This is a genomic window from Streptomyces sp. NPDC051183 (assembly GCF_040682455.1).
Taxonomy (GTDB): Bacteria; Actinomycetota; Actinomycetes; order Streptomycetales; family Streptomycetaceae; genus Streptomyces.
Genome location: NZ_JBFBBA010000007.1, coordinates 142,779 through 232,519, shown reverse-complemented (window position 1 = coordinate 232,519; position 89,741 = coordinate 142,779). Strand labels below are relative to the sequence as shown.

General features: G+C 71.3%; 81 protein-coding genes and 3 pseudogenes. 28 read left to right on the top strand and 56 right to left on the bottom strand.

Translation table 11 applies throughout. The features are described 5' to 3' along the window. The first annotated feature begins 194 nt into the window (after window positions 1-194). From AB0M99_RS08885 to AB0M99_RS08875, 3 genes are all read left to right on the top strand, one after another. Window positions 195-980, top strand: a complete 786-nt coding sequence (locus tag AB0M99_RS08885) for a Shedu immune nuclease family protein (RefSeq protein ID WP_365918084.1) — start codon at window positions 195-197, stop codon at window positions 978-980. Window positions 981-1,370: 390 nt separating this feature from the next. Beyond that, the gene (locus tag AB0M99_RS08880) at window positions 1,371-2,378 is read left to right on the top strand and encodes a hypothetical protein (protein ID WP_365918082.1); all 1,008 of its coding nucleotides are present in this window, start codon (window positions 1,371-1,373) and stop codon (window positions 2,376-2,378) included. Between the two features lie 502 nt (window positions 2,379-2,880). Then, window positions 2,881-3,591 (top strand): DUF6215 domain-containing protein, encoded by a 711-nt coding sequence (locus tag AB0M99_RS08875; RefSeq protein WP_365918080.1) that lies wholly within the window; start codon window positions 2,881-2,883, stop codon window positions 3,589-3,591. 57 nt (window positions 3,592-3,648) lie between these two features. Here AB0M99_RS08875 and AB0M99_RS08870 read toward each other — a convergent pair whose 3' ends face one another. Both AB0M99_RS08870 and AB0M99_RS08865 read right to left on the bottom strand, forming a co-directional pair. Next, window positions 3,649-4,224 carry a histidine phosphatase family protein gene (locus tag AB0M99_RS08870; protein WP_365918078.1) on the bottom strand — a complete coding sequence of 192 codons (576 nt, stop codon included), beginning with the start codon at window positions 4,222-4,224 and terminating at the stop codon, window positions 3,649-3,651. Between the two features lie 31 nt (window positions 4,225-4,255). Continuing rightward, window positions 4,256-5,773 carry a PLP-dependent aminotransferase family protein gene (locus AB0M99_RS08865; RefSeq protein WP_365918076.1) on the bottom strand — a complete coding sequence of 506 codons (1,518 nt, stop codon included), beginning with the start codon at window positions 5,771-5,773 and terminating at the stop codon, window positions 4,256-4,258. Here AB0M99_RS08865 and AB0M99_RS08860 point away from each other — a divergent pair. Further along, complete coding sequence (locus tag AB0M99_RS08860) at window positions 5,772-6,677, top strand: DMT family transporter (protein WP_365918075.1); 906 nt, start codon at window positions 5,772-5,774, stop codon at window positions 6,675-6,677. The two genes, AB0M99_RS08865 and AB0M99_RS08860, sit on opposite strands and share 2 nt — an antisense overlap. A gap of 57 nt (window positions 6,678-6,734) precedes the next feature. Continuing rightward, window positions 6,735-6,932, top strand: a complete 198-nt coding sequence (locus AB0M99_RS08855; protein WP_365918073.1) for a DUF1918 domain-containing protein — start codon at window positions 6,735-6,737, stop codon at window positions 6,930-6,932. A gap of 48 nt (window positions 6,933-6,980) precedes the next feature. Here the strand turns inward: AB0M99_RS08855 and AB0M99_RS08850 are convergent, their stop codons facing one another. Next, window positions 6,981-8,252 (bottom strand): family 10 glycosylhydrolase, encoded by a 1,272-nt coding sequence (locus AB0M99_RS08850; protein ID WP_365918071.1) that lies wholly within the window; start codon window positions 8,250-8,252, stop codon window positions 6,981-6,983. A 154-nt stretch (window positions 8,253-8,406) separates the two neighbouring features. Here AB0M99_RS08850 and AB0M99_RS08845 point away from each other — a divergent pair, with 154 nt between their 5' ends. Then, window positions 8,407-9,300, top strand: a complete 894-nt coding sequence (locus AB0M99_RS08845) for a 3-hydroxybutyryl-CoA dehydrogenase (protein WP_365918069.1) — start codon at window positions 8,407-8,409, stop codon at window positions 9,298-9,300. A 3-nt stretch (window positions 9,301-9,303) separates the two neighbouring features. Here AB0M99_RS08845 and AB0M99_RS08840 read toward each other — a convergent pair whose 3' ends face one another. The 10 genes from AB0M99_RS08840 to infC all read right to left on the bottom strand — a co-directional run bounded on the left by AB0M99_RS08840 (window position 9,304) and on the right by infC (window position 20,390). Further along, window positions 9,304-9,840: an NUDIX hydrolase gene (locus AB0M99_RS08840; RefSeq protein WP_365918067.1), complete on the bottom strand. Its 537-nt coding sequence runs from the start codon at window positions 9,838-9,840 to the stop codon at window positions 9,304-9,306. 53 nt (window positions 9,841-9,893) lie between these two features. Continuing rightward, window positions 9,894-11,234, bottom strand: a complete 1,341-nt coding sequence (locus AB0M99_RS08835) for a transcriptional regulator (protein WP_365918065.1) — start codon at window positions 11,232-11,234, stop codon at window positions 9,894-9,896. A gap of 337 nt (window positions 11,235-11,571) precedes the next feature. Further along, window positions 11,572-12,534 carry a PP2C family protein-serine/threonine phosphatase gene (locus AB0M99_RS08830; RefSeq protein WP_365918063.1) on the bottom strand — a complete coding sequence of 321 codons (963 nt, stop codon included), beginning with the start codon at window positions 12,532-12,534 and terminating at the stop codon, window positions 11,572-11,574. A gap of 200 nt (window positions 12,535-12,734) precedes the next feature. Then, a complete protein-coding gene (gene pheT, locus AB0M99_RS08825) occupies window positions 12,735-15,263 on the bottom strand; it encodes a phenylalanine--tRNA ligase subunit beta (RefSeq protein WP_365918061.1) in 2,529 nt (842 codons plus the stop codon). Further along, window positions 15,263-16,390 carry a phenylalanine--tRNA ligase subunit alpha gene (gene pheS / locus AB0M99_RS08820; protein ID WP_365918059.1) on the bottom strand — a complete coding sequence of 376 codons (1,128 nt, stop codon included), beginning with the start codon at window positions 16,388-16,390 and terminating at the stop codon, window positions 15,263-15,265. The genes pheT and pheS overlap by 1 nt, the downstream gene beginning before the upstream one ends. 156 nt (window positions 16,391-16,546) lie before the next feature. Next, window positions 16,547-17,827, bottom strand: coding sequence for an ATP-binding protein (locus AB0M99_RS08815; RefSeq protein ID WP_365918057.1), 1,281 nt, complete (start codon window positions 17,825-17,827; stop codon window positions 16,547-16,549). A gap of 55 nt (window positions 17,828-17,882) precedes the next feature. Further along, complete coding sequence (locus AB0M99_RS08810) at window positions 17,883-18,743, bottom strand: RNA methyltransferase (RefSeq protein WP_365918055.1); 861 nt, start codon at window positions 18,741-18,743, stop codon at window positions 17,883-17,885. 124 nt (window positions 18,744-18,867) lie between these two features. Then, on the bottom strand, window positions 18,868-19,254 hold the full coding sequence (gene rplT, locus AB0M99_RS08805; protein ID WP_030157251.1) for a 50S ribosomal protein L20: 387 nt from the start codon (window positions 19,252-19,254) through the stop codon (window positions 18,868-18,870). A gap of 100 nt (window positions 19,255-19,354) precedes the next feature. Beyond that, window positions 19,355-19,549 (bottom strand): 50S ribosomal protein L35, encoded by a 195-nt coding sequence (gene rpmI / locus AB0M99_RS08800; RefSeq protein WP_266598480.1) that lies wholly within the window; start codon window positions 19,547-19,549, stop codon window positions 19,355-19,357. 100 nt (window positions 19,550-19,649) lie between these two features. Further along, window positions 19,650-20,390, bottom strand: coding sequence for a translation initiation factor IF-3 (gene infC, locus AB0M99_RS08795; RefSeq protein WP_365918052.1), 741 nt, complete (start codon window positions 20,388-20,390; stop codon window positions 19,650-19,652). Between the two features lie 325 nt (window positions 20,391-20,715). Here infC and AB0M99_RS08790 point away from each other — a divergent pair, with 325 nt between their 5' ends. Further along, window positions 20,716-21,090, top strand: a complete 375-nt coding sequence (locus AB0M99_RS08790; RefSeq protein WP_365918050.1) for a DUF1844 domain-containing protein — start codon at window positions 20,716-20,718, stop codon at window positions 21,088-21,090. A gap of 64 nt (window positions 21,091-21,154) precedes the next feature. Here the strand turns inward: AB0M99_RS08790 and AB0M99_RS08785 are convergent, their stop codons facing one another. From AB0M99_RS08785 to AB0M99_RS08775, 3 genes are read right to left on the bottom strand one after another with little or no spacing between them, the layout of a single operon-like run. Further along, the gene (locus AB0M99_RS08785; protein ID WP_365918049.1) at window positions 21,155-21,895 is read right to left on the bottom strand and encodes an SseB family protein; all 741 of its coding nucleotides are present in this window, start codon (window positions 21,893-21,895) and stop codon (window positions 21,155-21,157) included. Window positions 21,896-21,897: 2 nt separating this feature from the next. Further along, a complete protein-coding gene (gene mycP, locus AB0M99_RS08780; protein ID WP_365918047.1) occupies window positions 21,898-23,136 on the bottom strand; it encodes a type VII secretion-associated serine protease mycosin in 1,239 nt (412 codons plus the stop codon). Further along, entirely contained in the window at window positions 23,133-23,900 is a 768-nt protein-coding gene (locus AB0M99_RS08775; protein WP_365918045.1) for a hypothetical protein, read from the bottom strand. Before AB0M99_RS08775 ends, mycP begins: the two co-directional genes overlap by 4 nt. A 230-nt stretch (window positions 23,901-24,130) precedes the next feature. On the opposite strand from AB0M99_RS08775, the gene AB0M99_RS08770 reads away from it, so the two are divergent. Beyond that, window positions 24,131-25,324: an amino acid deaminase/aldolase gene (locus AB0M99_RS08770; protein WP_365918043.1), complete on the top strand. Its 1,194-nt coding sequence runs from the start codon at window positions 24,131-24,133 to the stop codon at window positions 25,322-25,324. 3 nt (window positions 25,325-25,327) lie between these two features. Here the strand turns inward: AB0M99_RS08770 and AB0M99_RS08765 are convergent, their stop codons facing one another. From AB0M99_RS08765 to AB0M99_RS08750, 4 genes are all read right to left on the bottom strand, one after another. Then, a complete protein-coding gene (locus tag AB0M99_RS08765; RefSeq protein WP_365918041.1) occupies window positions 25,328-26,668 on the bottom strand; it encodes an HAD family hydrolase in 1,341 nt (446 codons plus the stop codon). A gap of 108 nt (window positions 26,669-26,776) precedes the next feature. Then, window positions 26,777-27,562, bottom strand: coding sequence for a 3-oxoacyl-ACP reductase (locus tag AB0M99_RS08760; protein ID WP_052877158.1), 786 nt, complete (start codon window positions 27,560-27,562; stop codon window positions 26,777-26,779). 5 nt (window positions 27,563-27,567) lie between these two features. Continuing rightward, window positions 27,568-28,947, bottom strand: coding sequence for an aldehyde dehydrogenase family protein (locus AB0M99_RS08755; protein ID WP_365918039.1), 1,380 nt, complete (start codon window positions 28,945-28,947; stop codon window positions 27,568-27,570). 33 nt (window positions 28,948-28,980) lie between these two features. Beyond that, a complete protein-coding gene (locus AB0M99_RS08750) occupies window positions 28,981-30,345 on the bottom strand; it encodes a glutamine synthetase family protein (RefSeq protein WP_365918037.1) in 1,365 nt (454 codons plus the stop codon). Window positions 30,346-30,422: 77 nt separating this feature from the next. On the opposite strand from AB0M99_RS08750, the gene AB0M99_RS08745 reads away from it, so the two are divergent. The 3 genes from AB0M99_RS08745 to AB0M99_RS08735 all read left to right on the top strand — a co-directional run bounded on the left by AB0M99_RS08745 (window position 30,423) and on the right by AB0M99_RS08735 (window position 33,520). Beyond that, a complete protein-coding gene (locus AB0M99_RS08745) occupies window positions 30,423-31,169 on the top strand; it encodes an FCD domain-containing protein (protein WP_365918035.1) in 747 nt (248 codons plus the stop codon). A gap of 121 nt (window positions 31,170-31,290) precedes the next feature. Beyond that, complete coding sequence (gene eat, locus AB0M99_RS08740) at window positions 31,291-32,757, top strand: ethanolamine permease (protein ID WP_365918033.1); 1,467 nt, start codon at window positions 31,291-31,293, stop codon at window positions 32,755-32,757. Between the two features lie 37 nt (window positions 32,758-32,794). After that, complete coding sequence (locus tag AB0M99_RS08735; RefSeq protein WP_365918031.1) at window positions 32,795-33,520, top strand: gamma-glutamyl-gamma-aminobutyrate hydrolase family protein; 726 nt, start codon at window positions 32,795-32,797, stop codon at window positions 33,518-33,520. 492 nt (window positions 33,521-34,012) lie between these two features. Here AB0M99_RS08735 and AB0M99_RS08730 read toward each other — a convergent pair whose 3' ends face one another. Then, window positions 34,013-34,942, bottom strand: a complete 930-nt coding sequence (locus AB0M99_RS08730; RefSeq protein WP_365918029.1) for a LysR family transcriptional regulator — start codon at window positions 34,940-34,942, stop codon at window positions 34,013-34,015. A gap of 70 nt (window positions 34,943-35,012) precedes the next feature. Here AB0M99_RS08730 and AB0M99_RS08725 point away from each other — a divergent pair, with 70 nt between their 5' ends. After that, window positions 35,013-36,149, top strand: a complete 1,137-nt coding sequence (locus tag AB0M99_RS08725) for a TDT family transporter (protein ID WP_365918027.1) — start codon at window positions 35,013-35,015, stop codon at window positions 36,147-36,149. On the opposite strand, the gene AB0M99_RS08720 is transcribed toward AB0M99_RS08725, so the two are convergent. Together AB0M99_RS08720 and AB0M99_RS08715 are read right to left on the bottom strand one after the other, a co-directional pair. Further along, entirely contained in the window at window positions 36,146-36,871 is a 726-nt protein-coding gene (locus tag AB0M99_RS08720) for a helical backbone metal receptor (RefSeq protein ID WP_365918025.1), read from the bottom strand. The two genes, AB0M99_RS08725 and AB0M99_RS08720, sit on opposite strands and share 4 nt — an antisense overlap. Before the next feature lie 5 nt (window positions 36,872-36,876). Next, window positions 36,877-37,425 (bottom strand): XRE family transcriptional regulator, encoded by a 549-nt coding sequence (locus tag AB0M99_RS08715; RefSeq protein ID WP_365918120.1) that lies wholly within the window; start codon window positions 37,423-37,425, stop codon window positions 36,877-36,879. 324 nt (window positions 37,426-37,749) lie between these two features. On the opposite strand from AB0M99_RS08715, the gene AB0M99_RS08710 reads away from it, so the two are divergent. From AB0M99_RS08710 to AB0M99_RS08690, 5 genes and pseudogenes are all read left to right on the top strand, one after another. Further along, on the top strand, window positions 37,750-38,655 hold the full coding sequence (locus AB0M99_RS08710; RefSeq protein ID WP_365918118.1) for a 5'-3' exonuclease: 906 nt from the start codon (window positions 37,750-37,752) through the stop codon (window positions 38,653-38,655). A 91-nt stretch (window positions 38,656-38,746) separates the two neighbouring features. Then, window positions 38,747-39,448: pseudogene (locus AB0M99_RS08705) on the top strand (siderophore-interacting protein); the annotation flags it as partial. Next, a pseudogene (locus AB0M99_RS08700) lies at window positions 39,409-39,768 on the top strand (hypothetical protein); the annotation flags it as partial. The pseudogenes AB0M99_RS08705 and AB0M99_RS08700, both read left to right, overlap by 40 nt. A 9-nt stretch (window positions 39,769-39,777) precedes the next feature. Beyond that, window positions 39,778-40,257, top strand: coding sequence for a DUF3471 domain-containing protein (locus tag AB0M99_RS08695; RefSeq protein WP_365918116.1), 480 nt, complete (start codon window positions 39,778-39,780; stop codon window positions 40,255-40,257). A gap of 18 nt (window positions 40,258-40,275) precedes the next feature. Further along, window positions 40,276-41,241: a pseudouridine synthase gene (locus tag AB0M99_RS08690; protein ID WP_365918023.1), complete on the top strand. Its 966-nt coding sequence runs from the start codon at window positions 40,276-40,278 to the stop codon at window positions 41,239-41,241. Window positions 41,242-41,287: 46 nt separating this feature from the next. On the opposite strand, the gene AB0M99_RS08685 is transcribed toward AB0M99_RS08690, so the two are convergent. The 13 genes and pseudogenes from AB0M99_RS08685 to AB0M99_RS08625 form a co-directional block, all read right to left on the bottom strand. Further along, window positions 41,288-41,971 carry a helix-turn-helix domain-containing protein gene (locus tag AB0M99_RS08685; RefSeq protein WP_365918021.1) on the bottom strand — a complete coding sequence of 228 codons (684 nt, stop codon included), beginning with the start codon at window positions 41,969-41,971 and terminating at the stop codon, window positions 41,288-41,290. Window positions 41,972-42,062: 91 nt separating this feature from the next. After that, window positions 42,063-44,915, bottom strand: a complete 2,853-nt coding sequence (locus tag AB0M99_RS08680; protein ID WP_365918019.1) for a DEAD/DEAH box helicase — start codon at window positions 44,913-44,915, stop codon at window positions 42,063-42,065. Window positions 44,916-44,961: 46 nt separating this feature from the next. Beyond that, window positions 44,962-45,849 (bottom strand): diacylglycerol kinase, encoded by an 888-nt coding sequence (locus AB0M99_RS08675; protein WP_365918017.1) that lies wholly within the window; start codon window positions 45,847-45,849, stop codon window positions 44,962-44,964. Between the two features lie 17 nt (window positions 45,850-45,866). Then, window positions 45,867-46,832 carry a twin-arginine translocase subunit TatC gene (gene tatC / locus AB0M99_RS08670; RefSeq protein ID WP_365918015.1) on the bottom strand — a complete coding sequence of 322 codons (966 nt, stop codon included), beginning with the start codon at window positions 46,830-46,832 and terminating at the stop codon, window positions 45,867-45,869. Between the two features lie 52 nt (window positions 46,833-46,884). Next, window positions 46,885-47,178, bottom strand: a complete 294-nt coding sequence (tatA, locus tag AB0M99_RS08665) for a Sec-independent protein translocase subunit TatA (RefSeq protein WP_365918013.1) — start codon at window positions 47,176-47,178, stop codon at window positions 46,885-46,887. Window positions 47,179-47,351: 173 nt separating this feature from the next. Continuing rightward, window positions 47,352-47,552: a hypothetical protein gene (locus tag AB0M99_RS08660; protein ID WP_365918011.1), complete on the bottom strand. Its 201-nt coding sequence runs from the start codon at window positions 47,550-47,552 to the stop codon at window positions 47,352-47,354. A gap of 26 nt (window positions 47,553-47,578) precedes the next feature. Beyond that, entirely contained in the window at window positions 47,579-47,827 is a 249-nt protein-coding gene (locus AB0M99_RS08655; RefSeq protein ID WP_365918009.1) for a hypothetical protein, read from the bottom strand. A gap of 15 nt (window positions 47,828-47,842) precedes the next feature. Beyond that, window positions 47,843-48,811, bottom strand: a complete 969-nt coding sequence (locus AB0M99_RS08650; RefSeq protein ID WP_365918007.1) for a WYL domain-containing protein — start codon at window positions 48,809-48,811, stop codon at window positions 47,843-47,845. A gap of 48 nt (window positions 48,812-48,859) precedes the next feature. Then, window positions 48,860-49,816, bottom strand: coding sequence for a WYL domain-containing protein (locus tag AB0M99_RS08645; RefSeq protein WP_365918005.1), 957 nt, complete (start codon window positions 49,814-49,816; stop codon window positions 48,860-48,862). A gap of 130 nt (window positions 49,817-49,946) precedes the next feature. Further along, window positions 49,947-50,342 (bottom strand): FKBP-type peptidyl-prolyl cis-trans isomerase, encoded by a 396-nt coding sequence (locus AB0M99_RS08640; protein WP_365918003.1) that lies wholly within the window; start codon window positions 50,340-50,342, stop codon window positions 49,947-49,949. Window positions 50,343-50,370: 28 nt separating this feature from the next. Next, on the bottom strand, window positions 50,371-51,309 hold the full coding sequence (locus tag AB0M99_RS08635; RefSeq protein WP_365918001.1) for an FKBP-type peptidyl-prolyl cis-trans isomerase: 939 nt from the start codon (window positions 51,307-51,309) through the stop codon (window positions 50,371-50,373). Window positions 51,310-51,448: 139 nt separating this feature from the next. Beyond that, a complete protein-coding gene (gene pafA, locus AB0M99_RS08630) occupies window positions 51,449-52,810 on the bottom strand; it encodes a Pup--protein ligase (protein WP_030016332.1) in 1,362 nt (453 codons plus the stop codon). 9 nt (window positions 52,811-52,819) lie between these two features. Further along, window positions 52,820-54,119, bottom strand: a pseudogene (locus AB0M99_RS08625) (MFS transporter). Between the two features lie 134 nt (window positions 54,120-54,253). On the opposite strand from AB0M99_RS08625, the gene AB0M99_RS08620 reads away from it, so the two are divergent. Further along, window positions 54,254-55,246 (top strand): LacI family DNA-binding transcriptional regulator, encoded by a 993-nt coding sequence (locus AB0M99_RS08620; RefSeq protein ID WP_365917999.1) that lies wholly within the window; start codon window positions 54,254-54,256, stop codon window positions 55,244-55,246. Window positions 55,247-55,303: 57 nt separating this feature from the next. Here the strand turns inward: AB0M99_RS08620 and prcA are convergent, their stop codons facing one another. The 6 genes from prcA to arc form a co-directional block, all read right to left on the bottom strand. Then, window positions 55,304-56,068 (bottom strand): proteasome subunit alpha, encoded by a 765-nt coding sequence (gene prcA / locus AB0M99_RS08615; RefSeq protein ID WP_365917997.1) that lies wholly within the window; start codon window positions 56,066-56,068, stop codon window positions 55,304-55,306. A 46-nt stretch (window positions 56,069-56,114) separates the two neighbouring features. Further along, window positions 56,115-56,954, bottom strand: coding sequence for a proteasome subunit beta (gene prcB, locus AB0M99_RS08610; protein ID WP_365917995.1), 840 nt, complete (start codon window positions 56,952-56,954; stop codon window positions 56,115-56,117). Then, window positions 56,906-57,505, bottom strand: coding sequence for an endonuclease VII domain-containing protein (locus tag AB0M99_RS08605; protein ID WP_365917993.1), 600 nt, complete (start codon window positions 57,503-57,505; stop codon window positions 56,906-56,908). Before AB0M99_RS08605 ends, prcB begins: the two co-directional genes overlap by 49 nt. Before the next feature lie 45 nt (window positions 57,506-57,550). Further along, window positions 57,551-57,763: a ubiquitin-like protein Pup gene (locus AB0M99_RS08600; RefSeq protein ID WP_133898495.1), complete on the bottom strand. Its 213-nt coding sequence runs from the start codon at window positions 57,761-57,763 to the stop codon at window positions 57,551-57,553. 176 nt (window positions 57,764-57,939) lie between these two features. Continuing rightward, window positions 57,940-59,451, bottom strand: coding sequence for a depupylase/deamidase Dop (gene dop / locus AB0M99_RS08595; RefSeq protein ID WP_365917991.1), 1,512 nt, complete (start codon window positions 59,449-59,451; stop codon window positions 57,940-57,942). 252 nt (window positions 59,452-59,703) lie between these two features. After that, window positions 59,704-61,470, bottom strand: coding sequence for a proteasome ATPase (gene arc / locus AB0M99_RS08590; protein ID WP_365917989.1), 1,767 nt, complete (start codon window positions 61,468-61,470; stop codon window positions 59,704-59,706). Window positions 61,471-61,734: 264 nt separating this feature from the next. Here arc and AB0M99_RS08585 point away from each other — a divergent pair, with 264 nt between their 5' ends. Continuing rightward, entirely contained in the window at window positions 61,735-62,055 is a 321-nt protein-coding gene (locus AB0M99_RS08585) for a ferredoxin (RefSeq protein ID WP_365917987.1), read from the top strand. A gap of 4 nt (window positions 62,056-62,059) precedes the next feature. Here AB0M99_RS08585 and AB0M99_RS08580 read toward each other — a convergent pair whose 3' ends face one another. The 3 genes from AB0M99_RS08580 to AB0M99_RS08570 form a co-directional block, all read right to left on the bottom strand. After that, window positions 62,060-62,557, bottom strand: a complete 498-nt coding sequence (locus AB0M99_RS08580) for a hypothetical protein (RefSeq protein WP_365918113.1) — start codon at window positions 62,555-62,557, stop codon at window positions 62,060-62,062. Window positions 62,558-62,858: 301 nt separating this feature from the next. After that, window positions 62,859-63,755: a tRNA (adenine-N1)-methyltransferase gene (locus AB0M99_RS08575; RefSeq protein WP_007263187.1), complete on the bottom strand. Its 897-nt coding sequence runs from the start codon at window positions 63,753-63,755 to the stop codon at window positions 62,859-62,861. Window positions 63,756-63,773: 18 nt separating this feature from the next. Then, window positions 63,774-64,973, bottom strand: a complete 1,200-nt coding sequence (locus AB0M99_RS08570) for a site-2 protease family protein (RefSeq protein ID WP_365917985.1) — start codon at window positions 64,971-64,973, stop codon at window positions 63,774-63,776. 310 nt (window positions 64,974-65,283) lie between these two features. Here AB0M99_RS08570 and AB0M99_RS08565 point away from each other — a divergent pair, with 310 nt between their 5' ends. Together AB0M99_RS08565 and AB0M99_RS08560 are read left to right on the top strand one after the other, a co-directional pair. After that, the gene (locus AB0M99_RS08565) at window positions 65,284-66,090 is read left to right on the top strand and encodes a PD-(D/E)XK nuclease family protein (protein ID WP_365918111.1); all 807 of its coding nucleotides are present in this window, start codon (window positions 65,284-65,286) and stop codon (window positions 66,088-66,090) included. A 64-nt stretch (window positions 66,091-66,154) separates the two neighbouring features. Next, window positions 66,155-66,826, top strand: coding sequence for a response regulator transcription factor (locus tag AB0M99_RS08560; RefSeq protein ID WP_365917983.1), 672 nt, complete (start codon window positions 66,155-66,157; stop codon window positions 66,824-66,826). Window positions 66,827-66,912: 86 nt separating this feature from the next. On the opposite strand, the gene AB0M99_RS08555 is transcribed toward AB0M99_RS08560, so the two are convergent. The 4 genes from AB0M99_RS08555 to metH all read right to left on the bottom strand — a co-directional run bounded on the left by AB0M99_RS08555 (window position 66,913) and on the right by metH (window position 74,974). Continuing rightward, window positions 66,913-68,490 carry an ABC transporter substrate-binding protein gene (locus AB0M99_RS08555; protein ID WP_365917982.1) on the bottom strand — a complete coding sequence of 526 codons (1,578 nt, stop codon included), beginning with the start codon at window positions 68,488-68,490 and terminating at the stop codon, window positions 66,913-66,915. Between the two features lie 74 nt (window positions 68,491-68,564). Then, window positions 68,565-70,169 (bottom strand): ABC transporter substrate-binding protein, encoded by a 1,605-nt coding sequence (locus AB0M99_RS08550; RefSeq protein ID WP_365917980.1) that lies wholly within the window; start codon window positions 70,167-70,169, stop codon window positions 68,565-68,567. A 480-nt stretch (window positions 70,170-70,649) separates the two neighbouring features. Then, window positions 70,650-71,351, bottom strand: coding sequence for an HAD family phosphatase (locus AB0M99_RS08545; protein ID WP_365917978.1), 702 nt, complete (start codon window positions 71,349-71,351; stop codon window positions 70,650-70,652). A gap of 110 nt (window positions 71,352-71,461) precedes the next feature. Continuing rightward, window positions 71,462-74,974, bottom strand: a complete 3,513-nt coding sequence (gene metH / locus AB0M99_RS08540) for a methionine synthase (protein ID WP_365917976.1) — start codon at window positions 74,972-74,974, stop codon at window positions 71,462-71,464. A gap of 263 nt (window positions 74,975-75,237) precedes the next feature. Between metH and AB0M99_RS08535 the strand changes: the two genes are divergently transcribed. The 5 genes from AB0M99_RS08535 to AB0M99_RS08515 all read left to right on the top strand — a co-directional run bounded on the left by AB0M99_RS08535 (window position 75,238) and on the right by AB0M99_RS08515 (window position 81,573). Further along, window positions 75,238-76,005, top strand: a complete 768-nt coding sequence (locus tag AB0M99_RS08535) for an IclR family transcriptional regulator (protein ID WP_365917974.1) — start codon at window positions 75,238-75,240, stop codon at window positions 76,003-76,005. Window positions 76,006-76,317: 312 nt separating this feature from the next. Further along, window positions 76,318-77,100: an MIP/aquaporin family protein gene (locus tag AB0M99_RS08530; protein WP_365917972.1), complete on the top strand. Its 783-nt coding sequence runs from the start codon at window positions 76,318-76,320 to the stop codon at window positions 77,098-77,100. Window positions 77,101-77,175: 75 nt separating this feature from the next. Further along, entirely contained in the window at window positions 77,176-78,702 is a 1,527-nt protein-coding gene (glpK, locus tag AB0M99_RS08525) for a glycerol kinase GlpK (protein WP_365917970.1), read from the top strand. 44 nt (window positions 78,703-78,746) lie between these two features. Further along, complete coding sequence (locus AB0M99_RS08520; RefSeq protein ID WP_365917968.1) at window positions 78,747-80,354, top strand: glycerol-3-phosphate dehydrogenase/oxidase; 1,608 nt, start codon at window positions 78,747-78,749, stop codon at window positions 80,352-80,354. A gap of 127 nt (window positions 80,355-80,481) precedes the next feature. Next, window positions 80,482-81,573, top strand: a complete 1,092-nt coding sequence (locus AB0M99_RS08515) for a PAC2 family protein (RefSeq protein WP_365917966.1) — start codon at window positions 80,482-80,484, stop codon at window positions 81,571-81,573. Window positions 81,574-81,653: 80 nt separating this feature from the next. Here the strand turns inward: AB0M99_RS08515 and mshC are convergent, their stop codons facing one another. From mshC to AB0M99_RS08495, 4 genes are all read right to left on the bottom strand, one after another. Continuing rightward, window positions 81,654-82,883: a cysteine--1-D-myo-inosityl 2-amino-2-deoxy-alpha-D-glucopyranoside ligase gene (gene mshC / locus AB0M99_RS08510; RefSeq protein ID WP_365917964.1), complete on the bottom strand. Its 1,230-nt coding sequence runs from the start codon at window positions 82,881-82,883 to the stop codon at window positions 81,654-81,656. A 110-nt stretch (window positions 82,884-82,993) separates the two neighbouring features. Then, a complete protein-coding gene (locus tag AB0M99_RS08505; protein WP_365918109.1) occupies window positions 82,994-83,917 on the bottom strand; it encodes an SCO1664 family protein in 924 nt (307 codons plus the stop codon). After that, complete coding sequence (locus tag AB0M99_RS08500) at window positions 83,881-84,471, bottom strand: DUF3090 domain-containing protein (RefSeq protein WP_365917962.1); 591 nt, start codon at window positions 84,469-84,471, stop codon at window positions 83,881-83,883. The genes AB0M99_RS08505 and AB0M99_RS08500 overlap by 37 nt, the downstream gene beginning before the upstream one ends. 77 nt (window positions 84,472-84,548) lie before the next feature. After that, window positions 84,549-85,283 (bottom strand): histidine phosphatase family protein, encoded by a 735-nt coding sequence (locus tag AB0M99_RS08495; RefSeq protein WP_365917960.1) that lies wholly within the window; start codon window positions 85,281-85,283, stop codon window positions 84,549-84,551. A gap of 54 nt (window positions 85,284-85,337) precedes the next feature. On the opposite strand from AB0M99_RS08495, the gene corA reads away from it, so the two are divergent. Then, window positions 85,338-86,330, top strand: coding sequence for a magnesium/cobalt transporter CorA (gene corA / locus AB0M99_RS08490; protein WP_365917958.1), 993 nt, complete (start codon window positions 85,338-85,340; stop codon window positions 86,328-86,330). An 18-nt stretch (window positions 86,331-86,348) separates the two neighbouring features. Here corA and AB0M99_RS08485 read toward each other — a convergent pair whose 3' ends face one another. Together AB0M99_RS08485 and AB0M99_RS08480 are read right to left on the bottom strand one after the other, a co-directional pair. After that, window positions 86,349-87,137: a ferritin-like domain-containing protein gene (locus tag AB0M99_RS08485; RefSeq protein ID WP_365917956.1), complete on the bottom strand. Its 789-nt coding sequence runs from the start codon at window positions 87,135-87,137 to the stop codon at window positions 86,349-86,351. A 195-nt stretch (window positions 87,138-87,332) separates the two neighbouring features. Then, the gene (locus AB0M99_RS08480; RefSeq protein WP_365917954.1) at window positions 87,333-88,382 is read right to left on the bottom strand and encodes an LLM class F420-dependent oxidoreductase; all 1,050 of its coding nucleotides are present in this window, start codon (window positions 88,380-88,382) and stop codon (window positions 87,333-87,335) included. A gap of 106 nt (window positions 88,383-88,488) precedes the next feature. Here AB0M99_RS08480 and AB0M99_RS08475 point away from each other — a divergent pair, with 106 nt between their 5' ends. Next, complete coding sequence (locus AB0M99_RS08475; RefSeq protein WP_365917952.1) at window positions 88,489-89,481, top strand: aldo/keto reductase; 993 nt, start codon at window positions 88,489-88,491, stop codon at window positions 89,479-89,481. On the opposite strand, the gene AB0M99_RS08470 is transcribed toward AB0M99_RS08475, so the two are convergent. Continuing rightward, on the bottom strand, window positions 89,451-89,741 hold a 291-nt coding region (locus AB0M99_RS08470), incomplete at its 5' end, for a hypothetical protein (RefSeq protein WP_365917950.1). The two genes, AB0M99_RS08475 and AB0M99_RS08470, sit on opposite strands and share 31 nt — an antisense overlap.

Genomic DNA, 89,741 nt, shown 5'->3' with positions numbered 1-89,741 from the left:
CGCCCGTCGAATACGAAGCCAACTACTACACCGAACTCACGAAACCCCAGGTCACAACCACAGTCTGAGATCTCTATGGAACCCGGGGCGGTTCACTCGTCGACACCGGGGACGTCCACGATAACTTCTGGAAAGTCATCAACTTTCTCCAGAACTGTACCGGCCTGAGCACGCCCGGCGGCTCCCTCCAGCTCGTGGCCGGCGATGAGGCCCAACTGGCCCAGCTGCTGACCGGCCAGGACCGGACGATGGTTCTCGGTGCGGTCCGGACAGCTATCGGTGGTGGGCTCACAGAGGAGGACATCCGGCTCATCAGCAACCGCAAGGAACAGCTCAAGAGGTTCGAGCGCCTGCTGACCGAGCCGGAGTACTTCCGACAGGAGGAGAACTTGGCAACGACACGCGGGGCGGAGGCGGTCTGGCAGGCATTCTTCGAGGCGAATCAGTGGATTTTCGGCTACGGCCTCAACCTCATCGCCTGCGAGTCCATCAACGACGGCAAACTAGAACGCATCACCACCGGCGCCAACATCTTCGGCGGAGCAGGCAAACGCATTGACGCTATTATGCGGTCCAAGGGCTTGATCAGCAGCATGCTCTTCTGCGAGATCAAGACCCACGACACTGAACTGCTCTCCAACACCCCGTACCGTGTGGGTGTCTACCAGCCATCCAAAGAACTCGGCGGCGGCGTGGCGCAGGTGCAAAAGACGGCCAGCAAGGCCCAGCAGCTCATCTCTAGCCAGCTTCTCACCCGGATCTACGAGGACGACGGCACTCCGACAGATGTCGAACTGTCCACCACTCGCCCGCGACAGGTCGTGGTGATTGGGAGCCTGCGCGAGTTCACTCATAACGGAGCCGTGAACCCGGAGAAGATGAGCTCCTTCGAGTTGTACCGGACATCCATCCAGGACGTCGAGGTAATCACGTTCGACGAACTCTACGAGCGGGCCTGCTTCATTGTCGAGGATCACTGAGCCTTCTCCAATCTCATGTTGAGGCATGGCGAAGGACGAGAACGGCCTCGACGATGTCAGTGATCCAGTTGGGCTCGGATGTGTCGACCGGCGTCTTGGTATGCCTTGCCTGCCTAGCATTTGAGTCCCACGGTGGCGAGACCAACCAGACGCAACGACCGACCCTTGAACCTGACGATCGTGGACAGTGACGAGTCACCCCAGGCGCGTGGCATGCAGATGCGGCCGTTGCAGCACAAGCAGCTGCGCGACCTGGCGTACATCGAGAAGCGCAAGTTCTAGATGATGCTCGACGGCGCCCTAGAGCTGCAGGTCGCCAAGACCCATGGAAAGCAGCACAAGAGGGAGTAATCCGTCGACCAGCGGCCGGGACAGTGGCAACATGACGCCATGAACGACGAGCACGAGCCGGGCGAGGGCTCCGACGATGAGAACCTGGACAAGGCGCTTGAGCGCTTCCGGGATTCTATGGACCCACTCTTCAAGTGGCGGCAGAACTGGGCAATGAATGCATTCTCGCCAATCAGCAAGATGCTTCAGGAGTCAGCCGCATTCAGGCTGAACCTGACGAAGAACTTCCCAACGATCGTGCCTCCGTTGGCTGCCCAGGTAACGCAGCTGCAGAAGCAACTGCAGGGGATGTACACCTTCAATAGCTCTCTACGCACGCTGATTGAGTCGGTCAACCGCTCGTACGCGCCGCAGTGGGAGCGCATCTTTGAGTCAATCAGAGATTTCCAGTCACGCATCTTCCCGGAAAACTGGGACGGCGTAAGTCGTCCGGGCATTGATGAGTTCGAGTCCCTCTTGATCGATGAGGGCATCGCATTGATGTGGGTTCCTGGCCCAAAGGTCGTTCAGGCTCTCTTGGACGCCTCCACGGCCTCAGAGCGTCGGCGCATCATCAGTCGCCGTTGGAAGGGCATAGTCACTGACTGCGAGACGGTGCTGAACAACGTGACTCACCCCAGCTTGCAGGACTCCAAGGAGTTCGGACTCGATTGCGTGCGGGCCCTCCAGGAGGGGCACACGGCACCGGCGCAGGCCCTCGCCGGAAACCTTCTCGACAGTGTCTTGCGCAGCAAATTCGATAACGCGGCTCGGCTTGAAGTAACGCGTAACAACTTCAAGAAGAACGGTGTTCGTTTCAACTTGGAAGATTACAAGATTCGGGCGGCTTTCACGTTCGCACCAGTGTGGTGTGCGCACGCGAAGTACAAGACGGAAGACGGCGACCCGATCCCTCGCACCTTTGGAAGGCATCCGACCACGCATGCCGTCTCGCGCGCTCAGTACAGCCGGATCAACGCGGTGATGGGGCTCATGCTGGTCACCTCGGTCATTAAGTTCTTCGATACGGAGATGGAGTGGCCGATCAAGCGGGTGAAGCGATCATGATTATGGGTCGCATAGTGAGCCTTCGCAACCAACTGCATTACCAAGATCGTGAAGGCTGCCCTTGTCCTTCAATTCGCCTCAACCTGGTTGAAAATGCTCACCGAGGCAGGACCACTGCCGGTGCACTCGCCGCACTGCCGCTACCCGTGACTAAGTGTTATCGGCGCAGGCGGGTACATTCTGGCCTCACGGCCATCTCGCCAAGGCCCGCTTCGACATGTACGCCGATACCTAACGACCAGGGCAGCAACAGCCTTGTTGCTGCTGCGACGTAGGAACACCTCGCCACGACGCTTACGCATAGTGAAAGTCTGTCGTCATGATCCGCAAACTATCTCTCTCAAGATCCGCAAACAAGCGTTCTCGACATGCTTCCGACCTGCACGGTTCAGATCATGATCCGCAAACTAAGATCCTCGGTCACACCCAATGGCTTGTCCGCCCGATGATCACGGGTTACGGTCCCCGGGCACGTATCGGGGGATCACGGCAGGTGGGGGACATGAGCTACGACTACGACACGGATTCACAGGGCCCGGGCGCCTGGGCGCAGGCGATCACGGCCGTGGTGCTCGTGGGGGCGCTCGCCGCCGGCTTCTGGACGATCGCGCAGCACTCCGCCTCCTCGGGCGGAGGCACCCCGCCGCCCCTCAGGTGCTCGAACGCGAAGCCCGGTAAACCGGGGAAGGAGCCCGCGAAGGAGCCCGGGCGCGCCTCCGGGCTGCGGCTGTGCGAGACGCTGAACCGTCCCGACCTCCCCGCACTGCTCGGCACGCCGGGGGAGGTCGCGAAGGCGATCAGCAACCACGACTCCGACCCGCCCGCCCACGGCACGGAGGGCGCCACCCCCTCGGCCAAGGTCACGTTCGACACCTACACCGTGACGCTGTCGGCCGACTACAACGGCTCCACGGTGGCCAGGACCGCCGCACTCCTGGAGCCGGCCGCCCAGCAGACGACGCTCCTGGACCGCCCGGCGGTCCTCTACTCGGAGCGCACCCTCGCCATCAGCTTCCGGCTCGACGGAAGCGACTCGACGAGCGGTCCCGGCGCCCCGGCCCGCGTCCTGACCGTGGCCCAGGACCCGAAGGACGGCGGCGGCACCTTCTCGGTCGTCCTGTGGCGCGAGGACGGCAGGCTGCCGGAGGACGCGCTGCTGCTCCACCTCGCCGGGCAGCTCCTGCCGACCCTCCTCGACTCGCCCGCCGTGTAGATGGGGTGCCGCTGTTCGCGGGCGATTGCACGACTCCACTCGGCCGCCCGGGACCGCTCACACCGGGGCCTGGAGGGAGAGGTGCCAGCGCCCCGACCAGCCCGTCAGCGTGACGGTGGAGAGCGGGCGTACGTCTACGTTCCAGTAGGTCAGCGGGGGCGCCTTCAGGGCGTACACCAGGGCGGCGCGGACCACCGAGGGTTCCGCCACCGCCACGATGGCTCCCCCGTCGTCCGCCGGCCGGGTGTCCAGCCAGCTCCCGATCCGGGAGATGAACGTGAGCAGGCACTCCCCGCCGTGCGGGGCGGCCAGCGGGTCGGTGAGCCAGAGGTCCACCGCCGCGGGCTCGTGGGCCGTCACCTCCGCCAGGGTCAGCCCGCGCCAGCGGCCCATGTCGCACTCCCGCAGCGCGGGCTGGGCGAGCGGCGCGTACCCGAGGGCCTCGCCGGTGGCCCGGCTGCGCGGGGTCGGCGAGCAGTAGCGCAGCTCGGCGGCCCCGAGCGGTACGAGCCCGCGCGCGGCGGACTCCACGGCTCGCCGGCCCACCCCGTCGAGGGGGCGGTCGTCGTCGAAGCGCTCGGTGAGCAGCGAGGAACTACGGGCTGCGGCAACGAGCGAAACCCGAACATGCATGCGGCGATGGTGAGCCGCGTGTCGCATGGGGTCAAGCGTCTGGGCCGAGCACGTTGCGCACGCCCTCCCCGGGGGCGCTCCCGGGGACGCCCGCCGGAACGCTTCCCAGGCCGGCCCGAAGCCGCCGTACCGCCTCGGTCAGCTCCCCCGCGCCCGAGACCCCGGCGAAGCTGAGCCGGACGTACGGACCCGGCGGCTCCGCGCAGAAGTAGGGCCGGCCCGGAGCCACGGCCACCCCGGCGCGCAGGGCCCCCGCGGCGAAGGAGGCGTCGTCGCCCTCGCCCGGCCTGACCCACAACTGGTAGCCCCCGGAAGGCAGATGGGGCAGCTCGACCCCGGGCAGCTCCCGCCGCAGGGCCCCCGCGAGCACGTCCCGCCGGTGGCGCAGCTCCGCGGCGACCGTCCGCAGGTGGCGCGGCCAGGCAGGGGCGCCGACCAGTTCCAGGGCCGCCTCCTGGAGCGGCCGTGGCACGAAGAAGCTGTCCACGACCTGGATGGCGCGCAGCCGGTCCAGTACCGGACCCCGGGCGGCCAGCGCCCCCACGCGCAGGCTGGGCGAGGTGATCTTGGTCAGCGACCGCACGTGCACGACCACCCCGTCCGCGTCCTCGGCGGCGAGGGTCGCGGGGAGCGGGCCGGCGTCCTCGTGGGCGAGCGCCCGCGCGTAGTCGTCCTCCACCACGAAGGCCCCGGCGGCCCGCGCGATCCGCAGCACCTCGCCCCGCCGCTCGGGGGCCAGCACGGCCCCCGTCGGGTTCTGGAACAGCGGCTGGCATACGAAGACCCGCGCCCCGGTCGCCTCGAAGGCGGCGGCCAGCAGCTCCGGCCGGACCCCGTCGGCGTCCACCGGGACCGGTACGGGCCGGCAGCCGGAGGCCCGCGCGATGGCCAGCAGCCCGGGGTAGGTCGGGGACTCCACGAGGATCGGCGCCCCGGGCGGGGCCAGCGCCCGCAGGGCCGTGGTCAGCGCGCTCTGCCCGCCCGCGGTGACCAGTACGTCGGCGGCTCCGACCGCACCGGCGGGGCCCGCGGCCCCCACCGCGCCGCCGATCTCCCGCGCGAACCAGTCCCGCAGCTCCGGCAGCCCCTCCACCGGCGGGCGCCCCCACGCCCCGGGCCGCCGGCCGGCCCGGGCCAGCGCGGCCGCCATGGCCCGCTCGGGCTGGAGCGCGGAGTGCAGGTAGCCGCCGTTGAGCTCGATCACCCCGGTCGGGGGCGCCGTGAGCGAGGCCAGCACCCCCGCGGCGTCGACGGAGCGCGGGACCACGTCCCCGGCCCCTTCCGCGCTGAGGGCGACCTCCTGCCAGGAGGTGTCCCCGGGCGCGTGGGCCGACGTACGGGGCGGCGAGCGGAACACCCCGGCGCCGGGCCGGGTGGTGACGAGCCCCTCGGAGGCGAGCTGCGCGAGGGCCCGGGAGACGGTGACGGGGCTGACCCGGTAGCGCTCGACCAGGGCCCGGCTCGACGGCAGCTTTCCACCCACCGGGTAGCGGTTGAGTTCGGATCGCAGTGATTCCGCCAGCTGAGTCACGCTGCTACGCTCGTACATGACAGCACAGAATAGCGCTACTCGTCCGACCTCGATAGCGGTTCGGGGACCGGTGAGCAGCGGTACGGTCCTCGCCTCGCTCGGCGTCATCGCCTTCTCGCTGACCTTCCCCGGCACCGCGTGGGGCCTGGAGAGCTTCGGCCCCTGGTCCCTGGTCGCCCTGCGCAGCGTGCTCGCGGCGCTGACGGCCGGCGGCTTCCTGCTGGCCCTGCGGGTACCGGTGCCCGCCCGCGAGCACTGGGCGGGGCTCGCGGTCGTCGCCGCCGGGGTGGTCGTCGGCTTCCCGCTGCTCACCACCCTGGCGCTCCAGACCTCCACCACCTCGCACGCCGCCGTGGTGGTGGGGCTCCTCCCGCTGACCACCGCCGTGGTGTCCTCGCTGCGCACGGGGGCCCGGCCGTCGCGGCCCTTCTGGGGCGCGGCCGTCGCCGGGGCCGCGGTGGTGCTCGGCTTCACCCTGGCCCAGAGCGGCGGCGCGCTCTCGGCGGGCGACGGGTTCCTCTTCGCGGCCCTTCTGGTGTGCGCCGCCGGGTACACCGAGGGCGGGCGCCTGGCCCGGGTGCTGCCCGGCTGGCAGGTGGTGGGCTGGGCGCTGGTGCTGTGCCTGCCGCTCAGCGTGGCCGGTTCGGTGATCGGACTGGCGTACGAGCCGGTCCACCTCAGTGCGCACGGGGTGACCGGGCTGGTCTGGGTGGCGGTCGGCTCGACCTTCTTCGGCCTGTACGTCTGGTACCGCGGCATGGCCGAGATCGGCGCGGCGCGGGCCAGCCAGCTCCAGCTCGCCCAGCCGCTGCTGACCCTGGTCTGGTCGGTGGCGCTGCTCGGCGAGCACCTGACGCCGGCGGCGCCGGCGGCCGCCTGCGCGGTGCTGGTCTGCATCACCGTGACCCAACGGGTCAAATAGCGGCATTACGCCCTAAACTGCTAGCACCGGATCGGCCCGCCACCGAGGAGGTCAGCTATGCGCGCGACCGAGGGCGACCAGTTGGTGCAGCACGGCAGGATCGTGGGCCAGCACGACAAGGTCGGTGAGATCACCCAGGTCCTGGGAGAGAACGGAACCCCGCCCTACCGGGTCCGTTTCGCCGACGGCCACGAGGCCGTCATGTCCCCGGGCCCCGACTGCGTCGTGAAGCACCCCTCCGAGCCCACCCACTGACCGGCCGCTGAACGCCCCCACACCGGCCCGGCACACCCGCACACCGATTCAGCGCGGCGCCGCCGCCGTCGGATAGTGGTCGGCCACCACCCTGGCCATCGCCCCATTGGGGTCCGCGACCACCTGCTTCGCCGAGAAGTAGACGTGGCCGCGGACCTCGGCGTACCCCCGGGTGAACCGAACGTGCCGCGACAGCTCGCGCGGATCGCGCCACGCGGCGGTGGGGCTGTCCGCGTCGCAGCGGTACAGCGCCTCCCCCACGTACAGCTGTACGCGGGTGCCGGCGACCGTCCGCGCCCACCACGGGACGACCGCGGCGTAGTCGGCGGTCGGGTGCCCGATGTGCCAGTAGACCTGCGGCACGACGTAGTCGATCCAGCCCTCGGTGACCCACTTGCGGGTGTCCGCGTACAGGTCGTCGTATGTGCCGATGCCCGCCCGGGTGGGCGAGCCGAGCGGGTCCACGTCGTCGTTGCGCCAGACCGCGAAGGGGCTGATGCCGAAGCGGGCGGCGGGCCGCAGCACCCGCAGCCGCTCGGACATCTCCCGGACCAGCGTGTCGGTGTTGTGGCGGCGCCAGTCGGCGCGGGTGTCGAAGGAGCCGCCGTGGAGTTCGTACGCCTCGTCGTCGTCGAACTCCTGCCCCGCGACGGGGTACGGGTAGAAGTAGTCGTCCCAGTGCACCCCGTCCACGGCGTAGCGGGACACGGCGTCGAGCATCGCCTCCTGCACGAAGCGCCGCACCTCCGGCAGCCCGGGGTTGTAGTAGAGCTTGCCGCCGTACGGGACCACCCAGCCGGGGTTGCGGCGGGCCGGGTGGCCGGGGACGAGCAGGCTGCGGTCGGTATGGTTGGCCACGCGGTACGGGTTGAACCAGGCGTGCAACTCCAGCCCGCGGGCGTGCGCTTCGGCGACGGCCGTGCCGAGCGGGTCCCAGCCCGGGTCGACGCCCTGCTCCCCGGTGAGCCACTGCGACCACGGCTCGCGGGCGGCGGGCCACATCGCGTCGGCGGCGGGCCGCACCTGGAGGATGACCGCGTTGAGCCGGCGCCGGACGGCGGTGTCGAGGAGGGCCAGCAGCTCGGCCTTCTGCTCCCCGGCGGAGAGCCCGCTCTCGGAGGGCCAGTCCACGTTCAGTACGGAGGCGATCCACATGCCGCGGAACTCCACCACGGGCGCCTTCGACGGAGCCGGTCGCTCCGCCCGCCTCCGCCCGTCCGGTTTCGGCCCCTGCGCCGCTTCCGCCGGGCTGCCCGCGGCGGCCGCTGCCAGCACCCCCGCGGCCGTGGCCAGCACTCCCCGCCGTCCCATGTACGCCATGTGAGGACTCCGTTCCGCTCCGTGACATTGCTCTGCGTCCGCCCAGCATGCCCGCCCCGGCCCGCCACGCGGGGCAAGGTCGGGGGTAACGTCGGGGGACGTGGCGGGCGCCGGGACGCAGTTACCACTGCCGAGTACGGGGGACCCGCGATGGATGAGCAGCGAAAGGCACGATGTGACGGACCTCCCAGACGACATCGCACGCGTCGGCGTAGTGGGCTGTGGCCAGATGGGCGCGGGCATCGCGGAGGTGTGCGCCCGGAGCGGTCTTGAGGTGAAGGTCGCCGAGACCACCGGCGAGGCCCTGGAGCTCGGGCGCACCCGGCTGTACAGCTCGCTGACGAAGGCCGCCGAACGCGGCAAGATCAGCGTGGAGGAGCGGGACGCCACCCTGGCCCGCCTGTCCTTCACCACCGACCTCGGCGAGTTCGCCGACCGCGACCTGGTCATCGAGGCGGTCGTCGAGAACGAGCAGGTCAAGACGGAGATCTTCCAGGTCCTCGACCAGGTGATCACCCGGCCGGACGCGATCCTCGCCTCCAACACCTCCTCGATCCCGCTGGTGAAGCTGGCCGTCGCGACCTCGCGGCCCGACCAGGTCATCGGCATCCACTTCTTCAACCCGGCCCCGGTCCAGCAGCTCGTCGAGCTGATCCCGGCGCTGACCACGGCCGACGAGACCATCAAGCGCGCCGAGGCCCTGGTCGCACGCGTGCTGGGCAAGCACGCGATCCGCGCCCAGGACCGTTCCGGCTTCGTGGTCAACGCGCTCCTCATCCCGTACCTGCTGTCCGCGATCCGGATGTTCGAGTCCGGCATCGCGAGCCGCGAGGACATCGACAACGGCATGGAGCTGGGCTGCGCCCACCCGATGGGCCCGCTGAAGCTGGCGGACCTGATCGGCCTGGACACCGTGGCCTCGGTGGCCGACTCGATGTACTCGGAGTTCAAGGAGCCCCTGTACGCCGCTCCCCCGCTGCTCCAGCGGATGGTCGACGCCGGCCGCCTCGGCCGCAAGACCGGCTCGGGCTTCTACCCGTACGGCTGACCCCTACGGCTGGCCGAGCCGCAGGTGGTGCAACAACAGGAGCCCGGCCGCCATGTTGGCGGCCGGGATCTCGCCGCGCGCGATCATGTCCGGCACCAGCTTGAGCGGGACCCACTCGCGGCGTGAGGACTCGAAGTCGTCCTCGGGGTGGCCGATGTAGGTCGCCCCGTCCGCCCAGTAGAGGTGGTGGCGGGCGTCGGTCAGCCCGTTGGACGGCTCGACGGTCATCAGGTGGTGGAGCGGGCCCGGGCGCCAGCCCGACTCCTCCTCCATCTCCCGGGCGGCGGCGGTGGCGATGTCCTCGCCGTCCTCGACCACCCCGGCGGGCAGTTCCCAGCCCCAGCTGCCGGTGATGAAGCGGTGGCGCCACAGCAGCAGCACCTCGTTGGCCTCGTTGACGGCCGTGGCGACGGCGACCGGGCGCAGCCGGATCACGAAGTGGTCCAGGTGCCGGCCGTCGGGGAGTTCCACATCGGCGAGATTCACGTCGAACCAGCGGTTCTTGTACACGGTCTGCTCACTCAGGTTCATCCACTGCACGGTTCTGCCACCTTCCGATCGAGTAGGTGGCAACATGGCAGCAGTTCAAGCCGTCACAGGGGAACGCGCAGCGCCCCGTCGATGAGCTCCGCGGTCTCCTCCGCGCCCGAACACCCGCTGGTCAGCAGCTGTTCCCGGACCGCCCTGAGCCGGTCCCGCAGCCGCAGCGACTCCATCCCCCTGGCCCGCTCGGCCATTTCGGCCGCGGCCGCTACCGCTTGATCGGCCTCCCCCTGGCGCAGCTGGATCTCGCACAGCATCGCGAGCCGGTGGACGCGCCCGCGGTCATGCGCGGGGGTGCCGACGGCGGCGGTCGCCTGCTCATGGGCCGCGTGCAGGTCCCCCAGACTGAGCAGCGCCTCGGCCACCTGTACGTTGACGAGCCCGGGCTGCACGTAGCCGGTCTCGTCGGGTTCCGTGCCGGGCCGGATCCGCTCGGCGGCCGCCTCCGCCTTGCGGATGCAGGCCAATGCGGCTTGGGTGTCGCCGAGTTGGGCGTACGCCTTGGCCTGCATGGCGTACAGGTCGGCGGCCAGCGCCGGAGTCGTGTGCCGTCCGGCGGAGCGCAGCGCGGCCTCGGCGAAGGCCACGGCCTGGCGGTACTCCCGAAGGTGCAGGGACTGGTTGACGATCAGCGCGATGACGTACGCCCCGAGCCCCCGGTCCCCGCTCGCCTTCGCGAGGCGCAGCGCCTGGTGGAAGTAGCGCTGGGCGAGCCCGTGCGCGTCCGAGTCGTACGCGCAGATCCCCGCCACCGCCACCAGCGACCCGGTCGCGCGGTGCAGTTGGCGGCCGAGGCCGTCGGAGTAGCTGCCCCGCAGTATCGGCGCCGTCTCAGTGCCGAGGAAACGCACGATCCGGGCCCGGGTGGCCACGCCGCCGGCCCGCCGGTACATCAGCTCGTAGTGGGCGCGGGCGGCCCGCAGGATCTCGATGTGCTCGGGCCCCACCCGCGTGGGCCCCTCCCGGGACACGTCCGCGTCCTCGGGCGGGTTCTCCCACTCCCACACCGGGATCACGGCGGGCGTGCCCGTGACGGCCTCGGCGGCGAGGAACTGGAGGCGGCCCTGCTCGTCGGAGCGCCACAGGGCGGCCGCGCGGTCCACGAAGCCGCTGAGAGGGGAGGCGTGCGGGCCGGTGGGCTGTCCCGGCACACCGAGCCCCACGTCGTCGAGGGAGAGCGACCTGCGCAACCGGCCGCCGAGCACCTCGCAGATCAGGTCGGGGACCTGGCCCCGGGGCCGCTGGCCCTTCAACCACCGGGTGACGGCGGTGTGTTCGTAACGCAGGGCGAGTCCGCGGGTGCGGCCGGCCTGGTTCACGTGCGCGGCAAGTCCGGCGTGCGACATGCCCGCCTCGGCGAGGAGGGCATCGAGCAGGGCATTGGGCTGCATGGGCCGCTCCAAGGGCTCGTCGTTCTCAGGCTAGTGGGTGAGCGCTTCACACGGGGTGTGAACCAAGTACGCGCATAAATGCGCCGCGCACTCTGCCGCGAGGGCCTCCGCGAGCGGTTCACTTAAGGGCCTCGCCAAGAGGTAGCTCGGGTCGTCGGCTCCCCCTCGTACAGTGCGACGGCCCGTCACCCGCGCCGCCCGTCCTGCTGTCTGCCCGACACTCCACGGCAGGCGGGCGGCGCGCTTCGGTTCCGCCGGCACCCGGTTGGTCGCCGGGTCCCGGCAGGGGCCGGACCGAACGCGCGCCGGGCCCACCCACCGGGCCCGGTGCGCGTGGTCAGGACCGGTCGTTGCGGAGCACCAGCAGGGCGACATCGTCGGCGAGGCGCCCGCTGGTGTGCCGCAGCAGTGCGGCGTGCACGCCCGCCACCAGCCGCGCGGGCGTGCCGGCGGACGCCTCGGCGAGCACGCCCGGAAGCGGGAAGAACCGGCCCTCGCGGTCCCTCGCGTCCTCGGCCCCGTCGGTGTGCAGGAACAGCAGCTCGCCCGCCCCGAGGAACCCGCAGTCCTGCGCCTCCACCTTCTCGGGCAGCGGTGCGACGCCGAGCGGCGGCAGCGTCTCGCCCCCGGCGAGCGACACCACCTCGGCCCCTGCCCGCGGCGCACCGCCCGCGGGGCGGATCAGGTACGGCCACGGGTGCCCGCAGTTGACTGCCGTCAGACCGCCGTCCGCCGCGATCTCGACCAGCAGCACCGTCACGAACTCCTCCGTCCACGGCGCCGCGGGCTCGCCCAGACCGGAGGACGGGTGTTCCGCGCGGGCACGGCCGCGCAGGTGGCGGTCCAGCGAGAGCTCCATGCGACGGGCCACTCCGCCGAGGGCCGGTTCGTCGTGCGCCGCTTCGCGGAAGGAACCCAGCACCACCGCCGCCGCCCCCACGGCCGGCAGCCCGTGCCCCCGTACGTCCCCGATGACCGCGCGGACCCCGTACGCCGTCGGCAGCGCCTCGTACAGGTCGCCGCCGAGCGACAGCTGGGACGCGGCCGGGGTCAGGCCGTCGATCCGTCCGGGCAGCGGCCGCAGGAGCGCCTGCTGGGCCACACCCGCGGTCTCCCGCACCCGCCGCAGCTCGGCCGCGAGTCTGTGCCGGACGTGCAGCGCGAGCAGGAGGAAGGCCGCGCAGGAGGCGAGGCTCGGCACCAGCCGCCCCGGGGAGGACAGCTCCCAGGACACCGCGGCGCCGCCCCAGGCAAGGACGCACACCCGGCGCACCTGGGGCATCTCCCCGCGCGTGATCATCGTTCCGGCCTCCCCTCGGCCCGAACGATTGTGCCGACCTGCGGATGCACGGAACACGGGTCACCGGCGTTCTCACCCGAATGAGTGAGGTGGGGGTTCCGCCGCGCCCGCCCATGCGAAAGGGGCGCATCCGGTGACCCGGATGCGCCCCCTCAGCAGCGCGAATGCGTCACGTGCGAGACCTCACGCGGACGCGGCGGTCACGCGCCCCGCAGCACCGCTCCCGTACGCTCGCCGGCCAGCGCCACCGCCGCGTCGCGGGCGGCCGTGGACTCCTCGGCCGTCAGCGTGCGGTCGGCCGCGCGGAAGCGCAGCGCGTACGCGAGGGACTTCTTGCCCTCGCCGACCTGCTCACCGGTGAACACGTCGAACAGCCGCAGGGACTCCAGCAGTTCGCCGGCCCCCTTGCGCAGGGCGCTCTCCACCGCGGCCGCCGGAACGGACGCGTCGACGATCAGCGCGACGTCCTGGGTCGCCACCGGGAAGCTGGAGATCCGGGGCGCCTGGAGGGCCTCGCCGCCGGCCGCCGCGAGGCGGTCCAGGTCGAGCTCCATCGCGCTGGTGCGGGCCGGCAGGCCGAGCGCCTTGACGACGCGCGGGTGCAGCTCGCCGGCGTGGCCGATCACCGTCTCCACCCCGTCCAGGGTGACGACGAGCTCGGCGCAGCGGCCCGGGTGCCAGGGGCCGTACTGGCCCTGGCGGACCACCAGTTCGGTGCCGGCCTCGACGGCCAGCGAGCGTGCGGCCTCGACGGCGTCCGCCCAGTCGGCCGGGCGGCCCTTGCCCCACCAGCCGGCCTGCTCGCGCGCACCGGCCAGCACGACCGCGGCGTAGCGCGGCTGCGCGGGCAGGGCCGCGTTCAGGGTGGCGATCTCCTCGTCCGTGGGACGGCGGTCGACGGGCAGCCGTACGGCGACCCCCGGCTCGCCGCCCGCGCGGAAGACCGAACCGGTCTCGAAGAGCGCGAGGTCGTGGCTGCCCCGGCTGTCATTGCGGCGCAGCGCGCCGAGCAGACCCGGCAGCAGCGTGGTGCGCAGCGCCGGCTCCTCGTCGGAGATCGGGTTGACGAGCTTGACGACCTGGCGGGTCGCGTCGTGCGCCGGCAGCTGGAGCTGGTCGAAGACCTGCTCCCCGATGAACGGGTAGCTCAGCGCCTCGACGTACCCGGCGCCGGCCAGCGCGCGGCCGACCCGGCGGTGCAGCTGCTGCCGGGCGGTCAGGCCGCGGCCGGAGGGCACCTGCGGGAGGGTGGACGGGAGGTTCCCGTAGCCCTCCAGCCGGATGACCTCTTCGGCGAGGTCGTTGGGCTCGGCGAGGTCGGGCCGCCACGAGGGGACGGTGACGACGAGCTCGTCCTGGCCGTAGACGTCGCAGCCGATCTCCTGGAGGCGGCGTACGACGGTCTCGCGGCCGTAGTCCATGCCCGCGACCCGGTCGGGGTGGTCCGCGGCCATGGCGATGGTGCGCGGGGCGCCCGGGGCGGTGAGCTCGGTGACGCCGGCCTCGGCGGTGCCGCCCGCGAGCAGCACGAGCAGGTCGACGGTCCGCTGCGCGGCCGCGGCGGCGGCCTGCGGGTCGACGCCCCGCTCGAAGCGCTTGGACGCCTCGGAGGACAGCTTCAGGCGGCGGGCGGTGCGCGAGATCGACACGGAGTCGAAGTGCGCGGCCTCGACGACGACGTCCGTGGTGCCCGTGACCAGGCCGGTCTCGGGGTCGGTCACGGAGTCGGCGATCTCGGTGTTGGCGCCGCCCATGACACCGGCGATGCCGATCGGGCCGTTGTCGTCGGTGATCACCAGGTCTTCGGCGTCGAGCGTGCGCTTGACCCCGTCCAGGGTGGTGAACTTCTCGCCCTGCTCGGCGCGGCGGACGCCGATGGCGCCGTCGAGCCGCGAGCGGTCGTAGGCGTGCAGCGGCTGACCGAGCTCCAGCATCACGTAGTTGGTGATGTCGACGGCCAGCGAGATCGGGCGCATGCCCGCCTTCTGCAGGCGCCGGGTGAGCCAGATCGGGGAGCGCGCCTCGGGGTCGAGGCCGGTCACCGTGCGCGCGGTGAAGCGGTCGCAGCCCTGCGGGTCGGAGATCTGCACCGCGTAGCCGTACGAGTTCGGCGCGGGCACGTCGAGCAGCGCCGGGTCGCGCAGCGGCAGCCCGTAGGCGGTGGCGGCCTCGCGGGCCACACCGCGCATGGACATGCAGTAGCCGCGGTCCGGGGTGATGTCGATGTCGAGGACCTCGTCGACGAGCTGGAGCAGCTCGATCGCGTCGGTGCCGACCTCGTACTCGTGCGGCAGCACGATGATGCCGTGCGTGCCGTCGTCGCCCATGCCCAGCTCGTCGCCGGAGCAGATCATGCCGTGCGAGGTCTTGCCGTACGTCTTGCGCGAGGCGATCGCGAAGTCGCCGGGCAGCACCGCGCCGGGCAGGACCACGACGACCTTGTCGCCGACGGCGAAGTTGCGGGCGCCGCAGACGATCTCCTGCGGCTCGCCGGTTCCGTTGGCCTGGCCGACGTCGACCGTGCAGAAGCGGATCGGCTTGCGGAAGCCGTCGAGCTCCTCGATGGTCAGCACGCGGCCGACGACGAGGGGGCCCTTGAGCCCGCCGCCGAGCTGTTCGACGGTCTCGACCTCAAGGCCGGCGTCGACGAGCTTGGCCGCCACGTCGCGACCGGTTTCACCCGCGGGGAGGTCGACGTACTCCCGCAGCCAGGAAAGCGGGACCCGCATCAGATCTCCATCCCGAACGGCCGGGTGAAGCGAACGTCACCCTCGACCATGTCTCGCATGTCTTCAACGTTGTGGCGGAACATCAGCATCCGCTCGATGCCGAACCCGAAGGCGAACCCGCTGTACTTCTCGGGGTCCACACCGCAGGCCGTGAGCACCTTGGGGTTGACCATGCCGCAGCCGCCGAGCTCGATCCAGCCCTCGCTGGAGCAGGTACGGCACGGGCGGTCGGGGTTGCCCACCGACTCGCCGCGGCACACGTAGCACTGCATGTCCATCTCTGCGGACGGCTCGGTGAACGGGAAGAAGTGCGGGCGCAGGCGCGTGGTGGTGCCCTCGCCGAACAGCTCCTGGACCATGTGGTCCATGGTGCCCTTGAGGTCAGCCATGGTCAGGCCCTCGTCCACGGCGAGCAGCTCGACCTGGTGGAAGACCGGGGTGTGCGTCGCGTCGAGCTCGTCGGTGCGGTACACCCGCCCCGGGCACACGATGTAGACGGGGGGCTTGCGCTCCAGCAGCGAGCGCGCCTGCACCGGGGAGGTGTGGGTGCGCAGCACGACGCCGGACTCGTCGCCCTCGGTGCCCTTGGGGCCCTGGACGAAGAAGGTGTCCTGCATCTGGCGCGCCGGGTGGTCGGGCGTGAAGTTGAGGGCGTCGAAGTTGAACCACTCCGCCTCGACCTCGGGGCCCTCGGCGACCTCGTACCCCATGGCCACGAAGATGTCCGCGATGCGGTCCATCAGCGTGGTCAGGGGGTGCCGGGCGCCCGCGGGCACGCGGTCGTAGGGCAGCGTGACGTCCACGGCCTCCTCGACCAGCACCCGCTCGTCGCGCTCGGCTTCGAGCGCGACCGTGCGGGCCCCGAAGGCCTTGTTCACGGCGCCGCGGGCCTGGCCCACGCGCTTGCCCGCCTCGGCCTTGGCCTGGGGCGGCAGGGCCCCGATCTCGCGGTTGGCGAGCGCCAGGGGCGAGCGGTCGCCCATGTGCGCGGTCTTCGCCTCGCGGAGCTCGTCGAGGTCGCCGGCGGAGGCGAAGGCGGCGAGCGCCTCGTCCCGCATGCGCTCGATCTCTTCCGGTTTCAGTGCCTCGACCTCGACAGGGTCGTACGACTTGTTCGGTGCCGACATCTCTTCCCGTACTTCCGATGGCTGGCTGGTGGATCCCCGCGCGGCGCGCTCGACCGACACGCTCGCCACAAGGACACAAAGGTGCCAAAGGTCGAGTCTAAAGGTCGCCGGGGGTGAAGGGGGCCCGTGGGCCGCCTGGCGAGACGCTCCGCAGGGTTACTGCGTGAGGTAGGCCGGGGCGCTCACGGGCAGGATAAATCGGAACTCGGCGCCGCCGCCGGGGCCGCGGCCGACCGTGATGGTGCCGCCGTGGGCCTCCACGATGCCCTTGACGATGTAAAGGCCCAGGCCGGTGCCGCCGCGCTTGCTCCCCCGCCAGAAGCGGGTGAAGACGCGGCCCATCGACTCCTCGGGGATCCCGGGGCCTTCGTCGGTCACGGTGACGGCGGTTCCCTTCTCATGCGGCGACACGTCGATGGTGACCGTTCCCTCACCGTGTCGCACCGCATTTTCGAGGAGGTTGCCGAGAATCTGGTCGATCTTGTCCGGATCGGCCCACAGGTCGGGCAGCGGGCGGCAGACGCTGACGAGGAAGCGCCCGGGGTCCTGGCCGTTGGCGGTGAGCGCCTGGACGTGCCGGCCGACGGCGGTGGCGATGTCCACCGGCTGGCGGCGCACCTCCAGGCGCCCGGAGTCGATGCGGGAGATGTCGAGGAGCTCGGCGATGAGCCGGGTGACGCGGTTGGCGTCGGCGTCCACGGTCTCCAGCATCAGGCGCTTCTGGTCGTCGGTGAACCGCTCCCACTTGGCGAGCAGGGTCGCGGTGAACCCCTTGACGGAGGTGAGCGGCGAACGGAGCTCGTGCGCGACGGTCGCGATCAGCTCGGCGTGGCTGCGCTCGGTGCGGCGGCGGGCCTCGGTGCCGCGGAGCGTGACGACGAGCCGCCTCAGCGGGCCGGTGGGCCGTTCCCGCACGTACCGGGCGGAGACGAGGACCTCGCGCCCGCCGGGCAGCAGGAGGTTGCGCTCGGGCTGCCCGCGCCGGGTGGCGAGCCCCCCGTACGGGTCGGTCAGCGCCCACCAGCGGCGGCCGTCGAGGTCTTCGAGCGGCAGGGCACGGTCGATCAGGGTGCCGAGCGCCCGCGCGGGGTCGGTGGCGGTCATCCGGCCCGCGGCCCGGTTGAAGCAGATGACGACCCCGGTGTGATCGGCGACGACGAGCCCGTCGGGCAGGTCGTCGGGGTCGATGTCGAACCCCTCCTGCGCGGCCGTGCGCGGGCCGACGGCCCGGGGCGCGGTGACGCCGACGGTGCTCGGGGCGGTCGAGGGCCCGGGGCGGACCTGACCGCGGGCATGCGCCGCGGATGCCGCCTGGGGTGGCGGTACGGCGCCCGGCGTCGTGACGGGCTCGCCGGCCGCACGGGGCCCGGGAGCGGCGTGCAACCGCTCCTCGGCCGCGTCCGCGGCCCCGGGCGAGCTGTTCGTACCGACGGTCATGTCCCCGTACCCCACATCTCCGAGTAGCGCAGTGGGCCCCCGGGCCGCCACATTACTAGCTGGGGGTCACGGAGCGGCACCCTCCGGGCGCCCGCTGTGCACGCGCGGACGCGTACAGGCACACCGCGGCGGCAGTGGCGAGGTTCAGGCTCTCGGCCTTGCCGTGGATCGGGACCCGTACGACGGCGTCCGCGAGCGCCCGGGTCTCCTCGGGCAGGCCCCAGGCCTCGTTGCCGAAGACCCAGGCCGAGGGACCGCCCATGGTGCCCGCGTCCAGCTCGGCGTCCAGGTCCTCCTCGCCGGCCCCGTCGGCGGCCAGGATCCGTACGCCCGCCGCCCGCAGCCCCTCGACGGCCTGCTCCACCGGCACGCCGACGGCGACCGGGAGGTGGAAGAGGGAGCCCACGGAGGCCCGTACGGACTTCGGGTTGTAGAGGTCCACCGAGGCGTCGGTCAGTACGACCGCGTCCGCGCCGGCTGCGTCCGCGCAGCGCAGCACCGTGCCGGCGTTGCCGGGGTCGCGGACGTGCGCGAGGACGGCGACCAGCTTGGGCCGCGCCTTCAGGATCTCCTCGAAGGGCGAGTCGAGGAAGTGGCAGACCCCGACCAGGCCCTGTGGGGTGACGGTCTGCGAGACCTCGGCGAGCACCTCGTCGGAGGCGTAGTGGACCCGGGCGCCGGCGGTGAGCGCCGCGTCGATGATGTCCGCGTAGCGCTCGGCGGCCTCGACGGTCGCGAACAGCTCGATCAGGGTCGACTCGCCGTCCGCCCCGCGGTGCTCGACGGCTTCGCGGACGGCCTGCGGGCCCTCGGCGATGAACCGGCGCTCCTTGGTGCGGAAGTTGCGGCGCGCCAGTCGCCTGGCGGCGGCCACCCGAGTGGATCGGGGGGAGATCAGCTCGTCGGGGGTGCGCATGGTCTCAGGGTTCTCTCTCGGGGTTCCGTGGGCGCCCCTGCCGTGCGGGGGCGAACGCACACGGACCCGCAGGCAATCGCCTGCGGGTCCGTGGGTGCCGACTGCTTACGCCGCCGGCAAAGGCTTAGGCAGCAACCTTCGGCGCGTTGACGTCGGCCGGGAGGGCCTTCTGCGCGACCTCGACGAGGGCGGCGAACGCGTTGGCGTCGTTGACGGCCAGCTCCGCGAGGATCTTGCGGTCCACCTCGATGTTGGCGGCCTTCAGACCCTGGATGAGGCGGTTGTACGTCATGCCGTTCTGGCGGGCAGCAGCGTTGATGCGCTGGATCCACAGCTGACGGAAGTCGCCCTTGCGCTTCTTGCGGTCGTTGAAGTTGTAGACCAGCGAGTGGGTGACCTGCTCCTTGGCCTTGCGGTACAGGCGCGAACGCTGACCGCGGTAGCCGGAGGCCGCCTCGAGGATTGCCCGGCGCTTCTTGTGGGCGTTTACTGCCCGCTTGACGCGTGCCACTTTTTAACTCCTTGTAGCGGGGCCGTGGATGTCTTCACACGGCCCGAATTCGATGGGGTCCCGGTCCTGACGTCCCGCTCCCGGCAGGGAGCGGAGGACATCAGATGCCGAGAAGCTTCTTGATCTTCGCGGCGTCGCCGGGGGCCATCTCCGCGGTGCCGGTCAGGCGGCGGGTGACACGGGACGACTTGTGCTCGAGCAGGTGGCGCTTGCCGGCGCGCTCGCGGAGCACCTTGCCGGAGCCGGTGACCTTGAAGCGCTTCTTGGTACCGCTGTGCGTCTTGTTCTTCGGCATAGCGCCGTATCTCCTCGTCGGTGGCACTCCCCCCGGTCCGGGGACCGGGTTGCGGGAGCGTCATGTTGTTTTCGGTGATCCGAGACGGGCTGCCCCGGGATCAGGCCTCGGCAGATGCCTCGTGAGAGGCGTCCGCCTCTGCGGGCGCGTCCTCGGCTGCCTCGGCAGAGGCGACCTCGTCGGTGATCTCCTCGGCCTCGACGGCGGCGTCCGCGGCGGGAGCCTCGTCGTCGGTGAGGGCGACACCCTGGCGCTCGGCCTTGCGGGCGGCCTGCGCCTCGCGGGCTTCGGCCATCGCCTCGGTCTTCTTCTTGTGCGGACCGAGGACCATGATCATGTTGCGGCCGTCCTGCTTCGGGTTCGACTCGATGAACCCGAGGTCCTCGACGTCCGAAGCGAGACGCTGCAGCAGTCGGTAGCCGAGTTCCGGCCGGGACTGCTCGCGACCACGGAACATGATCGTGATCTTGACCTTGTCGCCCTGCTTGAGGAACCGAACGACGTGACCCTTCTTGGTGTCATAGTCGTGCGGGTCGATCTTCGGCCGGAGCTTCATTTCCTTGATGACCGTGTGCGCCTGGTTCTTGCGCGCCTCACGGGCCTTCATGGCCGACTCGTACTTGAACTTGCCGTAGTCCATGAGCTTGCAGACCGGCGGGCGTGCGGACGCCGCGACCTCGACCAGGTCGAGGTCGTACTCCTGCGCAAGCTCAAGGGCCTTCGCAAGCGGCACGATGCCGACCTGCTCGCCGCTGGGACCGACGAGTCGTACCTCGGGAACGCGAATCCGGTCGTTGATGCGGGGCTCGGTGCTGATGGATCCTCCTCGGTAGCACCACACGGCTGCCTGGCAGGCAGCCGCTGACGTTTTTTGCCGTCAGACCTACCGCGGCGGAGAATGAAAAAAGCCCCGCCGGGCACAGGCAGGGGCTCCAAAACAACCGGAGCACCGCCGCGTGCGAACCGCGGGGCGCAGACTCGGGCAGCTTTCCATCGTCCGTACGGAACGATGGATACCGCCTGACCGGATGACCCGCCTCCCGTGAGGGTGGCCGGGTGGGAGATCGGAGCCTCCACTTGTGGGCCGGGCACACAGGTGTCCGGCCGGTCGAAGTACATACTAGCACCCGCGTTACAAGCCCGCCGCACGGCATATCGTGGGCCGTATGACTGACGCGACGCCCTCCGATTCCACTTCCCCCACCGCCCCCGACTACGACGAGATGACCCGCGACATCGCGGACGTCCCGGCCGTCGAGGTCATCACCACGGTGGCCGTCCACCTGCTGAGCGCCGCGGCGGTCAACCTGGGCCTGGACAAGCCCGACTCCGAGCACAAGGACCTCGACGAGGCCCGCAAGCTGATCAACGCCCTCGCCGGCCTGGTCACCGCGAGCGCCACCGAGATCAGCTCCTTCCACGCGGCCCCGCTGCGCGACGGCCTGAAGTCGCTCCAGCTGGCCTTCCGCGAGGCGTCCATCGTCCCGGACGAGCCGGGCCAGGGTCCGGGCGAGAAGTTCACGGGCCCGGTGTACGCGTAGGCAGGCCGCAGCGGACGCAGGCAGAGCAGGAGGGCCGGGGCCACAGCCCCGGCCCTCCTCCGTTTCAGCGCGCGAAGAGCGGCTCGCCGGCCGGGGCCGGGGCCTCCGCGGGGAGCAGGGCCAGGTCCAGCCCGCGTACGAGGCGTGCGCGCAGGGTCTCGTCGGCCGCCAGGGCCTCGGCGACCCGGCGGGCCGCCGCCGGGGCCTGCTCGCCGGCCGCCAGCACGATGGCGAGGGTCCCGTCGGAATCCGCGCCGCCCGGGCCCAGGTGGGCGCGCAGCACCGCGGGCTCGGCCGCCACGGCGGCGCGTACGGCCTCCCGTACGGCGGGGTCGGCGAACGGGCCCGCGTCGGTGCGTCCCTCGGCCAGCGCGAGCAGCGCGGAGCCGGTGAGCTGGTAGGTGACCGGGCCGGAGAGGTCCAGTACGAGGGTGTCGGCCTTCTCGTGCGCGGCGGCGGCCAGGGCCTGGTGCAGCGGTACGGCCACCGGCCGGGCCGCGGGGTCCCACAGGGCCAGCGAGGCGATCGAGGTGAAGGCGGGCAGTGCCCGCCGGTCGCCCGCCCGCAGGGTGGGGACGGCCATGTCGCTGGTCTTCTCGCGCTTGAGGCCGGTCTCCGGGTCCGTCTCGACCTCGCCGAGGACGGCGACGACGGGGACCAGCAGGCGGGCGTCCTTGAGGGCGGCCAGCACCTGCGGCTCCTTGCCTCTGTCCTCGGCCCAGGCGGCCAGGGCCGCGCTCAGCCTGGGATCGGCGGAGCCGTCGTCGTCGGAGAAACCGGGGTCGGGGATGTTCTTGTTCGCCACAGTTACCCGACCCTACTCCGCCGCACGGCCCTCGGACGCCGGGCCAGTACGGCGGCCAGTGCGAGCAGCGCGAGACCCGCGGCCGCGGCGGCGTGGATCCCCGGGCGCGCCCGGCGCTCGGGGGTCCCTACCGGCTCGGGGCCGCCGCCGAAGTACGGACCGGCCGCAGCGGCGGGCGCGGGTGCCTGCGGCTCGGCGCGCAGCGCGTCCGCGGCCTGGAGGGCGGCGACGGGGTCCACCAGGCCGCGGCCGCGGGCGTCGTCGCGGCCGCCGGCCGGGGAGTCGGCGGCGGTGTCCTCCAGCAGCTTCTTGACCTGGGCCGGGGAAAGGTCGGGGTGGGCGGCCCGGACCAGGGCCACCGCACCGGAGACGAAGGCGGCGGCGGCGCTGGTGCCCCAGCCCTCGTAGTAGGAGCGGTCGGGGTCGGCGATGACGACGTCGACGCCCGGCGCGCAGACGGTGGCGTACCAGTTGCTGGTGGAGAAGCGGGCCTTGCGGCCGCGCCGGTCGACGGCGGTGACGGCGATCACCCCGGGGTAGGCGGCCGGGTAGGAGGCGTGGTCGCCCTGTTCGCCGCCGTTGCCGGCGGAGGCGACGACGACGGCGCCCTTGGCGAGGGCGTACTGGACGGCCTCGTCCTCGGCGGCCTCGTGGTGGGCGGAGCTGCTGTCGTCGCCGAGGGACAGGTTGATCACGTCGGCGTCGTGGTCGGCGGCCCAGCGGATGCCCTCGGCGAGGGCTCCGCCCTTGCTGTCGCGGGCCTTGGCCCGGCCGGGGTCGCCCTCCTCCAGGATCACCCGGACCGGGAGGATCTTGGCCTGGGGTGCGATGCCGAGGACGCCCTGGCGGCGGTTCGGGCCGTGGCCGTGCCCGGCGATGATCCCGGCCATGGCCGTGCCGTGCCGGGCCCAGGCCCGGTCCCCGCGGCCCGCGCCCATGCCGACGAGGTCGGTGCCCGCGAGGACCTGGCCGGCCAGGTCGGGGTGGGCGTCGTCGACCCCGGTGTCGAGGACGGCGACGGTGATCCCCTCGCCCTGGGTGGTGCCCCAGGCCTCTTCGGCGCGCAGGGCCGTGAGCCCCCACTGGCGGTCGCGGATCGCGTCGGCGGCGGCCGGGGGCGCCGCGGTGGTGACGAGGAGGCCGCCGAGCGCGAGGGCGGTCGCGGCACGGGCCACTGCGGCGCGGGCGGTCGCCGCGCGACCGGTCGCCGCGGGGGCGGCCGCCGCGGAGGTCCGGTTCATCGGGCCGGCTCCGGGGCGGGAGGGGCCGCGAGGGCCCGTACGGCGCGTTCGACGCGGTCGGCGACGCCCTTGGCCTCGTGGCCGAGGCCGGCCTGGGCCGCGGGTCCGGTGGCGTCCTTGCGCATGACGTCGTCGGCGGGGCGGGGCGCGTCCAGGGCCCGGCCGTCGCGGAAGGCGGAGACGGCGTAGACCACGACGGGGGCCTCGGGGAGTACGGAGGCGGTCCAGGCGGCGCGCCGGTCGTCGTCGAAGCCGTAGCCGGCCGGGGCCCCGAGTCTGCCGCGGAGCCCTTCCATGGCGGCGGCGTCGGCCGGGGTGAAGACCATGCCGACGGTGACGAGGGAGCTGCGGGTGGCGTCGGTGTAGGTGGCCCGCAGCACGCGGGTGCAGCCGGCCTGTACGAGCAGCGCCTGCCACTCGGGGGCCAGCGCGGCGGAGCAGTCGGCGTCGGGCGCCACCGCGATCCGGGTCCAGGTGCGGTCCGCGCCGCCGGGCCCGGCTCCGCGGCCGTCGAGCACGGGCGGGAAGAGGGTGTCGACGGGGGTGGACCGCCAGAGGGAGGCGGCCTTGCGGTAGGCGGCGTCGGCGGCCAACGGCCGGTGTGCGGCGCGGTGTTCGGCGACGGCCCCGTAGGCCGCGGCGCCCGCCGTCCCGGCTCCGAGGAAGGCGCACAGCGCGGCGGCGAACACCCGTCCGGGCCGCCGCCGGGGCGCGGCCGGTTCGGGCTCGGCCAGGACCGCGGTCTGCGGTGTCGACGTGCTCATCCGGCGGCTCCGCCCCCCGTTCCGTACGGCTGCCTAGCCCGTACTGTACGGGGCCCGGACCCTGCCGCGTCCCGGCCGGGTCCGCGGCGGGCCGCGGCGGCCGCCCCGCGGCTCCCGTGCGCCACACGTCACGTTTTGCACCCCGGCCGGCGAACCGCCCCGCCCCGGCCCGGCCGACCGCTCTCCCGGCACCCCTACCCACGGGTACCCCCACGTGGCAAGCTGCCGCCATGTCTTCCGACCGGGCCCGGTACGACCGGGCGACCGCGCATCTCGACGCGCCCCTGGCCATCGTGGACCTCGGCGCGTTCGACGCCAACGCCGACGACCTCGTGCGCCGGGCCGGCGGCAAGCCGATCCGGGTGGCCAGCAAGTCCGTACGGTGCCGCGTGCTCCTCGAACGGGTCCTGGCGCGGCCGGGCTTCGCCGGGATCATGTCGTACACCCTCGCCGAGTCGATCTGGCTGGCCCGGTCCGGTTTCGAGGACGTGCTGCTGGCCTACCCGTCCGCCGACCGGGGCGGCTTCGCCGAGCTGGCGGGCGATCCCAAGCTGGCCGCCGCGGTCACCGTCATGGTGGACGACCCGGCGCAGCTGGAGCTCATCGACCGCTCGCGGGACGGCGGTACGCAGGAGGTGCGGGTCTGCCTGGAGCTGGACACCGCCCTCCACCTCCTCGGCGGCCGGGTGCGCGTCGGTGCCCGCCGTTCGCCGCTGCGCGAGCCCGGGCAACTCGCGGAGCTGGCGCGCACCGTGAGCGCGCGGCCCGGTTTCCGCGTCGTCGGGCTGATGGGGTACGAGGGCCACGTGGCCGGGGTCGGCGACTCGCTCGCCGGGCGTCCGCTGCGCTCGCGTGCGATCCGGCTGATGCAGGGCGCCGCCCGCAAGGAGCTGGCCGCGCGCCGGGGCGAGACCGTGCGGGCCGTCCGGGCGGTCGTGCCGGACCTGGAGTTCGTCAACGGCGGCGGGACCGGCAGCGTCCAGCAGACCGCGGCCGAGGACGCGGTCACGGAGATCGCCGCCGGGTCGGGGCTGTACGTACCGCGACTGTTCGACAACTACACGTCGTTCCGGGGCCGTCCGGCGGCGCTCTTCGCGCAGCCCGTGGTCCGCAGGCCCGGCGTGGGCGTGGTGACCGTGCTGGGCGGCGGGTATCCCGCCTCGGGGGCGGCGGGCGCCGACCGGCTGCCTGTGCCGTACCTGCCCGAGGGGCTGCGCTACGACCCGCAGGAGGGCGCGGGCGAGGTGCAGACGCCGCTCCTGGGCAGTGCGGCCGACGATCTGCTGATCGGCGACCGGGTCTGGTTCCGGCACGCGAAGGCCGGCGAACTGTGCGAGCGCTTCGAGGAGTTGCACCTGGTCGAGGGCGACCGGGTGACGGCCACCGCCCCGACGTACCGGGGCGAGGGCCGCACGTTCCTCTAACGCCTAGAAGACGGTGTCCGTCTGGTCGGGGATGACGCTCGTGTCGCCCCGGCGGACGGGACCGGCCGTGCCGTCGCGGTCGACGTAGCCCGTCGTGGCGCACGGGTACGGCGTGGCCTTCTGCTTCTTCGGCTCGATGAACATCGGGTTCACGATCCACTTGCCGTCGCTGTTGTCGTAGGCCCGGCACATGAGCTCGTTCTTGTTGCGGTTCACCACGAGCCGCAGGGCGGTCGCGTCGCGCAGGAACGAGATGTCGGTGTCGGAGTCGCCCGCGGCGAACACCTGGCGCCGCGCGGCCGGCTGGACCTTCTCGGCAGCGGCGCCGCGGACCTTGAAGATCTCCTTGTTGATCCAGCAGCGCTTGCCGTCGATGTACGTGATCATCGAGTCGGCGCCGTCCTCGACGGAACCGCAGCCCTGGAGGTGGGAGGTGAACTTCCCGCCGCCGGTGGTGGTGTTGCGGATGCCGATGACGTGGTCCGCCTTGATCCCGACGCCCTTGGCCCACACCTCGACGACCGGCTGCGGCGAGGCCGAGCTGATCCAGACGTCGAAGCCGGCTTTCTGCAGGCCTGCGATCAGGTCCTTCTGCTGGTCGTAGTAGCGCACCCAGCCGGTGGCGGTGGTGGTGCCGACCTGCTGCTTGGCGCCGACGGGCGCGGCCAGGTTCTCGGCCCGCGCGGCGGCCGCGAAGCCGCGTACCTCGCTCGCGGTCCAGCCCTGCATCAGCTGCGGCAGCCAGGCGTAGGCGGGTTCCATCGTACGGCGGTCCCAACCGGCAAAGGCGGCGGCGCCGGCCGTCGTCGCGGCGGTGCCGTAGACGGCGTTCAGCTCGTCGGCGCAGCCGGCGCCCGCGGGGGTGCCGGTGGGCAGCGGGGCGCCCGGGCGGGCGAGCCCGGCGCAGGCGCCGGCGAGGGCCTCGGCGGCGGCCGGGGTGAGGTAGCGGCTGGTGGTGGACCAGTCGCCCCGGGCGGGCTGGCGGATCTTGCCGTTGCGCAGCAGCCAGAACATGGTGGCGTCGCCGACGTCGTTCTTGACGACGGTGTTGTCCCAGTCGAAGACGGCGACGGGCTTGTTGCGGCTGGGCCGGTACGGGTTGCAGTTGCCGTACTCGTCGATGAGCTGCTGGAGACGGGCCTGGTTGTCCCCGTACCAGCCGGCCGCGAGCTGCGGGGCGGTGCAGTGGGCGGAGGGGCGGGCCGCCTGGGCGGAGGAGCGGGCCGCCTGGGCGGAGGGGCGGGCCGCCTGGGCGGCGGGTGCGGCGGCGACGAGGGTGCCGCCGGATATCGCGACGGCGGCGGCGACGGCCTGGAGTCGGCGCGCGGTGGTGGGTCGGGTCACTGAGGTGGACGCTCCTGTTTCTGACGTAGATCGTCGCGGACGGTAGAACACGACAGCCGGGCGTCGTGCGACGCCCGGCTGTCGGGAGGGTGGCTTTCGGGTGAAGGCTTACAGGGGGGTCACGTACGCGCCGGAGATGCCGCCGTCGACGAGGAAGTCGGTGGCGTTGATGAAGGAGGAGTCGTCGCTGGCGAGGAAGGCGACGGCGGCGGCGATCTCGGTGGGTTCGGCGAACCGGCCCAGCGGGATGTGCACGAGCCGGCGGGCGGCGCGCTCCGGGTCCTTGGCGAACAGCTCCTGGAGCAGCGGGGTGTTGACCGGCCCCGGGCACAGGGCGTTGACGCGGATGCCCTCGCGGGCGAATTGGACGCCGAGCTCGCGGGACATGGCCAGGACGCCGCCCTTGGAGGCGGTGTACGAGATCTGCGAGGTCGCGGCGCCCATGATGGCCACGAAGGACGCGGTGTTGATGATCGAGCCGCGGCCCTGGCGCTGCATGTAGGGCAGCGCGGCCTTGCAGCAGAGGTAGACGGACGTGAGGTTGACGTCCTGGACCCGCTTCCAGGCCTCCAGGCCGGTGGTGAGGATCGAGTCGTCGTCCGGGGGCGAGATGCCCGCGTTGTTGAAGGCGATGTCGACGGAGCCGTAGGTGTCGAAGGCGGTCTTGAAGAGGGCCTCGACCTCCTCGGGGCTGGTGACGTCGACCTTCACGAAGGTGCCGCCGACCTCTTCGGCGGCGGCCTTGCCGGCCGTCTCGTCGATGTCGCCGCAGACGATGTTGGCGCCCTCGGAGGCCAGCCGGCGGGCGGTGGCGAGGCCGATGCCGCTGCCGGCTCCGGTGATGACGGCGGTACGGCCGACCAGGCGGCGGCAGATGATCTCTTCGTTGGACATGTGCTTCAGGCCTCCGTGCTGATGAAGACGTTCTTGGTCTCGGTGAATGCGGTGAGGGCGTCGGGTCCGAGCTCGCGGCCGAGTCCGGACTGCTTGTAGCCGCCGAAGGGGGTCCAGTAGCGGACGCTGCTGTGGGAGTTGACGGACAGGTTGCCCGCGGCGACGGCGCGCGAGACGCGCAGCGCGCGGCCGATGTCGCGGGTCCAGAGGGAGCCGGAGAGGCCGTACTCGGTCGCGTTGGCCAGGCGTACGGCGTCCTCCTCGTCCTCGAAGGGCAGGACGACGGCGACCGGGCCGAAGACCTCCTCGGAGGCCACGGGCGCGGTGGGGGCGACGTCCGTGACCAGGGTCGGCGGGTACCAGAAGCCGGGGCCGCCGGGGGCGGCGCCGCGGATCGCCTTGAGGTCGTCGGTGACGTAGGACCGTACGCGGTCCAGTTGCAGCCGCGAGATCAGCGGTCCCATCTGCGTCTTCTCGTCGGCCGGGTCGCCCACGACCACGCCCTCGATCCCGGGGGCCACCAGTTCCAGGAACCGGTCGTAGACCGAGCGCTGTACGAGGATGCGCGTGCGGGCGCAGCAGTCCTGTCCGGTGTTGTCCAGGAAGGACATGGGTGCGGCGAAGGCCGCGGCCTCCAGGTCCGCGTCGGCGAAGACGATGTTGGGGCTCTTGCCGCCGAGTTCGAGGGTGACCCGCTTCACGCGGTCGGCGCACTTGGCCATGATCTGCTTGCCGACCCGGGTGGAGCCGGTGAAGACGATCTTCGCGACGCCCGGGTGCTCGACCAGCGCGTCGCCCGTTTCGGCGCCCGGGCCGGGGAGCACCTGGAAGAGGTGCTCGGGGATCCCGGCTTCGAGGGCGAGTTCGGCGAGGCGCAGCGCGGTGAGCGGGGTGGTCTCGGCGGGCTTGAGGATGACGGCGTTGCCCGCGGCCAGGGCCGGGGCCAGGCCCCATGCGGCGATCGGCATGGGGAAGTTCCAGGGGGCGATCACGCCGATGACGCCGAGGGGTTCGAGGAAGGTGACGTCGATGCCGCCGGCGACGGGGATCTGGCGGCCGGCGAGGCGCTCCACTCCCCCGGCGGCGAAGTCGAGCAGGTCGCGTACGTTGCCGGCTTCCCAGCGGGCGTTGCCGATGGTGTGGCCGGCCTCGCGGACCTCCAGCTGCGCCAGTTCCTCGATGTGGCCGTCGACGACCGCGGCGAAGCGCCGGAGCAGTCTGGCCCGGTCGGCGGGGGCGGCGGCGGCCCAGCCGCGCTGGGCCGCGGCGGCCCTTGCGACGGCGGCGTCGACATCGTCCCGTGTGGCGGCCGGGACGGTGGCGATGACTTCCTCGGTGGCCGGGTTCAGGACCTCTAGTTCGAGGGGGGCCAGCACATCGGACACGTGGTGCCTCACAGATCTTCTCAGGGGAGGATTTTACAGGCGTTCGAAGGAGCGGCGCAGCTCCCAGTCGGTCACGGCGGAGTCGTAGGCGTCCAGCTCCACGCGGGCCATGTTCCGGTAGTGGGCGACCACTTCGGGCCCGAACGCGGCCTTGGCGATCTCGCTGTTCTCCCAGAGCTCGGCGGCCTCGCGCAAGGTCGTCGGGACGTGGGCGTAGTCGGCGGTGTAGGCGTTGCCCGGGCAGGCCTCGGGCAGTTCCAGGCGGTTCTCGACGCCGTAGAGACCGGCCGCGACCAGGCCCGCGACGGCGAGGTACGGGTTGACGTCGCCGCCGGGGAGGCGGTTCTCGAAGCGCATGGAGCGGCCGTGGCCGACGACGCGCAGGGCGCAGGTCCGGTTGTCCACGCCCCAGGCGACGGCGGTCGGCGCGAAGGATCCCGGGCGGAAACGCTTGTACGAGTTGATGTTCGGGGCGTAGAGAAGGGAGAAGTCGCGCAGCGCGGCCAGCTGGCCGGCAAGGAAGTGTCGCATCACCGGTGACATTCCGCCCGGTCCGTCCCCGGCCATCGCGTTGCGCCCGTCGGCGTCACCGAGCGAGAGGTGGATATGGCAGGAGTTGCCCTCGCGCTCGTCGAACTTGGCCATGAAGGTGAGCGAGACACCTTCCTGGGAGGCGATCTCCTTGGCCCCCGTCTTGTAGACGGAGTGCTGGTCACAGGTGGTCAGCGCCTCGTCGTAGCGGAAGGCGATCTCGTGCTGGCCGAGGTTGCACTCCCCCTTCGCCGACTCGACGACCAGGCCCGCTGCCTGCATCTCGTTGCGGATGCGGCGCAGCAGGGGCTCGATGCGGCCGGTCCCGAGGACGGAGTAGTCGATGTTGTACTGGTTGGCGGGGGTCAGACCGCGGTAATTGGCGTTCCAGGCCTGCTCGTAGGTGTCCTGGAAGACCATGAACTCCAGCTCGGTGCCGACCATCGCGGTGTACCCGTGCTCGGCGAGGCGCTCCAGCTGCCGGCGCAGGATCTGGCGGGGCGCGGCGACGACGGGCGAGCCGTCGTTCCAGGCGAGGTCGGCCATGAGGAAGGCGCTGCCGGGGTTCCAGGGGATCCGGCGCAGGGTGGCGAGGTCGGGGTGCATGGCGAAGTCGCCGTATCCCCGGTCCCAGGAGGACATCTCGTATCCGTCGACGGTGTTCATGTCCGTGTCGACGGCGAGGAGGTAGTTGCAGCCCTCGGTGCCGTGCGCGAGGACCTCGTCGAGGAAGAACTGTGCGGCGAACCGCTTGCCCTGGAGCCGCCCCTGCATGTCGGGGAAGGCCAGGACCACTGTGTCGATCTCACCGCTGGCGACGAGGGCACGGAGCTCCTCGGTCGCGAGCGGCGGCTTGCGGTCTACCACGGGAATCTCTCCTTCGGTGAGCCGAGTGCGCCTAAGGTATTGAATAGAACCATTGCTTGGGAAGGGGAGGAGCCGACATGACCGATGCGGCGAGTGAAGGCGGCGCCGTCGCGCGGCTGAATCCCGTACTGCGCCAGGTGCGGGCGGGCAGCGGTTTCGAGGAGGCGCTGGAGCAGATCCTGCAAGTGGTCCGGCTCGGGCTGGTGCCCGGCGGGGAACGGCTCCCGCCCGAGCGGGAGCTGGCCGAGCGGATGGGCATCAGCCGGGTCACGCTCCGCGAGGTGCTGAAGGTCCTCCAGGACCAGGGCCTGGTGGAGGCCCGGCGCGGCCGGTACGGCGGAACGTTCGTGCTGCCCCGCCCCGACACCCCGGCGGGCGGCGCCGAGGAGGAGCTCCGACGGCGGGTGGCGGGCGTGGACATCGAGGACGTCCTGCGGTTCCGCGAGGTGCTGGAGGTGGGCGCGGCCGGACTGTGCGCCTCCCAGGGGCTGACCGAGGACGGCGCGGAGCGGCTGCTCGGGGCGCTGACGGCCACCCATGACGCCCAGCTCGCCGACTACCGGCGCCAGGACACCCTCTTCCACCTCACCCTGTGCGAACTCGCCGGATCCGCCACGCTCACGGCCCAGTACGCGGCGGTCCGGGCCACCGTCAACGACCTGCTGGACTGCATCCCGCTGCTGGTGCGCAACCTGGAGCACTCGCAGCAGCAGCACACCACGCTGGTGGAGGCGGTGCTGGAGCGGGACGCGGACGCGGCGCGCGAGGTGATGCGCGAGCACTGCTGCGGCACGGCCGCGCTGCTGCGGGGCTTCCTGGCCTGAGGCGGGGCCCCGGGCGCCCGGAGAGGTATTCGTAACCCCTGTTTAACGCACGGGTCTTGCGCCCGCCACTCCCGAGGGGCAAAGGTACGCCCCACAACCATTGCCCTAGGCAGGAGCGCACATGGCCGACGACACCGAGGCACGGCTGACAGCCGTGCCCGACCCCACCCAGTCCCCCGAGGGCGACGGCTACCTGGAGCGCCGCACCCTGCGCCGCGGCAGCGCCGGCTGGCTGCTCCTCACCGGCCTCGGAGTCGCGTACGTCGTCTCCGGCGACTTCTCCGGCTGGAACATCGGCCTCGCCCAGGGCGGTTTCGGCGGCCTCGCCATAGCGACCCTCCTGATGGGCGCGATGTACGCCTGCCTGGTCTTCTCCCTCGCGGAGCTGTCGGCGATCCTGCCGACCGCCGGCGGCGGCTACGGCTTCGCCCGCCGGGCGCTGGGCACCTGGGGCGGCTTCCTCACCGGCACCGCCATCCTCATCGAATACATCCTCGCGCCCGCCGCCATCGCCATCTTCATCGGCGACTACGTCGAGTCCCTCAACCTCTTCGGCCTCACCTCCGGCTGGCCCGTCTACCTCGCCTGCTTCGCCGTCTTCATCGGCATCCACCTCTGGGGTGTCGGCGAGGCCCTGCGCTTCTCGCTCGTCGTCACCGCCGTCGCCGTGCTCGCGCTGATCGTCTTCGCGGTCGGCGCCTTCACCGAGTTCGACGCGGGCAAGCTCGACGACATCGCCGTGGACACCACCGCCTTCGGCGCGGGCTCCTGGCTGCCGCTGGGCATCCTCGGCATCTGGGCCGCCTTCCCCTTCGGCATGTGGTTCTTCCTCGGCGTCGAGGGCGTCCCGCTGGCGGCCGAGGAGGCCAAGGACCCGGTCCGCTCCATGCCCCGCGCCCTGTCGATCTCCATGGGCATCCTGATCCTGCTCGCGCTGATCACCTTCCTCGCCTCGACCGGGGCGCGCGGCGCCGACGCCATCAAGGACGCGGGCAACCCGCTGGTCGTCGCCCTGGAGGGCAACCCCGGCCTCTCCTGGCTGAAGACCTTCGTCAACTACGCCGGTCTCGCCGGGCTGGTGGCCTCCTTCTTCTCCCTTATCTACGCCGGCTCGCGCCAGCTGTTCGCCCTGTCCCGGGCGGGCTACCTGCCGCGCTTCCTCTCCCTGACCTCCCGTCGCAAGGCCCCGTACCTGGGTCTGCTGATCCCCGGCGCGATCGGCTTCGCCCTGGCCGCGGCCACCGGCAACGGCCCCCGCATGCTGAACATCGCGGTTTTCGGCGCGACCATCAGCTACGCCCTGATGGCCCTCTCCCACATCGTCCTGCGCCGCCGCGAGCCGGACCTGGAGCGCCCGTACCGCACTCCGGGCGGCGTCGCGACCTCCTCGGTGGCCTTCGTACTCGCCCTCTCGGCCCTGGTCGCCACCTTCCTGGTGGACAAGGACGCGGCATTCATCGCGCTCGCCGTGTACGCCGTCGCCCTCGCCTACTTCGCGATCTACAGTCGGCACCATCTGGTGGCCTCCGCACCCGAGGAAGAATTCGCGGCCCTCGCGGAAGCGGAGGCGGAACTGTCCCGCGACTGAAACCCTGCCCCCGAACATCCCTCTGGAGGTATCAACCGTGCACAGGCCGCTCATCGGCATCTCCACCTACGTGGAAGCGTCCACCCGTTACGGGGTCTGGGACCTTCCCACCGCCCTCGTTCCCACCGGGTACTACGAACTCGTCCAGGCGGCGGGCGGCGCGGCCGTGCTGCTGCCACCGGACGAACCCGGCCGGGCGGCGGAGGTGCTCTGCCGGGTGGACGGCCTGGTCATCGCGGGCGGCCCGGACGTGGACCCGGTCCACTACGGAGCCGCGCGCGATCCCCGTACGGGCGCGCCCGCCACGGTGCGCGACCACTGGGAGCTGGCGCTGATCGGGGCCGCGCTCGCGTCCGGCCTGCCGCTGCTGGGGATCTGCCGGGGCATGCAGGCGCTGAACGTGGCCTTGGGCGGGACGCTGCACCAGCACATCGACGGCCACGTCGACACCCCGGGCGTCACCTCCTGGCACCCGGTACGCCCGGTGCCCGGCACCCGGTACGCGGCGCTGGTCCCGGAGGAGGCGGAGGTCCCGACCTACCATCACCAGGCGGTGGACCGCCTCGGCCGCGGCCTGATCGTGTCGGCCCACGCGGTCGACGGCACGGTCGAGGCGATCGAGGACCCCGACGGCTCCCGCTACGTCCTGGGCGTCCAGTGGCACCCGGAGCGGGACAAGGACACCCGGGTGATGGCCTCCCTCGTCGAGGCGGCCGCCGCCCGCCGGGACCTCCCGAAGCCCGTGGCGGTCCCCGTCCCCTGACGCCCCCGGGGGTGGTGGCTGGGCGTGGCCCTGATCATCGCGGGCGGGCTGCTGACGAAGGCCCTCCGGGCGCGCGACGGGTCCGGGCCACGCCGGGCCGACCGGATCAGCTGAAGACGACCGAGCGGATCTTCAGCCGCTCCGAGCCGCGGCCCGTGAGCGGGCGCAGCGAGAAGAAGTCGCCCTCGCAGTCGGGCTCGGTGAAGACCGTCGCCGTCGAGGTGGTGCGGTTGCGCGGGGACCTCGGAAGGGCAACAAACTTGCAGTGGCCACCGTTCCAGTGCCCTCGCCCCCCCCGGTCACCGTCCGCTGCGCGAGGAATCGACTCCCCATCACCCGTACGGCCCCCGGCGGTCCGGGGCACGCCGCTGCGCGGAGCGGTCCCCTACCCACCCTTCCTCCGTTCCCGCCCCGGTCGCCGGTGCGGCTACAGACACGGCGCTACCGCGCCCGGGGGAAGGGCGGGGCGGGGAGCAGCGCCGCGGACACCCCCTAACGCCCCCGGGTCAGCGACAGCAGGTCACGCGCCGGGCCCGCCGGGCGGGTGCCCGTGGGCCAGACGGCCCGCAGCGCACGCGCCAGGGCCGCACCCGCCACCGGAACGGACACCAGGCGGCGCGCCGCCAGCTCGTCCACCAGCGCCAGCTCCGACATGACGCACGGCCCCGCCCCGCTCACCGCCGCCGCCTTGACGGCGGTCGTGGAGGCCAGCTCCAGCAGCGGCTCGGCAAGCCCCCCGTACGCGGCGAGCGCGGCGTCCAGGACCTGCCGCGTCCCGGACCCCCGTTCCCGCAGGATCAGCGGGCTGCGGGCCAGCTCCGCCGGGTCCACCCCCTTCGAGCGCCGCGCCCACGGGTGCGTCGGGGCCACCGCCACCACCAGGCGGTCCTGGGCGATGACGGCCGAGTCCAGCCCGTCGGGGACGCTGAGCCCCTCCACGAAGCCGAGGTCGGCCTCGTGCGAGAGGACCCGCTGGGCGACGTCCGCCGAGTTGCCGGCGTGCAGGGACACCGCCGTGTCGGGCCGCTCCCCGCGCAGGGCGATCAGCCACCCGGGCAGCAGGTACTCGGCGATGGTCATGCTGGCAGCCACCCGCAGCCGCGAGTCCCGCCGCCCGCGCAGCGCCTGCGCGCCCGCGTCGAAGGCCTCCGCGGCCTCCACCACCCGCCGGGCCCAGTCCGTGACGAGCGCGCCCTCCGCCGTGAGCGTCGAGCCGCGCGGGGAACGGTCCACCAGCGCGACCCCCAGCCGGGTCTCCATCGCCCGGATCCGGCTGCTCGCCGCGGGCTGGGTGATGCCCAGCCGCCGGGCGGCGCCGCTCAGGCTGCCGACCCGCGCGACCGCGAGCAGCAGTTCCAGCGCGCCCAGGTCCGGTACCCGGTGCGCCAACGGAACCTGCGATGCCCACTCCTCATTACCCATAAGTGCAGTTTATGTCCTCATAGGAAGGTGGTCTCTGCCCCCCGCCCCTCCCCGACGGGACCATCGACCCATGGCCACCACCCTGGTTCGACCCGCCTCCGCCCCCGAGACCGCAGCCGCCCCCGCCCACAAGGCCCCGGCGCTTCGTCACCTCGGCCCCAACTGGTACGCCTCCGTCATGGGCACGGCGATCATCGCCAATGCCGGCGCGACCCTCCCGTACCAGCTCCCCGGCCAGCGCATGGCCTGCCTGGGCGTCTGGGCCCTGTCCGCCGTGGCCCTCGCCGTCGTGCTCACGGCCCGCGCCGGGCACTGGCTCCACCACCGCGACCAGGCCCGGGCCCACCTCCTCGACCCCGCCGTCGCCCCCTTCTACGGCTGCCTCTCGATGGCCCTGCTGGCCGTCGGCGGCGGCACCCTGATCGTCGGCAAGGACCTGATCGGCATCCGGGCCGCCGTCGCCGTGGACGCGGTCCTCTTCACCGCCGGCACCGTGATCGGCCTGGTCATGGCCGTCGTCGTGCCCTACCTGATGGTGGTCCGCCACAAGGTCGGGCCCGGGCAGGCCACCCCCGTCTGGCTGCTTCCCCTGGTCGCCCCGATGGTCTCCGCCGCCCTCGGCCCCCTGCTGATACCCCACCTGCCCTCCGGCCAGCCCCGCGAGGCCCTGCTCCTCGCCTGCTACGCCATGTTCGGCATCAGCCTGCTGGCCACCCTGCTGATGCTCCCCCTGGTCTTCGGCCGCCTGATCGTGCACGGGCCCCTGCCCCTGGCCCTCACCCCGACCCTGTTCCTGGTCCTCGGCCCCCTCGGGCAGTCCACCACCGCCGTCAACCAGCTCGCCGACATGGCACCCCAGTCGATCGCGGCCCCCTACGCCGGTGCGTTCGGCGCCTTCGCGGTGGTCTACGGAGTCCCCGTGATGGGCTTCGCCCTGCTCTGGCTGGCCCTGGCCGCCGCGATGCTGGTCCGGGCCGCACGGGGCGGCATGGGGTTCGCCATGACCTGGTGGGCCCTGACCTTCCCCGTCGGCACCTGCGTCACCGGCGCCGCCGGGCTGGCCCGCCACACCGGCCTGACCGCCTTCTCCTGGCTCGCCGCCGCACTGTTCCTGGCCCTGCTCACCGCCTGGCTCCTGGCCTCCGTCCACACCCTGCGCGGCCTCTTCTCCGGCCGCCTGCTGGCCGCGCCCCGCCAGGCCGCCTAGGTCGCCGGACGCAGGGCGGCTGCCAGCACCGCCGGGGCCTGCGCCAGCGAAGGGCCGTACCAGGTCAGGTGGCGGCCGCTGACCAGCGCCGCCGGCAGGGGCGCGAACGCCTCCGGGCCGTCGGTCCGCGTGAAGCGGTACGGCTCGTCGGGGAGCACCACCAGGTCGCACCCGGCGGCGGCCAGCTCCTCCACCGGCACGCGCGGGTAGCGCTCCGCGTGCCCGGCGTACACGTTGCGCACGCCCAGCCGGGCCAGCAGGTCGCCCGCGAAGGTGTCCCGGCCCAGCACCATCCAGGGCCGGCGCCACACCGGCACGAAGGCCGTCAGCGGCCCGCCGGGCGCCACGGGCCGTACGTCCTCCCACGCGGCCTCGGCCCGCGCCAGCCACTCGGGCCGCTCCAGCCCCAAGGCCCCCACCAGTACCCGGTCCAGCTCGCTCAGCGCCTGCGGCAGGTCGCGGACCTCGGTGACCAGCACCTCCAGCCCGGCCGCCCGCAGCGCCTCCAGGTCCGGGGCCCGGTTCTCCTCCTCGTTGGCGATCACCAGGTCCGGGCGCAGCTCCGCGATCCCCCGTACGTCGGGGTTCTTCGTGCCCCCGATCCGCGCCGCGCCCCCGAGGTCCGCGGGGTGCGTGCACCAGTCGGTCACCCCGACCAGCAGTCCGGGCGCGCTCACGGCCACCGCCTCGGTCAGCGACGGCACCAGCGAGACGACCCGCATCCGGCTCAGCGCCCCGGCGCCGGCGGCTCGGAGGTGGCGTGGATGTGGTCCCCGACCGCGACGACGAGGATCCGGGTGTCCTCGGTGACGGCCCGCCACCGGTGCCGCACGCCGCCGGAGAGGAACAGCGCGTCGCCGCTCTCCAGCCGGTACGCCCGCCCCTCGGCCTCCACCTGGCACGCGCCGGAGACCACGTACATCAGCTCGTCGTTGCGGTGCTGGTACTCGCGGCCCGCGTCCTGGTCCCCGGTGAACTCCAGCGCGTGCAGCTGGTGGTGCCCGCGCACCAGGGGCCGCACCCCGGGGACGGGGGTGAGCCCGGAGTCGTCGCCGGCCCGTACGAGGTCCACCGTGCGCGCGGTGTCGGAGGCGGCCAGCAGTTCGACGGCGGTGGTCTCCAGCGCGTCCGCGACCCGTTCCAGGGACCGCATGCTGGGCCGGGCCCGCTCGTTCTCTATCTGGCTCAGGAAGGGCACCGACAGGCCGCTGCGCGCCGACACGGCGGCGAGCGTCAGGTGCAGCGCGCGGCGCCGCTTGCGCACGGCCACGCCCACCCGGAGCGGTTCCTTGGCGTCCTTGTGCTTGTCGTCCTTGTCGTTCCGGTCGCTCTTGCCGTCCGCTGTGTACAGGTCTTGCGTGCCGTCCCTGTCGTTCATGTCGGGGCTGCCCTCCCCTTGTCCGTCGCACATGGGTGTGCTGTAAGCACCTTACGCAGCAACCGCCCCCGGTTTCGCGTGCACGAGCGGACCGGCCCACCGCGCATCGAGCGTTTTCCCGGTGGTCCCGCGCTCCGCGCCCGCCCCCGGTGCGGGCGGTGGCCGCCGGGCCCGGGGACGGGGTGCGGCATCATCGTGATCGTGACGACGACACGACGCCTGATGCTGCTGGACACCGCTTCCCTCTACTACCGCGCGTACTTCGGCGTGCCGGACTCCGTGAAGGCCCCCGACGGCACCCCGGTCAACGCCGTGCGCGGGCTGCTCGACTTCATCGGGCGCCTGGTGCAGGACCACCGGCCGGACGATCTGGTGGCGTGCATGGACGCCGACTGGCGGCCGCACTGGCGGGTCGAGCTGATCCCCTCGTACAAGGCCCACCGGGTCGCCGAGGAGACCGCCACCGGCCCGGACCTGGAGGAGACCCCGGACACGCTGGCCCCGCAGGTGCCGATCATCGAGGCGGCCCTGGACGCGTTCGGGATCGCCCGCGTGGGGGTCGCCGGGTACGAGGCGGACGACGTGATCGGCACCCTGACGGCCCGCGCCACCGGTCCGGTGGACATCGTCACGGGCGACCGGGACCTCTACCAGCTGGTGGACGACGCCAAGGGGCGGCGCGTGCTGTACCCGCTGAAGGGCGTCGGCTCCCTGCAGGTGACGGACGAGGCCTGGCTGCGCGAGAAGTACGGGGTGGACGGCCCCGGGTACGCGGACCTGGCCCTGCTGCGCGGCGACCCGAGCGACGGCCTGCCGGGCGTGCCGGGCATCGGCGAGAAGACGGCGGCCAAGCTCCTCGACGCGTACGGAACGCTGGCCGGGATCATCGCCGCGATCGACGATCCGAAGTCGAAGCTGACCCCCACCCAGCGCAAGCGGCTGGACGAGTCCCGGCCATATCTGGCGGTGGCCCCGAAGGTGGTGCAGGTGGCCTCCGACGTCCCGCTGCCCGAGTTCGATCCCGCCCTGCCGGCGGTCCCCGCGCAGCCGGAACTCGTCGATGCTCTTGCGCACCGGTGGGGTCTGGCCGGAGCCGTGTCGCGGCTGAGCAGCGCACTGCACCCCTGAGGTGCTAACTTAGGTAATCCTAAGTTTCTGGGGAGTCAGGGGAAACGCCGTGGCAGAAGGACGCGTCCGCAAAGTCGGCACCGCAGTCGTCATGCGCACCGAGCGGCTGACGCCGCACATGGTGCGGATCGTGCTGGGCGGTGAGGGGCTGGCCGGTTTCGGCGCGGGCGAGTTCACCGACCACTACGTCAAGCTGCTGTTCGCCGCCGACGGCGTCCGCTACGCCGAGCCCTGGGACCTGGAGCAGATCCGCTCGGCGCACCCGCGCGAGGAGTGGCCGCGCCAGCGGGCGTACACGGTGCGCTGCTGGGACCCGGCCCACCTGGAGCTGACCCTGGACTTCGTGGTCCACGGGGACGAGGGCCTGGCCGGCCCCTGGGCCGCCCGCGCCCAGCCGGGTGAAGTCGTACGCTTCCTCGGCCCGGGCGGGGCGTACGCCCCGGAGCCGAAGGCCGGCTGGCACCTCCTCGTCGGCGACGAGAGCGCGCTGCCGGCGATCGGCGCGACGCTGGAGCGGATGCCGGTCGGGGCCGAGGTGCACGCGTTCGTGGAGGTCGAGGGCCCGCGCGACGAGCAGAAGATCGCCACCCCGTGCGGGATCGTCCCCGTCTGGATCCACCGCGGCTCCCGCCCGATCGGCGAGGCCCTGGTGGAAGCCGTGACCTCCATGGAGTTCCCCTCGGCGGACGTGCACGCCTTCGTCCACGGCGAGGCGGGCTTCGTGAAGGAGCTCCGCCGCCACCTGCGCGTGGAGCGCGGCATCCCCCGCGAGCGCCTGTCCATCTCGGGCTACTGGCGCCTGGGCGAGACGGACGAGGGCTGGCGCGCGATCAAGCGCGACTGGAACGCCGCGGTCGAGGCCGAACAGGAACGTCTCTCCACGCACTGATCCGCGGACCGGCGGACCTCCAGCTCGGCGGCGGCTCCCTCGACGGGCAGCAGATCGTCCCCGCCGACACCCTGGCCCGCACGCACCTGCCGCAGATCGTGTCGCAGCCGACCACCGCCGGCCGCCCCACGGTCTTCTACGGGCTCGGCTGGAACGTCTTCTACGACGAGGCCGGCCGGCTGCGCCTGAGCCACTCCGGCGCCTTCGAGCTCGGCGCCAACACCCACGTCACGATGCTCCCGCTGGAGCGGCTCGGCATCGTCGTGCTGACCAACGGCGCCCCGGTCGGCCTCGCCGACGCCGTGGCGCTGGACTTCTTCGACACGGCCGAACACGGCAAGCCGACCGCGGACTGGCTGGCCCTGGCCGGCGCCCTGTACGCGCAGATGGAGACCGCGGGACGCTCCCCCACCGACTACGCGCACCCGCCGTCGGGTGCGAAGCCGCCCCAGGACGACTCGGCGTACACCGGCACCTACGACAACCCCTACTACGGCAGGCTCACCGTGGCGAAGGGCGCCGACGGCGTCCTCACCCTCTCCCTCGGCCCGAAGCCGATGCGCTTCCCGCTGACCCACTACGACGGCAACACCTTCAGCTTCGAGACCGCGGGCGAGAACGCGGTGGGCCGCACCGGGGTGGTCTTCGCCGACGGCACCGTCCGCGTGGAGTACCTGGACGGCAACCACCTGGGCACCTTCACCCAGAAGTAGCCGCATAGCCTGGACCCGATGAAACGCCACAAGCGCGCCCCCGAGTCGCCCCTCCCCCAGATCGCCGGCATCGACCCGGTCCGCCTGCGCCTGCCCGGCGATCCGGACGGGACGTGGCCCGATCTCGGCGCCTGGCTCACCGCGCGCTACGCCGGCACCCGCGGCGCCGAGTCCATGGCCCACCTGCTGGCCACGGGCCGGGTGCTGGGGGCCGGCGGCCGGGTGCTGCACGCGCGGGACCCGTACGAGCCCGGCGCCTACCTGTGGTTCCACCGGGACATGCCGCAGGAGCCGGCCGTGCCGTTCCCGATCCCCGTCGTCCACCGCGACGCCCATCTGCTGGTGGTCGACAAGCCGCACTTCCTGGCCACGACCCCGCGCGGCAGCCACGTCTTCCAGACGGCCCTGGCGCGGCTGCGCCAGGAGCTGGACCTGCCCGAGCTCAGCCCGGCGCACCGGCTGGACCGGCTGACCGCGGGACTGGTGATGTTCAGCATCCGCCCCGAGGACCGCGGCGCGTACCAGACGCTGTTCCAGGAGCGGCGGATCAGCAAGGAGTACGAGGCGCTCGCGGCCCTGGACCCCGGGCTCGCCGCGCCCCGAACGGTCCGCAGCCACATCGAGAAGGTGCGCGGGGTCATCGCCGCGGTGGAGGTCCCGGGCGCCGAGCCGAACGCGGAGAGCGTGGTCGAACTCACCGGGGCCAAGGGCGCCCTGGGGCGCTACCGGCTGGTCCCGCACACCGGCCGGACCCACCAGCTGCGGGTGCACATGAACGGCCTGGGCCTGCCGATCCTCGGCGACCCGGTCTACCCGCGGGTCACCGACCCGGCGCCGCAGGACTACCGCCGCCCGCTGCAACTGCTGGCCAAGGTCCTGGAGTTCACCGATCCCGTCACCGGTACGGCGCACCGCTTCGAGAGCGGCCGCACCCTCCAGGCCTGGAACGACCCGGAGGCCTGGGAGGCCGGTCGGGCCGGTTAGGGGGTGTCTGGCGGATCATGGCCGGGCCCGGCCCGCCTGGCACCCCCTAGCCCGGCCGGGCAGCCTGCGCCGGCGGGGAGGGCCGGCCCACGCCCGCGATCCGCAGCGCCGCGTCGGCGGTGGCCTCCGCGAAGGCAGCCACCGGCCGCGCCGGATCGGCGCGGTGTATCAGCATGACGCCCTCGATGAGCCCGAAGACGAGGTCGTTGCGCAGCGCCAGCCCGGCCCGGTCCCCCGCCAGTTCGCCCCCGGCGGGAGTGGCGTCGAGCAACGTCCGGTAGACGTCCTTCAGTTCGAGGCGCATCCGGCGGAACTGGATGAACCGCGCGCCGCCCACCTCGGGCAGGAGGTAGAGGGCGCCCAGGTTGTACGGCCCCCCGCACAGCAGCAGCACGTCGGAGCGGCACAGCTCCCAGAGCCGCTCGGCCGCGGAGCGCTGCGGTTCGGCGAGCAGCCGGCGGGCCAGTACCAGCGAGGGGGCGACCGTGGACTCCAGGAGTTCGGCGAGGAGTTCCTCCTTGCCGCCGAAGTAGTGGTACATCGTGGCCTGGCGCATTCCGGCCCGTTCGGCCACCGCCCGCGTGGTGGTGGCCGCGTACCCTTTGACGGTGAACAGCTCGGCCGCCGCGCAGAGGAGTTCCTCGCGCGGCGGCCGGCCACTGTCCGGTCTCAGCTGATCGGCACGCGGCCGACCGACCCGTCTCGCACCCTCGCCCGCTCCCCCGCTCATGGGCTCGATCGTCGCACAGCGCACGCCGAATCGATCATGGCAAGAGATGAGATCCGGCCATCCCAATCTTCGGAGGAAGCCCCAAGAGGGCCTATCCGACCGAGCTGTAGGCCACTACGCCCCGAAGCAGCGCGTCCACGGCCTTACGGGCATTTCGCGCCACCGTGCTCCCGCCCTCCGAAGACGGCGGAGCCGAGGAGGACGGTGCCGCGGCGGCCACCTGCCCCAGCACGTCGATGACCTGCTTGCACCAGCGCACGAAGTCGCCGGCCGGCATCTCCGCCTCGCGCAGCACCTCGTCCAGGCTCTTGTCGGAGGCCCACTGGTACGCCGCCCACGCGAAGCCCAGGTCCGGCTCGCGCTGGCCCACGCCCTCCGCCTGGTTGATGCGGTGCTCCTCCTCCAGCGCGTCGAGCCGGCCCCAGATGCGGACCATCTCGCCGAGCGCCTCCTTCGCCGCGCCGCCGGGCACCTTCGGGGCGACCGCGTCGTCGGACTGGCGCGCCTCGAAGACCAGCGCCGAGACGCAGGCGGCCAGTTCGGCCGGGCTCAGGCCCTCCCAGACACCGGCGCGCAGGCACTCCGACGCCAGCAGGTCGAGCTCGCCGTACAGCCGGGCAAGGCGCCGGCCGTGCTCGGTCACCTCGTCCTCGCGCAGGTAGTCCAGTTCGGTCAGCAGCGCGTGGATCCGGTCGAAGGTGCGGGCGATGGTGTTCGTCCGCCCCTCGATGCGCCGCTCCAGCTGCTGCGTGTCCCGCTTGAGCCGGTGGTATCGCTCCGCCCAGCGGGCGTGGTCCTCGCGCTCGTCGCAGCCGTGGCAGGGGTGCGCCCGCAGCGCCGCGCGCAGCCGGGTGATCTCCCGGTCGTCGGCGGCCGCCGCCCGGCCGCGCTTGTGCCGGTCGGGCGCGATGTGCCCGGCCTTGGCGCGCAGCTGGGAGGCCAGGTCCCGACGGGACTGCGGCGAACGGGCGTTGAACGTCTTGGGGATCCGCATCCGCTCGATGGCCTCGACCGGGACCGGGAAATCGATCGCGGCGAGCCGCTTGACCTGCCGCTCGGCGGTGAGCACCAGCGGGCGCGGGCCCTCGGTGTACTCGTGCCCGCGGTGCCCGTTGGACCGCCCCGCCGGCACACCCGGGTCCAGGACCAGCGCGAGCCCGGCGAACTTGCCGGTCGGCACGTGGATGACGTCGCCCGGCTTGAGCTTCTCCAGCGAACCGGCCGCCTGCACCCGCCGCTGCGCCGCACCCTGCTTGGCCAGGTCGGTCTCGCGGTCCTTGAGGTCGCGGCGCAGCTGCGCGTACTCCTCGAAGTTGCCGAGGTGGCAGGTCATGCCCTCCCGGTAGCCCTCCAGGCCCTCCTCGTTGCGCTGCACCTGGCGGGAGATCCCGACGACCGAGCGGTCGGCCTGGAACTGCGCGAAGGAGGTCTCCAGCAGCTCGCGCGAGCGGTGCCGCCCGAACTGCTGCACGAGGTTGACGGCCATGTTGTACGAGGGCTTGAAGCTGGAGCGCAGCGGATACGTACGGGTGCCCGCGAGCCCGGCGAGCGCCGCCGGGTCCATGCCGCGCTGCCACAGCACGACGGCGTGGCCCTCGACGTCGATGCCGCGCCGCCCGGCCCGGCCGGTGAGCTGCGTGTACTCGCCGGGGGTGATGTCGGCGTGCTGTTCGCCGTTCCACTTGACCAGCTTCTCCAGGATCACCGTCCGCGCGGGCATGTTGATGCCCAGCGCGAGGGTCTCGGTGGCGAAGACGGCCTTGACGAGGCCGCGTACGAACAGCTCCTCGACGACCTCCTTGAAGGTGGGGAGCATGCCCGCGTGGTGCGCGGCGATGCCCCGCTCCAGCCCTTCGAGCCACTCGTAGTACCCCAGGACGTGCAGGTCCTCGGTGGGGATGGAGGCGGTCCGCTCCTCGACGATCTCGCGCACCTTCAGCCGAGCGGAGTCGTCGTTGAGCCGCAGGCCCGCGAACAGGCACTGCTGGACGGCGGCTTCGCAGCCGGCCCGGCTGAAGATGAAGTTGATGGCGGGCAGCAGCCCGTCGTTGTCCAGGCGGGCGATGACCTCGGGGCGGCCCGGGGTCCAGATCCGGCTGCGGGAGCGCCGCTCGCGCTCGCGGTCGGCCTCGCGGACCATCTTGCCGCGCCGCCGGTCCTTCGGGTTGTACGTCCGGGTGTTCTCCTCGCGCGCCATCCGCAGCAGGTCGGGGTTGACCTCCCGGCGGGCGGAGCCGCGGCCGCCGTGGTCGGACTCCTCCTCGAAGAGGTCGTAGATCCGCCGGCCGGCCATGACGTGCTGCCACAGCGGTACGGGCCGCTCCTCGGAGACGATCACCTCGGTGTCGCCGCGCACCGTGTCCAGCCAGTCGCCGAACTCCTCGGCGTTGGAGACGGTGGCGGAGAGGGAGACCAGGGTCACCGACTCGGGGAGGTGGATGATCACTTCCTCCCAGACGGCTCCGCGGAACCGGTCGGAGAGGTAGTGCACCTCGTCCATCACGACGTAGCCGAGACCGCGCAGCGACTGCGAGCCCGCGTACAGCATGTTGCGGAGCACCTCGGTGGTCATCACGACCACGGGCGCCTCGGAGTTGACGCTGTTGTCGCCCGTCAGCAGGCCGACCTTGTCGGCGCCGTAGCGCTTGACGAGGTCGGCGTACTTCTGGTTCGACAGGGCCTTGATGGGCGTCGTGTAGAAGCACTTGCGGCCCTGCCGGAGGGCAAGGTGCACGGCGAACTCGCCGACGATCGTCTTGCCCGAGCCGGTCGGGGCGGCCACCAGCACGCCCTTGTCGGCCTCCAGTGCCTTGCAGGCCTCGACCTGATAGGGGTCCAGGTCGAAGTCGTACAGCTCGCGGAAGGGGGCCAGGGCGGTGGCCTCTTCGGCGGCGCGGATCCGGGCAGCGGCGTACCGCTCGGCGGGGGAGAGTTCTTCGGTCATCTTGGTATCGAGCCTACCCGTCACCTCTGACAACAGTCGCGATCATTTAAGTGAGCAGGCGCAGCGCCCCGGGTACGCACTCGGCGGTCACCGGCAGCGGCCCGAGCGGCTCGCCGTCCGCGTAGGCGGTGATCCCGGCGGCCTCCAGGGTCACCTTCGCCGCACGGTGGACGGTCACCTTCGGGTGGCTGAGGTGGGTCCCCTTGTAGACCTGCGGGAAGACCTTGAGGAGGGTGGCGCGGCTGCAGTCGCCGACGACCGTGATGTCGAACAGGCCGTCGTCGGGGACGGCGTCGGCGCAGATGCGCATCCCGCCGCCGTAGGAGGACCCGTTGCCGACGGCCACCAGCGTGGCCTCGGTCTCGATCACCGCGCCGTCGTCCAGGGTGATCCGGTACGGGAAGGGCTTGAAGGCGGCCAGCTCCGCGACCATGGCCAGGTCGTACTTGAACCGGCCCGCCGGCAGCCGCATCCGGTTGCCCCGGTCGTTGACCCGCGAGTCGAAACCGGAGCACAGCACGGTCCCGTACCACTTGCCGGCCGCACGCCCCAGGTCGATCTCCCGGATCCGGCTCTCCTTGAGCGCCTCTGCGGCCAGCCGGCCCGCCTGCGCGGGTTCCCGTACGGGCAGGCCGAGCGAGCGGGCGAAGTCGTTGCCGGTGCCCACCGCGACCACTCCGAGCGGCACCAGCGTCCCGGCCAGCGCCTGGAGGGCGAGGGAGACCATGCCGTCGCCGCCGACCGCGATCACCGCCCCGGTGCCCTCGCGCACGGCGGTCCGCAGCCGGGCCAGCGCGTCCTCGGCGTCGGCGCCGACGACCGTCCGTACGCAGAAACCCGCGGCCCGGAGAGCGGAAGCGGCCGGCTGCGCGGCGTGCGCGCCCCGGCCGCGTCCCGCGGTGGGATTGACGAAGAGGGTGATCTCAGCGCTCACCCACCGGAATGTACCTGTCAGGTCGCGTCGTCGTAACCGTTGATCCGGTGCCGGCCCCCGTCGGCCTGCTCGGGCAGCGCGCCGGGCGCCGCCACCGTCTCGACGTCGCCGAGGTCGGAGGGGGTCAGGTCGAGCTGCGAGGCCTCGTCGTCGTCGAGGCCGGCGTCGGGGTTGTTGCGCTTGCGCCTGCGGTCGTTGAGGAGGCACACGCCCAGCGCGAAGAAGTACAGGGCCACGATCGGCGAGGCCAGGGTCAGCATGGTGATCGGATCGCCGGTGGGCGTGGCGAAGGCGGCGAAGACCGTGATGCCGAGGACCATGGCGCGCCACCAGCCGGCGAGGCGCTTGGCGGTGAGGACGCCGGTGAAGTTCAGCAGCACCAGCATCAGAGGCAGCTCGAAGGCGATGCCGAAGACCACGACCATGCGCGTGACCAGGTCGAGGTAGTCGTCGACCGGCAGCAGGTTCTTGACGTGGTCGGGCGTGAAGCCGAGGAGGATCTCCGCCGTCTGGGGCAGGATCTTGTACGCGAGCACGGCGCCGGTCAGGAACAGCGGCGCGCCGACCGCGACGAAGCTCAGCGCGTACTTCTTCTCGCTCCTGTGCAGGCCCGGGGCGGCGAACGCCCACAGCTGGTAGAGCCAGACCGGGGCCGAGAGCACGATGCCGGCGGACAGGCCGACCTTCAGCGCGATGGAGAACGGCGCGGTCAGACCGCTGGTGGTCATCTCGGCGCAGGGCGCGCCGTTGCGCTGGACCGTGGCGCCGTTGACGCAGCCGACGGAGCTGAGCATGGGCTCCAGCAGGAAGTCGATGATCGGCCGGTAGTAGACCGCCGCCACGATGGTGATGACGAGAATCGCCAGTACCGACTTCAGCAGGCGGTTTCTCAGCTCACGCAGGTGCTCGACGAGAGGCATCCGCCCTTCGGCGTCCTTCGCCTTCTGGTCCTGCTTCCCCTGCTTGCGGGCAGACTTGAGCAACCCACGTCCCTTGTCTCGTTGCAGATGACTGGCGCGCCGTGACCGGCCGTTGTCAGCTCTTGGTGGTGTGGTTCGGCTCGCTCACCGGGCGGGCGCTGGTGACGTCACCGGGCGCGGCCTGGATGGTGCGGGGGGCGGCCGGCTGCTGCGGGGCGGCGTCGGCGACCGGGGCCGCGGCGGCGTCGTCGGCCTCGCCGTCCTTCTTCATCGCCTTGGCCTCGCTCTTGAGGATGCGGGCGGACTTCCCGAGCGAGCGGGCCATGTCGGGGAGCTTCTTGGCGCCGAACAGCAGCACGATGACAGCGATGATCAGAAGGATCTCAAGGGGCTTCAGATTGCCGATCATGTGTGTCTTCCTTCTCACCGAAACGGCTGGTTGTGGTGGCCAGGCGGCCCGGATCCAAGATCCGGCGGCCGCTCTGACAAGGATCGTAACCCCCGGGGGTTAACGCCAGGCAATCCCCCGGGGTCTCCCCGCTTGCGCGGCAGTCCGACAGTACGACTGTTGTCCCACCATTGCTACGGCCGTGCGGCCCGGCCCGCGCGCGCCAGGTCTCCCGCCGCCCGCTCCAGGTCGCCGGAGGCGTCCGTGATCCGGCGGCTGGCCTCCGCGACCTGCGTCGACAGCCGCCGCACCTCCACGAACACCCGCACCGCGAGGACGGCGAGGACGGCGAGCCCGAGGAAGCCCAGGGCAATTGCGAGCATCGGCCACAGCATGGGAAGAGCCTAGGCCACCACCCGTCTCAGATGCTGCGCAGGGTGCTCACGCCGCCACCGGTCAGCAGCTCCACGATGCGCTCACCGGCCGGTTTGCGTACGGAGGCACCGCACTCGGGGCAGGTGAAGGAGTAGAAGGTGGTGCGCCTGCTGCCGCCGATGGCCAGGCGCAGGGCGCCCGCGTCCAGCTCGAAGCGGGCTCGGCAGTCGGGACAGGCCGCCTTGAAGGCGACCGGTGTCCCGGATGTCCCTGGTGTCCCGGACGTTGGCGACATCGCTCGGCGCTCCCCTCAGCCCTGTTCCCCGTATCCCGCCAGTGCTTCCCGCGCCGCCTGCCGGGCGCTGTCCGCCAGCTCCACCGGCGCCACGATGCGCCCCTCGCGGCCCAGGCGCAGCGCGAGCCGGCGCAGCGAGGCCGGGTCCGGGCTGCGCAGGGTGATGCGCAGCCCGCCGTCGGCGAGCTCCTCGGCGCTGTCGTGCGGGTAGTACTCGGCCACCCAGCGCCCGCCCGGACCCACCTCGACCACGACCTCCGGGTCCTCGGCGGCCGGCTGGACGAGCCCCTCGGACAGGTCGCGCGGCTCGATGGCGGGCGGGTCGGCCCGCTCGTCGAGCAGCCTGATCTCGGCCACCCGGTCGAGGCGGAAGGTGCGCCGGGCCTCGGAGAGGTGGCACCACCCCTCCATGTAGGTGTGCCCCACCGCGAAGAGCCTGATCGGGTCGACCGTGCGCTCGGTGAGCTCGTCGCGCGCGGGCGAGTAGTAGCGCAGCCACAGCCGGCGGCGCTCGGCGATGGCCCGGTCCACGTCGGCGAAGACCCCGCCCTCGGACTCGAAGGTCACCGACAGCCGGGCGCTGGCCCCGGCGACCTCGCCCGCGGCGGCCTCCAGCTTGGCGGTGGCCCGCAGCAGCGCGTCCCGGTCGCTCTCGCGCAGGCCGGGCAGGGTGGCCACGGCGCGGGCGGCGACCAGCAGCGCGGTCGCCTCGTCGGCGGCCAGCCGCAGCGGCTCGGCGGTGGACTCCCCCGAGGCGTCGGGATTGCGCCACCAGATGCGCTCCCCGTCGGTGTCGATGTCGAGCAGGTCCCCGCCGCGGAAGCTGGTCCCGCACATGGGCAGCACGTCGAGGTCCGAGATCAGCTCGTCCTCGGTGATCCCGAAGGCGCGGGCGACGTCGGCGACGTGTGCGCCGGGGCGCTCGCGCAGGTACGTCACCAGGGACAGCATCCGGCGCGTCTGGTCGATGGCGTTGGCAGCCATGCTGGTACGTCTCCCCCTCAGGGCATTGCTACTGATGTTGCGGTCGGGTCAGCCCTTGGCGACGGCGCGGAGCCGGTCCACCACGTCGGCCCGCAGGTCGGCGGGGTCCAGCACCACGACGTCCGGGCCGAACTCCACCAGCCAGGCGTCCAGTCCGTGCCCGTAGGGGATCTCCAGCTCGTCCCAGCCGTCGCCGCCCTCGCGCACGGCCGTGGCCTTCGCCCGCAGCGGGTAGCCCGCGCCGGCGCGCAGCCGGATGACCGCGGAGCGGTCGGCGCTCTCCCCGGCCCAGCTCGCCACGGTCTCCCGTACGGTCACCACGTCCGGGACCTCGGCGGTGTACTTGGCGGCGCGGGACTTGACCTTGCCGGTGATCCGGGACAGCCGGAACACGCGCTCCGCCCCGCGGTCGCGGTCGTATCCGGCCAGGTACCAGTGGCCGCGCCAGCATTCCAGCGCCCACGGCTCGACCTGGCGGGTCTCGGGGCGGGCGGCGGTGGACTTGCGGTAGTCGAAGACCACCGGCCGGCGGTCCCGGCAGGCCAGCATCAGCGGCTCGAAGGCCGCCTCGTGGACCGGGATGCGCGGCTCGATGGCGCTGTGCTGGCCCTCGTACGGGTCGCCGGCCTCGGGCATCCCGCCCGCGCGCAGCTTCTGCAGGGCGCCGCTGGCCGCACCGGCGAGGCGGGCCTGCTGCCAGACCTTGGCCGCGAGCCCGAGGGCGGCGGCCTCCTCGGCGTCGAGGGACACGGGCGGCAGCCGGTTGCTGTCACGGCGGGCCAGGTAGCCCGTCTCCCCCTCCAGGTTCTCCACCGTCTCGATGACCAGGCCGAGTTCGCGCAGATCGTCCTTGTCCCGCTCGAACATGCGGTTGAAGGACTCGTCGTTGCCGGCCTCCATGTAGGCCTCGATGGAACCGCGCAGTTCGCGCTTGCTGAGCGGCCGGCGGGTCCCCAGCAGACACAACGCCAGATTCATCAGCCGCTCGGCCTTGGCAATCGCCATCGACGCCAGTCCCCCGTTGCTCGACGTACACACTCGTGACCGTTGACCGTACCGCCCCGGCGGTCTCCGGCAAAAGCGAGGGGCCCCCGCCGGACGGCGGGGGCCCCTGCACCGATCGCGGATGTCCGGATCAGCCGACCTTGACCAGGTCGCAGACGAAGATCAGCGTCTCGCCCGGGGCGATCGCACTGCCCGCGCCGCGGTCGCCGTAGGCGAGGTCCGCGGGGATCACGAGCTTGCGGCGGCCGCCGACCTTCATGCCCTGGACACCCTGGTCCCAGCCGGAGATGACCTGGCCGACACCGAGCTGGAACTGCAGCGCGGAGCCGCGGTTCCAGGAGGCGTCGAACTCCTCGCCGGTGGAGAAGGCCACGCCCACGTAGTGGACGGAAACCCGGTCGCCGGCCTTGGCCTCGGCGCCGTCGCCCACCCAGATGTCTTCCACCACGAGGTCCTTGGGGGCCTCGCCACCGGGGAAGTCGATCTCGGGCTTCTCGAGCTTGTCGCTCACGGAACTGCTCCTCATACGTACGAAACGGTCAACCGGAACAGTCTTACACCACGGCGAGGATGTCGAGGCTGAAGACCAGGGTCGAGTTGGCCGGGATGGTGCCCTGCTCCTTGTCGCCGAAGCCCTGGTCCGGCGGGATGACCAGCAGGATGCGGCTGCCGACCTTCTTGCCGACCAGGCCGTCCTTCAGGCCCTTGACCGAGAGCTGCTCCATCGGCCAGGTCACCGTCGTGTCCGACGTGTACGTGCTCTCGAAGGTCTTGTCGTCCTTCCACGTCTTGCCGTTGAACTTGACCACGACGTTGTCGGTGTCCTTGACGACCGCGCCGTCACCCTCCAGGACGTAGTCCGAGACCAGCTTGGCCGGCGGGGTCACGTCCTTCGGGACGGCCACGGAGACTTCCTTGCCGTCCGTGTTCGTGCCGACCTTGGGCAGGTCCTTGTTGTCCTGCGGGACCTCCTTGCCCGTGGCGGAGGCCGGGATGGTGGTGCCCTTGACGATGTCCACGACGAACACCAGCGTGGCGTTCGGCTTGATCTTGTCGCCCGAGCCCTTGTCGCCGTAACCGAGGGCCGGCGGGATCACCAGCTCCAGACGGCTGCCGACCTTCTTGCCCTCCAGGCCCTGGTCCCAGCCCTTGATGACCTGGCCGGCACCGATGGTGACCTCGAACGGCTTGCCCTTGCCGAAGCTGGCGTCGAAGGGCTCCTTGCCGTCCCACACCTGGCCGGAGTAGTTGACCTGGGCGACGTCGCCCTTCTTCAGCACCGGGCCGGTGCCCTCGCTGATGGTCTCCACCTTCAGTTCCTTGGGCGGTTCGCCGGACCCCTTGGACAGGGTGGGCGTCTCCCCGAACTTGGCGCCCTTCGTGATCGCGGGCACCCCGTTCTTCATCTGGGCGGAGTCGGAGCCGCTGTCGCCACAGGCTGCTGTCGACAGCAGCAGAAGGGGTACGACAAGCAGGCCGGCAAGTCGGCGCACGTGTTCCTCAGATCTCAGACGGCTGGACGGTCGTCGCCACTCTAAGCCGTGCGCAGGGCCTCGTACGAGATCCGTACGAGGCCCTGGGCCAGATCAGTGCGATGTCACATCGCGCCACGTGCGCACCACCACCGGCGCCCTACATCCCGGCGATGAGCTTCTCCACCCGGTCGTCCACCGAACGGAACGGGTCCTTGCACAGCACCGTGCGCTGCGCCTGGTCGTTCAGCTTCAGGTGCACCCAGTCGACCGTGAAGTCCCGGCGCTGCTCCTGGGCCCGCCGGATGAAGTCCCCGCGCAGCCGCGCCCTCGTGGTCTGCGGGGGCACCGACTTGCCCTCGAAGATCTTCAGGTCGTTGCAGATCCGCGCCGCCTGCCCCTTGCGCTCCAGCAAGTAGTACAAGCCGCGCCGCCGGTGGATGTCGTGGTACGCGAGGTCTATCTGAGCCACCCGCGGGTTGGACATCGTCATGTTGTGCTTCGCCCGGTACCGCTCGATCAGCTGGTACTTCATCACCCAGTCGATCTCGGTGCCGATCCGGTCCAGGTCCTCCGCGTCGATCGCGTCGAGGGTCCGGCCCCACAGCTCCAGCACCTGGTCCACCACACCGGTCCGGATGCCCCGGCGCTCGGCGAAGTCCACCGCCTTGTCGTAGTACTCCCGCTGGATCTCCAGCGCCGAGGCCTCCCGGCCGCTCGCCAGACGCACCTTGCGCTGACCGGTGATGTCGTGGCTGACCTCGCGGATCGCCCGGATCGGGTTCTCCAGCGTCAGGTCACGCATCACCGTGCCCGCCTCGATCATGCGCAGCACCAGGTCGGTGGCCCCGACCTTGAGCAGCATGGTCGTCTCCGACATGTTCGAGTCGCCCACGATGACGTGCAGCCGGCGGTAGCGCTCCGCATCCGCGTGCGGCTCGTCCCGGGTGTTGATGATCGGCCGGGAACGGGTCGTCGCGGAGCTGACGCCCTCCCAGATGTGCTCGGCCCGCTGGCTCACGCAGTAGACCGCACCCCGGGGCGTCTGCAGCACCTTGCCCGCGCCGCAGATCAACTGCCGCGTGACGAGGAACGGAATCAGGATGTCCGCGAGGCGGGAGAATTCTCCGTGCCGGGCCACCAGGTAGTTCTCGTGGCAGCCGTAGGAGTTGCCCGCCGAGTCGGTGTTGTTCTTGAAGAGGTATACGTCGCCCGCGATTCCCTCCTCGTGCAGGCGGCGTTCGGCATCGACGAGCAGGCCTTCGAGAATGCGCTCGCCGGCCTTGTCGTGCGTGACCAGTTCGGTCACGTTGTCGCATTCGGGAGTTGCATATTCCGGATGCGAACCCACGTCGAGGTAGAGGCGGGCGCCGTTCCGCAGGAAGACATTGCTACTGCGGCCCCATGACACAACACGGCGGAAGAGGTAGCGCGCCACTTCGTCAGGAGACAGTCGGCGCTGTCCCCTGAACGTGCACGTGACGCCGTACTCGTTCTCCAGCCCGAAAATGCGGCGGTCCATGACTGAACATTACGCCTTCTGCCCTCTTCTGAAACCGGGTTCGCCAGTGCCGTTTCGATCAATTGCCGACGAGCCGGTCCGACGGCACCCCTGACACACCCTCCGGCGAACCCGCCACCGCACGACTGCGACCCGCCGTCGCCAGCACCCTCTGAGTGGCCGTCAGCACCCCCAGCGCCGCCACCCCGGCAACACTCGCCACCGCGAAGCTCGTCGCCGTACTGCCCAGCTCCACGGCCGGCCCGGCCGCCGCCGTACCGATCGACGCCCCCACCCCGAAGAACGTCACCAGCCAGGAGAACGCCTCCGTGACCGTGCCCGCCGGAGCGTGCCGGTCCACCACGATGAACGCACACGCCAGCGCCGGCGCCAGGAACACACCCGACAGCGCCGCCAGCACCGACATCGCCACCGGACCCGGCGTCAGCATCAGCGGCAGGTAACCCAGCGCGAGCATCGCCACCAGCATCCGCAACCGCCGCTCGGGCGCACCGGCCCACTGCCGCGCACCGTAGACCACCCCGCCGATCAGCGCGCCCAGCCCCAGCGACGCCATCAGCCACCCGTACACCGCCTGGTTCCCGTGATCGTCCGCGTACGCCACGGCGGCCACCGCGATCGAACCCAGCGCCATGCCCACGAAGAAGAAGGCACCCAGCAGCGCCAGCAGCCCCTTGGAGCGCAGCGCACCCAGCCAGTGGGCCTCGCGCGGCGCCGACCGCCAGGTGCGCGAGGGCTCGCTGACCACGACCGACAGGGCGCCCAGCACCCCGATCGCGTTCAGGGCCAGCAGGGCCCCGGCCGGCGACCACAGCGACACGAACAGCGTCACCAGCAGCGGACCGACCGTGAACATGACCTCCTGCGCCACCGCGTCCATCGCGTACGCCGCGTGCACCCGCTCCTCACGGCCGCCCAGCACCCCCGGCCACAGCGCCCGCAGCCCGCCCTCCAGCGGAGGCGTGAACAGCCCGGCGATCACCACCGCCGCATAGGCCGGCAGCGCCGACCCCGTACCCGCCAGAGCCAGCCACACCATGCCCAGCGCGGACACCACCGCCGCCGGCAGCTGCACCCGCGGCTGCCCGTACAGATCCACGGCCCGCCCCAGCAGCGGCTGCCCGATCGCGTTGGCCAGCCCGTACGAGGCGGCCAGCGCCCCCGCGAGGCTGTAGCTGCCGCCCTCGGACCGCGTGAACAGCACGATGGCGATGGCCGCCGTGCCGTTGGGCAGCCGGCCTATGAGCGTGCCCACCAGCAGCCTAGCGGCGTGCCGGGTCCTGAGCAGCTCCGCGTATCCCGCGGCCATGTCCGCCCCCTTCTGCCCGGATCCGACCGGGGTAATACGTATAACCTGACCCGTCATACGTACCATGGCCGCAGGCCGCCGGTCCACCCGACGACCCCCCGACACCCCCTGACCACGCGCTTCGGGAGCCCCCTGTGACCAGACCCACCAGCCGCGACGTCGCCACCGCCGCCGGGGTCTCCCAGGCCACCGTCTCCCTCGTCCTCGGCGACAAATGGCACGGCCGCGTCTCCGAACGCACCGCCACCCACGTCCGCGAAACCGCCACCCGCCTCGGCTACCGCCCCAACCTCGCCGCCCGCAACCTGCGCCTCGGCTCCACCCGCACCGCCCTCCTCGTCGTCCCCGCCCTCACCAACGAGTTCTTCGCCCGCGTCTACACCGGCGCCGCCCGCATCGCCGCCGAACACGGCTTCGGCGTCGTCCTCTACCCCTCCCCCGACGGCACCGGCCCCGCCCGCGACCCCTTCGCCTCCGCCCGCGCCGCACTCGACGGAGTCATCGCCTCATCCATGGCCGCCCGAGCCCTCGAAGCCATCGGCGGCGACGGACTCCCCCTCGTCATGCTCGACAGCGACCCCGCCTCCGACCGCGCCGCCGCCCACGTCAACCTCGCCGTCGCCGACGGCATGCGCCAGGTCACCGAACACCTCCACGCCCTCGGCCACCACCGCTTCCTCCACCTCGCCTCCGACATCGACACCTGGACCTTCCAAGCCCGCGCCCAAGCCCTCACCGCCCTCCTGGGCCCCCACGCCGACCTGCGCACCGTACGGTCCCCCCTCAGCGTCGACAGCGCCCGTACGGCCATGGAGAGCGCCCTGGCGACCCCCGGAACCCGACCCACCGCCGTCATCTGCGACGACGACATCCTCGCCGCCGGCGCCTGCAAGGCCGCCCGCCGCCTCGGCCTGCGCGTCCCCGACGACCTCTCCGTCACCGGCTTCGACGACCTCGCCCTCGCCACCGCCGTCGAACCCGAACTCACCACCGTCCGCCTCCCCGCCGAACGCATCGGCGAACAAGGCATGACCGCACTCCTCGCCGTCCTCGAAGGCACCCCCTGGACCGCCCCCGACATCCCCGTCCAACTCGTCGTCCGCGGCTCCACCGGCCCCGCCCGCTGACACGACGAAGCCCCGGCCCGCCGAAAACGGCAGACCGGGGCCATCACCGGACAGGACCTACCCGGCCTCGTCCTCCGGAGCCTCGTCGTTCGACACGGCATCCGCCTGCACGGCCGCCGGAACGTCCGCCTCCAGCAGCCGCGACAGCTGCCGGCCCCGGATCCGCTTGAACTTCCGCTGCTGCGCACGCGTCCGGTCCAGCACCGCGACCTCCAGCCGCTCGGCCGGAATCGCCTTGTCCGCACCGTTCGCCTGGCTCGACAGCGCCTGCACCGCCAGCTTCAACGCCTCGGACAGGGTCATCCCGTCCTGGTGACGCTGGTCGAGGAACGTGCTGATCTGCTCGGCATTGCCACCCACCGCGACGGACCCGTGCTCGTCCACGATCGACCCGTCGTGCGGCAGCCGATAGATCTGGTCGCCCGCGGCGGTCGCCCCGACCTCGGCGACGACCAGCTCCACCTCGTACGGCTTCTCACCGGCACTCGAAAAGATCGTGCCGAGGGTCTGCGCGTACACGTTCGCCAGCCCACGGGCCGTCACATCGTCACGGTCGTAGGTGTAACCGCGCAGATCGGCATAGCGCACGCCACCGATCCGCAGGTTCTCGTACTCGTTGTACTTGCCGGCGGCCGCGAAGCCGATCCGGTCGTAGATCTCGCTGAACTTGTGCAGCGCGCGGGACGGGTTCTCGCCGACGAACACGATGCCGTCGGCGTACTGCAGCACGACGAGGCTGCGACCGCGGGCGATGCCCTTCCGGGCGTATTCCGCCCGGTCGGCCATGGCCTGCTGGGGTGACACATAGAACGGAGTCGACACCGGCTGTCCGTCCCTTTCTTCTGGGCTCCTGAGGAACGGCGGATGGTCAGAGGAGGGCGGCGCGCGGACCGTCGGGCTGCTCCAGCCGGCGGTCGGTCACCTTGCGGGCGAGGTCCTGCGACTGATCGTCGGTCAGCCTGCGGAAGCCCTCGTCGGTGATGACGGTGACGATCGGGTAGATGTGCCGGTACAGGTCCGGCCCACCCGTCGCCGAGTCGTCGTCCGCGGCGTCGAACAGCGCCTGGACGACCAGCGTGGTGGCCTGCTCCTCCGTCAGGTCGGGGCGGTAGAGCTTCTTCATCGAGCCGCGCGCGAAGATCGAGCCGGAACCGGTGGCGGCGAAGCCGTGCTCCTCGGAGCGGCCGCCGGTCACGTCGTAGGAGAAGATCCGGCCCTTCTCCTTGCCCTCGTCGTAACCCGCGAAGAGCGGTACGACGGCCAGCCCCTGCATCGCCATGCCCAGATTGCTCCGGATCATGGTCGAGAGCCGGTTGGCCTTGCCCTCCAGGGAGAGCGTCGCGCCCTCCACCTTCTCGAAGTGCTCCAGCTCCAGCTGGAACAGCTTGACCATCTCCACGGCCAGGCCGGCCGTACCGGCGATGCCCACCGCGGAGTACTCGTCCGCCGGGAACACCTTCTCGATGTCCCGCTGCGCGATCATGTTCCCCATGGTCGCGCGCCGGTCACCGGCGAGCACGACCCCGCCGGGGAAGGTGGCGGCCACGATGGTCGTCCCGTGCGGCGCCTCGATGACCCCGTCGGGCAGCTTGCGGTTGCCCGGCAGCATCTCGGGCGAGTGCGCGCCCAGGAAGTCCATGAAGGACGACGACCCCGGCGTCAGGAAGGCTGCCGGTAGACGCCCTGTGCTACGAGTGTTGGGTTCCACAGGTTTCCTTCCACGTAAGCGGCTGCACGCCGTATGACGTCCGGCCGATCCTTGAACTGCCCCAAGGCTGCGTTATAGCTGAAGCACAGTACGCCTCGGACCTTACCCGTCTGATGATCGTGGTCCACATGCTCCGCCAGAGCTTCTTGGCAGATCGCGCAGACCCCGCCCTGAGCGGCGATCATCCCGTCGCGCTGAGCCTCGGTGATGCCGTAGGCACGCTTGAGATGCCCCGCCCTCCCGCGCGCCGCCTTACACGGCTTGCAGCAAGTCGCCAGCCCGTCAGGTGCGGTTGCGTTCTTGTGCCACTCGGTGTGGGGCTTGACCTCCCCGCAGGACCGGCATTGTTTCGAACCCGGCGGCACCTCTGCCCGCACCCAGACCGACTTCCCCTTGGCGGCCTGTCGGCGTCGGTAGTGCTCCGCCCCGTACTCGGCGACGCATGAGCGACATCGGGCCTGCAGGCCGTCCTTGGTAGAGCGGTTCGCAGCAAACGCACTGAGCGGCTGCTGCCGACCACATCCACGACACGGCTTCGATTCCGTAGACATGGCACTAGCCCATCAGGGCCACCTTCATTTCGAAGGAAAATGCCCCTACTGGCCACCCTTTTGAACGAAGCTTCGAACAAAATCCTCGGCATTCTCTTCGAGCACATCATCGATTTCGTCCAGGACGGAGTCGACGTCGTCGGAGAGCTTTTCCTGGCGCTCCTTGAGGTCGGTCGATTCCTCGACCGCCGCCTCCTCGACCTCCTCGGTCGAGCGCTGCGCCTTCTGCTGTCCGCCGCCGGTGTCCTTGGTCGCCATGTCTACCTCACCCCGCTCGGTTCGCACGCTCACGTCGAGAGATCCCGCGAATTCGGGATCCCTCAAGATCAGACCCTACGTCGGACCCTACAAGGAGGGCCCGGCATCCGTCCCCGTACTTTCATTAACGTCCGGCTGTCTTCATGATTCCCGGGCCGGAGGCCTTTCAGCCCCGCTCAGCGCCCCGAAAGCACCCGCACCAGGTCCTCCGCCGTGCGGCAGCGGTCCAGGAGCTCCTTGACGTGGGCACGGGTCCCCCGCAGCGGCTCCATCGTCGGGACCCGCTGGAGCGAGTCGTGCCCCGGCAGGTCGAAGATCACCGAGTCCCACGAGGCCGCGGCCACGTCATCGGCGTACTGCTCCAGGCAGCGGCCCCGGAAGTACGCCCGGGTGTCCTCCGGCGGCTTGCTCTGGGCCCGCTCGACCGCCGGCTCCTCCAGCAGCCGCCGCATCTTGCCGCGGGCCACCAGGCGGTTGTACAGCCCCTTCTCGGGCCGTACGTCCGCGTACTGGAGGTCCACCAGGTGCAGACGGGCCGCGTCCCAGCCGAGTCCGTCGCGCCTCCGGTAGCCCTCCAGGATCTCCCGCTTCGCGATCCAGTCCAGCTCTCCCGACAGGCTCATCGGGTCGCTCTCCAGCCGGCCCAGTACGTCCTCCCAGCGGGCCAGCACGTCCTTGGTCTGCTCGTCCGCGTCGGAGCCGAAACGCTCCTCCACGTACTTCCTGGCCAGCTCGAAGTACTCCATCTGCAGTTGCACGGCGGTCAGTGTCCGCCCGCTGCGCAGCGTGATCAGGTGGTGGAGGTCCGGGTCGTGGGAGACCTGGTGCAGGGTGCGCACCGGCTGGTCCACGGCCAGGTCGACGTTGATGAACCCGTCCTCGATCATGGACAGGACCAGGGCCGTCGTGCCGAGCTTGAGGTAGGTGGAGATCTCGGAGAGGTTGGCGTCGCCGATGATCACGTGGAGGCGGCGGTACTTCTCCGCGTCCGAGTGCGGTTCGTCGCGCGTGTTGATGATGGGCCGCTTGAGGGTGGTCTCCAGTCCCACCTCGACCTCGAAGTAGTCCGCGCGCTGGCTGATCTGGAAGCCGTGCTCGCGTCCGTCCTGGCCGATGCCCACGCGTCCGGCGCCGGTGACGACCTGGCGCGAGACGAAGAAGGGGGTGAGGTGGCGCACGATGTCCGAGAAGGGGGTCTCCCGCTTCATCAGGTAGTTCTCGTGCGTGCCGTAGGAGGCGCCCTTGTTGTCGGTGTTGTTCTTGTAGAGGTGGATCGGCTGGGCGCCGGGCAGTTGTGCCGCCCGTACGGCCGCCTCGGCCATGATCCGTTCGCCGGCCTTGTCCCAGAGCACGGCGTCCAGTGGATTGGTGACCTCCGGCGAGCTGTACTCGGGGTGCGCGTGGTCGACGTAGAGGCGTGCGCCGTTGGTGAGGATCACATTGGCGAGGCCGATGTCCTCGTCGGTGAGCTGGCTGTTGTCGGCGGCCTCGCGGGCGAGGTCGAAGCCGCGGGCGTCCCGTAGTGGATTCTCTTCCTCGAAGTCCCAGCGGGCGCGTCGCGCCCGGTGCATCGCCGCCGCGTAGGCGTTGACGATCTGGGACGAGGTGAGCATGGCATTGGCGTTCGGGTGCCCGGGGACGGAGATCCCGTACTCCGTCTCGATCCCCATTACTCGCCGTACGGTCATGCGGCCCTCCTTGCCCGGCGGCGCTCCCGTTCGGGAGCGGCGCTCAAGTACCGCTGGTGCTCCGGTGCGTCTGGTGCGGTGCCCGTCCCCGCACTGCGCGACCGGCGGTACGGAAGAGCCTAGAACCACTCCGCGCTGGTGGGGAGATCATTTCAGTCATTGCCTTTGCCCTGTCACCGGCTGAAAAAGGCAGTCGGTAAAGCAGTCGGCTGCGGGTGCCCCGGCCGGGGCACCCGCAGCCGCCCGGCTTCGTCAGAGGTACTGACCGGTGTTGGCCACCGTGTCGATGGAGCGTCCGGTGTCCGCGCCCTGCTTTCCGGTGACGAGCGTGCGGATGAATACGATCCGCTCGCCCTTCTTGCCGGAGATTCGGGCCCAGTCGTCGGGGTTGGTGGTGTTCGGCAGGTCCTCGTTCTCCTTGAACTCGTCCACGCAGGCCTGGAGGAGGTGGGAGACGCGGAGGCCCTTCTGGTTGTGCTCGAGGAAGGCCTTGATCGCCATCTTCTTCGCACGGTCCACGATGTTCTGGATCATCGCGCCCGAGTTGAAGTCCTTGAAGTAGAGGACTTCCTTGTCGCCATTGGCGTACGTGACCTCGAGGAAGCGGTTTTCCTCGGTTTCGGCGTACATCTGCTCGACGACGGTCTGGATCATGCTGTGGACGGTGCCGGCCGCGGAGCCCGAGTGCTCGGACAGGTCGTCCGTGTGCAGGGGCAGCGAGACCTTGAGGTACTTCGCGAAGATGTCCTTCGCGGCCTCGGCGTCCGGGCGCTCGATCTTGATCTTCACGTCGAGTCGGCCGGGGCGCAGGATGGCCGGGTCGATCATGTCCTCGCGGTTGGAGGCGCCGATGACGATGACGTTCTCCAGGCCTTCCACGCCGTCGATCTCGGCGAGCAGCTGGGGGACGATGGTGTTCTCCACGTCCGAGCTGACTCCGGATCCGCGGGTGCGGAAGAGGGATTCCATCTCGTCGAAGAAGACGATGACGGGGGTGCCCTCGCTCGCCTTCTCCCGGGCACGCTGGAAGACGAGGCGGATGTGCCGCTCGGTCTCGCCGACGTACTTGTTGAGGAGTTCGGGGCCCTTGATGTTCAGGAAGTAGGACTTCCCGGCGGGCTGGCCGGTCACCTCGGCGACCTTCTTGGCAAGGGAGTTGGCGACGGCCTTGGCGATGAGCGTCTTGCCGCAGCCGGGCGGGCCGTAGAGCAGGATGCCCTTCGGGGGCCGCAGTTCGTGTTCCTTGAAGAGGTCGGGGTAGAGGTACGGGAGCTCGACGGCGTCGCGGATCAGCTCGATCTGGTCGCCCAGGCCGCCGATCTTGTCGTAGTCGATGTCGGGGACCTCTTCGAGGACGAGGTCCTCGACCTCGCTCTTGGGGACGATCTCGTAGACGTAGCCGGAGCGGGGTTCGAGCAGCAGGGAGTCGCCGGGGCGGATGGTGACGTCCAGGAGCGGCTCGGCCAGCCTCACCACCCTCTCCTCGTCGGTGTGCCCGACCACCAGGGCGCGCTCGCCGTCCTCGAGGATCTCCTTGAGGGTGACGATGTCCCCGGCCCGCTCGAATTCCATGGCCTCGACCACGTTGAGCGCTTCGTTGAGCATGACCTCCTGGCCGCGCCGGAGGTCTTCCGGTTCGACGCTGGGGCTGACGTTCACGCGGAGCTTCCGGCCGCCGGTGAAGATGTCGACGGTGCCGTCCTCGTTCGCCTGAAGGAAGACACCGAAGCCGGCCGGCGGCTGTGCGAGCCGGTCGACTTCCTCCTTGAGGGCCACGATCTGGTCGCGGGCTTCGCGGAGGGTATTGGCCAGGCGCTCGTTTTGTGCGGAGACGCCGGCCAGGTTTGTCTGGAGCTCGACGATCCGCTCTTCGAGAATCCTCGTGTGTCGCGGAGAGTCGGCGAGCTTACGTCGCAGGACGGCGATTTCCTGCTCGAGATAGGCAACCTGACCGGCGGGGTCCTCAGACCCTCGCCCCGGCCGGATGCCGCGGTTGATGTCGTCGTCGTGGGCTGCCACGGTCCTCACCTCCTCCAAGGGGAGCTGGACGCTTCCTGACCCTACCTGGGCTGGTGGTGATTGAAACCCCTAGATCACAAAGACGGTAGAGGTGTGTCCGATCTTCACCCTTGCGTACTCCCTCACGCCAAGGAAATACCCACCCATCAACATCGGAAAGCAGCCGGTTGTAAGGTCGAACTGTTCAACACCCGCCGGAGCTCGCGCGACTTGCTGCGAGTTGTGTGCGGGATGGATCACTCAGGGCAGGGAAGTGCAGGAGATATGACCGTGCAGCAGGAGGCTCCCACGAGCGGTCCCGGCGGGGCCGGAGAACCGCTCGAGGTGTGGATCGACCAGGACCTCTGCACCGGTGACGGCATCTGCGTGCAGTACGCCCCGGAGGTGTTCGAGCTGGACATCGACGGTCTGGCGTACGTGAAGAGCGCCGACGACGAGCTGCTGCAGGAGGCGGGGGCGAGCACTCCGGTTCCGCTGGTCCTGCTCCAGGACGTGGTGGACTCGGCGAAGGAATGCCCGGGTGACTGTATTCACGTAAGGCGCGTTTCGGACAGGGTCGAGGTCTTCGGTCCCGACGCGGAGTGACGGTTCAAACACTTCCGGGGCCGGAGTCCGTAAGCTCCTGGCGGAATTTCCCGCCGCTCCAGAGCCACTTGGCGAGCTGTTTCTTGTCGGGGCAGCAGCGCGGGACCTCGGGTCCGGAGTAGCCGAGGAGACTCGCGGTGACGGTCCGGTCGCGGATCGTGAGGTCGGTGGCGGTCTGGCGCCGGGCGGTGTCGAGCAGGGTGGCGACGACGCGTGGCGGGGCGCCTTCGGCCTTGTCGCGGGTGAGTACGTAGATCGCGTGCGGCGGGGTTCCGGAGCCGGCTTCGCAGCGGACGGCGGCGACCGTCTCGGGGCGGCCGTCGCCGTCGAGATCGCCTTCGGCGGTGGCCGTGACGGTCTGCGGGGCGCCCTTGCAGTCCAGGGGGTAGGTGACGGCGTGCGCGTCGGGTGCGGTGGCCCGGGGGCCGCTGTGGGGCCCCGCGGGGGCTCCGGTGGCCGCTTCGGGCTGGAGGAGTCCCGCGCCGGCTATGACGGCGGCCATGGCGGAGGCCGTGGCGAGCCAGTGGATGGGCCGGGCGTGGTTGTGCGCCAGGGTTTCCAGGGTGGGCGTCAGCTCGGCGGGGCTGTGCAGCACGCGGGGTGTCTCCTGTGCGAAGGGTGACGGGGAGCCAGCATCGTGCCACACCTCACACGGAGGTGGAACGGCCGGGTCCGCAGCCGGCGGCCCGGCTTCCCGGACAACGAAAAGGCGCTGTGGCGCAGTTCCCGGATCGTGCGGGGAACTGCGCCACAGCGCCTTCGTGTTGGGTGGGCCGGTCCGGCGGACGGGCCCGGTGGGGCGGCTACGCGGAGCGGTCGCTGCCGGGGCCCTCGTAGTCCTCGCCGTAGGCGCCCTTGGAGGGGCGGCGGCGGCGCATGGGGGGCTCGACGCCGTCGGCGAGGCGGCGGGCGGTGACGAGGAAGCCGGTGTGTCCGATCATCCGGTGGTCGGGGCGGACGGCCAGGCCCTCGACGTGCCAGTTGCGGATCATCGATTCCCAGGGCTGCGGCTCGGCGTAGCATCCGAACTCGCGGATGGACTCGACGGTGCGCGAGAGCTGGGTGGTGGTGGCCACGTAGCAGCACAGGATGCCGCCGGGGACGAGCGCCTTGGAGACGGCCTCCAGGCATTCCCAGGGGGCGAGCATGTCGAGGATCACGCGGTCGACGTCGGTGTCGGACAGGTTGTCCTGGAGGTCGCCGACGGTCAGCTGCCACGCGGGGTGCGGGCCTCCGAAGTAGCGCTCGACGTTGGCGGTGGCGATCTCGGCGAAGTCCGCGCGGCGCTCGTAGCTGTGGAGCATGCCCTGGTCGCCGATGGCGCGCAGCAGGAAGCTGCTCAGGGAGCCGGAGCCCACACCTGCTTCCACGACGCGGGCGCCGGGGAAGATGTCGGCGAAGGCCAGGATCTGGCCCGCGTCCTTGGGGTAGACCACGGCGGCACCGCGGGGCATGGACAGGACATAGTCGGGGAGCAGGGGGCGCAGCGCGAGGTACGCGACGTTGCCCGTGGTACGGACAACACTGCCCTCGGGAGCGCCGATCAGCTCGTCGTGCGGGAAGGAACCCTTGTGGGTGTGGAAATTCTTCCCGGCTTCGAGCGTGAACGTGTAGTGGCGGCCCTTGGGGTCGGTGAGCTGAACCTGGTCCCCGACCTCGAAGGGCCCGCGTCGGCGGGCGGCACCGGTCGGTTCGGACATGTGACCAGTGTATTGGCTTCAGGACTGGGGCCGCGCCATGGCCTTCACGAAGGCCTTTTCGACGTCCTGGGTGGAGAGCACGCCGTAGATCTGGCCGCCGGTTTCGAGGACGAGGTATTCGGTGGCGGGGGTGGCGCGGAGGTGGTCGAGGAGTTCTTCGCCGGTGAGCTCGGCGGAGACCTTCATGCCGTCGGTGAGGTCCTGGGCGAGGGTGCTGACGGCGACCCAGGGGCGTCGGTGTTCGGGTACGGAGGCGATGGCGGTCTCGCGGACGATGGCGGTGGGGTCGCCGTGGCCGTCGACGACGACGAGGGCGCGGGCTCCGGCTTCGTTGGCGCGGCGCAGGGCCTCGGAGAGCGGGGTGGTGTTCTCGACGGGGATGGCGCGGCGGGTGAGAGTGCGGGCGCGCAGTTCGGGGAGGTGTTCGCGCAGGCGGGCCATGCGCAGGCTGTTGCCGGCGCCGGTCCAGATGATGGCGGCGAGGATCGCTGCGAGCAGGGCGTCCATGACGGTGTCCATGCCGCCGATGTCCTGGGCGGGGTTGCCGAGGATCCCGGTGTGGGTCAGGAGGGGCAGGCCGAGGAGGACGGTGACGGCGAGGCCGCGGCCGACCCAGGCGGCGGCGATGGTGCCGGTCATGGGTTTGCCGGTGATGCCCCAGATGACGGCGCGGAGCATGCGGCCTCCGTCGAGGGGGAGGCCCGGGAGCAGGTTGAAGGCGGCGACGAGGAGGTTGGAGATCATCAGGCCGGCGAGGAGGACGCCGGGGACGGTGGCCGGGTCGACGGCTTTCATGCCGAGGTAGAAGGCGCCGGCGAGGAGGAGGGAGAGCAGGGGGCCGACGAAGGCGAGGACGAATTCGCGGCCGGGGGTCTCGGATTCCTTCTCGATCTCGGAGACTCCGCCGAAGAACTGGAGCTGGATGCGGCGCACGGGGAGTTTGAAGCGGAGTGCGGCGACGGTGTGGGCGAGTTCGTGGACGAGGACGGAGGCGTAGAAGGCGACGGCGAAGAAGAGGGAGACGAGGTAGCGGGCCGGTCCGAGGTCGGGCAGGATCCGGTCGAGCTGGTCGCCGAAGACCCAGGTGATGAGGGCGGCTACCAGGAACCAGCTGGGCGAGACGTAGACGGGTACGCCGAAGGGGCGGCCCATGAGGAGTCCGCCGCCCGGTCCGGAGCGCCGGTCTGCGCGCTCGCCGGTTTCGTCGGTGTCTGCCACGGTTGTCCTTCGTTCGCTGCTGTCCGGTGCTGGTGGGGTGCTGTGGGGTGCGCCGGCCGTTCGGTTGCGTCTCCGCTTGTGTTCCGGGTCGCGCCGATCGCGCGGTGTGATGCTCCGATCATGCAGTGCGAGGGGGCTTGGCGTCGATGGTATGCGTCTGCTGTCGGTGGCGGGTCGTAGGGTTTCGGGTATGACGATGAGCTCCGGTGCCGTGCCAGGCGCAGCCGATGCCGATGCCGATGCAGCGACGGTTGCGGGCGCGGGTGCGGTGGCGCCCGCTTCGCTGTCGCCTTCGCGGGCGAGCGATTTCATGCGGTGTCCGCTGCTGTACCGGTTCCGGGTGATCGACAAGCTGCCGGAGAAGCCGAGTGCGGCGGCGACCCGGGGGACGTTGGTGCACGCGGTGCTGGAGCGGCTCTTCGACCACCCGGCGCAGGAGCGGACGGCGCCGCGGGCGAAGGCGTTGATCCCGGGGCAGTGGGACCGGCTGCTGGAGTCGAAGCCGGAGCTGATGGAGCTGTTCCCGGAGGGGGACGAGGGGGCGGGGCTGGCGCGGTGGCTGACGGAGGCCGAGGCGCTGGTGGAGCGGTGGTTCACGTTGGAGGACCCGACGCGGCTGGAGCCGGTGGAGCGGGAGTTCTTCGTGGAGACGGAGCTGGAGTCGGGGCTGCGGCTGCGCGGGATCATCGACCGGGTGGACGTGGCGCCGACGGGCGAGGTGCGGATCGTCGACTACAAGACGGGCAAGGCGCCGCGGCCGGAGTATGCCGAAGGCGCGTTGTTCCAGATGAAGTTCTACGCGCTGGTGGTGTGGCGGCTGAGGCAGGTCGTGCCGCGGCGCCTTCAGCTGGTGTATCTGGGCAGTGGTGACGTGCTGACGTACGACCCGGTGGTGGAGGACCTGGAGCGGGTGGAGCGCAAGCTGCTGGCGCTGTGGGACGCGATCCGGGAGGCGACGCTGTCGGGTGACTGGCGGCCGCGCCCGACGAAGCTGTGCGGCTGGTGTGATCATCAGGCGGTGTGTCCGGAGTTCGGCGGGACTCCCCCGGCCTATCCTCTGGTGATCACACCGCGGCCCGTGCCCGGTGCCGGGGCGGATCGCCCCGCCGGTTCCTGATCATCGGGTCAGGGCAGAATGGGCGGGTCCGCCGAAGCCGTTTGACGAATACGAGGTAGACCCCGTGGCGATCCGCGTCCTACTGGTCGACGACCAGCCGCTGCTGCGCACCGGCTTCCGGATGATCCTGGAGGCCGAACAGGACCTGGCGGTGGTCGGTGAGGCCGGGGACGGTCTGCAGGCGCTGGACCAGGTACGGGCGCTGCAGCCCGACGTGGTGCTGATGGACATCCGGATGCCGCGGATGGACGGGGTGGAGGCGACCCGGCAGATCACCGGTCCGGGCCGGGACGGTCCGGCGAAGGTGCTGGTGCTGACGACCTTCGATCTGGACGAGTACGTGGTGGAGGCGTTGCGGGCGGGTGCCAGCGGCTTCCTGTTGAAGGACGCGCCCGCCAATGAGCTGGTCCAGGCGATCCGGGTGGTGGCGGCGGGCGAGGCGATGCTCGCGCCGAGCATCACGCGCCGGCTGCTGGACAAGTACGCCGGTCACCTGCCGTCGGGTGAGGAGAGCGTGCCGAACACCCTGGGGACGCTGACCGAGCGCGAGGTCGAGGTGTTGAAGCTGGTGGCCCGGGGGCTGTCGAACGCGGAGATCGCGGCGGACCTGTTCGTGAGCGAGACCACGGTGAAGACGCATGTGGGTCATGTGCTGACGAAGCTGGGTCTGCGCGACCGGGTGCAGGCCGCGGTGTACGCGTACGAGAGCGGTCTGGTGCGCCCCGGGGCGCAGTAGCAAGTCCTTCCTCCCGCTCGTACGGCAACGGGCCGGCAGCCGCGTCGCGCGGTTGCCGGCCCGTTGCCGTGCCGTGTGCGGGTGGCTCAGCCCTTGCTGATCTCCCAGAAGCGGAAGACGGTCGAGGCGTCGAGGGACCACTGCAGGCCGGTCACGTTCTGCCGGGTGACCGCGTACTGCTTGCCCTGCCAGAGCGGGAGGAGCGGGACCTCGTCGGCGACGATGTCCTGGAGGCGGTTGTAGTCCATGTTGGCCGAGGTGCGGTCGGACTTCGCGGAGGTCGACGGGATGATCGTCCCGGTGATCTCCTTGTTGTCGTAGTTGTTGTGCAGCACGTTGTCCGGGCCGAAGAAGGGCTGCGTGAAGTTGTCGGCGTCCGGGTAGTCCGGCACCCAGCCCTTCACGTAGATGCCGTACTTGCCGTCCTGGATGTCCTTCTCGTACTGCTCGAACTCGACGGACTTCATGTCGGCCTCGAAGAGGCCGCTGTCGTTGAGCTGCTTGGCGATGACCTGGAACTGCTGGTCGGTGGAGGGGCCGTAGCGGGACGGCGTGGAGTACAGGGTCACCTTGACCTTGTTGTTGATGCCCGCGGCCCGCAGGAGGGCCTTGGCCTTCTCCGGCTGCGGGGTGCCGCCGTACCGGTCGAAGAAGGGGGTGGTGTGTCCGGCGATGCCGGCCGGGACGATCGAGTAGAGCGGGGCCGCGGTGCCGGCGTAGACGTCCTTGACGAGCGCCTCGCGGTCCACGAGGTACGCGATGGCCTTGCGGACGGGGAGCTTGCCGACGACCGGGTCGTTCACGTTGAAGACCATGTGCTCGACCTCGGCGCCCGTGCCCTGGACGACGTCGACCTTCTGGTCGCCGGTCTTGGTCGAGGCGAGGGCGGCGATGTCCTTGGCGGCCAGGCCGCGGAAGGCGAAGTCGACGTCGCCGCTCTCCAGGACCGTCTTGAGGGCGGCCTGGTCGCCGTTGAAGAACTTCAGCGTCACGCCGGTGTTCTTGGCCTTGGCCTTGCCGCTGTAGGAGTCGTTGACCGAGAAGGAGGCGCTCTTGTCGTTGATGGAGTCCAGCTTGTAGACGCCGGAGCCGACCGCCTTGCCGTCCGTACGGAGCTTGTCCGCCGGGTATTCGGCGTGGTCGACGATGGAGCCCGCGCCCGAGGCGATCTTGCTGGGGAAGGTCGCGTCGGACGTCTTCAGGCGGAAGACGACGGTCTTGTCGTCCGGGGCGTCGATGCCGGCGATCGACGAGAGCATGACGGCCGGGCCGTTCTCGTCGTTGATCTTGAGCGTGCGCTCGAAGGAGTACTTGACGTCCTTCGAGGTGAGGCTGTGGCCGTTGCTGAACTTCAACCCGCCGCGCAGGGTGCACTTGTAGAGCTTGCTGTCGCCGCCCTCGAAGGCGCAGGACTGCGCGGCGTCGGGCTCGGGCGTGGTGCCGCCCTTGGGGAAGCTGAGCAGCGACTGGAAGACGTTGTTGAAGAGCAGCCAGGAGCCCGGGTCGTAGCCCGAGGCCGGGTCGGTGGCCTTCACCTTGTCGGATATGCCCATGACGACGCCCTTGCCGCCACCGGCGGAGCCCTCCGTCGAACCGCAACCGCTGAGCAGCGCGGCGGCGGTGGCAGCGCCGAGCGGGGCCGCCAACCACTGGTTACGTCTCATCACGCGAACGTCCTTCACAGTCGAACTGTTTCGTTGCTCCGGCCTGCGAATCCCGCTGCCGGTCCTTGCCGTTCTCAGCCGCTGACGCCCCGGCCGAGTTCCCACAACTGGAGGTCGGAGATGGCGTTGACCGACCACTCCACTCCGGTGATCCCGTCGCGTGCGGCGACGTACTGCTTGCCCTGCCACAGGGGCAGGACGGGGACGTCGTCGGCGACGATGTCCTGCATCTCCGTGATCGCGGGGACGGCGACGTTGCGGTCGACGGCGCGCCGGGATTCGGGGATGAGCCTGGTGCGCACCGCGGCGTTGGCGTACGGCGTGCCCAGGAAGTTGTCCTGCTCCAGGAACGGGGCGAGGAAGTTGTCGGCGTCGGGGTAGTCGGGGAACCAGCCGAGCCCGTAGGCGGCGTAGTCGCCCTTCTTCTGCGCGGGCCGGAAGTCGCCCCACTCGTTGCCCTGGACGGTGATGTCGAAGAGCTGGGTGGAGTTCAGCTGGGCCTTGAGGGCCTCGAACTCGGCCGCGGTGCCGTCGCCGTAGTGGTCGTTGGTGTAGTTGAGCGTCAGCTTGACGGGGGTCTTGATCCCGGCGGCCTTCAGCAGGTCGGCGGCCTTGGCGGTGTTGGCCTCGCCGTACTTGTTGAAGAAGGAGTTGACGTGTCCGGTCACGGTGGTGGGGACCAGCGAGTACAGGGGCTGCGCCGACTTGCCGTAGACCTTGGAGATGAGGGCGTTGCGGTCGACGGCCGCGGCGAGGGCCTGGCGTACGGCCTTGTCCTTGACGACCGGGGCCTCGGTGTTGAAGCCGAGGTAGCGGATCTCCAGGCCGGGCATGGGGACGAGCTTGACGCCCTTGGGGGGCTTGGCGGAGAGCTCGGTGATCTGGGCGGGCGACAGGGTGCGGGAGACCATCTGGATGGATCCCGAGGCGAGCGCCTTGTTCATGGCGTCGGAGTCGGCGAAGGTGCGCAGCTCCGCCTTGTCGTTCTGGAGCTTGATGTCGCCCTTGTAGTTCGGGTTCTTGCTGAAGACGGCGCGGACCAGCTGGTTGCCCTTGACCTCGGCCTTCATCGTGTACGGGCCGGAGCCGTCCACGGCGAAGCCCTCGCGGAGCTTCTTGGCGTCGTAGTTCTTGGCGCTGACGATGCCGGCGGCCGGGGTGGAGAGCTTGTACGGGAAGGTCGCGTCGGGGGTCTTCAGGTGGAAGACGATGGTGTCGGCGCTCTTGGTCTCGATGGTGTCGAGGGTGGAGAGCAGCGAGGAGGGGCCGTTCTCGTCCTTGATGGCGAGGACGCGCTCCAGGGAGAACTTGACGTCCTGGGCGGTGAGCGGGTCACCGGAGGCGAACTTGAGTCCGGGGCGCAGGGTGCAGCGGTAGCTCTCGTTGCCGGTGTCGGTGAAGCGGCAGTCGGAGGCTGCTTCGGGGACGGGCTGGCCGCCGCCGCGCGGGGTGTGCATCAGCGTCTGGACGGTCTGGCGCAGTACGTTCCAGGCGCCGGCGTCGTAGGCGTAGGCGGGGTCGAACGGGGCGGGGGCGTAGTCGGCGGCCTCGAACCGGTCGGTGGTTCCGACGACGATCGCTCCGGATCCTGCTCCTCCGCCGCTCGTGCTGCCGCATGCGGTCAGCACGGGGGTGAGCAGTCCGGCCGCGGCCGTCAGCACCATGGTCTTGCGGTTCATGCTGGAAGTACTCCCTATACCGGCACTTGCTCAAAGCGGTGTGAAGGGCACTTCGCGGCGGTCGCCCGTTCAGGGCGGAACGATCGGGCCGGTGTTGTGACGATCGGTCCACGCGATTCCGGAACAGGGGTGTGTGTCCGGAACGGCTGAGGTGCGGCGCGGTGCCCGGATCGACATTAGTGGCCCTGGACGGGATGGCTGGAACTGGCAGGACTTGGGGCGTATTCGCACTGTGACGGGAGCGGACCGGCTGTTCGCACGGGGGCGTTCACAGATTCGGTCAGGTGCTGATCAATCCGGACACAAGGGAAGCCCCGGCGGCCTCCCGGCCCGTCCGGCAGTGGCCCCGCGGGTGACGAAGGTCACCTGGGGCAACTGCCACGGAAGGGATGGAATTTCAGCCTCCGGGGCCCTATACGGAACATCTTCCCGCGGGACCTTGGGCCTACGGGCGTTCCGTTCGGCACTGAGCGTGTGCGTTCAGTTCATCGGAGTGATGAGGGAGCGCAGGAACGGCAGATCGACGTCCTCCAGCGAGCGCACGACGGTACGGCCCGGGGCGGGCTCGATCCGGCCGACCGAAGGGACCGCGACGACCCGGCATCCGGCGGCCTCGGCGGCGGCCACGCCGGTGGCGGTGTCCTCGATGACGGCGCAGCGCGAGGGGTGCGCGCCCAGGGTGCTCGCGGCGAGCAGGTACGGGTCGGGGTGCGGCTTGGTACGGGCGACCTCGTCGCCGGCGACCGTCATCGTGAAGCGGTCGCGGCCGAGGGTGAGCAGGACCTGGTCGATGACGCGGCGGTGCGAGGCGGAGACGAGGGCGGTGGGTACGTTGTGCCGGGCCAGCTCGCTCAGCAGCCGCTCGGCGCCGGGCATGAGCGGGACGCGGTCGGCGATGCGCGCCTCGAAGCGCTCGTTGAGCAGCACGCTGAGCTCAGCGAGGCCGATGGAGGCGCCGGTGGACTCGATCAGGAAGGCCGCGCTGCGGCTCATGGGGCCGCCGACGACGATGTCGCGCCAGGACTCGTCGAGCCGGTGGCCCAGCTCGTGGAAGATCTCCGCCTCGATCTCCCACCAGAATCCCTCGGTGTCGACGAGGGTGCCGTCCATGTCGAGCAGCACCGCCTGCAGGGCGTGCCCGTCGGCCGTGCGGGCGACGGGGGCGGGGACGGTGCTGGTCATTCGGCACACCTCTCGGGGGACGAGAAGGCCGGTCACCTCTTCCTGCGGGACGCGCCCGGAGGAACAGGCGACCGGCCTGTATGGGACCGACAAGTGTACGTCGGCCCGCGTCAGCGTGCGTTGAAATACTTCGCGTCGGGGTGGTGAATCACAATGGCGTCGGTGGACTGCTCGGGGTGGAGCTGGAACTCCTCCGAGAGGTGGACCCCGATCCGCTCCGGCTGGAGGAGGTCGGCGATCTTGGCGCGGTCCTCCAGGTCGGGGCAGGCGCCGTAGCCGAGCGAGAAGCGGGCGCCGCGGTACTTGAGGTCGAACATGTCCTCGACCTTGGCCGGGTCCTCGCCGCCGAACCCCAGTTCCGCGCGGACCCGGGCGTGCCAGTACTCGGCCATGGCCTCGGCGAGCTGGACGGACAGTCCGTGCAGCTCCAGGTACTCGCGGTAGGAGTCGGACTCGAAGAGCTTGGCCGTGGCCTCGCCGATCTTCGATCCGACGGTGACGACCTGGAGGCCGACGACGTCGGTCTCGCCGGACTCCTCCGGGCGGAAGAAGTCCGCGAGGCACAGGCGGCGGCCGCGGCGCTGGCGCGGGAAGGTGAAGCGGGTCCGCTCGTTGCCCTGCTCGTCGAGGATGATCAGGTCCTCGCCCTTGGCGACGCAGGGGAAGTACCCGTAGACGACGGCCGCTTCCAGCAGGTTCTCGGTGTGCAGCTTGTCCAGGAGGCCGCGCAGCCGCGGACGGCCCTCGGTCTCGACGAGCTCCTCGTACGTCGCGCCGCCCGCGCGGGCCTGCTTGAGGCCCCACTGCCCCTTGAACAGGGCGCCCTCGTCGAGCCAGGAGGCGTAGTCCTTGAGCGGGATTCCCTTGACGACGCGGGTGCCCCAGAACGGCGGGGTGGGGACGGGGTTGTCGAAGGGGACGTCGGAGCGGCCGCCCGGCTCCGCGGGCTCGTCCACCTGCAGGGCGGGAGTGTCGCGCTTGGCCACGCGGCGCTGCTTGAGCTCGGGCAGGCTGGCTCCGGGGACGCCGCGCTTGACGGCGATGAGGGCGTCCATCAGACGCAGGCCCTCGAAGGCGTCGCGGGCGTAGCGGACCTCGCCCTCGTAGATCTCGTGCAGGTCCTGCTCGACGTAGGCGCGGGTGAGGGCCGCGCCGCCGAGGATCACCGGGTAGTCGGCGGCCAGCTTGCGCTGGTTCAGCTCCTGGAGGTTCTCCTTCATGATCACGGTGGACTTCACGAGGAGGCCCGACATGCCGATGACGTCGGCCTTGTGTTCCTGCGCGGCTTCGAGGATCGCGGAGACCGGCTGCTTGATGCCGATGTTGACGACGTTGTAGCCGTTGTTGGTCAGGATGATGTCGACGAGGTTCTTGCCGATGTCGTGGACGTCGCCGCGGACGGTGGCCAGCACGATCGTGCCCTTACCCTCGTCGTCCGTCTTCTCCATGTGCGGTTCGAGGAAGGCGACGGCGGTCTTCATGACCTCGGCGGACTGCAGGACGAAGGGCAGCTGCATCTGGCCGGAGCCGAAGAGCTCGCCGACGACCTTCATGCCCTCCAGGAGGGTGTCGTTGACGATGTCGAGCGCGGGGCGGGTGAGCAGGGCCTCGTCGAGGTCGGCGTCCAGGCCGTTCTTCTCGCCGTCGATGATGCGGCGCTGGAGGCGCTCGTCCAGCGGCAGGGCGAGGAGCTCCTCGGCGCGGCCGGCCTTCAGCGACTTGGTGTTGACGCCCTCGAACAGCGCCATCAGCTTCTGGAGCGGGTCGTAGCCCTCGGCCCGCCGGTCGTAGATGAGGTCCAGGGCGGTGCCGACCTGCTCGTCGTCGAACCGGGCGATCGGCAGGATCTTGGAGGCGTGGACGATGGCGGAGTCCAGGCCGGCCTTGACGCACTCGTCGAGGAAGACGGAGTTCAGCAGGACGCGGGCGGCCGGGTTGAGGCCGAAGGAGATGTTCGACAGGCCGAGGGTGGTCTGGACGTCCGGGTGGCGGCGCTTGAGCTCGCGGATGGCCTCGATGGTGGCGATGCCGTCCTTGCGGGACTCCTCCTGGCCGGTGCAGATGGTGAAGGTCAGGGTGTCGATGAGGATGTCCGACTCACGGATCCCCCAGTTCCCGGTGAGGTCGTCGATCAGGCGCTCGGCGATGGCGACCTTGTGTTCGACGGTACGGGCCTGGCCGTCCTCGTCGATGGTCAGCGCGATCAGCGCGGCGCCGTGCTCCTGGGCCAGCCGGGTGACCTTGGCGAAGCGGGACTCGGGGCCGTCGCCGTCCTCGTAGTTGACGGAGTTGATGACGGCGCGGCCGCCCAGCTTCTCCAGGCCGGCCCGGATGACGGGGACCTCGGTGGAGTCCAGGACGATCGGCAGGGTCGAGGCGGTGGCGAAGCGGCCGGCGAGCTCCTGCATGTCGGCGACGCCGTCGCGGCCGACGTAGTCCACGCACAGGTCGAGCATGTGCGCGCCCTCGCGGATCTGGTCGCGCGCCATCTCCACGCAGTCGTCCCAGCGGGCCTCCAGCATGGCCTCGCGGAACTTCTTCGACCCGTTGGCGTTCGTGCGCTCGCCGATCGCCATGTACGAGGTGTCCTGGCGGAAGGGCACGGTCTGGTAGAGCGAGGCGGCGCCGGGCTCGGGCTGCGGGGCGCGCTCGGTGACGGCCGTGCCGCGGACCCGCTCCACCACCTGGCGCAGGTGCTCGGGGGTGGTGCCGCAGCAGCCGCCGACGAGGGAGAGCCCGTACTCGTGGACGAAGGTCTCCTGGGCGTCGGCGAGCTCGGAGGCGCTCAGCGGGTAGTGCGCGCCGTCCTTGGTGAGGACGGGCAGGCCTGCGTTGGGCATGCAGGAGAGCGGGATGCGGGAGTTGCGCGCGAGGTAGCGCAGGTGCTCGCTCATCTCGGCGGGGCCGGTCGCGCAGTTCAGACCGATCATGTCGATGCCGAGCGGCTCCAGGGCCGTCAGGGCGGCGCCGATCTCGGAGCCCAGCAGCATGGTGCCGGTGGTCTCGACGGTGACGGAGCAGATCAGCGGGACGGAGACGCCGAGCCGCTCCATGGCGCGGCGGGCGCCGATGATGGAGGACTTGGTCTGCAGGAGGTCCTGGGTGGTCTCGACGAGCAGCGCGTCGGCGCCGCCGGAGAGCAGGCCCTCGGCGTTGATCTGGTAGGCGTCGCGGATCTGGGCGTAGGTGATGTGGCCGAGGGTCGGCAGCTTGGTGCCGGGGCCGATCGAGCCGAGTACCCAGCGCTGCTGCCCGGTGGAGGCGGTGAACTCGTCGGCGACCTCGCGGGCGATGCGGGCGCCGGCCTCGGAGAGTTCGAAGTTCCGTTCGGCGATGTCGTACTCGGCGAGGGCCGCGAAGTTCGCGCCGAAGGTGTTGGTCTCGACACAGTCCACGCCCACCGAGTAGTACGCCTCGTGGACGGAGCGCACGATGTCGGGGCGGGTGACGTTGAGGACCTCGTTGCAGCCTTCGAGCTGCTGGAAGTCCTCCATCGTCGGGTCCTGCGCCTGGAGCATCGTCCCCATGGCTCCGTCGGCGACGACCACGCGGGTGGCCAATGCCTCTCGGAGGGCATCTGCCCGGGTCTGGGTGTCAGCGGGCGGGTTCGGCAACGAGGCCATGGTTGTGCTCCCTGGGATGCGACGGCTGTCGGCTTTGCACCCCCTCTGCGTCAAGGGTGCACGCGGTCAGCGTAACCGCGCTCCGGCAACCCCGGTGGGGGCGTCCCACGTGGCGGACTGCATTCTGTGCGCGGGAGTGTCCGGGAAGTGTCGGGGACCTGTCGCGCTCGCCACCGGCTCGAACACTTCTCCCCCAGTGCGCGGGGTCGACATCGACCGATACTGTTCAGCATTGTCGAACTACGTCAGCAGGAGGCTGAACGATGGCACGGAACATCCAGTCGCTCGAACGAGCCGCTGCGATGCTGCGGCTCCTGGCGGGCGGCGAGCGCCGGCTGGGACTGTCGGACGTGGCGTCGTCCCTGGGCCTGGCCAAGGGCACGGCCCACGGGATCCTGCGCACCCTGCAGGCCGAGGGCTTCGTGGAGCAGGACCCTGCCTCCGGGCGCTACCAGCTCGGTGCGGAACTGCTGCGCCTGGGCAACAGCTACCTGGACGTGCACGAGCTGCGCGCCCGGGCCCTGGTGTGGACGGACGACCTCGCGCGCGCGAGCGGCGAGAGCGTGTACGTGGGGGTCCTGCACAAGAGCGGGGTGCTGATCATGCACCACGTCTTCCGGCCCGACGACAGCCGCCAGGTGCTGGAGGTGGGGGCGATGCAGCCGCTGCACTCCACCGCGCTGGGCAAGGTCCTGTCGGCGTACGACCCGGTCGCGCACACGGAGGCCGTGGAGGCGGAGCGCGAGGCGTTCACCCCGCGCACGGTCACCGATCCCGCGGGTTTCGAAGAGGTCCTGGACCTGACGCGGGCCCGCGGCTGGGCGGCGGACGTCGAGGAGACCTGGGAGGGCATCGCCTCGGTGGCCGCGCCCATCCACGACCGGCGCCGGATGCCCGTCGGGGCCGTTGCGGTCGCGGGCGCCGTGGAGCGGGTCTGCGGGGACTCCAGGGAGCCGCGTGCGGCCCTCGTGGCGTCCGTGCGGGACTGTGCGCGCGCCGTTTCACGCGACCTCGGCGCGGGCCGGTTCTAGCCCCTCCGTAGGCCTTCTCGGCCACTCCCTGGCCCCTTTCTGCCCTCTTTTCGCCATAACCCGGCCACCTGATGGCCGGATTTGTTCGATCGTACCGAGTGGTAACGATCCGACACTTTGGCCTGGCCGACTCTTGACGCGTTCTTCACTTCAGCGGAAAACTGCCGTTCATCGGTCGGCATTGTCGAACACCTACCGGCAATACGCGCTAGGGTGGGGCAAGGCCATGGACCGGTGCAGCACTCACCGAGTGCGCGGACCGCCGGACGGGACCGGTGACCGCTCACCCCCTGAACGACAAAGGAGTCGCGGGTGTCCACCTCCGACATCTTCATCGGCGAGACCATCGGTACCGCCCTGCTCACCCTGCTCGGCGGTGGCGTCTGCGCCGCCGTGACGCTCAAGAGCTCCAAGGCCCGCAATGCGGGCTGGCTTGCCATCACGTTCGGCTGGGGTTTCGCCGTCCTGATCGCCGCGTACGTCTCCGCGCCGCTCTCCGGCGCGCACCTGAACCCGGCGGTCACCGTCGGCCTCGCCGTCAAGACCGGCGAGTGGAACGACGTGCCGGTCTACTTCGCCGGCCAGCTGCTGGGCGCGATGCTCGGCGCGGTCCTGATGTGGGTCACCTACTACGGACAGTTCCGCGTGCACCTGGCGGACCCGGAGCACATCCGCGACGCGAAGCTCGGTCCGGAGGACCCGCACCCGCACGACGTGGCCGGTCCTGTGCTCGGCGTCTTCTCCACCGGCCCCGAGATCCGTAATGTCGTCCAGAACCTCGCCACCGAGATCATCGGCACCGCGGTCCTGGTCCTGGCCATCCTCACCCAGGGGCTCCAGGCCGACGGCAAGGGCCTCGGCGTCATCGGCGTCCTGATCACCTCGTTCGTCGTCGTCGGCATCGGCCTCTCCCTCGGCGGCCCGACCGGCTACGCCATCAACCCGGTGCGCGACCTCGGTCCGCGCATCGTGCACGCCCTGCTGCCGCTGCCCAACAAGGGCGGCTCGGACTGGGGATACTCCTGGATCCCGGTGGTCGGCCCGCTCGTCGGTGCCCTCGCCGCCGGCGGTCTGTACAACATCGCGTTCGCCTGATCAGCATCGGCACGATCGCAAGATCTGCACCGCACCTGAATCTGCCTACCTAGAGATCTGCCAGGAGCAGCCATCATGACCAGCAGCACCGGCCCCTTCATCGCCGCGATCGACCAGGGCACCACCTCCTCCCGCTGCATCGTCTTCGACCGCGACGGCCGCATCGTCGCCGTCGACCAGAAGGAGCACGAGCAGATCTTCCCGAAGCCGGGCTGGGTGGAGCACGACGCCGCCGAGATCTGGACCAACGTCCAGGAGGTCGTCGCCAGCGCCATCGCCAAGGCCGAGATCACCGCCGCGGACGTCAAGGCCGTCGGCATCACCAACCAGCGCGAGACCACCGTCCTGTGGGACAAGAACACCGGCGAGCCGGTGCACAACGCGCTGGTCTGGCAGGACACCCGCACCGACGCCCTGTGCAAGGAGCTCGGCCGCAACGTCGGCCAGGACCGCTTCCGCCGCGAGACCGGCCTGCCGCTGGCGAGCTACTTCGCCGGCCCCAAGGTCCGCTGGCTGCTCGACAACGTCGAGGGTCTGCGCGAGCGCGCCGAGGCGGGCGACATCCTCTTCGGCACCATGGACTCCTGGGTCATCTGGAACCTCACCGGTGGCGCCCAGGGCGGCGTGCACGTCACCGACGTCACCAACGCCTCGCGCACCATGCTGATGAACCTGCACACCCTGGCCTGGGACGACAAGATCGCCGAGTCCATGGACGTGCCGCTCAACGTCCTCCCGGAGATCAAGTCCTCCGCCGAGGTCTACGGCCACGTCAAGGACGGCGTCCTCGCCGGCGTCCCGGTCGCCTCGGCGCTCGGTGACCAGCAGGCCGCGCTGTTCGGCCAGACCTGTTTCGCCGAGGGCGAGGCGAAGTCCACGTACGGCACCGGCACGTTCATGCTGATGAACACCGGCGACAAGATCATCAACTCCTACAGCGGCCTGCTGACCACGGTCGGCTACCAGATCGGCGACCAGAAGCCGGTCTACGCGCTGGAGGGCTCCATCGCCGTCACCGGCTCGCTCGTCCAGTGGATGCGCGACCAGATGGGCCTGATCAAGTCCGCGGCCGAGATCGAGACCCTCGCCTCCTCCGTCGAGGACAACGGCGGCGCGTACTTCGTGCCGGCCTTCTCCGGACTGTTCGCCCCGTACTGGCGCTCCGACGCCCGCGGTGTGATCACCGGCCTCACCCGGTACGTCACCAAGGCGCACATCGCCCGTGCCGTCCTGGAGGCCACCGCCTGGCAGACCCGCGAGATCACCGACGCCATGACCAAGGACTCGGGCGTCGAGCTCGCGGCCCTCAAGGTCGACGGCGGCATGACCTCCAACAACCTGCTGATGCAGACGCTCTCGGACTTCCTGGACGCCCCCGTGGTGCGCCCGATGGTCGCCGAGACCACCTGCCTCGGCGCCGCCTACGCCGCCGGCCTGGCCGTCGGCTTCTGGCCCGACACCGACGCCCTGCGCGCCAACTGGCGCCGCGCGGCGGAGTGGACCCCGCGGATGCCCGCCGAGCAGCGGGAGCGCGAGTACAAGAGCTGGCTCAAGGCCGTGGAGCGGTCGATGGGCTGGGTCGACGACGAAGACGCCAGCTGACCGCACGGCCGGCGCAATCGACGAGTAAGTAGGAGTCAAGGGATATGAGCAGCCTGCAGAGCGTTCCCGCACTGGGTACGCACCCGACCGCCGGTTCGAACGCGAGCCGCGCCGAGACCCGTGAGCAGCTGGCCAAGGCCACGTACGACCTGCTGGTCATCGGCGGTGGAATCCTGGGCACCTCGGTGGCCTGGCACGCCGCGCAGTCGGGTCTGCGGGTCGCCATGGTGGACGCCGGCGACTTCGCCGGCGCCACCTCCTCGGCCTCCTCCAAGCTCGTCCACGGCGGCCTGCGCTACCTGCAGACCGGCGCGGTCAAGCTGGTCGCCGAGAACCACCACGAGCGCCGGGTGCTGGCCAAGGACGTGGCCCCGCACCTGGTCAACCCGCTCACCTTCTACCTCCCGGTGTACAAGGGCGGGCCGGTCGGCGCCGCGAAGCTGGGCGCGGGCGTCTTCGCGTACTCGGCGCTCTCCGCCTTCGGCGACGGCATGGGCAAGGTCATATCGCCCGCCCGTGCCGCCGCCGACAACCCGGGCCTGAAGACGGACAACCTCAAGGCCGTCGCGGTCTACTACGACCACCAGATGAACGACTCCCGCGTCGCCGTCATGACGGTCCGCGCGGCCGTCGAGTCGGGCGCGGTCGTCCTCAACCACGCCGAGGTCACCGGGCTGCGCATGACGCGCGGCCGGGTCTCGGGCGCCGAGCTCAAGGACCGTCTCGACGGCACCGAGTTCGGGGTGGACGCGCGCGTCGTGCTCAACGCCACCGGCCCGTGGGTGGACCACCTGCGGCGCATGGAAGACAAGCACTCGATGCCGTCGATCCGCCTCTCCAAGGGCGCGCACATCGTGATGAAGCGCAAGTCGCCCTGGAAGGCCGCCATGGCCACCCCGATCGACAAGTACCGCATCACCTTCGCCCTCCCCTGGGAGGACCAGCTGCTGCTCGGCACCACCGACGAGGTGTACGAGGGCGACCCGGGCGACGTGCGCGCCACCGAGTCCGACATCCAGCAGATCCTGGACGAGGCGGCGTTCTCGGTGAAGGACGCCGACCTCGACCGCTCCCTGATGACCTACGCCTTCGCGGGCCTGCGGGTGCTGCCCGGCGGCCCCGGCGGCGTCGAGAAGGCCAAGCGCGAGACGGTCGTCTCCGAGGGCGCGGGCGGCATGCTGTCCGTGGCCGGCGGCAAGTGGACGACGTACCGTCACATCGGCCGCGTGGTCATGGACAAGCTGGCCAAGCTCCCGGGCAGCCCGCTGACCGACGACATGGAGCCGGCGAAGTCGCTCGTACGCCGGATCCCGCTGCCCGGTGTCGCCAACCCGAACGCGGTCGCGCACCGGCTGCTGGTGGACCGTGAGCCGGGTACCCGGATGGACCCGCTGACCGCCCGCCACCTGGCGTCCCACTACGGCTCGCTGGCCTTCGACATCGCGCGCATCGCGAACGAGGACCCGGCGCTGGCCGAGCGCATCCACCCGGACGGTCCGGAGATCTGGGCGCAGGTCGCCTACGCCCGGGACAACGAGTGGGCCGAGACGGCCGACGACGTGCTGCGCCGCCGTACGACGGTGACGATCCGCGGCCTGGACAGCGACGAGGTCCGCGGCCGGGTCGAGGAGATGCTGGCCCGCAAGGCGTAGCCGCACCGGCAGGTGGGCAGAGGGGCGGTTCCGAGGGGAACCGCCCCTCTGTCGTGGGCTGTGGTTGGTGTCGCATCAAGGCTTAGGCTGACCCACGTACGCAAGGGAACTTCGGAAGGAGACCTGGGTGATCGAGCTTGAGGGCGTGCCCGAGCTGATCGACCCGGTCATGGTGGCCGCGTTCGAGGGCTGGAACGACGCGGGTGACGCGGCCTCCGGTGCGGTCGCGCACCTGGACCGGGAGTGGAAGGGCGAGGTCTTCGCGGCTCTGGACGCCGAGGACTACTACGACTTCCAGGTCAACCGGCCGACGGTGTGGCTGGACAACGGGGTACGGAAGATCACGTGGCCGACGACGCGGCTGTCGGTGGTCCGGATCGGCGGTGCCAAGCCCCGTGACCTGGTGCTGGTCCGCGGGATCGAACCGTCCATGCGGTGGCGGTCGTTCTGCAACGAGATCCTCGGCTTCGCGCACGAACTGGGCGTGGAGATGGTGGTCATCCTGGGCGCGCTGCTCGGCGACACCCCGCACACGCGGCCGGTGCCGGTGAGCGGGGTCACCTCGGACGCGGACCTGGCGCGGACGATGGACCTGGAGGAGACGAAGTACGAGGGCCCCACGGGCATCGTGGGGGTCCTCCAGGAGGCGTGCACGCACGCGGGGGTCCCCGCGGTGTCGCTGTGGGCTGCGGTGCCGCACTACGTGTCGCAGCCGCCGAACCCCAAGGCGACGCTGGCGCTGCTCAACCGGCTGGAGGATCTGATCGACATCCGGATCCCGCTGGGCGAACTCCCGGAGGACGCGCGGGCCTGGCAGCTCGGCGTCGACCAACTGGCCGCCGAGGACAGCGAGGTGGCGGAGTACGTCCAGACGCTGGAGGAGGCGCGCGACACGGCGGACCTCCCCGAGGCCTCGGGCGACGCCATCGCGCGGGAGTTCGAACGCTACCTGCGCCGGCGGGACCCGTCCGCGGGTCCGGAGACGGCCACCGACACGGGCTCGTTCTTCCGCGACCTGTCCGGCGGCGGCCGCACCCAGCCGAAGCCGAAGCCGGAGCCGGACGACACGGCGGACGCGAACGGCAGGGCCGAGGCGGCCGGCCCCGCGGAGGCGCAGGGACCGGCGGAGGCACAGGGCCCCGCGGAGCCCGGCAGACCGCCGGAAGGCACCGGGGAGACCGGTGGCACCGGAGAGACCGGGGACACCCCCGAGACATAGGCCGTCCGCACCGCGGCGGTGAACGGCGGAGCGCCCCCGGCATCGTGCCGGGGGCGCTCCGCCGTTGCTGCCGGCCGGTGTTACAGCGCCACGCCGAGCAGCGCGTCGACCGTGCGGGAGACCAGGCCGGGGGCGGACTCGTCGTCGCCGTCCGTGGCGATCTGGAGCTCGACCCAGCGGTCCACGGCCGCCAGCGCGGCAGGGGCGTCCAGGTCGTTGGCGAGGGCCTCGCGGACCTCCTCGACCAGGGCGTCGGCCGGGATGCCGTCCGGGCGGGACACGGCCGCGCGCCACCGCTCCAGGCGCGCCTCGGCCTCGGCGAGGACGGCGTCCGTCCACTCCCAGTCGGCGCGGTAGTGGTGGGACAGCAGGGCGAGGCGGATCGCCGCCGGGTCGACGCCCGCGCGGCGCAGCGCGGACACGAAGACCAGGTTGCCCTTGGACTTCGACATCTTCTCGCCGTGCAGCGCGACCATGCCCGCGTGCACGTACGCCTTGGCCATCGGGAACTCGCCCGTCAGCACCTGCGCGTGCGAGGCGCCCATCTCGTGGTGCGGGAACGCCAGGTCCGAGCCGCCGCCCTGGATGTCGAAGGTCATCCCGAGGTGGTCCAGGGCGATGGCGACGCACTCGATGTGCCAGCCCGGCCGGCCGCGGCCCAGCGAGCCGCCGTCCCAGCTCGGCTCGCCCTCGCGCGCAGCCATCCACAGCATCGGGTCGAGCGGGTTCTTCTTGCCCGGGCGCTCGGGGTCGCCGCCCCGCTCTGCGGAGAGGAGGCGCATGGCTTCGGCGTCCAGGTTCGAGACCTTGCCGAAGTCGGGGTCGGACTCCACCGAGAAGTAGACGTCGCCGTCGAGCTCGTACGCCGCGCCCGCGTCCCGCAGCCGCTCGACCAGGGGCACGATGCCCGGTATGGCCTCGACGGCTCCGATGTAGTGCTGCGGCGGCAGCATCCGCAGGGCCGTCATGTCCTCGCGGAAGAGGGCCGTCTCGCGTTCGGCGAGCTCGGTCCAGTCCTCGTTGTCGCGCAGCGCACGCTCCAGCAGTGGATCGTCCACGTCCGTGACGTTCTGGACGTAGATGACCTGCCGCTTGGTGTCGAGCCACACGCGCTGAACGAGGTCGAACGCGTTGTAGGTCGCCGCGTGACCGATGTGGGTCGCGTCGTAGGGGGTGATCCCACAGACGTAGATACGGGCGACGGGACCGGGGGCGAGGGTGATCGTCCCCTGGGTCGCGGTGTCGTGGATCTGGAGGTCGCGGCCCTTGCCAGGCAGGGCGGGGACCTCAGAAGCGGGCCAGGCATGCATGTCTCGAGCGTAACCGGACGCGTGTTCTTCAAACGAACCGGACCTGCACTCTTGGCCTGATCCGCACTCTTGCGATCTGGCCGGATCTGTGCGAGCCGCGCAGGGCTGGTTCAGACCGGCGGCCAGGGGATCGCGGGCCACTGCCCGGACGGCCGGGGGTGCACGCCGGAGGCCCGCAGCCGGGCCACACGGGCCCGTACGGCGGCCAGCTCGACGGGGGTGATCAGTTCGCCCAGCCGGGTGGCGAGCGGCTCCCCGTCGGCCAGCCGGGCCGCCAGATCGGACAGCACCCCGGTCGCCTCGGCGGTCAGCGGCTCCCCCGCCCAGCCCCACAGCAGGGTGCGCAGCTTGTCCTCGGCGTGGAAGCTCACCCCGTGGTCGATGCCGTACAGCCGCCCGTCGGGCGCGGGCAGCAGGTGGCCGCCCTTGCGGTCGCCGTTGTTGATCACGGCGTCGAGGACGGCGAGGCGGCGCAGTCTGGGGTCGTCGGCGTGCACGAGGAGGGCGGTGCGGCCCTCCCCCACCTCGGCGAGGGCGATCGGCTTCCAGCCCTCCCCGGCCTCCTCGCCGTCCACGAGTGCGAGCAGCCCGGGCCCGTCCGATCCGTCGGCGCCGGCCTCATCGGCCTCATCGGCTTCATCGGCCTCGCCGGAGTCGGCTGCGTCGGCTGCGCCCTCCAGTCCGCCCGGCCCCGCGGACTCGATCCACTGCTGGACCATGCCCTCGCCGTACGGCCCGTCGCGCAGCACGGTCGGCGGGACCAGTCCCCATCCCGTGGCCTCGGAGACCAGATAGGCGGCGACCTCGCGCTGCGCGAGGTTCCCGTCGGGGAAGTCCCACAGCGGGCGCTCGCCCTTGACGGGCTTGTACACGCAGTCCGCGGTGAGGCCCCCGTACGCGACGCTGCACAGCAGCACCGCGTTGGACGCCTCGCGGATCCGGCCGACGACGGTCAGCTCGCCCTTGGCGAGCAGTTCCTCCAGCTCCCCCGTGGCGCTCACGCCTGGCGCCGGTAGCCGTTCTGGCGCGGGCAGACGTGTCCCTCGGGGTCCAGCGGCAGGCTGCACAGCGGGCACGGCGGCCGGCCCGCGTTGACCACGTCCAGGGCCCGCTTGGCGAAGGCCCGGGCCTGGGCGCCGCTGAGGCGGACCCGCAGCATCGGCGGGCCGTTCTCCTCGTCCTGGAGCAGCCGCTCCTCCGCCTCGGCGAGGTCCTCGTCCGAGTCGGCGTCGAGCTCCACCAGGGCCTGCGCCTCGACGATCATGCGCTGTTCCTCGCCGTCCCAGGCCAGGGCCATGGTGCCGACGCGGAACTCCTCCTCGACGGGAACGTCCAGGGGCGCGGTGTCGGCGGCCTCGGCGGAGGCGACCGCCGGGACCGGGGAACTGCCGCCGGTGCGCCGCACGACCTCGTCCAGCAGCTCGTCCATCCGCTCGGCGAGCGCCGCGACCTGGGTCTTCTCCAGGGAGACGCTGGTGACCCGGGGGCCGGAGGAGGCCTGCAGGAAGAACGTACGGCGTCCCGGCAGACCGACCGTGCCGGCCACGAAGCGGTCCGGGGGGTCGTAGAGGAACACCTGACGGGGCACGTCCAGTCTCCAAGTCTCGGCGGCAGGGGCAGGTCTGCGCCCTTGTGTTGGCCCGTCCACCCTACTGCGCCGTTCGATCACACCGCGCCCGCGCCGCCTCCCACCACGGCGTTCCCGCCGTCTTCGGTCGCTTTGTCCGAGGCGGCGGCCGCGGCGGCGTCCGGTGCCGCGGGGTGTTCGCGGGGCGCGAACGACGCGAAGTCCCCGGTGTCGCCGAGCCGGAGCAGGAAGGGCCGGGTCGGCGTGTAGCGGATGGCGGTGACCGAGCAGGGGTCGACGTGGATGCGCTGGAAGAGGTCCAGGTGCATGCCCAGGGCGTCGGCGACAAGGGACTTGATGATGTCCCCGTGCGAGCACATCAGGAAGACGGCGTGGCCGCCGTGCTCCTCCTCGACCCGCGCGTTCCAGTCCCGTACGCAGTCCACCGCGCGCGCCTGCATGGCCCGCATGGACTCGCCGCCGGGGAAGGCCGCGGCCGACGGGTGCTGCTGGACGATCTTCATCAGGGGCTCCTCGGAGAGCTCCGAGAGTTTGCGGCCCGACCAGTCGCCGTAGTGGCACTCGCCGATCCGCTCGTCGGTGTGCGTCGCGAGCTCCGGGCGGGCGGCCAGCAGCGGGGCCATGGTCTCCCGGCAGCGTTGCAGCGGGCTGCTGACGACCGCCGCGAGCGGCACCCCGGCGAGCCGGCCGGGCAGCGCCGCGGCCTGCTCGCTGCCCCGCTCGTCGAGGGCGACCCCCGGGGTCCATCCGGCGAGCAGTCCTGCGGTGTTGGCGGTGGAGCGCCCGTGTCGTACGAGGATCAGCGTGGCCATGGCGCAAGCGTATGCGGTGGCGCCGTTGTGCGGGCCGGCCGTCGGCAGGGAAGAATGCCCCGCGTGATTGTGGACTGCGCGATGTACCGCAACGGCCGCCGTTCCGAGGCGCCCGGGGACTTCTCGGACGCCCTCGACGAGGCGCGGGCGGCCGGTGACGCCTTCCTCTGGATCGGCATGCACGAGCCGACGGCGAAGGAATTCGAGCACGTCAGCCAGGAGTTCGGCCTGCACCAGCTGGCGGTGGAGGACGCGCTGACCGCGCACCAGCGCCCGAAGCTGGAGGTGTACGACGACTCGCTCTTCGTGGTCCTCAAGCCGGTGATGTACGACGACGACTCCGACACGGTCACCACCGGCGAGCTCATGGTCTTCATAGGGGACTCCTTCGTGGTCACCGTCCGGCACGGCGAGGGGGCCGCGCTGGCCGCCGTACGACGACGGCTGGAGCACGAGCCCGACGTGCTCAAGCACGGCCCGACGGCGGTGCTGTACGCGGTCTCCGACGCGGTGGTGGACCACTACATCGAGGTGGCGGCCGAGCTCCAGGCCGACCTGGAGGAGCTGGAGGCGGAGGTCTTCGCACCGAACACCGCGGACACCAAGAACACCGCCGCCCGGATCTACGGGTTCAAGCGGCAGGTCCTGGAGTTCCGCCGGGCCACCAGCCCGCTGCTCCAGCCGATGGACCGGCTGGCCTCCGGGGCCGTGCCCTTCGTGCACGAGCACTCCCAGCCGTTCTTCCGGGACGTCGCCGACCACCTGACGAAGGCGAACGAGTACATCGAGGGCCTGGACCGGCTGCTCTCGGACGCGCTGGCCGCCCATCTGGCCCAGATGGGCGTCCGGCAGAACGACGACATGCGCAAGATCTCGGCCTGGGCGGCGATGGCGGCGGTCCCCACGATGGTCGCGGGGATCTACGGGATGAACTTCGACCACATGCCGGAGCTCAGGCAGTCCTGGGGCTACCCGGCCGTGGTGGTCCTCATGCTCGCGCTGTGCCTGGGCCTGCACCGGATGTTCAAGCGCCGGGGCTGGCTGTAGGGCTCCCCGCCGGCTCCGTCAGACGAACTCGGGCGCGGAGGCCGGGGCGCCGCCGAGCGCGTCGCGCCGCTCCGGCACGCGCAGGTCGATCATGCGGTGCCAGCCGCTGAACCTCTCGTACGCGTACATCCCGCGGATCCCGGCGGCGAGCGCGGCGGCCTTCGGCGCGGGCCAGCGCAGCAGGCGGCCCATGTGGTCCATGACGGCGAGGCTGACGTCGCGGTAGACGGCGATCTCGGCGAGGGCGCTCTCGCGCAGCACCCGCTGGATGGTCCGGCCGTGCCCCTCGCGGGCGAGGCGCAGCAACTCCTCGTGGCAGTAGGCCAGGTGGTTGTCCTCGTCGTGGCTGATCATGCGGATGGCCTTGCCGACCTCGGGGTGGTCGCCGAAGTGCTTGACCAGCATCTCCATCTGGTCGGCGGCGCGCTGTTCGGTGACCCTGCTGTGCGCGAGGTAGACGACGATGTCCTCCTCGGTCAGGGGCTCGTCGCGGCGGAGCTTCGCGTGCGCGAGGCCGATGCCGCGCCGCTCCAGCAGCATCGTGTAGTCGGTCTCGGGCGGGACCGGGACGGGCGGCAGGCCGCGCTTGCGCAGCAGCGCGTTGAAGATCCGGCCGTGCTTGTCCTCCTCGGCCCCGTGCCGGGTGATCTTGGGTGCGAGGTCGCGCATGCCGTCCGGCACCAGGGCCGCGATGCGGGCGTTCTCCCAGCCGCCCTGGGACTCCCCGCTGGCGGCGATGGAGCAGAACAGCTGGAAGGAGTCGTCGTTGTCGACGATCTCCTGGAACAGACTGCGGGCAGAGAGCATGCACCGAGTGAAACGCCGCTCGCCGGGGCGGGCAACCGAGGGGCCGCGCGGCTCGTCCGAATGACCGAACCCCGGATGTGGCCGACGGTGCGTAACCCGGGGGCCGCCCGGCGCGTTGTTGGCTGTGTCGGCCGTGGCGGGGAAGACCCCCCGAGCCCCCACCACGGCCGCAGGCGTACGGCGCCCCGCGAAGTACTAGGCGAGTCCGGCGATCTCCATGGCCCGGGTGCCGGCCCGCAGGGCGGCGAGCCGCTCGTCGAGGGTGAAGCCGGCCGGGGCCAGCGTCAGGGTGGTGACCCCGGCCTCCGCGTAGGCCCGCATCCCGTCGGCGATCCGCTCCACCGGGCCGAGCAGGGTGGTGGAGTCGATCAGCGAGTGCGGGATCGCGGCGGCCGCGCCCTCCTTGTCGCCCGCCAGGTACTTGTCCTGGATCTCGGCGGCTTCCTTTTCGTAGCCCATGCGCTGGGCGAGCTGGTTGTAGAAGTTCTGCTTCCGGCTGCCCATCCCCCCGACGTACAGGGCGGTGTACGGGCGGAACATGTCAGCGAGGGCGTTCACGTCGTCGCCGAGGGCCAGCGGCACGGTCGGGCAGACGTCGAAGCCGTCCATCGTCAGCCCGGCCTTCTCGCGGCCCGCCCGGATGTGGGTCAGCGCGGTGGCCTCCAGGTGCTCGGCCGCCGGGAAGATCAGCAGCGCGCCGTCGGCGATCTCGCCGGTCTGCTCCAGGTTCTTCGGGCCGATGGCGGCGATGTAGAGCGGGATGTGCTCGCGCTCGGGGTGCACGGTCAGCTTGAGCGGCTTGCCCGGGCCGCCGGGCAGCGGCAGGGTCCAGTGCTCGCCCTCGTAGGAGAGGCGCTCGCGGCTCATCGCCTTGCGGACGATCTCCACGTACTCGCGGGTCCGCGCGAGGGGCTTGTCGAACTTCACGCCGTACCAGCCCTCGGAGACCTGCGGCCCCGAGACACCGAGGCCCAGGCGGAAGCGGCCCTTGGTGAGCGAGTCGAGGGTGGCGGCCGTCATCGCGGTCATCGCGGGCTGGCGGGCCGGGATCTGCAGGATGGCGGACCCCACGTCGATGCGCTCGGTCTGGGCGGCGACCCAGGCGAGCACGGTGGGCGCGTCCGATCCGTACGCCTCCGCGGCCCAGCAGACGTCGTAGCCGAGCCGGTCGGCCTCCTGGGCGACGGCGAGGTTGTCGGCGTCCATGCCCGCACCCCAGTAGCCGAGATTGATGCCGAGCCGCATGTTCGTCCCCTTACGGTGTGCGCTTTACCGATCAGTAACGTAGGTCTGCGGTGGACTGTAGCGCGCCCGGGTGTCCCGCGTCAGTGCCCCAGTAGTCTCAGCGCTCATGGAGCAGAGGCATCTCGGCCGCACCGGACTGCGCGTGTCCCGGATCGGCCTCGGCACGCTGACCTGGGGCCGTTCGGCGGAAGGGCCCGACGAGGCGGAAGCGGCCGAGCAGTTGAAGACGTTCTGGGAGGCGGGCGGCACCCTCGTCGACACCGCGGACGTGTACGGGGGCGGGGAGGCGGAGTACCTCCTGGGCCGGCTGATCGGCGGGCTGGTGCCGCGCCGGGACCTGGTCATCGCGACCAAGGCGGGCAGCGTGCCCGACCCGCGGCGGCGCGTCGACGGCTCGCGCGGGCACCTGCTCGCCGCGCTCGACGACTCCCTGGCCCGGCTGGGCACGGACCACGTGGACCTGTGGCAGGTGCACGCCTTCGACACGCAGACCCCGCTGGAGGAGACCCTCCAGGCGCTGGACCTCGCGGTCAGCAGCGGCCGGGCCCGGTACGCGGGGGTGGCGGACTTCTGCGGCTGGCAGCTGGCGAAGGCGGCGACCTGGCAGCTCGCGGCGCCCGGGGTACGGACCCGGCTCGCCTCGACCCAGATGGAGTACTCCCTGCTCCAGCGCGGGGTCGAGCGCGAGGTGCTGCCGGCCGCGCTGGACCTGGGGGTCGGCCTCCTCCCCTCGTCCCCGCTGGGTCGCGGGGTCCTGACGGGCAAGTACCGGGACGGCATCCCCGCGGACTCGCGGGCCGCGTCCGAGACGCTCGGGGCCTTCGTGGACCCCTACCTGGACGAGGCGGCGGGCCTGATCGTGGACGCGGTGGCGACGGCCGCGCACGGCTTGGCCGTGACCCCGCTCCAGGTGGCCCTGGCCTGGGTCCGCGACCGCCCGGGCGTGGCCGCCCCGATCGTCGGCGCGCGCACGGCGGAGCAGCTCGCGGCGGCGCTGTCGGTGGAGGCCCTTAGGCTTCCGGAGGAGATCTGCCAGGCGCTGGACGACGTTTCCGCGCCCGTGCACCGCTACCCCGACCAGGACTGGAGCACCCTGTGACCACGGACCCCGCCGCCGCCCCTCTCGGAGCACCCCCGGCCGAGCAGCCCGGCCCGGCGGGACACGCCGAAGGCGCGGACGCCCCGGAACCGGACGAAGTCCAGGAGCACGGCGCCGCCGGGGGGCCGGACGCGGACGCCCCGGAACCGGACGAAGTCCAGGAGCACGGCGCCGCCGGGGGGCCGGACGCGGACGCCCCTGCTCCGGACGAGGCTCGGGAGGGGGGCGCCGCCGGAGGGCCGGGGGCGGATGCCCCTGAT

What these genes read in the sequence shown, in the direction of transcription:
- AB0M99_RS08880 (WP_365918082.1), top strand. Translation starts at nt 1,371, where the DNA reads ATGAACGACGAGCACGAGCCGGGCGAGGGCTCCGACGATGAGAACCTG.
- AB0M99_RS08875 (WP_365918080.1), top strand. Translation starts at nt 2,881, where the DNA reads ATGAGCTACGACTACGACACGGATTCACAGGGCCCGGGCGCCTGGGCG.
- AB0M99_RS08870 (WP_365918078.1), bottom strand. Translation starts at nt 4,224, where the DNA reads ATGCATGTTCGGGTTTCGCTCGTTGCCGCAGCCCGTAGTTCCTCGCTG.
- AB0M99_RS08860 (WP_365918075.1), top strand. Translation starts at nt 5,772, where the DNA reads ATGACAGCACAGAATAGCGCTACTCGTCCGACCTCGATAGCGGTTCGG.
- AB0M99_RS08865 (WP_365918076.1), bottom strand. Translation starts at nt 5,773, where the DNA reads ATGTACGAGCGTAGCAGCGTGACTCAGCTGGCGGAATCACTGCGATCC.
- AB0M99_RS08855 (WP_365918073.1), top strand. Translation starts at nt 6,735, where the DNA reads ATGCGCGCGACCGAGGGCGACCAGTTGGTGCAGCACGGCAGGATCGTG.
- AB0M99_RS08850 (WP_365918071.1), bottom strand. Translation starts at nt 8,252, where the DNA reads ATGGCGTACATGGGACGGCGGGGAGTGCTGGCCACGGCCGCGGGGGTG.
- AB0M99_RS08845 (WP_365918069.1), top strand. Translation starts at nt 8,407, where the DNA reads ATGAGCAGCGAAAGGCACGATGTGACGGACCTCCCAGACGACATCGCA.
- AB0M99_RS08835 (WP_365918065.1), bottom strand. Translation starts at nt 11,234, where the DNA reads ATGCAGCCCAATGCCCTGCTCGATGCCCTCCTCGCCGAGGCGGGCATG.
- AB0M99_RS08830 (WP_365918063.1), bottom strand. Translation starts at nt 12,534, where the DNA reads ATGATCACGCGCGGGGAGATGCCCCAGGTGCGCCGGGTGTGCGTCCTT.
- pheT (WP_365918061.1), bottom strand. Translation starts at nt 15,263, where the DNA reads ATGCGGGTCCCGCTTTCCTGGCTGCGGGAGTACGTCGACCTCCCCGCG.
- pheS (WP_365918059.1), bottom strand. Translation starts at nt 16,390, where the DNA reads ATGTCGGCACCGAACAAGTCGTACGACCCTGTCGAGGTCGAGGCACTG.
- AB0M99_RS08815 (WP_365918057.1), bottom strand. Translation starts at nt 17,827, where the DNA reads ATGACCGTCGGTACGAACAGCTCGCCCGGGGCCGCGGACGCGGCCGAG.
- AB0M99_RS08810 (WP_365918055.1), bottom strand. Translation starts at nt 18,743, where the DNA reads ATGCGCACCCCCGACGAGCTGATCTCCCCCCGATCCACTCGGGTGGCC.
- rpmI (WP_266598480.1), bottom strand. Translation starts at nt 19,549, where the DNA reads ATGCCGAAGAACAAGACGCACAGCGGTACCAAGAAGCGCTTCAAGGTC.
- AB0M99_RS08790 (WP_365918050.1), top strand. Translation starts at nt 20,716, where the DNA reads ATGACTGACGCGACGCCCTCCGATTCCACTTCCCCCACCGCCCCCGAC.
- mycP (WP_365918047.1), bottom strand. Translation starts at nt 23,136, where the DNA reads ATGAACCGGACCTCCGCGGCGGCCGCCCCCGCGGCGACCGGTCGCGCG.
- AB0M99_RS08775 (WP_365918045.1), bottom strand. Translation starts at nt 23,900, where the DNA reads ATGAGCACGTCGACACCGCAGACCGCGGTCCTGGCCGAGCCCGAACCG.
- AB0M99_RS08770 (WP_365918043.1), top strand. Translation starts at nt 24,131, where the DNA reads ATGTCTTCCGACCGGGCCCGGTACGACCGGGCGACCGCGCATCTCGAC.
- AB0M99_RS08760 (WP_052877158.1), bottom strand. Translation starts at nt 27,562, where the DNA reads ATGTCCAACGAAGAGATCATCTGCCGCCGCCTGGTCGGCCGTACCGCC.
- AB0M99_RS08745 (WP_365918035.1), top strand. Translation starts at nt 30,423, where the DNA reads ATGACCGATGCGGCGAGTGAAGGCGGCGCCGTCGCGCGGCTGAATCCC.
- eat (WP_365918033.1), top strand. Translation starts at nt 31,291, where the DNA reads ATGGCCGACGACACCGAGGCACGGCTGACAGCCGTGCCCGACCCCACC.
- AB0M99_RS08730 (WP_365918029.1), bottom strand. Translation starts at nt 34,942, where the DNA reads ATGGGTAATGAGGAGTGGGCATCGCAGGTTCCGTTGGCGCACCGGGTA.
- AB0M99_RS08725 (WP_365918027.1), top strand. Translation starts at nt 35,013, where the DNA reads ATGGCCACCACCCTGGTTCGACCCGCCTCCGCCCCCGAGACCGCAGCC.
- AB0M99_RS08720 (WP_365918025.1), bottom strand. Translation starts at nt 36,871, where the DNA reads ATGCGGGTCGTCTCGCTGGTGCCGTCGCTGACCGAGGCGGTGGCCGTG.
- AB0M99_RS08710 (WP_365918118.1), top strand. Translation starts at nt 37,750, where the DNA reads ATGCTGCTGGACACCGCTTCCCTCTACTACCGCGCGTACTTCGGCGTG.
- AB0M99_RS08695 (WP_365918116.1), top strand. Translation starts at nt 39,778, where the DNA reads ATGCTCCCGCTGGAGCGGCTCGGCATCGTCGTGCTGACCAACGGCGCC.
- AB0M99_RS08690 (WP_365918023.1), top strand. Translation starts at nt 40,276, where the DNA reads ATGAAACGCCACAAGCGCGCCCCCGAGTCGCCCCTCCCCCAGATCGCC.
- AB0M99_RS08685 (WP_365918021.1), bottom strand. Translation starts at nt 41,971, where the DNA reads ATGAGCGGGGGAGCGGGCGAGGGTGCGAGACGGGTCGGTCGGCCGCGT.
- AB0M99_RS08680 (WP_365918019.1), bottom strand. Translation starts at nt 44,915, where the DNA reads ATGACCGAAGAACTCTCCCCCGCCGAGCGGTACGCCGCTGCCCGGATC.
- tatA (WP_365918013.1), bottom strand. Translation starts at nt 47,178, where the DNA reads ATGATCGGCAATCTGAAGCCCCTTGAGATCCTTCTGATCATCGCTGTC.
- AB0M99_RS08660 (WP_365918011.1), bottom strand. Translation starts at nt 47,552, where the DNA reads ATGCTGTGGCCGATGCTCGCAATTGCCCTGGGCTTCCTCGGGCTCGCC.
- AB0M99_RS08655 (WP_365918009.1), bottom strand. Translation starts at nt 47,827, where the DNA reads ATGTCGCCAACGTCCGGGACACCAGGGACATCCGGGACACCGGTCGCC.
- AB0M99_RS08650 (WP_365918007.1), bottom strand. Translation starts at nt 48,811, where the DNA reads ATGGCTGCCAACGCCATCGACCAGACGCGCCGGATGCTGTCCCTGGTG.
- AB0M99_RS08645 (WP_365918005.1), bottom strand. Translation starts at nt 49,816, where the DNA reads ATGGCGATTGCCAAGGCCGAGCGGCTGATGAATCTGGCGTTGTGTCTG.
- AB0M99_RS08640 (WP_365918003.1), bottom strand. Translation starts at nt 50,342, where the DNA reads ATGAGGAGCAGTTCCGTGAGCGACAAGCTCGAGAAGCCCGAGATCGAC.
- pafA (WP_030016332.1), bottom strand. Translation starts at nt 52,810, where the DNA reads ATGGACCGCCGCATTTTCGGGCTGGAGAACGAGTACGGCGTCACGTGC.
- AB0M99_RS08605 (WP_365917993.1), bottom strand. Translation starts at nt 57,505, where the DNA reads ATGTCTACGGAATCGAAGCCGTGTCGTGGATGTGGTCGGCAGCAGCCG.
- AB0M99_RS08600 (WP_133898495.1), bottom strand. Translation starts at nt 57,763, where the DNA reads ATGGCGACCAAGGACACCGGCGGCGGACAGCAGAAGGCGCAGCGCTCG.
- dop (WP_365917991.1), bottom strand. Translation starts at nt 59,451, where the DNA reads ATGACCGTACGGCGAGTAATGGGGATCGAGACGGAGTACGGGATCTCC.
- AB0M99_RS08585 (WP_365917987.1), top strand. Translation starts at nt 61,735, where the DNA reads ATGACCGTGCAGCAGGAGGCTCCCACGAGCGGTCCCGGCGGGGCCGGA.
- AB0M99_RS08580 (WP_365918113.1), bottom strand. Translation starts at nt 62,557, where the DNA reads ATGGCCGCCGTCATAGCCGGCGCGGGACTCCTCCAGCCCGAAGCGGCC.
- AB0M99_RS08575 (WP_007263187.1), bottom strand. Translation starts at nt 63,755, where the DNA reads ATGTCCGAACCGACCGGTGCCGCCCGCCGACGCGGGCCCTTCGAGGTC.
- AB0M99_RS08565 (WP_365918111.1), top strand. Translation starts at nt 65,284, where the DNA reads ATGCGGTGTCCGCTGCTGTACCGGTTCCGGGTGATCGACAAGCTGCCG.
- AB0M99_RS08555 (WP_365917982.1), bottom strand. Translation starts at nt 68,490, where the DNA reads ATGAGACGTAACCAGTGGTTGGCGGCCCCGCTCGGCGCTGCCACCGCC.
- AB0M99_RS08550 (WP_365917980.1), bottom strand. Translation starts at nt 70,169, where the DNA reads ATGAACCGCAAGACCATGGTGCTGACGGCCGCGGCCGGACTGCTCACC.
- AB0M99_RS08545 (WP_365917978.1), bottom strand. Translation starts at nt 71,351, where the DNA reads ATGACCAGCACCGTCCCCGCCCCCGTCGCCCGCACGGCCGACGGGCAC.
- metH (WP_365917976.1), bottom strand. Translation starts at nt 74,974, where the DNA reads ATGGCCTCGTTGCCGAACCCGCCCGCTGACACCCAGACCCGGGCAGAT.
- AB0M99_RS08535 (WP_365917974.1), top strand. Translation starts at nt 75,238, where the DNA reads ATGGCACGGAACATCCAGTCGCTCGAACGAGCCGCTGCGATGCTGCGG.
- glpK (WP_365917970.1), top strand. Translation starts at nt 77,176, where the DNA reads ATGACCAGCAGCACCGGCCCCTTCATCGCCGCGATCGACCAGGGCACC.
- AB0M99_RS08520 (WP_365917968.1), top strand. Translation starts at nt 78,747, where the DNA reads ATGAGCAGCCTGCAGAGCGTTCCCGCACTGGGTACGCACCCGACCGCC.
- mshC (WP_365917964.1), bottom strand. Translation starts at nt 82,883, where the DNA reads ATGCATGCCTGGCCCGCTTCTGAGGTCCCCGCCCTGCCTGGCAAGGGC.
- AB0M99_RS08495 (WP_365917960.1), bottom strand. Translation starts at nt 85,283, where the DNA reads ATGGCCACGCTGATCCTCGTACGACACGGGCGCTCCACCGCCAACACC.
- corA (WP_365917958.1), top strand. Translation starts at nt 85,338, where the DNA reads ATGCCCCGCGTGATTGTGGACTGCGCGATGTACCGCAACGGCCGCCGT.
- AB0M99_RS08485 (WP_365917956.1), bottom strand. Translation starts at nt 87,137, where the DNA reads ATGCTCTCTGCCCGCAGTCTGTTCCAGGAGATCGTCGACAACGACGAC.
- AB0M99_RS08480 (WP_365917954.1), bottom strand. Translation starts at nt 88,382, where the DNA reads ATGCGGCTCGGCATCAATCTCGGCTACTGGGGTGCGGGCATGGACGCC.
- AB0M99_RS08475 (WP_365917952.1), top strand. Translation starts at nt 88,489, where the DNA reads ATGGAGCAGAGGCATCTCGGCCGCACCGGACTGCGCGTGTCCCGGATC.